General features: G+C 45.9%; 115 protein-coding genes, 1 other RNA gene, 9 pseudogenes and 3 other annotated features (1 of these 128 running past the window's edge). Of the genes and pseudogenes, 21 read left to right on the top strand and 104 right to left on the bottom strand.

The genetic code is table 11. The annotated features are described in order from the left end of the window. Positions 1-67 precede the first annotated feature (67 nt). Positions 68-853: a glucose 1-dehydrogenase gene (gene gdh, locus AUL54_RS17795; protein WP_060964700.1), complete on the top strand. Its 786-nt coding sequence runs from the start codon at positions 68-70 to the stop codon at positions 851-853. A 441-nt stretch (positions 854-1,294) separates the two neighbouring features. Here gdh and AUL54_RS17790 read toward each other — a convergent pair whose 3' ends face one another. Next, positions 1,295-2,146 (bottom strand): aldo/keto reductase, encoded by an 852-nt coding sequence (locus tag AUL54_RS17790; RefSeq protein ID WP_060964699.1) that lies wholly within the window; start codon positions 2,144-2,146, stop codon positions 1,295-1,297. A 170-nt stretch (positions 2,147-2,316) separates the two neighbouring features. Between AUL54_RS17790 and AUL54_RS17785 the strand changes: the two genes are divergently transcribed. Beyond that, positions 2,317-2,766, top strand: a complete 450-nt coding sequence (locus AUL54_RS17785; RefSeq protein ID WP_060964698.1) for a MerR family transcriptional regulator — start codon at positions 2,317-2,319, stop codon at positions 2,764-2,766. Between the two features lie 213 nt (positions 2,767-2,979). On the opposite strand, the pseudogene AUL54_RS21760 reads toward AUL54_RS17785, so the two are convergent. The 8 genes and pseudogenes from AUL54_RS21760 to AUL54_RS17750 all read right to left on the bottom strand — a co-directional run. Further along, positions 2,980-3,090, bottom strand: a pseudogene (locus AUL54_RS21760) (phage terminase small subunit); the annotation flags it as partial. Positions 3,091-3,228: 138 nt separating this feature from the next. Then, positions 3,229-4,224 (bottom strand): tyrosine-type recombinase/integrase, encoded by a 996-nt coding sequence (locus AUL54_RS17775; protein ID WP_060964696.1) that lies wholly within the window; start codon positions 4,222-4,224, stop codon positions 3,229-3,231. Positions 4,225-4,751: 527 nt separating this feature from the next. Next, positions 4,752-5,204 (bottom strand): annotated as a pseudogene (locus tag AUL54_RS17770) (hypothetical protein); the annotation flags it as partial. Positions 5,205-5,296: 92 nt separating this feature from the next. After that, positions 5,297-5,950, bottom strand: a complete 654-nt coding sequence (locus AUL54_RS17765; RefSeq protein ID WP_060964695.1) for a hypothetical protein — start codon at positions 5,948-5,950, stop codon at positions 5,297-5,299. Positions 5,951-5,972: 22 nt separating this feature from the next. Next, positions 5,973-6,223: pseudogene (locus AUL54_RS17760) on the bottom strand (XtrA/YqaO family protein). A gap of 83 nt (positions 6,224-6,306) precedes the next feature. Beyond that, a pseudogene (locus AUL54_RS17755) lies at positions 6,307-6,650 on the bottom strand (RusA family crossover junction endodeoxyribonuclease). Between the two features lie 304 nt (positions 6,651-6,954). Continuing rightward, positions 6,955-7,185: pseudogene (locus tag AUL54_RS22000) on the bottom strand (ATP-binding protein); the annotation flags it as partial. Beyond that, positions 7,131-7,625: pseudogene (locus AUL54_RS17750) on the bottom strand (recombinase RecT); the annotation flags it as partial. The pseudogenes AUL54_RS22000 and AUL54_RS17750, both read right to left, overlap by 55 nt. Positions 7,626-7,808: 183 nt before the next feature. Between AUL54_RS17750 and AUL54_RS17745 the strand changes: the two are divergent. The 3 genes from AUL54_RS17745 to AUL54_RS17735 all read left to right on the top strand — a co-directional run bounded on the left by AUL54_RS17745 (position 7,809) and on the right by AUL54_RS17735 (position 10,603). After that, positions 7,809-8,651 (top strand): sialate O-acetylesterase, encoded by an 843-nt coding sequence (locus AUL54_RS17745; RefSeq protein WP_060964694.1) that lies wholly within the window; start codon positions 7,809-7,811, stop codon positions 8,649-8,651. After that, positions 8,648-9,175 (top strand): PadR family transcriptional regulator, encoded by a 528-nt coding sequence (locus AUL54_RS17740; RefSeq protein ID WP_060964693.1) that lies wholly within the window; start codon positions 8,648-8,650, stop codon positions 9,173-9,175. The genes AUL54_RS17745 and AUL54_RS17740 overlap by 4 nt, the downstream gene beginning before the upstream one ends. Before the next feature lie 555 nt (positions 9,176-9,730). Continuing rightward, the gene (locus AUL54_RS17735) at positions 9,731-10,603 is read left to right on the top strand and encodes an AraC family transcriptional regulator (RefSeq protein ID WP_060964692.1); all 873 of its coding nucleotides are present in this window, start codon (positions 9,731-9,733) and stop codon (positions 10,601-10,603) included. 302 nt (positions 10,604-10,905) lie between these two features. On the opposite strand, the gene AUL54_RS17730 is transcribed toward AUL54_RS17735, so the two are convergent. The 9 genes and pseudogenes from AUL54_RS17730 to AUL54_RS17695 all read right to left on the bottom strand — a co-directional run bounded on the left by AUL54_RS17730 (position 10,906) and on the right by AUL54_RS17695 (position 17,022). Further along, positions 10,906-11,442, bottom strand: a complete 537-nt coding sequence (locus AUL54_RS17730; protein WP_060964691.1) for an ATP-binding protein — start codon at positions 11,440-11,442, stop codon at positions 10,906-10,908. A gap of 163 nt (positions 11,443-11,605) precedes the next feature. Then, on the bottom strand, positions 11,606-11,824 hold the full coding sequence (locus tag AUL54_RS17725; RefSeq protein ID WP_060964690.1) for a hypothetical protein: 219 nt from the start codon (positions 11,822-11,824) through the stop codon (positions 11,606-11,608). Positions 11,825-11,921: 97 nt separating this feature from the next. Beyond that, positions 11,922-13,298, bottom strand: a complete 1,377-nt coding sequence (gene tet / locus AUL54_RS17720; RefSeq protein ID WP_060964689.1) for a Tet(L)/Tet(K)/Tet(45) family tetracycline efflux MFS transporter — start codon at positions 13,296-13,298, stop codon at positions 11,922-11,924. A gap of 33 nt (positions 13,299-13,331) precedes the next feature. Beyond that, the gene (locus AUL54_RS21995) at positions 13,332-13,394 is read right to left on the bottom strand and encodes a tetracycline resistance efflux system leader peptide (RefSeq protein WP_134816631.1); all 63 of its coding nucleotides are present in this window, start codon (positions 13,392-13,394) and stop codon (positions 13,332-13,334) included. 130 nt (positions 13,395-13,524) lie between these two features. Next, positions 13,525-14,001, bottom strand: a pseudogene (locus AUL54_RS17715) (GNAT family N-acetyltransferase); the annotation flags it as partial. 144 nt (positions 14,002-14,145) lie between these two features. Beyond that, positions 14,146-14,646 carry a DinB family protein gene (locus AUL54_RS17710; protein ID WP_060964688.1) on the bottom strand — a complete coding sequence of 167 codons (501 nt, stop codon included), beginning with the start codon at positions 14,644-14,646 and terminating at the stop codon, positions 14,146-14,148. Positions 14,647-14,842: 196 nt separating this feature from the next. Further along, a complete protein-coding gene (locus tag AUL54_RS17705; protein WP_060965133.1) occupies positions 14,843-15,094 on the bottom strand; it encodes a DUF2651 family protein in 252 nt (83 codons plus the stop codon). A 259-nt stretch (positions 15,095-15,353) separates the two neighbouring features. Beyond that, positions 15,354-16,177, bottom strand: a pseudogene (locus AUL54_RS17700) (HAD-IIB family hydrolase). Positions 16,178-16,209: 32 nt separating this feature from the next. Beyond that, entirely contained in the window at positions 16,210-17,022 is an 813-nt protein-coding gene (locus AUL54_RS17695; RefSeq protein ID WP_060964687.1) for a Cof-type HAD-IIB family hydrolase, read from the bottom strand. Between the two features lie 220 nt (positions 17,023-17,242). Between AUL54_RS17695 and AUL54_RS17690 the strand changes: the two genes are divergently transcribed. After that, a complete protein-coding gene (locus tag AUL54_RS17690) occupies positions 17,243-17,968 on the top strand; it encodes a MurR/RpiR family transcriptional regulator (RefSeq protein ID WP_060964686.1) in 726 nt (241 codons plus the stop codon). A 137-nt stretch (positions 17,969-18,105) separates the two neighbouring features. Here AUL54_RS17690 and AUL54_RS17685 read toward each other — a convergent pair whose 3' ends face one another. Continuing rightward, entirely contained in the window at positions 18,106-19,023 is a 918-nt protein-coding gene (locus AUL54_RS17685) for an MBL fold metallo-hydrolase (protein WP_060964685.1), read from the bottom strand. 46 nt (positions 19,024-19,069) lie between these two features. Beyond that, positions 19,070-19,552, bottom strand: a complete 483-nt coding sequence (ybaK, locus tag AUL54_RS17680; protein WP_060964684.1) for a Cys-tRNA(Pro) deacylase — start codon at positions 19,550-19,552, stop codon at positions 19,070-19,072. Positions 19,553-19,767: 215 nt separating this feature from the next. Here ybaK and AUL54_RS17675 point away from each other — a divergent pair, with 215 nt between their 5' ends. Further along, positions 19,768-20,976 carry an MFS transporter gene (locus AUL54_RS17675; protein ID WP_060964683.1) on the top strand — a complete coding sequence of 403 codons (1,209 nt, stop codon included), beginning with the start codon at positions 19,768-19,770 and terminating at the stop codon, positions 20,974-20,976. A gap of 149 nt (positions 20,977-21,125) precedes the next feature. On the opposite strand, the gene AUL54_RS17670 is transcribed toward AUL54_RS17675, so the two are convergent. The 7 genes from AUL54_RS17670 to AUL54_RS17650 form a co-directional block, all read right to left on the bottom strand. Beyond that, the gene (locus AUL54_RS17670; RefSeq protein WP_060964682.1) at positions 21,126-24,287 is read right to left on the bottom strand and encodes a bifunctional cytochrome P450/NADPH--P450 reductase; all 3,162 of its coding nucleotides are present in this window, start codon (positions 24,285-24,287) and stop codon (positions 21,126-21,128) included. 27 nt (positions 24,288-24,314) lie between these two features. Continuing rightward, positions 24,315-24,881, bottom strand: a complete 567-nt coding sequence (locus AUL54_RS17665; RefSeq protein WP_016938851.1) for a TetR/AcrR family transcriptional regulator — start codon at positions 24,879-24,881, stop codon at positions 24,315-24,317. A gap of 205 nt (positions 24,882-25,086) precedes the next feature. Then, positions 25,087-25,626, bottom strand: a complete 540-nt coding sequence (locus tag AUL54_RS17660; RefSeq protein WP_045926782.1) for a class I SAM-dependent methyltransferase — start codon at positions 25,624-25,626, stop codon at positions 25,087-25,089. A 171-nt stretch (positions 25,627-25,797) separates the two neighbouring features. After that, positions 25,798-25,953, bottom strand: a complete 156-nt coding sequence (locus AUL54_RS21540; RefSeq protein WP_201025252.1) for a hypothetical protein — start codon at positions 25,951-25,953, stop codon at positions 25,798-25,800. A gap of 173 nt (positions 25,954-26,126) precedes the next feature. Then, complete coding sequence (locus tag AUL54_RS20885; RefSeq protein ID WP_016938849.1) at positions 26,127-26,267, bottom strand: YrzI family small protein; 141 nt, start codon at positions 26,265-26,267, stop codon at positions 26,127-26,129. A 390-nt stretch (positions 26,268-26,657) separates the two neighbouring features. After that, complete coding sequence (locus AUL54_RS17655) at positions 26,658-27,458, bottom strand: formate/nitrite transporter family protein (protein WP_045926805.1); 801 nt, start codon at positions 27,456-27,458, stop codon at positions 26,658-26,660. A gap of 264 nt (positions 27,459-27,722) precedes the next feature. Then, a complete protein-coding gene (locus AUL54_RS17650) occupies positions 27,723-28,091 on the bottom strand; it encodes a Na-translocating system protein MpsC family protein (RefSeq protein WP_016938847.1) in 369 nt (122 codons plus the stop codon). A 305-nt stretch (positions 28,092-28,396) separates the two neighbouring features. Between AUL54_RS17650 and fdhF the strand changes: the two genes are divergently transcribed. Both fdhF and AUL54_RS17640 read left to right on the top strand, forming a co-directional pair. After that, positions 28,397-31,339 carry a formate dehydrogenase subunit alpha gene (gene fdhF, locus AUL54_RS17645; protein WP_145930782.1) on the top strand — a complete coding sequence of 981 codons (2,943 nt, stop codon included), beginning with the start codon at positions 28,397-28,399 and terminating at the stop codon, positions 31,337-31,339. Between the two features lie 17 nt (positions 31,340-31,356). Then, positions 31,357-31,848, top strand: coding sequence for a helical membrane plugin domain-containing protein (locus AUL54_RS17640; protein WP_016938845.1), 492 nt, complete (start codon positions 31,357-31,359; stop codon positions 31,846-31,848). 38 nt (positions 31,849-31,886) lie between these two features. Here AUL54_RS17640 and AUL54_RS17635 read toward each other — a convergent pair whose 3' ends face one another. From AUL54_RS17635 to AUL54_RS17615, 5 genes are all read right to left on the bottom strand, one after another. Beyond that, positions 31,887-32,117 carry a YrhC family protein gene (locus AUL54_RS17635; RefSeq protein ID WP_007408222.1) on the bottom strand — a complete coding sequence of 77 codons (231 nt, stop codon included), beginning with the start codon at positions 32,115-32,117 and terminating at the stop codon, positions 31,887-31,889. Between the two features lie 83 nt (positions 32,118-32,200). Beyond that, positions 32,201-33,343: a bifunctional cystathionine gamma-lyase/homocysteine desulfhydrase gene (locus AUL54_RS17630; protein ID WP_060964681.1), complete on the bottom strand. Its 1,143-nt coding sequence runs from the start codon at positions 33,341-33,343 to the stop codon at positions 32,201-32,203. Between the two features lies 1 nt (position 33,344). Next, complete coding sequence (locus AUL54_RS17625; protein WP_060964680.1) at positions 33,345-34,268, bottom strand: O-acetylserine dependent cystathionine beta-synthase; 924 nt, start codon at positions 34,266-34,268, stop codon at positions 33,345-33,347. Between the two features lie 46 nt (positions 34,269-34,314). Continuing rightward, on the bottom strand, positions 34,315-35,010 hold the full coding sequence (gene mtnN / locus AUL54_RS17620) for a 5'-methylthioadenosine/S-adenosylhomocysteine nucleosidase (protein ID WP_060964679.1): 696 nt from the start codon (positions 35,008-35,010) through the stop codon (positions 34,315-34,317). Between the two features lie 20 nt (positions 35,011-35,030). Continuing rightward, positions 35,031-35,672, bottom strand: a complete 642-nt coding sequence (locus AUL54_RS17615; RefSeq protein WP_016938841.1) for a class I SAM-dependent methyltransferase — start codon at positions 35,670-35,672, stop codon at positions 35,031-35,033. 183 nt (positions 35,673-35,855) lie between these two features. On the opposite strand from AUL54_RS17615, the gene AUL54_RS17610 reads away from it, so the two are divergent. Next, the gene (locus tag AUL54_RS17610; protein WP_003152771.1) at positions 35,856-36,059 is read left to right on the top strand and encodes a YrzA family protein; all 204 of its coding nucleotides are present in this window, start codon (positions 35,856-35,858) and stop codon (positions 36,057-36,059) included. Between the two features lie 39 nt (positions 36,060-36,098). Here AUL54_RS17610 and AUL54_RS17605 read toward each other — a convergent pair whose 3' ends face one another. The 13 genes from AUL54_RS17605 to AUL54_RS17545 all read right to left on the bottom strand — a co-directional run bounded on the left by AUL54_RS17605 (position 36,099) and on the right by AUL54_RS17545 (position 49,362). Then, on the bottom strand, positions 36,099-36,794 hold the full coding sequence (locus AUL54_RS17605; RefSeq protein ID WP_060964678.1) for a YrrS family protein: 696 nt from the start codon (positions 36,792-36,794) through the stop codon (positions 36,099-36,101). Between the two features lie 65 nt (positions 36,795-36,859). Further along, complete coding sequence (locus tag AUL54_RS17600; protein ID WP_060964677.1) at positions 36,860-38,614, bottom strand: peptidoglycan D,D-transpeptidase FtsI family protein; 1,755 nt, start codon at positions 38,612-38,614, stop codon at positions 36,860-36,862. 52 nt (positions 38,615-38,666) lie between these two features. Continuing rightward, a complete protein-coding gene (gene greA, locus AUL54_RS17595; protein WP_014470754.1) occupies positions 38,667-39,140 on the bottom strand; it encodes a transcription elongation factor GreA in 474 nt (157 codons plus the stop codon). A 253-nt stretch (positions 39,141-39,393) separates the two neighbouring features. Further along, a complete protein-coding gene (gene udk / locus AUL54_RS17590; RefSeq protein ID WP_016938838.1) occupies positions 39,394-40,029 on the bottom strand; it encodes a uridine kinase in 636 nt (211 codons plus the stop codon). A gap of 5 nt (positions 40,030-40,034) precedes the next feature. Then, on the bottom strand, positions 40,035-41,303 hold the full coding sequence (locus AUL54_RS17585; RefSeq protein ID WP_016938837.1) for a peptidase U32 family protein: 1,269 nt from the start codon (positions 41,301-41,303) through the stop codon (positions 40,035-40,037). A gap of 17 nt (positions 41,304-41,320) precedes the next feature. Further along, positions 41,321-42,250, bottom strand: coding sequence for a peptidase U32 family protein (locus AUL54_RS17580; RefSeq protein WP_060965131.1), 930 nt, complete (start codon positions 42,248-42,250; stop codon positions 41,321-41,323). A 6-nt stretch (positions 42,251-42,256) separates the two neighbouring features. Continuing rightward, a complete protein-coding gene (locus AUL54_RS17575) occupies positions 42,257-42,910 on the bottom strand; it encodes an O-methyltransferase (protein WP_060964676.1) in 654 nt (217 codons plus the stop codon). Positions 42,911-43,060: 150 nt separating this feature from the next. Next, complete coding sequence (gene mltG / locus AUL54_RS17570) at positions 43,061-44,152, bottom strand: endolytic transglycosylase MltG (RefSeq protein WP_060964675.1); 1,092 nt, start codon at positions 44,150-44,152, stop codon at positions 43,061-43,063. A gap of 110 nt (positions 44,153-44,262) precedes the next feature. Continuing rightward, on the bottom strand, positions 44,263-44,544 hold the full coding sequence (locus tag AUL54_RS17565) for a DUF1292 domain-containing protein (protein WP_003152751.1): 282 nt from the start codon (positions 44,542-44,544) through the stop codon (positions 44,263-44,265). 12 nt (positions 44,545-44,556) lie between these two features. Then, positions 44,557-44,973, bottom strand: coding sequence for a Holliday junction resolvase RuvX (gene ruvX / locus AUL54_RS17560; RefSeq protein WP_016938833.1), 417 nt, complete (start codon positions 44,971-44,973; stop codon positions 44,557-44,559). Between the two features lie 8 nt (positions 44,974-44,981). Next, positions 44,982-45,248, bottom strand: a complete 267-nt coding sequence (locus AUL54_RS17555; RefSeq protein ID WP_003152749.1) for an IreB family regulatory phosphoprotein — start codon at positions 45,246-45,248, stop codon at positions 44,982-44,984. Between the two features lie 84 nt (positions 45,249-45,332). After that, positions 45,333-47,969 (bottom strand): alanine--tRNA ligase, encoded by a 2,637-nt coding sequence (gene alaS / locus AUL54_RS17550; protein ID WP_060964674.1) that lies wholly within the window; start codon positions 47,967-47,969, stop codon positions 45,333-45,335. Positions 47,970-48,300: 331 nt separating this feature from the next. Beyond that, positions 48,301-49,362, bottom strand: coding sequence for an AI-2E family transporter (locus AUL54_RS17545; protein WP_060964673.1), 1,062 nt, complete (start codon positions 49,360-49,362; stop codon positions 48,301-48,303). A 218-nt stretch (positions 49,363-49,580) separates the two neighbouring features. Between AUL54_RS17545 and AUL54_RS17540 the strand changes: the two genes are divergently transcribed. The 4 genes from AUL54_RS17540 to AUL54_RS17525 are packed head-to-tail and all read left to right on the top strand — an operon-like array spanning position 49,581 to position 52,540. After that, on the top strand, positions 49,581-50,309 hold the full coding sequence (locus tag AUL54_RS17540; RefSeq protein ID WP_060964672.1) for an amino acid ABC transporter ATP-binding protein: 729 nt from the start codon (positions 49,581-49,583) through the stop codon (positions 50,307-50,309). A gap of 20 nt (positions 50,310-50,329) precedes the next feature. Further along, entirely contained in the window at positions 50,330-51,157 is an 828-nt protein-coding gene (locus AUL54_RS17535; protein ID WP_060964671.1) for a transporter substrate-binding domain-containing protein, read from the top strand. Positions 51,158-51,214: 57 nt separating this feature from the next. Then, the gene (locus AUL54_RS17530; RefSeq protein ID WP_060964670.1) at positions 51,215-51,865 is read left to right on the top strand and encodes an amino acid ABC transporter permease; all 651 of its coding nucleotides are present in this window, start codon (positions 51,215-51,217) and stop codon (positions 51,863-51,865) included. A gap of 18 nt (positions 51,866-51,883) precedes the next feature. Next, positions 51,884-52,540 carry an amino acid ABC transporter permease gene (locus AUL54_RS17525; RefSeq protein WP_060964669.1) on the top strand — a complete coding sequence of 219 codons (657 nt, stop codon included), beginning with the start codon at positions 51,884-51,886 and terminating at the stop codon, positions 52,538-52,540. A 34-nt stretch (positions 52,541-52,574) separates the two neighbouring features. Here AUL54_RS17525 and AUL54_RS20875 read toward each other — a convergent pair whose 3' ends face one another. The 8 genes from AUL54_RS20875 to cymR form a co-directional block, all read right to left on the bottom strand. Then, the gene (locus AUL54_RS20875; RefSeq protein ID WP_003152741.1) at positions 52,575-52,706 is read right to left on the bottom strand and encodes a YrzQ family protein; all 132 of its coding nucleotides are present in this window, start codon (positions 52,704-52,706) and stop codon (positions 52,575-52,577) included. Between the two features lie 21 nt (positions 52,707-52,727). Further along, positions 52,728-52,919, bottom strand: coding sequence for a hypothetical protein (locus tag AUL54_RS17520; protein ID WP_003152738.1), 192 nt, complete (start codon positions 52,917-52,919; stop codon positions 52,728-52,730). Positions 52,920-52,931: 12 nt separating this feature from the next. Next, positions 52,932-53,390 carry a PRC-barrel domain-containing protein gene (locus AUL54_RS17515; RefSeq protein ID WP_060964668.1) on the bottom strand — a complete coding sequence of 153 codons (459 nt, stop codon included), beginning with the start codon at positions 53,388-53,390 and terminating at the stop codon, positions 52,932-52,934. Between the two features lie 118 nt (positions 53,391-53,508). Further along, positions 53,509-55,887, bottom strand: coding sequence for an SF1B family DNA helicase RecD2 (gene recD2 / locus AUL54_RS17510; protein ID WP_060964667.1), 2,379 nt, complete (start codon positions 55,885-55,887; stop codon positions 53,509-53,511). 18 nt (positions 55,888-55,905) lie between these two features. After that, a complete protein-coding gene (locus AUL54_RS17505) occupies positions 55,906-56,526 on the bottom strand; it encodes a tetratricopeptide repeat protein (RefSeq protein WP_095532179.1) in 621 nt (206 codons plus the stop codon). An 87-nt stretch (positions 56,527-56,613) separates the two neighbouring features. After that, positions 56,614-57,729, bottom strand: a complete 1,116-nt coding sequence (gene mnmA, locus AUL54_RS17500) for a tRNA 2-thiouridine(34) synthase MnmA (RefSeq protein WP_060964666.1) — start codon at positions 57,727-57,729, stop codon at positions 56,614-56,616. 36 nt (positions 57,730-57,765) lie between these two features. Continuing rightward, positions 57,766-58,905, bottom strand: coding sequence for a cysteine desulfurase family protein (locus AUL54_RS17495; protein WP_060964665.1), 1,140 nt, complete (start codon positions 58,903-58,905; stop codon positions 57,766-57,768). Positions 58,906-58,924: 19 nt separating this feature from the next. Continuing rightward, positions 58,925-59,341: a cysteine metabolism transcriptional regulator CymR gene (gene cymR / locus AUL54_RS17490; RefSeq protein ID WP_003152730.1), complete on the bottom strand. Its 417-nt coding sequence runs from the start codon at positions 59,339-59,341 to the stop codon at positions 58,925-58,927. 194 nt (positions 59,342-59,535) lie between these two features. On the opposite strand from cymR, the gene AUL54_RS17485 reads away from it, so the two are divergent. Beyond that, positions 59,536-60,801 (top strand): replication-associated recombination protein A, encoded by a 1,266-nt coding sequence (locus AUL54_RS17485; protein ID WP_060964664.1) that lies wholly within the window; start codon positions 59,536-59,538, stop codon positions 60,799-60,801. A 118-nt stretch (positions 60,802-60,919) separates the two neighbouring features. Here the strand turns inward: AUL54_RS17485 and AUL54_RS17480 are convergent, their stop codons facing one another. The 5 genes from AUL54_RS17480 to AUL54_RS21360 all read right to left on the bottom strand — a co-directional run bounded on the left by AUL54_RS17480 (position 60,920) and on the right by AUL54_RS21360 (position 65,605). Further along, complete coding sequence (locus AUL54_RS17480) at positions 60,920-61,684, bottom strand: tRNA threonylcarbamoyladenosine dehydratase (RefSeq protein WP_016938820.1); 765 nt, start codon at positions 61,682-61,684, stop codon at positions 60,920-60,922. A gap of 71 nt (positions 61,685-61,755) precedes the next feature. Then, a non-coding RNA gene (gene ssrS, locus AUL54_RS17475) (6S RNA) lies at positions 61,756-61,948 on the bottom strand. Positions 61,949-62,010: 62 nt separating this feature from the next. Further along, entirely contained in the window at positions 62,011-63,789 is a 1,779-nt protein-coding gene (gene aspS / locus AUL54_RS17470; RefSeq protein WP_060964663.1) for an aspartate--tRNA ligase, read from the bottom strand. A 14-nt stretch (positions 63,790-63,803) separates the two neighbouring features. Further along, positions 63,804-65,078 (bottom strand): histidine--tRNA ligase, encoded by a 1,275-nt coding sequence (gene hisS, locus AUL54_RS17465; RefSeq protein ID WP_060964662.1) that lies wholly within the window; start codon positions 65,076-65,078, stop codon positions 63,804-63,806. A gap of 63 nt (positions 65,079-65,141) precedes the next feature. After that, positions 65,142-65,374: a binding site (T-box leader), on the bottom strand. Between the two features lie 60 nt (positions 65,375-65,434). Beyond that, complete coding sequence (locus AUL54_RS21360; RefSeq protein ID WP_016938816.1) at positions 65,435-65,605, bottom strand: YrzK family protein; 171 nt, start codon at positions 65,603-65,605, stop codon at positions 65,435-65,437. Positions 65,606-65,735: 130 nt separating this feature from the next. Here AUL54_RS21360 and AUL54_RS17460 point away from each other — a divergent pair, with 130 nt between their 5' ends. Next, positions 65,736-67,298, top strand: a complete 1,563-nt coding sequence (locus tag AUL54_RS17460; RefSeq protein ID WP_060964661.1) for an N-acetylmuramoyl-L-alanine amidase family protein — start codon at positions 65,736-65,738, stop codon at positions 67,296-67,298. A gap of 25 nt (positions 67,299-67,323) precedes the next feature. On the opposite strand, the gene dtd is transcribed toward AUL54_RS17460, so the two are convergent. The 8 genes from dtd to AUL54_RS17420 form a co-directional block, all read right to left on the bottom strand. Continuing rightward, the gene (dtd, locus tag AUL54_RS17455) at positions 67,324-67,767 is read right to left on the bottom strand and encodes a D-aminoacyl-tRNA deacylase (RefSeq protein ID WP_016938814.1); all 444 of its coding nucleotides are present in this window, start codon (positions 67,765-67,767) and stop codon (positions 67,324-67,326) included. Between the two features lie 12 nt (positions 67,768-67,779). Beyond that, complete coding sequence (gene relA, locus AUL54_RS17450; RefSeq protein WP_060964660.1) at positions 67,780-69,984, bottom strand: GTP diphosphokinase; 2,205 nt, start codon at positions 69,982-69,984, stop codon at positions 67,780-67,782. A gap of 157 nt (positions 69,985-70,141) precedes the next feature. Then, on the bottom strand, positions 70,142-70,654 hold the full coding sequence (locus tag AUL54_RS17445) for an adenine phosphoribosyltransferase (RefSeq protein WP_003152714.1): 513 nt from the start codon (positions 70,652-70,654) through the stop codon (positions 70,142-70,144). A 5-nt stretch (positions 70,655-70,659) separates the two neighbouring features. Then, positions 70,660-73,020 (bottom strand): single-stranded-DNA-specific exonuclease RecJ, encoded by a 2,361-nt coding sequence (gene recJ, locus AUL54_RS17440; protein ID WP_060964659.1) that lies wholly within the window; start codon positions 73,018-73,020, stop codon positions 70,660-70,662. A 55-nt stretch (positions 73,021-73,075) separates the two neighbouring features. Then, a complete protein-coding gene (locus tag AUL54_RS17435) occupies positions 73,076-73,402 on the bottom strand; it encodes a LapA family protein (protein WP_016938811.1) in 327 nt (108 codons plus the stop codon). Positions 73,403-73,465: 63 nt separating this feature from the next. Next, positions 73,466-73,963: a cation:proton antiporter regulatory subunit gene (locus AUL54_RS17430; RefSeq protein WP_060964658.1), complete on the bottom strand. Its 498-nt coding sequence runs from the start codon at positions 73,961-73,963 to the stop codon at positions 73,466-73,468. Positions 73,964-74,093: 130 nt separating this feature from the next. Next, positions 74,094-76,313, bottom strand: coding sequence for a protein translocase subunit SecDF (secDF, locus tag AUL54_RS17425; RefSeq protein ID WP_060964657.1), 2,220 nt, complete (start codon positions 76,311-76,313; stop codon positions 74,094-74,096). 36 nt (positions 76,314-76,349) lie between these two features. Beyond that, entirely contained in the window at positions 76,350-76,646 is a 297-nt protein-coding gene (locus AUL54_RS17420; protein ID WP_016938808.1) for a post-transcriptional regulator, read from the bottom strand. A 113-nt stretch (positions 76,647-76,759) separates the two neighbouring features. On the opposite strand from AUL54_RS17420, the pseudogene spoVB reads away from it, so the two are divergent. Next, a pseudogene (gene spoVB / locus AUL54_RS17415) lies at positions 76,760-78,315 on the top strand (stage V sporulation protein B). A gap of 6 nt (positions 78,316-78,321) precedes the next feature. On the opposite strand, the gene AUL54_RS17410 reads toward spoVB, so the two are convergent. Then, positions 78,322-78,978 (bottom strand): DUF421 domain-containing protein, encoded by a 657-nt coding sequence (locus AUL54_RS17410; RefSeq protein WP_060964656.1) that lies wholly within the window; start codon positions 78,976-78,978, stop codon positions 78,322-78,324. Positions 78,979-79,143: 165 nt separating this feature from the next. Between AUL54_RS17410 and AUL54_RS17405 the strand changes: the two genes are divergently transcribed. After that, the gene (locus tag AUL54_RS17405; RefSeq protein ID WP_016938805.1) at positions 79,144-79,530 is read left to right on the top strand and encodes a TIGR04086 family membrane protein; all 387 of its coding nucleotides are present in this window, start codon (positions 79,144-79,146) and stop codon (positions 79,528-79,530) included. Positions 79,531-79,581: 51 nt separating this feature from the next. Here the strand turns inward: AUL54_RS17405 and yajC are convergent, their stop codons facing one another. From yajC to nadB, 13 genes are all read right to left on the bottom strand, one after another. Further along, the gene (gene yajC, locus AUL54_RS17400) at positions 79,582-79,842 is read right to left on the bottom strand and encodes a preprotein translocase subunit YajC (RefSeq protein WP_012118091.1); all 261 of its coding nucleotides are present in this window, start codon (positions 79,840-79,842) and stop codon (positions 79,582-79,584) included. A 31-nt stretch (positions 79,843-79,873) separates the two neighbouring features. Next, complete coding sequence (tgt, locus tag AUL54_RS17395) at positions 79,874-81,019, bottom strand: tRNA guanosine(34) transglycosylase Tgt (protein ID WP_016938804.1); 1,146 nt, start codon at positions 81,017-81,019, stop codon at positions 79,874-79,876. A 27-nt stretch (positions 81,020-81,046) separates the two neighbouring features. Beyond that, positions 81,047-82,075 (bottom strand): tRNA preQ1(34) S-adenosylmethionine ribosyltransferase-isomerase QueA, encoded by a 1,029-nt coding sequence (gene queA / locus AUL54_RS17390; RefSeq protein WP_047475550.1) that lies wholly within the window; start codon positions 82,073-82,075, stop codon positions 81,047-81,049. A 25-nt stretch (positions 82,076-82,100) separates the two neighbouring features. Then, the gene (locus AUL54_RS17385) at positions 82,101-82,301 is read right to left on the bottom strand and encodes a DUF2905 domain-containing protein (RefSeq protein WP_003152687.1); all 201 of its coding nucleotides are present in this window, start codon (positions 82,299-82,301) and stop codon (positions 82,101-82,103) included. Further along, a complete protein-coding gene (gene ruvB / locus AUL54_RS17380) occupies positions 82,294-83,298 on the bottom strand; it encodes a Holliday junction branch migration DNA helicase RuvB (protein WP_045926484.1) in 1,005 nt (334 codons plus the stop codon). Before ruvB ends, AUL54_RS17385 begins: the two co-directional genes overlap by 8 nt. Before the next feature lie 10 nt (positions 83,299-83,308). Continuing rightward, positions 83,309-83,914, bottom strand: coding sequence for a Holliday junction branch migration protein RuvA (gene ruvA, locus AUL54_RS17375; protein ID WP_003152683.1), 606 nt, complete (start codon positions 83,912-83,914; stop codon positions 83,309-83,311). A gap of 134 nt (positions 83,915-84,048) precedes the next feature. Next, complete coding sequence (locus AUL54_RS17370) at positions 84,049-84,525, bottom strand: sporulation cell-cell signaling protein BofC (RefSeq protein ID WP_060965130.1); 477 nt, start codon at positions 84,523-84,525, stop codon at positions 84,049-84,051. A gap of 164 nt (positions 84,526-84,689) precedes the next feature. Further along, positions 84,690-84,809: a hypothetical protein gene (locus AUL54_RS21990; protein ID WP_420913147.1), complete on the bottom strand. Its 120-nt coding sequence runs from the start codon at positions 84,807-84,809 to the stop codon at positions 84,690-84,692. 124 nt (positions 84,810-84,933) lie between these two features. Continuing rightward, on the bottom strand, positions 84,934-85,527 hold the full coding sequence (locus AUL54_RS17365) for a YhcN/YlaJ family sporulation lipoprotein (RefSeq protein ID WP_060964655.1): 594 nt from the start codon (positions 85,525-85,527) through the stop codon (positions 84,934-84,936). 145 nt (positions 85,528-85,672) lie between these two features. Continuing rightward, a complete protein-coding gene (safA, locus tag AUL54_RS17360) occupies positions 85,673-86,878 on the bottom strand; it encodes a SafA/ExsA family spore coat assembly protein (RefSeq protein WP_060964654.1) in 1,206 nt (401 codons plus the stop codon). A gap of 126 nt (positions 86,879-87,004) precedes the next feature. Then, positions 87,005-88,108 (bottom strand): quinolinate synthase NadA, encoded by a 1,104-nt coding sequence (gene nadA / locus AUL54_RS17355; protein ID WP_060964653.1) that lies wholly within the window; start codon positions 88,106-88,108, stop codon positions 87,005-87,007. Next, on the bottom strand, positions 88,108-88,959 hold the full coding sequence (gene nadC, locus AUL54_RS17350) for a carboxylating nicotinate-nucleotide diphosphorylase (protein ID WP_060964652.1): 852 nt from the start codon (positions 88,957-88,959) through the stop codon (positions 88,108-88,110). The genes nadA and nadC overlap by 1 nt, the downstream gene beginning before the upstream one ends. Then, a complete protein-coding gene (gene nadB, locus AUL54_RS17345; protein ID WP_060964651.1) occupies positions 88,941-90,506 on the bottom strand; it encodes an L-aspartate oxidase in 1,566 nt (521 codons plus the stop codon). Before nadB ends, nadC begins: the two co-directional genes overlap by 19 nt. A 104-nt stretch (positions 90,507-90,610) precedes the next feature. Between nadB and AUL54_RS17340 the strand changes: the two genes are divergently transcribed. Next, positions 90,611-91,762 (top strand): IscS subfamily cysteine desulfurase, encoded by a 1,152-nt coding sequence (locus tag AUL54_RS17340; protein ID WP_060964650.1) that lies wholly within the window; start codon positions 90,611-90,613, stop codon positions 91,760-91,762. Beyond that, positions 91,759-92,301, top strand: a complete 543-nt coding sequence (locus tag AUL54_RS17335; RefSeq protein WP_060964649.1) for a transcription repressor NadR — start codon at positions 91,759-91,761, stop codon at positions 92,299-92,301. Before AUL54_RS17340 ends, AUL54_RS17335 begins: the two co-directional genes overlap by 4 nt. Before the next feature lie 27 nt (positions 92,302-92,328). On the opposite strand, the gene pheA is transcribed toward AUL54_RS17335, so the two are convergent. The 20 genes from pheA to AUL54_RS17235 form a co-directional block, all read right to left on the bottom strand. Next, the gene (gene pheA, locus AUL54_RS17330; protein WP_016938791.1) at positions 92,329-93,186 is read right to left on the bottom strand and encodes a prephenate dehydratase; all 858 of its coding nucleotides are present in this window, start codon (positions 93,184-93,186) and stop codon (positions 92,329-92,331) included. A 15-nt stretch (positions 93,187-93,201) separates the two neighbouring features. Next, on the bottom strand, positions 93,202-93,645 hold the full coding sequence (thrR, locus tag AUL54_RS17325; RefSeq protein ID WP_016938790.1) for a transcriptional regulator ThrR: 444 nt from the start codon (positions 93,643-93,645) through the stop codon (positions 93,202-93,204). 53 nt (positions 93,646-93,698) lie between these two features. Continuing rightward, entirely contained in the window at positions 93,699-94,985 is a 1,287-nt protein-coding gene (obgE, locus tag AUL54_RS17320) for a GTPase ObgE (protein ID WP_007408172.1), read from the bottom strand. A 31-nt stretch (positions 94,986-95,016) separates the two neighbouring features. Continuing rightward, positions 95,017-95,595 carry a sporulation initiation phosphotransferase B gene (locus AUL54_RS17315; RefSeq protein WP_003152664.1) on the bottom strand — a complete coding sequence of 193 codons (579 nt, stop codon included), beginning with the start codon at positions 95,593-95,595 and terminating at the stop codon, positions 95,017-95,019. Between the two features lie 317 nt (positions 95,596-95,912). Continuing rightward, complete coding sequence (gene rpmA, locus AUL54_RS17310) at positions 95,913-96,197, bottom strand: 50S ribosomal protein L27 (protein ID WP_003152662.1); 285 nt, start codon at positions 96,195-96,197, stop codon at positions 95,913-95,915. Between the two features lie 12 nt (positions 96,198-96,209). Beyond that, entirely contained in the window at positions 96,210-96,551 is a 342-nt protein-coding gene (locus AUL54_RS17305) for a ribosomal-processing cysteine protease Prp (RefSeq protein ID WP_012118103.1), read from the bottom strand. A 2-nt stretch (positions 96,552-96,553) separates the two neighbouring features. Then, positions 96,554-96,862, bottom strand: coding sequence for a 50S ribosomal protein L21 (rplU, locus tag AUL54_RS17300; RefSeq protein WP_016938787.1), 309 nt, complete (start codon positions 96,860-96,862; stop codon positions 96,554-96,556). A gap of 13 nt (positions 96,863-96,875) precedes the next feature. Beyond that, positions 96,876-96,949: a sequence feature (ribosomal protein L21 leader region), on the bottom strand. Between the two features lie 58 nt (positions 96,950-97,007). Continuing rightward, the gene (locus AUL54_RS17295) at positions 97,008-97,874 is read right to left on the bottom strand and encodes a M50 family metallopeptidase (protein ID WP_060964648.1); all 867 of its coding nucleotides are present in this window, start codon (positions 97,872-97,874) and stop codon (positions 97,008-97,010) included. After that, positions 97,867-98,670 carry a M23 family metallopeptidase gene (locus tag AUL54_RS17290; protein ID WP_060964647.1) on the bottom strand — a complete coding sequence of 268 codons (804 nt, stop codon included), beginning with the start codon at positions 98,668-98,670 and terminating at the stop codon, positions 97,867-97,869. The genes AUL54_RS17295 and AUL54_RS17290 overlap by 8 nt, the downstream gene beginning before the upstream one ends. A 128-nt stretch (positions 98,671-98,798) precedes the next feature. After that, a complete protein-coding gene (gene minD, locus AUL54_RS17285) occupies positions 98,799-99,602 on the bottom strand; it encodes a septum site-determining protein MinD (RefSeq protein WP_016938784.1) in 804 nt (267 codons plus the stop codon). A gap of 2 nt (positions 99,603-99,604) precedes the next feature. Then, the gene (gene minC, locus AUL54_RS17280; protein WP_060964646.1) at positions 99,605-100,285 is read right to left on the bottom strand and encodes a septum site-determining protein MinC; all 681 of its coding nucleotides are present in this window, start codon (positions 100,283-100,285) and stop codon (positions 99,605-99,607) included. 53 nt (positions 100,286-100,338) lie between these two features. Next, positions 100,339-100,857, bottom strand: coding sequence for a rod shape-determining protein MreD (mreD, locus tag AUL54_RS17275; RefSeq protein WP_060964645.1), 519 nt, complete (start codon positions 100,855-100,857; stop codon positions 100,339-100,341). Continuing rightward, positions 100,854-101,717, bottom strand: coding sequence for a rod shape-determining protein MreC (gene mreC / locus AUL54_RS17270; protein ID WP_007408166.1), 864 nt, complete (start codon positions 101,715-101,717; stop codon positions 100,854-100,856). Before mreC ends, mreD begins: the two co-directional genes overlap by 4 nt. A 30-nt stretch (positions 101,718-101,747) precedes the next feature. Then, complete coding sequence (mreB, locus tag AUL54_RS17265; RefSeq protein WP_003152647.1) at positions 101,748-102,761, bottom strand: cell shape-determining protein MreB; 1,014 nt, start codon at positions 102,759-102,761, stop codon at positions 101,748-101,750. A gap of 91 nt (positions 102,762-102,852) precedes the next feature. After that, positions 102,853-103,548 carry a RadC family protein gene (gene radC / locus AUL54_RS17260; RefSeq protein ID WP_016938780.1) on the bottom strand — a complete coding sequence of 232 codons (696 nt, stop codon included), beginning with the start codon at positions 103,546-103,548 and terminating at the stop codon, positions 102,853-102,855. A 31-nt stretch (positions 103,549-103,579) separates the two neighbouring features. After that, on the bottom strand, positions 103,580-104,149 hold the full coding sequence (locus AUL54_RS17255; RefSeq protein ID WP_060964644.1) for a Maf family protein: 570 nt from the start codon (positions 104,147-104,149) through the stop codon (positions 103,580-103,582). A 143-nt stretch (positions 104,150-104,292) separates the two neighbouring features. Further along, positions 104,293-105,294, bottom strand: a complete 1,002-nt coding sequence (locus tag AUL54_RS17250) for an SPOR domain-containing protein (protein WP_060964643.1) — start codon at positions 105,292-105,294, stop codon at positions 104,293-104,295. Between the two features lie 126 nt (positions 105,295-105,420). Beyond that, complete coding sequence (locus tag AUL54_RS17245) at positions 105,421-106,173, bottom strand: prepilin peptidase (RefSeq protein WP_060964642.1); 753 nt, start codon at positions 106,171-106,173, stop codon at positions 105,421-105,423. 139 nt (positions 106,174-106,312) lie between these two features. Continuing rightward, positions 106,313-107,605 carry a bifunctional folylpolyglutamate synthase/dihydrofolate synthase gene (locus tag AUL54_RS17240; RefSeq protein ID WP_060964641.1) on the bottom strand — a complete coding sequence of 431 codons (1,293 nt, stop codon included), beginning with the start codon at positions 107,603-107,605 and terminating at the stop codon, positions 106,313-106,315. Between the two features lie 58 nt (positions 107,606-107,663). Further along, positions 107,664-110,306, bottom strand: coding sequence for a valine--tRNA ligase (locus AUL54_RS17235; RefSeq protein ID WP_060964640.1), 2,643 nt, complete (start codon positions 110,304-110,306; stop codon positions 107,664-107,666). Positions 110,307-110,364: 58 nt separating this feature from the next. After that, positions 110,365-110,586: a binding site (T-box leader), on the bottom strand. 171 nt (positions 110,587-110,757) lie between these two features. Here AUL54_RS17235 and AUL54_RS17230 point away from each other — a divergent pair. Beyond that, positions 110,758-110,949, top strand: a complete 192-nt coding sequence (locus AUL54_RS17230) for a hypothetical protein (RefSeq protein ID WP_045926471.1) — start codon at positions 110,758-110,760, stop codon at positions 110,947-110,949. 14 nt (positions 110,950-110,963) lie between these two features. Here AUL54_RS17230 and ysxE read toward each other — a convergent pair whose 3' ends face one another. The 4 genes from ysxE to hemB all read right to left on the bottom strand — a co-directional run. Next, a complete protein-coding gene (ysxE, locus tag AUL54_RS17225; RefSeq protein ID WP_060965129.1) occupies positions 110,964-111,986 on the bottom strand; it encodes a spore coat protein YsxE in 1,023 nt (340 codons plus the stop codon). Positions 111,987-112,019: 33 nt separating this feature from the next. Next, positions 112,020-113,609 (bottom strand): LysM peptidoglycan-binding domain-containing protein, encoded by a 1,590-nt coding sequence (locus AUL54_RS17220; protein ID WP_060964639.1) that lies wholly within the window; start codon positions 113,607-113,609, stop codon positions 112,020-112,022. A gap of 132 nt (positions 113,610-113,741) precedes the next feature. After that, positions 113,742-115,031: a glutamate-1-semialdehyde 2,1-aminomutase gene (gene hemL / locus AUL54_RS17215; protein WP_060964638.1), complete on the bottom strand. Its 1,290-nt coding sequence runs from the start codon at positions 115,029-115,031 to the stop codon at positions 113,742-113,744. 28 nt (positions 115,032-115,059) lie between these two features. Further along, positions 115,060-115,343: the 3' portion of a porphobilinogen synthase gene (hemB, locus tag AUL54_RS17210; protein ID WP_101605408.1), read on the bottom strand. Its footprint extends 691 nt past the window's final position; the window shows 284 of its 975 coding nt (coding positions 692-975); the start codon falls outside the window, past its right edge — the gene reads right to left on this strand; it ends in the stop codon at positions 115,060-115,062.

Genomic DNA, 115,343 nt, shown 5'->3' with positions numbered 1-115,343 from the left:
ACATGTTGAAACTAAACAGTAAGAATATCTATTAAAAAATAATCGTTAGAACCAGGAGGAACTTATCATGTATAAAGATTTAAAAGATAAAGTAGTCGTAATTACAGGCGGATCTACAGGCCTGGGACGTGCAATGGCTGTTCGCTTCGGTCAAGAAGAAGCAAAAGTTGTTATTAACTATTACAACCATGAAGAAGAAGCTTTAGATGCGAAAAAAGAAGTAGAAGAAGCAGGCGGACAAGCAATCATCGTTCAAGGTGACGTAACAAAAGAAGAAGACGTTGTAAATCTTGTTCAAACAGCTATTAAAGAATTCGGTACACTAGACGTAATGATTAACAACGCTGGTGTTGAAAACCCAGTTCCTTCTCATGAGCTATCTCTAGATAACTGGAACAAAGTTATTGATACAAACTTAACAGGTGCATTCTTAGGAAGCCGTGAAGCAATCAAATATTTCGTTGAAAACGACATTAAAGGAAACGTAATTAACATGTCCAGCGTACATGAAATGATTCCTTGGCCATTATTTGTTCACTATGCAGCAAGTAAAGGCGGAATGAAACTAATGACGGAAACATTGGCTCTTGAATATGCGCCAAAAGGTATCCGCGTAAATAACATTGGACCAGGTGCGATGAACACACCAATCAACGCTGAAAAATTCGCAGATCCAGAACAACGTGCAGATGTTGAAAGCATGATTCCAATGGGTTACATCGGTAAACCAGAAGAAGTAGCAGCAGTAGCAGCATTCTTAGCATCTTCTGAAGCAAGTTATGTAACGGGTATTACACTCTTTGCAGATGGCGGTATGACGAAATATCCTTCTTTCCAAGCTGGAAGAGGTTAATAAAAATAAGGCCTTAAGGCTTTAGAGAAATTAAAAATAGAAGTCTGCGGACACTGAACTTATAGCACTAGTGCTGTTGGTTTGGTGTCCTTTTTTATATACTTTCAAAGCAGCTGATTGTATTGAACAAATAGGTTCATTTTATCTACTTGTGCGTTTTTTTATTAGTCATGCGCTTTGCGGTATTTTGTCTGCATATCATTTTATATTCAATTTGGCCAGAAAAAGGGCACTGTTTTCAGTCCGTCCAAGGAAAAAAGGAAGGGTTCTTCCCTTCCTCTAGCCCTAACTTAATCTCCTGCAATTTTGAAACCAACATTTGAAGCTGGATCACGCTTTATTGCCGAAATTTTCACAACACACTTAGTATATCAGCTTTCTAATGTCAATAATTGAAATTTCCATTCACCCTCTGTACGCAATTTACGGTTCAATCAAAAGTTACAGATCGAATTTCATGGCGCCTATCGCTTTTACAATTTTCGGATCTTGGTGCGATCCGAAAAGACTTTCTCCTTTATCAAGGGTGGAAATTTTTTCGATATCCTCTAAGCTCAACTCAAAATCGAAAATGTCAAAGTTTTCGACAATCCGTTCTTTGCGGACCGATTTTGGAATCGTAACGACTTCACGCTGAACAAGCCAACGCAGCACGACCTGGGCGACGGATTTATTGTGTTTTTCCGCAATGGAAGTCAACACTTCGTTGCTGAACATGTTATTGCGTCCTTCAGCGAACGGTGCCCACGACTCGTGTTGTACTCCCTGCTCTTTCATAAAAGCAGCACTTTCTTTTTGCTGATAGAATGGATGTGTTTCGACTTGATTGACGGCTGGCACGATTTCATTATGCATGATGAGATCCATAAGACGGTCGGGGTAGAAGTTGCTGACTCCGATTGCCCTGATTTTGCCTTCACGGTACAAGTCCTCCATCGCACGCCAAGCGCCGTAGTAATCGCCGTATGGTTGGTGAATAAGGTATAAATCAAGATAATCCAGCTGCAGCTTACTCAATGATTTGGCAAAGGCTGTCTTGGCGCTTTCATAGCCGGCATCCTGAATCCAGAGCTTGGTCGTAATGAATAGCTCCTCACGCGGTACGCCGCTCCGCTTGATTGCACGTCCGACTGCTTCCTCGTTTAGGTAACCGGAAGCGGTGTCAATCAGGCGGTAACCGGCCATCAGCGCTTCATATACTGCGTTTTCACATTCTTGAGCATCGGGGACTTGGTACACACCGAAGCCGATAATTGGCATTTTCACTCCATTGTTTAATGTTACGGTTTGCATTGTAATTCCTCCTATTGTTCAAAGGTAGAACGACAAACGGCACGCATCCCGAAAATCGGGCACTGCAGAATGAATTCCGCTGCGGCTGGTTTGCGTTATAATAAGCTTATTACCTTCATGTAACACGAAGGCAAGCACTTTTTTAAAAAAATTTCAAAGGAGGATTACACATGCATACAGTCAAAGAAGCAGCGATGATAACCGGACTCACCGAGCATGCGGTGCGCTTTTACACGGATAAAGGCCTGGTGCCGAGCGTACAACGAAATAAAAACAATATTCGTTTGTTCGACGAAGAATCAATCAACTGGCTGTTTGGCGTCAAATGCCTCAGGCAATCCGGGATGCCGATTGAAGTTATTAAAACGTACGTGAATCTCTGTCTTGAAGGAGATTCGACCATTCCACAACGGTACACACTCATGATGGAGCATAAAGAAGATGCGCTCGCCCAGCTCGAAGAAGCCAAACAGCACATTGCCCATTTGGAACAAAAAACCGCCCTATATCAGGCCATCATGGAGCACCGCTCTTTTGATACAACCAATCCCGCCAACTGGGAAAAAATACAGCATATGCATAGTGACGTATTTTACTCGCCAGATGCTCGGAAAGTGTGAGAGATATTTATGAGCACATCAATGGCTCTTAAACTCCTAAATTAGAATCCATATTGAATATGCTAAGTTTGATGACATATTATGAAGGGATTAAATTTGTTTATACGGCCATAGGGCTGCAAGTCCTTAAATTTTTTCTTAAGGTTACTTTCTATTAATAGAGGTCGCATCTGGATGCGACTTCTTGTTCGATGTTGTTTTCAAGTGTGTCAGTTGTTTCCACGATTTAATGGTGTTCACTGACACTCCGTACTTCTCGGCAAGGTCCTTGTATTTCATAACTTTAAGGTAGTCTTTATGCGTTTGAATGTACTTTTCTGCCATCTACATCCACCGCCGCCTGCTTTGAATTGAGTTGTTTTGGAAAGTAATTTCTAAAACAACTCAATTCATTACGTTGACTAAATTGCATATTCTGAGTATTAAAAAGTACAAAAAAAGATACCCTTTGAGGTATCTAGTTTATAAAGTACTAAAAGAAGCCATTGACATGAAAATAGAGTTTAAGTGTCTATTGTCCTTATTTAGATCAACAACTTCTTCGAGGCACTGCTCATAAAATTTAGTTCCAATTCCGGTTAACTTCCTTATTACGTGTTCATTCATTTCATGTTTCAACATATTTACCACGGAGTATTTTATTAGACCATTTAAATCACTTCTATCTATACTATTCTTTAAGAAGTTAGCCGTATCAGCTGTAATCTTTTTTAATTGCTCTCCCTCAAATTCAATAAGTAAAAAATCGTTATCTTTTTTAAAAGTAAGTTCATTTACTAATTTTAAATATTTTTCAAATTGATCTCTGAAATTATTAGGTAAAGGCACAGAATAATCATTTATCTTTAAATTGTTATATTTAAGGTCTAGATTATTTTTTTTCAAGTTGCAAATTATTTCATAGCGTACCCCAGTTAATATTATCAATTTAATGATTATTGCTGATCTAAATTTATTAAAATATCTTTTCTCTTCAAAGGCATTTATATATATATCATCTGAATTTAATGTTTCATCACATTGCTTAATAAGATCATTAACCTCTTCTTCAAGTAATGTATTAAAACCGCTACTGTCTTTTAATATAGAGTTGTTTGAGATAAATTCATTCATTTTATATCTATATGATGAATGATTGCTAGCTGATAAATTTAACTCTCTTTCAAAGTCGAGGTTCTTGATACAATGTTCAGATTGGAGATACATAAAAAATTTTTTTATAACAACACTATACATATAAGCAGTTTCTTTTTTAAAAATTTTTTTCTTGCTCTGTGATCGATTTTCAATATTGAATTTTAAAGAATCAATTATCCTTTCTGTTCTAACACCTTGGAGAAAATCTATAATTGTATCATCAGTGACCTTTAAATGTCTCAGATAATCTTTAAAAGCCTTCAAATGAGTGAAATATGTATAAGGTACACTTTCAAGAAAAGATTCAAATATTTGTTCCATTTTACTCATCTCCCATCTTATTATCGACGAAAAACAATGATAATGGAACCATTTGCAAAATTTGTCGACAAAAAAGCACCCTACAGGATGCTTTATTTTCTGCTCTTGATGTAATCTTCCTTACTGATACCTAAAAGCTCCGCAGAATGCTCATCAGCTGAATGTTCTAAATGGTGCATTTGGTATTTAACGAATTCTTCTTCTGTAAATACCTTTTTGTCGATAAGAATATCAATAAGAGCTTCTATTGTACATTGACGGTTTACCGATCCGTATGCTAACTATTCTAACAAATGTTGTTGATTAACATTAATTGGGCTAGGTGGGCGCGGCTCTCACGGTTAATCCGACCAAGTCGAAATCCTTACTCGCCTAGAGGGGTGTGGTTATGGAAATCCACATCAAAATTTCCCGAGAGTTTGCAGTCGCTATTTTGATTGCAATCGCTCATGCCTTTCTCCGTTAGGAGAAAGGTTATTTCTAACGCGAATGATTAAACGATCCGCACCGACCTGCCTCCCATTTGACACTACAGATTTTTTCAGATTCAACAAACGCTCAAAGTGGCAACCTGGGCATAAATGGATGATGAACTCATCTTTCATTTTGCGTACAGTTTCCCTTGAAATGCCAAGGTGAAGGCCAATAGCACGGTAACTCATCCCCTCCCTCATGCAATCATAAATAACTTTGTGTTGCTCTCCTTTGGTTTTTCCGGCGCCTAACTCAACTGCATATACTCGTTCCTCATAGTATTTAAGACGTTTGAAAAGAGGCTCTTCTCTCATATCCATTTGTCGCAACTCAGCCTGACTCTTCCCAGGACTTCCTTTTGGCATAGCTGCTTCTAATCCATATTGAGCAACACCCCAATTTTTCATAGGAATTGTTGAACCATAAAGTACCCTTTGCAATCGATGAACCTCTTTCACCATCCAGTGATAGCTATTGATTAGATTTTCAATGCCTTTTCGATTCATGAATAGGTCCTCCTTTTCCAAATAAAAACGACACTAAACAAACAGCGTAAATAATACTGTAAGTTCAGTGTCCGAGGCTCTCCGTCTTGGACTTAATCTTTTAAATTTAATAATAAATCATTCAAATCGCAAATAAATTTGTAAACAACTTCGTGAAATTCTTTGCAAAATTCCCTATTTAGTATATGTATTCTGTCACGGTCATCAATTTCAATATAATTGGTTTTTCTAATAATTTGAATTAATTCTTTTTGCTTTGTTTCATCTGGTATCATTGTTATTATTCCTGAATTGTGAATATAACAATTTCTAATCTTTGAATAATCAACAATTTTATTCCAAACATTGTTCGAGAATATTTCTGACTCTTTAAATTTCTCATTACTTTTATATCTTAATTTAAAATAACTTTTGGCTTTAAAAATCCCTCTATCATACTTAACTTTGTCTAAAATTGCTTTATCTAAACATCTGCTTATAAGGTGGTACTCTAAAAAGCTATATATACTCGTGAATACACTACTTCTCAAAATTGAAGGATATGTGCTATTGAAGTCATGATATTCATCAATATAATAATCCCAATAATCTTCTTCAATTTCTGGGCTCAATTCTTTTGCTTCATTTTCATACCGCATTTTTGATTTTTCAAATCTGTCTTCAACGTCATCCAAATATTCAATAAACTCATTTAAAGGTGACAAAACCCTTAAATAGAAAGCAACACCTGATCCCTTTAAAAACATTACTATCCTCCAGCGTTTTTGTTTATTTTACTACAAAACCACTTTTAAAGTGCCTTTTTAATAAACTATCATTCATTTTAAACCCTATCTCATGATCAACCCGCGCAAAGCTACCCTTTACAGTTTGAATCACTGTTTACCATGCTCCGGAGCATCTAAGACATGGGCAGTACCTTGATTCCCATCTAAAACAATAATTTTAACCTTCCCTTGGTCAATCTTCTGCTGAATAGTGAAGCCTTTTTTGATGTTTATTTCTCTTGGATTGTACACTCAAAGCGCTCCCTGTGTGTTATGATAGAAGGACCAGTTCATATCAAGAACACTGAGGCTAAGCGCTTCGGTGTTTTTTATTTTTAGGCAGAAACCTCTTTTATCTTGATCTCCACTCTCGGCTCTGCGCTATAAAACTTGCTTACTTTCAGATCCCCAACCTGACTATCCTCTTTGTAAATAAGATGATTCAGGGATCTTTTACACCCTTTACATAGTTATCAATATCAAGCTTAGTTGTCGGCTGCAGAAGTCCCTTTTCAGCTTGTTCTTTCTTCTTTTTTGAGTTTGAAACTGATTTCGGCATAGGTCTATACACTTTGACATCCATAAAGACAGGACCAGTAATAATTGTTTCTGGACGATGCTGAGACGCAACCAATGCCACATACTGTTTGAAATACTTTGATTTCGTTGGATCACGCATATGCACCTTCCCATTTCGTATTGATCCACTGGCAGCCCCTGTGCGATTGGCTCACCATAAACAATGAACTTAATGCAATTCAACTGTTCTTTACCTCCCGTCAAGCTGTTCCCATAGCTGAATTTCTTTTTCTATTCTCGGTGCGGAGACTAAAATTGTCAGCAGAGACACGACTGCTTTAAGCACTCAGCAACCGCTCTATTTATTTTTTCCTCAAGTAAACGGATTAGTTAGCGTAATTCTGTAAGACTTAGAGGTCCAAATATATAAAGTCCATCAGCTGCTTTTACATTCGTTTTTTCCTTCATTCCCAAGCACCTAACCTATGATTTAATTGCATTCGATCGCCTTTAATAATCACTATGTAATCACGATACATCTGGTAAATTCGTGAACCAAGAGCCTCGTCAATGTCCAAAATCTCATCGAGTATTAACTCCGAAGAAATCAGCAAAGGCTTGTGATTCAAATATCGATAATTTAAGACTGACTGGATTTGATCAACCTGCCAATCGTTTGCCCTTGGATCACTGTTTCTACAGGCTTGCCATCAAAAGGATCGGCTTCTCGCACGCTTGGTTTTCTGTATTTTCTTTGTTTGAAGGCTCGGAATCGATAATTTCTGAACTGTCTGTTTCATTAATAACTGCTTTTTAGAAAGAATCCCCCACTTGCTCAAAACTGCTTTTCATACAGGCTTAAGTGCCATCGCATCCCCGTCATTTTTCCATCCAACATCAGACTTACTGAATTTCTTTTTGTGCTTTTCTGCTTGTGCCTTTGTCCAATACACTGTTTTTCGAAGCCATTTATCAACTCAAAATAAGCTGCATAACCAATTACCGCATCTGATTCTCGTTTTTCAAAATCAATCTCCTCAGTCAGCGGATGGCACTTCTGCAATTCGCCTTCATGAATCGGTATGCAATTGATGGACTTATATCGGCCTGTTCGCAAAGCAAGCTTGTATGTACCCAAGCAGTAAACTGTGTAGCCCTCTTTTCTAACACTTCCTCAACCTTTCATGATCGCTCCTTGCTGTTTCACAGGAACGCTTTTCATACATACTAATAAAACCTTGTTAAAACTTTACAAGACAAACTGAATTGACTATAGTCTAATTAGACCAAATATTGATGTAAAGAAGTGAAAAATTAGATGATAAAGTCTTTTTTGATGTTGGGGCAGTCGAATATGGCAGGCCGTGGATTTTTGAATGAAGTAGATCCTATCTATAATGAAAAAATAAAAATGCTGCGCAATGGACAGTGGCAGATGATGACAGAGCCGATTAATTACGACCGTCCGGTTTCCGGCGTTGGTCTGGCGGCATCTTTTGCAGATGCATGGTCGAAAGCCCATCCCGATGAAGAAATTGGCTTGATCCCTTGTGCGGAAGGTGGCAGTTCATTGAATGACTGGCATCCGGAAGGCATCCTTTTTCAGCATGCTTTGTCCGAAGCCCGCTTCGCCCTCCGATCCAGTCAAATTTGCGGAATCCTTTGGCACCAGGGTGAGAGTGACAGTTATCGTTCGCTGCATGAAACTTATTACGAGAAATTAACCCTTATCATCGAGACGCTAAGAAACGAGTTGAAACTTGATGAGGTACCGTTGATGATTGGAGGGCTTGGTGACTTTCTTGGGAAGATCGGTTTTGGACAGCATGCGACTGAATTTCGACAGGTTAATGAACAATTGCTGCGTTTCGCTAATGAACAACCGAATTGTTATTTTGTTACTGCAGCAGGCTTGACTGCGAATCCTGATGGCATTCATTTAGACGCAGCTTCACAACGCAAATTCGGTTACCGCTATTTCGAGGCTTTTTCGAAAAAGTGCCATATCCTGAAACCTATTTCGGGAGAGGAGCAATCACTGAAAGTGAAGGGCGGCTATTCTAAAACAGAACAGATTTACCTTCATAGTATGGATTTGGCATCGGGCAAAATCACGTACGCGGAATTTGAGGCGCGGATGGCGAAGGTGATGAAACCATAATTCCCTTACTTATCCTTGGCCTGCTCATCCAAAACCCCGGCGCTCATGGCTATGAACTTCTGGCCTTAATGGAAAAACGTCATTACAAATACATTGTTAACTTCACAAAAGGTTCATTTTATTACAATCTGCAGCAACTTGAAGAAAAGTGTTTTATCGAACAGATTCATCAGAAACCCTCAACCAGCGGGCGTGAAATCCGTCACTTTAACGTCACAGAATCGGGAAGGGCAGAATTCGAGAAATTAATGATCAAATACGGCACCAAATCGGAATATGTGAACCTGCAATTTTATGGGGCGTTACTCTTTGCCGATGAATTCGACAAAAATAAATTACTGGATCTGATCCAATCACAAATCGATCAGACTAAAACTCGAATCGAGCTCCTTGATGAATACCTGTCTGTCACTCAAGAAATTCCCGGCACAATCAATTACTTTCGTCGTATGAACGAAAATTCCCGTTCACATCACTTGGTTAATTTAGAATGGTTCGAAAAATTGAAAGCAGAAATAGAATGAACTATTTCATAATAAAAAAATGCAATGTTAAATATATAAGAAGATGAGTTACCTACATATAAAACCTGTGTCGCAGATATCTCGTAACATCATTGACACAGGTTTTATACTCCTTCTTTAATTAAACCAGTAATAGGGTTGTCAACACTTGCCCCCCAACAAGAGCAAGTGAATCTGCTGCGTGTTCTTCTTTTTCAATCCTTCGTATGAATAACCACTTTTTACACCTATTTAGTATTCAAGTAAGTCAACTGATTTTTCTCCTTCTTCCGCTAAACTGCTGCTTTAGTCGAATAAGCAAAAGTGATCTCCCTTAAGGAAGAATACTTGCGAAAAGCCGGATCTGACATCCTCTTATTTTCTTTTTAATATAAAACAATGATAACTTTCTTTCATCTTATGAAACCCAATCAGTTATGAGGTGTTTTCTTTAGCTGTACAAATACAGGTGAATAACTTAATTATTACATATAAGTTATCCTGCAAAACTGTGCACGGAATGTCGGGTAGATACATTTCGCTCCTGTTATTCTTTTGTTAAAGGAGGTCAAATAAATGGATTCGCTTAAAAGGATGAATAGCGCATTAACGTATATTGAAGAAAACCTCACGAACGATATTGATTTCAAAGAAGCAGCAAGGCTTGCTTTCTGCTCTGAATATCATTTTAAAAGGATGTTTTCCTTCCTTGCAGGTATTTCATTATCGGAATATATTCGTCGCAGACGTCTTACTCTTGCAGCTTTTGAACTTAAAGACAGCAGCGTTAAGGTGATTGATCTTGCAATAAAATACGGTTATCACTCACCAGATTCTTTCGCAAGAGCATTTAAACATTTGCATGGCATAAGACCAACAGAAGCTAAACATAATGGCCATTCACTTAAAGCTTATCCGCGAATGACCTTCCAGTTATCAATCAAAGGAGGAAATGAAATGAACTATCGCATTGAAGAAAAAGAGGCATTTCGCATCGTCGGCATAAAAAAAAGAGTCCCTATTTTGTTCAAAGGAGTGAATCCTGACATTGCATCGATGTGGGAAAGTTTAGATGAAGCAGCAATCAATCAACTAAAAGAGCTTTCTAATGTAGCGCCTGCAGGACTCATTAGTGCATCCACGAACTTTTCTGAAGGCCGGACAGAGGAAAACGGAGAGCTTGATCACTATATTGGCGCAGCCACAACGAAACATTGCCCAAATCATCTATCACAGCTTGAAGTCCCTGCTTCAACGTGGGCTGTATTCGAAGCAGTCGGATCATTTCCGAATGCACTGCAGGAAGTATGGGGGCGGATTTATTCCGAATGGTTTCCATCGTCAAATTATGAACAAATTGAAGGTCCAGAAATACTGTGGAATGAGCATAAAGATGTAACATCACCATCTTTTAAAAGTGAAATTTGGATACCCATTTCAAAAAAGTAATATATCTTACAGGAAGGGGGCTCATCCCTTCCTCACTAACCCGATCTGCGGCAATATTGATGCCGCTAAATCTACGAATTGAGTTTTTTAATGAGCAGAGCCGTTCTTACAGAAAATCTAAATTGAGGTGTCCTATTGCGTTTTGATGCTCTGCATCGCGCCTCTTATTTCCCGCTTTAACGTCCGATCCTTTCTGCAATTGCTTCTGCAAAGTCTGACGTTGATGATTGACCGCCAAGATCTCCCGTTTTGATTCCTGCCTTCACGGTTTCCCGAAGTGAGTTTTCTATGCTTCTGTTCGTTTAATTAGAATTCAAATAATCCAAGACACGATCAACTCTTTCATTGACTGAGTAATCTCCTTCAATTTTTAACACTGGACAAGATAAATCTGCCATCCAATGTTCGTGTAAAGCTTTACTTCTAACTTCCATACCAGCATTATCATATAAAGAAGCCCACTCTAAAAATGTTTTTGATTCTTCATATTTACTGCCGCCGGCTAACACTTCGTTTCCATAACGTTGAAATTCCCTATGCCTTAATCTTTCAAGCCGGATATCTTGCGGAATCCATAAGAAGATGACAAGGTCAAATTCACTTTTTAGATCATCGCCCCAGCGGCACACTGCGCCAGAAAGAATCCATTTCTCATTTATTGTTAAGTCTTTTTCAAGCAGCTTTCTTCTTTCAGGAATTTCTCTTTTTTTAGTGAATTTATCTGTCCAATAGTAATCATCAGTATCAAGATGCGTATGAGGCAAATGCTTTGATAATGCAGCACCCAATGTTGAAGTGCCGACTCCAGAGGCTCCCAGTATGTGAATCTTATTTTTCATAGTTCCCCCTCCTTATGAAGCAACGAAACTCCCTGTCCGCTGCACAAGGTTCTGACTATTATTTTAACATAAATCCCCAAAACCTTTGCTTTTCTAGGGGAATCCAGATGCGTGTTAAAACCATACTGCTTACGAACTTCATGGTCATTTTCAAAAAGAATGATTAACTTTCTCTCCGGCCTATTTTAATATCCTCATACACTTTCTCAAAAGTCTCAATTGGCAGCGAAAACTTAGTTGTTTTCTCGTTACGCTCATTGACCACGATCTCAATTTGATTATTTTTTTGTTCAAACTCAATAAGTGCATTCTCCCATTTATCTCTGATTGAAATGATACAATTTCCATTTTTCTTTTCCTTTTTCTTATAAATGTAATTCACCTTAACTCTCCTTTCATTGATCGACAAAAGGTTTCGGAATAAGGAAGCTCCTCAAAAAAAGGATCAAAACTTTTATCAAGTTTGATCCTTTCCCTTTTTAGTCATTTCTCCGCGAACGTTTATAGACATTCAGGGTTACCAGCCAGCTCATAACGATGATTCCTGCAAATAGGATCAGCATATTACTGTACAAATAAGCGGAATGATCAGCGTTAACAGGCAGCAGCCTTTGATCCAGCAAGCGGATCGATAATAAACCGCCTGCAATCGCAATGCCCGTTCCCTCTGATAAAAAGCTCGTAAAATTAAGCAAACTCATTCCGGACCCGGCTTCCTTTTGTTTTAAACTGCCAGACACAATTGTAGATATAACCGTTTTTGTGAAGGAGAGCCCCCCAAAAACAAAAACGATTATAACGGTCATGAGCCAAGGTGTCGCATCTATAAAAAAGGCAGCAATTAAAAAGCTGGAAGACATCAATACAATCCCAATGGTGAGCACATATAAAGAACCTTTCCGATCAACAAGCAATCCTCCAATGTAACCGAAGATGATGACGCTCATCGTCCCGGGGAACATAATCCCGCTTCCAATTGCCGCAGTACTTAAATGGTGAACATCTTTCATCATATAAGGAATCATAGACACAAATCCTGCAGCAGTGCCGAATATCAGGCCTCCGCAAAGGACGCCCATCATAAACAAGACATTTTTCCCCAGTGCAGGGTCAACAAAGGGATCTTGAGTTTTCCTAATATGTTTCACAAATATCAGGAAAGCTAGAATACTGATGGTCAGAAAAGACATTCTATATGACGTTGTAAACAGCAGAAAAAATACGATGCCTGCAGACATTAATATAATCCCCGCCATATCAAAGCGCCCGCTGATTCTTTCTTCCTTTTCAAGCAGTTTTATCAGGAATGGAACGGTAATAACTGTTGCTGTTGGAATAAGCAGCAAATATGACCAGTGAATATAATGAGCGATCATTCCGCCAATAGCTGGTCCGACACCTTCCCCCATTGCCACCAGCGACCCGATCAGACCAAATGCTTTACCCCTGTTTTCTTTCGGAATATAGCGTACGACTGCAACCATTACAAGTGCCGGGAATGCGGCAGCACCAGCTCCTTGAATAAACCGACCTAAAATGAGTATGGGAAAAAAAGAGTGACCAACAAATCCAATGATTGATCCGAAGCCATTGACCATAATCCCAAACAGGAGCAGCTTTTTGATGCCCAGCTGATCTGATAACTTCCCATACAGAGCAGTTCCGATGGAAAAGGTTAGCATAAAGGCCGTGTTCACCCAGTTTGCACTCGCTGGCAGTTTATGAAAATCGTTGGCGATATCAGGTAACGAGACGTTCAAAACCATTTCATTTAATACGCTGAAAAATGACAGAACACAAAGCCAAATGAACACTTGGTTGTGCCGTAAAGTTGATTGTGAATAAGGCGTATTCACAATTTCCCCTCCATTAATGAGGGCAGACGCAGTTTATAGGGCCATTGATACGCTTCCCTCTTTTAATTGTACCCTGTTCATTTTTTTGCACTTCATACTTAACTCCCCCTGCATAGATTGATATATCTTATTATATACAGATTAAGGTATACAACAATAAGGCTCGCAAAAAAAGAAAAATCCTCAATCCGATATTATGAATACATTGCGACACACACCCGCTATATGCTGTTGAAAAATTCGAATAACGCATTGTATCGGCCGCTCCTATGACAAAGTTATTTTTGGCATAAAAATGACAAGCTGAAACGTTAATATCTTGTGTTTCAAGCATGAGACCGCATAAATGATTCTCCTTTGTCCACTCAATCGCTTTATCTAATAAAGCCGTCCCGACACCATTTTTTCTATTTGCAACGTCAATGTCTTTAATCAGTGCGTATCCATTCCAATTAGAACGAAGCTTACTCCGGCCGACACAGTGGTTCTCTGTGTAATTAAAAAGACAACTTTATCCTCTTCTTCAATATAACTGACATCAATTTCTTCATCGTCATATTTTTTGACATAAGGTTCAGCAAATATCTCCTCTGTATATGTCCAAACATTTTTCAAATGAAGGGATGATTTTCCCTGAAACAACGAAAGGTTCGTTTGGTTTATTGAAGTCTTTCATATTGAATCGAGTCATTTTAGTTATCATAATAATCACCTTTCTGCATTTATTCACCTTGCTTTACATCTTTTTAACTGTGATTCGTGGCATTTCATGGATCCCGGTTTAAAACAAAAAAGATACCAACATCGATTGGTATTATCTATTCATTCGAGCTCTTACACCAACATCCTATTCCGGAGCTTCCAACCCAAACTTTGTCCATTCTTCTTTTGCCGGGCCATAAATACCTGGAACAGGTAAACCTGCCTGTCTCATAAGAACGGTCATTTGTCCCCGATGATGACTTTGATGTTGAATTAAAAACAGTAAAAGTGAACCATTTGGTAACTGCTGACCCATAAAGCTGATACGTTCTTCAAGTGTATCGTCAGTCCATTGCGTTTTTAACGCCTGCACGAACGCATTGCTTGCTTGATGATAGCCGTCAGCTATCAACTGGGCCGAAGCGGGAACAGGATAATCTTCAGCCGGGGCGCGAAACGTTAAATCTGTGTTTAATGTAATGATGCGAATAGCAGCAACAGTATGCCAAGCAATACGGCCTAAAGTCCAGTTCTGTGAAGTGATTTCTTGTTTTAGTGATTTATCAGTCAGAGTATTTAATAGTTTCTGTGTCGCATCGGCTTCGAACTCCCAAGATTTCAAAAAATGGTCTAAGGTTTGAAACATAAAAATCCTCCTTTTTTCCATGCGCCTCGCGTTCAATAATCATGCTCCGTTAAGTTAAAACTTTAAACAGACCTGTCTAATGACATTCTTAATAGAATGCCCGATCTGACAATAACATCCAAAACAAGAATCCGACAGATCACTCTATACTTCTTTTTCTTCAATCGATAAAAAGAAGTATAGCTGTTCAAACAGGCTAATAGTTTCGCTTTGCAAAAGTCGATATCGTCTTAGTGATTGAACCGGAGATAAAACAGCTCCCCGTCATCATAGCCACCCAAATCAAAAATGTCGGCTCGGCACCTATTACAATAAACATAAATATCAAGGACAAAATGAAAACAATAACAACCATCATCCATACTTTTTTGAAGATGAAATATCCTAAAATCCCCAACAGAAAAGAAGCTGCCGGAAGAATGATGAGAATGATATACGCAGGACTCAACAGCGGACTCATACAAACACCTCCTCATGATTTCAAAACGGGGAATTTCCTGTTTTGTTCAGCGCTTTGTCTAATATCAAGTGATATGAAGTAATTTTCTCCATCTCACCATTACGTTCTATTCCATTTATTACATATTACACCAATATACTCAATCATATATAGATATTTATTATTGCAGAAAAAAAGCAGCCTTCGGATAGTCTGCTTTTTTTCGTCCCCTAGTAAGTCCTGCCGCACCGACTTCAGCACACGCGATTTACCCATGTGATGTCTTCATGTTCTGTTCCTGCAGCGCTAATATTCTCATAATCGTATGCATGACGCCGCTTTCCTCATTTGATTTAATGACAAAATGCGCCGCATCTTTTATTTCGTCAATGGCGTTTTTGACCGCAAAGCTGTAGGATGCCGCTTCCATCAATTCTTTGTCATTGCGTCCGTCTCCGAACGCCATTGTTTCATCAGGCGAAACCCCTAACAATCGCTGCAGTTCCTTTACGGTTGTTCCTTTGTGTATTCCGATATTTGAAATGTCCATCCAGGTGTCTTCTGATGCTACGATATATAATTGATGAAAAAATTCATGCAGCTTTTCTTTCGTTTCCTGGCAGTTGGGTCGGGGTCATGAATCGTAATCTTGATAAAGTCGTCTTTTATCTCAGTGAAATCAGCTATTTTCGTTACATGAGCATAAGAGGCATTCACGAATTTCATTTCACTTTCAGACAGGTTCTCTTTCACCATCGCGCCTTTTTTGGTGCACGCAATAATGCTGTGCCCGCAGCTGATTTTTTCCAAAACCTTTATAATTGACAGTCCCGCTGCATTCCTGATCAAAGATTCATATACGAATTTGCCGTTCTTTTTCATACGCGTGGCACTGTCTCCTAAAATCCAAAAATCTTTCGCATCTTCTCCGAATAAAGCCTCCACCCTTTCACACTGCTTTCCGGTACAGAGGGCGAAAGCGACATGCTGTTCCGCCATTACTCGTTTAGTCTCTTCAAATAATGTTCGGTCAAAATCGCCTTGATTATTTAAAAATGTGCCGTCTAAATCCGTAATCACTAATTTAATCATCGTTCAGCACCTCCGCAGTTAAAACGTCTATTTCAGACAAACGGTTTTTCATCTTTGAGAATGGCATCAATCGCGTTTAAGACCCCTTCTTCATTGTTTGATTGCGTGATATGCACGGCTGCCTGCTTAATGCTTTCATGCGCATTGTCCATGGCGACTCCGTATTTCACGGCGGACACCATCTCCAAATCATTCCCGCTGTCTCCGAAGGCCGCGCATTCTTCCTCATTTATCCCCCATTGTTTCTGGAGAAGCTTCATCCCGCTTGCTTTATGAAGCCCCGGCATGATCAGATCTATGTCACCGTGCCCGCTTGATACAGGCGTGACGAAAGTTCCGATGGCGTTTTTCAAATGGCTCAGTAGTGCGGAACAATGTTCGGCGGGAAAGCTGATGGAAAATTTAAAAATGTCATCATCGATGTTTTCAAAATGCGGCACCCTTTTTAACACATGATAATACTTACCGGCATGCAGATATTCATCTTCACCGGCATTTTCATGAATATACGCGCTTTTTTTTCCGCAGACAATGACGTTTTTCACATCATACCGCTTTAAAGCATCGAATACCGCTTGTATTGTATCTTCAGACATTTTACCCGCGAATAATTCTTCTCCGGCATTCACGACAAAAGCGCCATTCTCAGCAACGAAAGCGATTTCACTTTCGATTTCCGGAAAGAAAGATTTCAGCTGGGCATATTGGTTGCCGCTTGCTACGGCAAATTTAATTCCCCGCGCTTTTAATTCACGATACTGGTTCATAAAACGCTCTTTGTTATATGCCATTTCATCATTCAGAAACGTCCCGTCCATATCAACGGCTATCAGCTTAACACCCATATTGTCCTCCTTTTTTCAGACCCTTGAAGAAATGATTCGAATAGCGTATGAACGAATTATAGCCGCAGTTTATTCGTCCCGTAAATCATTGGGTGAAGTCTTGTTCTGAATGACACAATAAGTGATTTGTCACGTAAATATAACGCTATGTTTCTTTTAAAATGATATGTTACGATTAGATGTACATTCACCATTCTCATGAAAAGGAGAATCCCCCTGCATGTTCACACACGAGATGATTGCTTCATTTAACGAGCTTGAAACTTCTTTATACAACTACATCTCTCAAAACAACGAGAAAGTCGTCTATATGCGGATCCGTGAGCTGGCAGATGAAACCCATGTATCTACGGCTTCTATTTTACGTTTCTGCAAAAAAATAAACTGTGAAGGGTTTTCGGAATTTAAGGTCAAGCTGAAAATGTATGCGGAGGCAAATAAAAAAACAAATGTAAAGAGCCCCCATCATTCCGTTGCCGAATTTTTTGAGAGAACAATGAGCGGGGGCATGGAAGAAAAGCTGAAGAAAGCCGCAGCCCTTGCGGCGGATGCAGAAAGCGTCATTTTTATCGGAGTGGGAAGTTCGGGAATTCTTGCCGAATACGGAGCCAGATATTTTTCATGCTTAGGGAAACTCTCCATGTACATTAAAGATCCTTACTTTCCGGTCCATTCCCATTTCCGCCAAAACAGCATAACAATCGCTCTGTCGGTTTCAGGTGAAGGCCGCTCTACGGTCACTCATCTGAATCAGCTGAAACAAGAAGGCAGCCGGGTCATCAGTATTACAAACCATAAACACTCGACCATCGCCAAAATGTCCGATGTAAATCTTTCATATTACGTGACGGAAGAATGGGTTGAAAATGCGAATATCACCACCCAAATCCCCGCCATGTACATACTTGAATCCATGGCACGCGAAGTATACAAGCTGAGAAAATAAACATTCATGCAAAATACCCCCCAGCAAGAGAACTGGGGGGCAGGAAAATCGATATGTTAAACAGCTTAGGCTGAACCAGAAACTTTAAACAGCCGAACAGCGGTTTTTCGTCCCGGAATTGGCTTCTTCTCTATTCGTTACAGCCAAAATGTTTCTCCGAGCGCTAATGCTTTCAGTTTTTCCGGAGGTAATGCAAGACGGTCCCATTCGCTGTGCAGTCTGCTTAATGCTTCCGGGCCTGTATCATCAGCAAGCCGGAATGCTCCGTAATGCATGGGAATGAAGCTGTCAGCCTTCAGCTCCAAAAACGCTTTCACGGCATCTTCCGGATTGATATGTGACACTTTCATAAACCATTCCGGTTCGTACGCGCCTATCGGCATCAGAGCCGCCTTAATATGAAACCTTTCTCCGATTTCTTTGAAGCCTTCAAAATAGCCTGTATCTCCTGCAAAATAGATGGATTCACCGTTTTCGCTTTCTATGACCCAGCCTCCCCAGTGAGAGGTATCGGTATCCCAAAGCGTTCTCCGTGTCCAGTGCTGGGCAGGCACAAATGATATGTTCACTCCCCGCATCTCGAAACGATCCCACCAATTCATTTCAAACACCTTTTTGCAGCCTTTTTTGATGAACAGCTTTTTCAGTCCCGCAGGCACGTAAAAATCCGGGTTTCCTCTCAGTTGTTTTATACTCGGAAAATCAAGATGGTCATAATGCCCGTGTGAAATGAGCACGGCATCAATCTCAGGCAGTTCGCTCAATTCGTATCCGGGATCTGTCAGCCGTTTTTGAAAGCCCATCCGCCGCGCCCATACAGGGTCGGTGATCATGTTAAGCCCTTGTATTTGGATCAGAAATGAAGAATGGCCGATCCATGTAATAGCCGTTTTTGTCCGATTGACGGCAACATCATGAACATCCCTGCCGGCCGCTTTCGGAATGTTCTCGCTTAAGTCTTTACTTTTCTCTCGTCGTTCCTTCATCCATTTCCACATGTCCCTGAATCCATGTTCATTCTTCACGCCATTCAAGTTTTCGTATCTTTTTCTCATGATCATTCTCCCTTGAAACGTGTATTTCGTTCGATTCATCGGACATTTATACAATGTCTGTAAAGGATGCCCGGCTTGCTGCGGCTAAATCTTGAGGCGCTAATTTCACCTGCAATCCGATTTTCCCCGCACTGACAATCATAAACTCCAGTGTTTCAGCGGATTTATCAATAAAAGTCGGAAACCATTTTTTCATGCCGATCGGAGAACAGCCTCCGCGCATATAGCCAGTGATTCTCAAAAGGTCCTTCATGGCAATCATTTCTATTTTCTTCTCACCTGCTGACTTTGCAGCCTTTTTCAGATTCAGTTCCTTTGCAACGGGAACAACAAAAACGTAATAACGCTCTGTCCCTGCCGATGTTACTAACGTTTTATAGACATTTTCGGCGGGATATCCGATTTTCTCCGAAACGGAAAGGCCGTCTGCAGGCTGTCCCCCATCTGTTTTGTAACTTAATAGCTCATAGGAAATATTTTGCTGTTCAATGATACGGACGGCATTTGTTTTAACTGTTTTTTTCGCCATGACGCTCCTCCGTTACCTGTATTTCTTTCTGTTTTATATGATCTATTTTAGCCGCTGCAATGAAGCTGTCAATTTGATGATGAAGGTTCATTTTTTGCTTCTCTCCTTCCTTCATAACCTATACGCATTAATTCCATAGTTATTATAAATTAGACACATTGAAATGAAAAGCGTACGATACATATAAAAGCAACAGTGAGAAAAGAGGGACATTCATGACGTTTATTCAGCCTCATACAAAGGCGTACAGAAAGGCCAGCTTGGCTCTGTTTATCAGCGGCTTTGTGACATTTGCCACGCTTTACACGACACAGCCGCTTTTGCCTTTGTTTTCGGAAGAGTTTCATATTTCCGCTGCGGCTGCCAGCTTAACTTTATCCATCTCAACAGCCGTTTTGGCATTTTCATTATTGGCCGCCGCTTCGTTATCTGACGGATTCGGCAGAAAAAAATTGATGGTGCTGTCGTTAACAGCCACTTCTGTTTTAGGCCTATTAACAGCGTTCAGTCCGGCTTTTGCGGCGCTTTTGGCGATGAGAGGTCTGCTCGGTATTTTTCTGGCAGGCGTTCCGGCTGTCGCTATGACATATGTCGGCGAGGAGTTTGATCCGAAGGGCCTCGGGAAAATGATGGGCCTGTATATCAGCGGCACAAGCATCGGGGGAATGAGCGGGAGGCTGTTAACTGGGCTTCTGACCGATTTATTCGGCTGGCGGCCGGCGCTTGCCATCATCGGCATTCTTTCTATAATATTAAGCTATTTGTTTTGGCGTTTTCTTCCGGCTCCGCGCCACTCATCTCAGCGGCATGCGGGCGTAAAAGCGGCATTTAAAGAATATGGAGCGGTCATACACCGCAAGCGGCTGCTTTTGTTAATATCTCTGGGATTTATATTAATGGGGAGTTTTGTCACCTTATATAACTATATCGGTTTTCATTTAATGGCTGCTCCTTATCATTTGTCGCAGACTGTGATCGGCTTTATTTTTATCGTCTATCTCGCGGGAACGTTCAGCTCTGTCTATATGGGGAAAAAAGCGGACCTTTTCGGAAGCTCAAAAATGATTAAGATTGCGATTTTGATTATGCTGGCCGGTGCAGCGGTGACACTTTTGCCCCAGCTTGTCCTTAAAATTGCGGGCATTGCCGTGTTTACCTTCGGCTTCTTCGGCGCACATTCAATTGCAAGCGCCTGGGTCGGCCGGGCAGCCGGTGATCATCGCGCGCAAGCTTCTTCATTATATCTGCTTGCATATTATATCGGTTCAAGTGCGGCTGGATCTTGCGGCGGTTTCTTTTGGACGCATTTTCATTGGATCGGCATCATTTCTTTTATTTCGGTTTTGCTGGTATTGTCTTATCCGGTTTTATTTATGGCGGAATTCAAAAAAAGAAAACATAACCGCCTGCATATAAATCAATAAAAATATTAAAGGTTTGTGTCTTTTGTCCGATAATAAAAATAAGGCCGGCACGATACTCCCTATAACTATTCCTTTTGATTCAGTAGATTTCAAATATCGTGCCGGCTTTCTTCAATTAAATAACAATCTTCATTTGCCTCACGCTTCTGTTACACACCTGCCCAAACATCTTTCGCATATCTTCCTTCCGCTTGCAGCTGTTCAAGCCAATTCAAGGAAACTTTTGAATCAGTGTTATGCACCTTTTCATACGCCTGAAGCAGTACGTTTTCCACAGCCGGAGCCATTTTGCTTCCGTCACCGCATATATAGAGATGGCCGCCTTGGCCAAGAAGCGCAATAATCTGTGCAGCCTCGCGAAGCAGGACATCCTGTACATATACTTTACAATCCTGATCTAACCTGGAATACGCCCGATGCACGGTAACAAGGCCGTTTTTCTCCGCCTGGTCGAATTCATCTTTGTACAGATCGTCTTCTTCAGGATGCCTGCAGCCGAAGTATAAATGAGCTTCGCCCAGGCTGTGACCGGACATTTTTTCGGCAGCCCGCGCCTGGATAAACCCCCTGAACGGCGCAATTCCGGTGCCCGCCCCGACCATAATGAGAGGTGTTTTCGTATTTTCAGGCAGTGAAAAACCGGACTGCGGTGAGCGGATGAAACATGCGGCATGATCGCCATTCTGTAATCCGGCTAAATAGTTCGAAGCCACGCCCCGGTATTCTCCCCGGCCGCTCCACGCCGGAGCAGTCACAACGCCGACTGTGATACTGAGCTCTCCGCTTTTTGCCTTCGGTGAGCTTGAGATTGAATAATAGCGCGCCTTCAATGACGGCAGAAGTTCTAAAAAGCGTGCAAACGGCAGTTCACAAGCCGGATATTCTTCCAGCAGATCCAGCATGGTCATTCGTTTTTTCAGCACGTTTTCTTTATATGCCGCGTCATCAGAATAAAGATGCTCCAATTCTTTTTGGTGCGGCGGGCATACGGCATGAGCCGCGAGTTCGCGAAGCTGGGCTCTCGTTGCCGGTTCCTGCAGTTCTACATATGACGCCAAAATCTCCGGCGCATTAACTGCCCGGTCCATTGGGAGATGAGGCAACTGCCGCCCCTTGATCTTAAAGGGCTGATTCGGATCAAGACCGAACCGGCGAATAACACGGCTGATCAGTTTCCCGCTGTTTTGCGGAAGCACCCCAAGATGGTCTCCTTCCTGATAAGTTTCTGATTCCGGAAGACGCAGCTCAATATGCCGGACTGAGCGCTTGCTGCTTTCGGTATGAAGCTCTTTGTTTGTAATCACTTCCGCCTCAAATGCTTTATACGTTTTGGCAATCGGCGTTTCAGCTGCTTCACTTACGTATTCTATTGATAACTGTGATTTATTCTGCTGTTTTGGAGCGGCTTCTATATGAAAAGCCTTGATGATGTCCTGCCAGAATGAGTCTTCCCAAGCTTCCTGACTGTACTCAAAATCATCGGCATTGTCGCCCTCTCCGAGAGAGGTCAGCCGTGCTGCCCCTTTTTCTTCAAGCACTTTGTCTATAAGGCGTGGGATCCTCTGGTAAGTGGCGGCCCAGTTGCGGTCTCCACAGCCGAAAACGGCGTAAGAAACACCCTTTAATTCCTGGTCTTCAAGGGTTTCCATCCATTTCACAAAACCCGCCGCATTATCAGGCGGCGCTCCGTTGTAAGAAGCCGTAACAATAACGACAGCGCCTTTTACAGGCAATTTCCCGGCATAATCATCGAGCGGGCCGGTTTCAGTTGAAAAACCTTTGCTTCTGCCGATGTCAGCCAGCTCTTCCGCGATCCCTTCCGCAGTTCCTAAATTTGATCCGTAAAGAATGAGAAGCGGAGTTCCGTGGGACGGTATTTCTTCCGTTTCTTCTTTGTGACCGCTGTTTTCAGCTTTATGGTTCTGTGCGGGCTGCTGATTGGACACGTCCTTGTTTTTCACACGGATTTTAAAATCACCAGGCTTAATGGTTAAAGCTTCTTTAATCGTAAGCTCATAATCCGTGTGATCAATCAGTTCAAAGTGTTTAAGGACAAGCCCGAGCACCATTGTCGCTTCCTGAAGGGCAAACTGCATCCCGATGCATGCGCGCTGTCCGTTTCCGAACGGCTTATACGCATCGGCCGGAATTGCCGCGGGATCACTGAACCTTTCCGGGCGGAATAACTCGGCATCTTCTCCCCACGCACTTTTATCCCGGTGCAGCTGCGGAGTCAGAATCGTCACCGGCTGTCCTTTCTCAATCGGATATTTTCCGCCGAGAACCGTATCTTCCTTCGCGTACAGGGAAAATGCCGGGGCAGTCGGATAAAGCCGCAATGTTTCGTTTAACACCATGCGGATATATGTCAGCTGCTGAATCTGCTTATATTCAGGTGTCTCTCCCGTCAGCACCCGTTCGGCTTCCTCAACGGCTTTTTCCAATTTATCTTTATTTTTCAGCAGGCAGTAAATCGCGAATGAAAGCAGTCCGCTTGTGGTTTCATGCCCGGCGATCAAAAAAGTAATGATTTGATAGCGGATATTTTCATCATCCAGCCTTTCACCCGTTACAGGATCTTTCGCTTCAAGCATCAATGATAAAAGGTCAGACAGATTCTCATCCGGATTTTCCCTCCGCTCAGCAATAATCCGGTCTACGAGTTCATTCATCACTTCAATATCCTGCTGGAACTGATGTCTCGTTTTGATCATCAGCTTGTCCTGCAGGCTGTGTCTTTGTGATTGGCGCATTGCCTCCTGCAGCGCACGAAGCATGCTCGTGATAAAAGGATGCTGTGTATCGCGGTAAAAGCTGTTAAAGCGGTAATGAAATCCGCACAGACCGATTGTATCCAGCGTCAGGCGCGTCATATCTTCAGCGACGTCAATTTCTTCGTTCGGATTTAATCTGCTCCACTTCTGCACGAGCTGCATGGCAATATCAAGCATCATTGAGTGATAGCCTTTCATTGCTTTCTGGCTGAAACTCGGCAGTAAAATCCGATGCGCTTTCTGCCAATTCTTTTCGTTTGTCCAGCTCGTAAATAATCCGTCACCGCCAAATTCACGGACTTTGAGCAAGGCTTTGCTGAGGTTTTTGTCAAATCGCTTTTCATCACAGACTTCTGCCGCAAGTTCACGGCCTGATACGAAAACCCCGACAGAGCTCGGAAATTCAAAACGAAAGATCGGGCCGTATTCTTCTGCAATTTTCCAAAGCGATTGTGAAAGTTTTTCTTTTTCCAGGTGAGGGAGATTTTTCAGTGGTCCGTATGTTTTCGGCTGCGGTATAGCGTTTAGCTGTTTCATATTGATCTTCCTTCCTTCTGCGAATAATTAATGAGTTCGGATGGCGTCCCAAGAGCATTGCTCCAATTCTTTCAGAAACGGTTTTGTGATCTCAACGCTTCCCGTCCGGACAAGCTGATAGAGTTTGAGATATGCCCCTAGCAAAATCGCCATCAGCACATCGGACGGCAGATTCCGGAGCACGCCTTCAGACTTGCCGCGCTGAAAAAAGACGTCAAGCATCTGTGTGATTTCATCAAGAAGCTTACGGCTCGTTTCATTCAGAAAGTAGGCGTCCTTATTCGTTTCAAGAAAAAACAATGCATACTCGCTTTCCTTCGTAAAATCAATCAGGCAGTAAAAAAGGTGATGGAACCCTTCTCTTACAGATATTTTCGAAAAATCAGTTTTGACTTTTTTCATAAAACGCTGCGCACTTTCCTGATACAGCACATTAACAAGCGTTTCTTTACTGTCAAAGTAACGGTAAATTGTGCCGGTTCCGACATCCGCCTGAGCAGCAATCATCGGAATCGTCGTTGCGTCAAATCCTCTCTCTGTAAACAAAGTAAGCGACGCTTTCATAATGAGTTCAACTTTGTTTGAAGCTGTCATCTAATCCCCCTTTTAAAATGTGCGGAATGAATATTCATTCCGTTTGTTCAAAAATAATGTACGGTCATCTGATCATTATTGTATAAGAAAAAAACTTTTTTTAATATAAAACATGTGTGAAATAGCCAAAAATAAGGAAATATGCCCAAATTATAAAAAAGAGCTGCCATGACTTAAGCAGCTCTTTTATTTCCCAAGAAATATTCTATTTAATGGCAGTAATAAAATGGAATGAATCTCTGCTGACAACTGAAATGTCTCTGAAATGCTGATCACGCAGCACCTGAATTACATCATTTTCGCTCATTCGTGAAGGCTTCAAAACCATATAAAAGGACCCGTCAATTTGAAGCACGCGGTACACTTCTTTACATGCTGTCCGGTAATCACTGACCGTTTCAGCAGTATGTAACGAGAAGACTTTATGAAAGCTGCGGTCGTCGAACGGAATGCTTTCAGGCCGCCCATGCTGAATGTTTCCGAGTCCGGCCTTTATGGCCGAACGGTTTGCGCGCTGTGTTTTCCGTATTTTACGTTTTGATGTTTCTATACTTTTAAGACTGCCCTTTTCAAGCTGTCCGATGATTTGTTTAAACATTGAGCCGTTTCCGGTTCCGATTTCCAGAATGCGGTCGTATTCCTGTATATCCATCATAATTTGCCGAATGACTGGTTGTGCCGGTTCTGATGTAGCAAAGTATTTCGCGCGCATTCGTTTTAATGCTGAAGATGTATGTTGCAACATTGTATAACACCCGCTTTTCTATTTCTGTGATTTATTATTCAGAAATAATATTACCTCCTATTAGTACGAGGTGCTAATTAGACGCACTTCTCTTCATAAATGTTTCGATTTAATTGAAATTTATATCGTTTTCATAAAAAAAAGACGGAAAACGTAGGTTTTCCGTCTGCTCTAGTACCAATAATACGGTGTTATATATCTTGTCTGCCGGGAAAGCGCCGCCATTCTCTGACGGCGATACGGGTTGCCGTAGCCGTGTTTAAATGAATGGGGCATTGACGCATACCCGTGTCCGATAGATGGAATTCTGTTCTGTCCGTCCTGCATGCTATCACCCGCTTACCGATTTATCTTTCTTTACCATGGTATGCAGGCCGTCTGCGCGGTGACAGCAAAATTCCAGCTAAACCTGGTCCTTCTCCATTGTGTAATGATTCAGCAGTTCAATTCTGAACATGATGATCTCCTCCTTTTTCTCCATTTTGGCTCTTTTTGTTCACTCAGTTCATATAAAAATGTTTCATCTGGCGTTCTTTCGCTTCATTGTAAAACTCTTCAACCTGCTGTTCTCGTTCATATTCTTCAGCACTTTTAAAACGCTTTGAAATGGTCAGTGTCAAAAAGAAGAGATTAATGGTCATTATCGCTCACCCCCTTTCAATATCCGCACAGGCGAAAATAACCCGCAGCAAACTTCATATGTGCTGCGGGCAGACTAAATCCGCAGACAAAAGAAGCAGGTGCTTCTTTCCCTGCGGGGAGCTGCGAATGTCCTGATACTCCGAAATTAACGTGCTTAACAGGCAGAGGTTAAGGAAGGACACGAACTCTTCCACAGGCTGAATCGGTTCAATTTTCGGTTTTGCTTGCCGTTTAACGTTGTCATGTGACTCAACCTCCCTTTGCTTTTTTTCTTACTTTGTAAGTATATCCACCGTCTTCCAATTTGTAAACATTATTTTCAAGATTTGGACGGAAAATGTGTTGGAATTCCGCTTCAATTGTCCATGTTTTCCGGCATCTTTCTTACCTCAGGAAACTCTTTTCATCCCTTGTTTATTCTGATCCTTTTTTGAATATGCAATAAAATAAATAAGGCCGACAAACACTGCGCCGCCGATCACATTCCCGATAAAAGCCGGAATGAGATTAAGAATCAGATCTCCCCATGAAAAAGAGCCTGCAAAAATCGCAGCCGGGATGATAAACATATTGGCGACAACGTGCTGAAAACCGATTGCGACAAACGCCATAATCGGAAACCATATACCCGCGATTTTACCGGCTCCGTCCTCTGCCCCGAAAGAAAGCCAGACGGCTAAACAGACAAGCCAGTTGCAGCCGATCGCCGACACAATGACTTTTCCAAACGGCATATCTAATTTGCCTTGTGCGACCGCAATCGTTTTTTCCAAATACGGCCCCGTTTCAGTTAATCCGACAACATGTCCGAAAAAGTAAGCGACAAACAGCGCGCCGACAAGATTCATTAACGTCACGATCATCCAATTTTTCACTAAAGAACCGGCGGATATTCTTCTGGAAAACAGCGCCATGGATACTGACATCATATTTCCCGTAATCAGCTCCGCGCCGGCAAGAACGACAAGCACCAGTCCGACGGGAAACACGGCCGCGCCGATTAAGCTTGACAGGCTGCCCCATTCTTTCGGAAGATCTCCGATGACACGGATATCAAGCAAATAACCGAGTGCGATAAACGCTCCTCCTAAAAATCCTAATACGATCAGCGCTGAAAGCGGTGATTGCACCTTTTTTACCCCTGATTCGACCGCAAGCTCCGCTATTTCGTCCGGTTTACGAAAAGCCATCATTAAACCCCTCCATTATCAATTCATCCGGCAGTTTTCAAAAGGAACTTAATAAAAAAGGCAGCATTCAAACAGCCCGTCTGAAACGGGTTTGAATGCTGCCTAACTTGTATGCATACCCATACAACAATATCAAGCAGAATGAAAATGTTAGCTATAGAACATGTACAGCTCATGCACACATTCCATAAAAAATCGTCCTTAAGCCACTGCTGGCAGTTCATATCATATCAAATGTGACAATTTCGTGTCAATTGAATTTTTTCAGCTTTTGATTTCTTCACGGCGCTCTTCAATTGTTCGGTCAAATACAAATACAGACACCGCAATATTCTCTTCGATCTTGATGTCTGAAAACAGATGCACGAGCTTTGCCCCGATGAGCTCTTCCATTCCTTCAGGCGTTTGTTTTGAATACAGCTCCTGAATTAAGCTGGTCCGCGCCGCGTGAACCATTTCTCTTCCTTCAGGGGTGCGTGCGATAAACTGCTCACTTGCGCTTAAATTGCCGTAAAGCGTAGATACCGCCATGTTATCCACAAAAACGGTGTGAATTCGTTCCGGCCCTTTTCCAAATAATTCTTTGCGTAATTTCCGGATAATATCGTTAAATTCATGAATTTTTTTAGACATATTGTCCCCTCCGATTTCAGCCTATGAAAGACATTCCCGGTTCCCCTTTGTACATTTCACTTGGTTAAAGTTTTCCTTTCGTATTGTATTATAATAAATATCACCTTATAATAAAAGCAGTGAAGATGGATTCGTAATAGGAAACGTGTTATGAGTCTATCGTTTTATACAGATAGGATTGGTCTGTTAGTAAGACTTGCTAGTGAACTATTCCGCCATGCGTATTTATACCGATCTCCGGACAGGAGGCCGGTATCTATGTGCATGGCTTTTTTTCGAGTTTAAAAGATGGAGGGGAATTGGAAGTGACAGACGTTCAGTCTATCCGTGTCACAGTTGACGGCACGGAGTATGAAGCACCAGAGGGGACTAAAATTTTAGATATTTTAAATCAAAACGGAATTGAGATTCCGCAAATATGCCATGTACCGGAAGTGGATCCGATTCAAACATGCGACACCTGTATTGTTGAAGTAAACGGAAAATTGCAGCGCTCTTGTTCCACCGCAGCAGAAAACGGAATGTCAATCTCGCTTACGTCAGGAAGGGTAAAAGAGGCTCAGACAGAGGCCATGGACCGCCTGCTCGAGAATCATCTGCTTTACTGTACAGTCTGCGATAACAATAACGGAAACTGCACGCTGCATAATACAGCGGAAATGATGGGAATTGAGCACCAGAAATATCCGTATACGCCGAAAGACGATTCAAAGTGCGCGGTGGATATGTCTCACCCGTTTTACCGCTATGATCCGAATCAATGTATCTCCTGCGGCCAATGTGTGGAAGTATGCCAAAACCTTCAGGTGAATGAGACCCTTTCCATTGATTGGGAGCGCGACCGCCCGCGGGTCATTTGGGACGAAGGCGTCGCCATTAATGAATCTTCTTGTGTCAGCTGCGGCCAGTGTGTCACTGTCTGCCCTTGTAACGCACTGATGGAAAAATCAATGCTTGGCCAGGCCGGATTTATGACCGGCATCAAAGAAGATGTCATGGAGCCGATGATTGATTTAGTCAAAAATGTGGAACCCGACTATACAAGCATCTTCGCCGTGTCAGAAGTGGAAGCGGCTATGCGCGATAAACGGACGAAAAAAACAAAAACAGTCTGCACGTTCTGCGGTGTCGGATGCTCTTTTGAAGTATGGACAAAAGGACGTGACATCCTGAAAATTCAGCCTGTTTCCGATGCTCCGGTTAATGCGATTTCCACTTGTGTCAAAGGTAAATTCGGCTGGGACTTTGTGAATTCGGAAGAACGGATTACAAAACCGCTCATCCGGAAAAACGGCGCATTTGTTGAATCGTCATGGGAAGAAGCCCTTGACCTTGTCGCTTCAAGACTCGGTTCGATCAAGGCTGAGCACGGCAGCGGTTCTGTCGGTTTTATTTCTTCTTCTAAAATTACGAATGAAGACAACTACGTCATCCAAAAATTAGCGCGCCAAGTATTTGAAACCAACAACGTGGATAACTGCTCACGCTACTGCCAGTCACCGGCAACGGACGGCTTATTCCGCACCGTCGGTATGGGCGGAGACGCCGGCACAATTAAAGATATCGCAAAAGCGGGCCTCGTGCTCATCGTCGGCGCTAATCCGGCGGAAGGACATCCCGTTCTGGCCACACGCGTGAAACGCGCGCATAAGCTGCACGGACAAAAATTAATTGTTGCCGATCTGCGTAGAAATGAAATGGCTGAACGGTCCGACCTCTTTATCAGCCCGAAACAAGGAACTGACCAAGTCTGGCTCATGGCAGTGACGAAATATATGATTGACCAAGGCTGGCACGATCAAGCGTTTATTGATGAGAATGTCAACTACTTTGAAGATTATAAAGAAACGCTGAAAAAGTATACATTAGACTATGCGGAGCGCATTACCGGACTATCTCAGGATACGATCATCCGCATTGCCGAAATGATTCGTGATGCAGACGGCACTTGCGTTCTTTGGGGCATGGGCGTTACTCAAAATACAGGCGGCTCTGATACATCAGCGGCGATTTCCAATCTGCTGCTAGCCACAGGGAACTACCGCCGCCCGGGTGCCGGAGCTTATCCGCTGCGGGGACATAATAACGTTCAAGGCGCTTGCGATATGGGAACTCTCCCGGGCTGGCTTCCGGGATATCAGCATATTACCGATGATGCGGCCCGTGCTAAATTCGAAAAAGCTTACGGTGTCGAGATTGACGGCAAGCCGGGTCTTGATAATATTGAAATGCTCCATGCGATTGAAGAAGGAAAGATGAAGGCGATGTATCTTGTCGGCGAAGACATGGCGCTCGTCGATTCAAACGCCAACCATGTTCATGACATTTTATCCAGCCTTGATTTCTTTGTTGTGCAGGATATTTTCCTTTCAAGAACGGCGCAATACGCGGATGTCATCCTGCCTGCGGTTCCTTCTCTTGAAAAAGACGGAACATTTACAAACACAGAGCGGCGTGTGCAAAGATTGTATCAGGCGCTTCCGACGCTTGGTGATGCAAAACCGGACTGGTGGATTATTCAGGAAGTCGCCAACCGTTTAGGCGCTGATTGGAATTACACGCATCCAAGCGATATTTTCTCAGAAATGGCGAGCCTTTCTCCGCTGTTCGGAAAAGCAAGCTACGACGTTCTTACCGGCTGGAACAGCTTCTTATGGGGAAGCTTTACGGGAGAAAGCACTCCGCTTCTTTATGAAGACGGCTTTAACTTCCCTGACAAAAAAGCCCGTTTTGCCCTGAGCGATTGGGTGGAGCCTGCCGTATTCCCTGAAGAATATGACTTGCACATTAATAACGGGCGGATGCTTGAACATTTCCACGAAGGAAATATGACAAACAAATCGAAAGGCATTCAGTCTAAAGTGCCGGACGTATTTGTTGAAGTATCGCCGGAGCTCGCGGCTGAACGCGGAATTTGCGACGGAACAATGATCCGCCTCGTCTCTCCTTTTGGAGCGGTTAAATTGAACGCGCTTGTAACAGACCGCGTCCGCGCAAATGAGCTTTATCTGCCGATGAACTCTACAGATAAAGATTCGGCGATTAATTTCCTGACCGGGCCAGCGTATGATTCACGGACACATACGCCTGCCTATAAGCAGACAAAAGTCCGCATGGAAGTGCTCGGTTCCTGTGATACTCCGCCGCTTCCGAAAACGAATCCGCGGAACAAAAAACGTCATCCGCAAAATGGTGTGGAAGCTCAGCGAAAATGGAACCGTCCGGGCTATGTGCACTTAACTGATTAAGGAAAGGAGGAAGCATTATGGCAAGCCCAATTACTGAAATTCAAAAAGAAACAAAAACGGAGGAACAGCTGAAAGCAGAAAAGCTGGAAGAGCTGAAGACGCTTCTCGCAGAAAATGAAGAAGCCGTCGCGAAAACGATGTCTATTATGGCGGAGCTGAATGGCTTGGGCATTTTTGATGCCGCCGGCTATATGCTCCAGGCGAAAGAGGAAATTGCCAAAATCGCACTCGGACAGATTTCCCGGGAACCTGTCACAAATCTCCTGAATACGATGATGGCAGCGGGAGGCGCGCTGTCAAAAGCTGATCCTGAATTTATGGGCAGACTTTTAGAAAGCGTCATGGCCGGAACGGATCAGGCGCAAAGCTTTTTAAAAGAAGACCGGAAAGTCAGTATGTTTGAACTGATGAAAGCCGCCGGTGATCCCGATATTAACCGCGCGCTCGGCTTCGGTCTGCAGTTTTTAAAAGGAATGGGAAAAGAATTACGGGAAACGCCGTCTGAGTAAGCAACGAAAAAGCCATTGTCTTTTGACAATGGCTTTTTTTATTCCTCGGCTTCTTCCAGCCTTTTTTTATAAATAAGTGAACGGTCCACGCAGAAATAAGCGCCCGCTAAAAATACACAATCCGTTACAAACATCAGCATTTTCTGGCCCGCCGTCAGCCCTTGTCCGGGAAGAACCGCGCCGATATAAATGAAGGTGCTGACTGCAAGCAGAATAAATGCGTAATGCTTAAAATCTTCTATTAATGATTTCAGTCTTTTCTTCTCCATATAAGGCCACCTGCCAGTTTTATAGTCTAACAACATTATAATATAAGCTGGCAGCCGACAGATAATGTAAATCTATCCAATTTTTATAAAAGTGAATCAAGCGCCTGTTTCACATCCGCCGTTAAATCCTCAGTATCCTCAATACCGACTGAGATCCGGACGAGCCCGTCTGTTATGCCAAGTGCAAGCCGGCGGTCGCGCGGGATTGAAGCATGCGTCATTCTGGACGGCACGGAGATTAAGCTTTCAACCGCTCCTAAGCTTTCCGCGATCGTAAACAGGTTCAATTTTTCTAAAAATGCGTCGACGCGTTCGCTGCTGCCGATATCAAAGGAAATCATTCCGCCGAAACCGGAGCTTTGCGCTTTTGTCAGCTCATGGCCCGGGTGTTTCGCTGATCCCGGATAGTAGAGCGTCTGAACGGCATCATGCGCTTCAAGCAGCTCGGCGATTTTTCCGGCGCTGTGATTGATGGCATCCATTCTGAGTCCCAGTGTTTTAATGCCTCTCATTAAAAGCCATGAATCCTGCGGTCCTAAAACGCCGCCTGTTGAGTTTTGCACGTAATGAAGCTTTTCACCGAGCTCTTTATCAGCCGTCACGACTAAGCCGCCGACGACATCGCTGTGGCCGCCGAGATATTTTGTCGCGCTGTGCAGCACGATGTCAGCGCCGAAGCTGAGCGGCTGCTGGAAATACGGCGTGTAAAACGTATTATCGACGATAAGCAATACGCCCGCTTCTTTTGCGATGTCAGACATCAGTTTGAGGTCAGTCACTTTCAAAAGCGGGTTTGTCGGCGTTTCGATATAAATGGCTTTCGTATTCGGACGGATGGCTTTTTGGACTTTTTCTTTGCTGCTCGTATCGACAAAGTCCGCTTCAATGCCGAAGCGGTTCAGCACGCCTGTCATCACCCGGTAAGTGCCGCCGTATACATCATCCGTCAAAATAACATGGTCGCCGCTGTCAAACAGCATCATGACGGCTGTAATCGCAGCCATACCAGAACCGAATGCATATCCCGCCGCGCCGCCTTCAAGCTCCGTAATTAAACTTTCAAGAGCCGTCCGCGTCGGATTGGCCGTTCTTGAATATTCATAGCCCGTGTGCTCGCCCGCTTTCGGCTGCTGGTACGTGCTTACTTGATAAATCGGTACGGAAACCGCTCCGGTCTTTTCATCTCCCGTAATTCCTCCGTGCACCATCAGCGTTTTTTTCTTCATCTTACTGACCTCCTTGGAAAATGTTTTTGCTTATATAACGATCGCTGCCATCTGGGAAAATGGTGACGATATTTGAGCCGGCGGGCGCTTTTTTCGCTTCTTCCAGCGCCGCATATAGAGCCGCCCCTGATGAGCTTCCGATTAAAAGGCCTTCTTTCTCGGCCGCTTCTCTGACAAACGAAAACGCCTTATCGTCTTCCACCGTGTAAATGGCGTCAAAATGGCTCTCTTCCATATAATCCGGGATAAACTCCATACCGATGCCTTCCGTTTTATGGGCGTGCGGTTCTCCGCCGTTCAGGATGGAGCCTTCCGGTTCAACGATTACCGTTTTGACGGCAGGATTTTTTTCTTTTAAATAAGCTGCCGTTCCGGCAAAGGTCCCGCCGGAACCCGCTCCGGCGACAAAGGTGTGGATATTGCCGCTGAGTGCGTTCCAAATTTCGGGACCGAGTGTTTTATAGTAAGTCAATGGATTTACTCGGTTTTTAAATTGCAGAACGGCATAAGAATTATTAATCTCTCTCTCCAGCTCAAGCGCTTTTCGGATGGCTCCCTGCATGCCTTCTTCTCTCGGCGTATGCACAATGTCCGCTCCGAGCGCTTTCATAATCTGCTGCTTTTCTCTGCTGAAATGCTCCGGGACGCAAAAAACGGCGCGAAGCCGGTGCTTTCTGGCGCACAGAGCGAGTCCGATTCCGGTGTTCCCGGCTGTCGCTTCAATGATAACGCCGCCCGGTTTCACCTTGCCCGTGCGAAGCGCATCTTCAATGAGCATCTCGCCCAGCCTGTCTTTAATGCTGCCGCCCGGATTCATCATCTCAAGCTTAGCATAAACCGCTGTTCCCTCCGGTATATCAAAATGCTTGAGACGGAGCAGCGGTGTATGTCCGATCAGTTCTGTAATATCTGTTATCACGTTCAATATGGTGTCCTCCCCCTGAAAGCGGAGGAGAACGAGAATCCCCCGCTTAGTGAATTCGTTTGATGACATTCAGGACAAGCTCAGTTGAATGAACGGCTGCCTGTTCTAAAAATTTATCAAATGAAACGTCAGATTCTTTTCCGGCAATATCAGATAGAGCTCTGATGACAACAAAAGGCGTCTGGAACTGGTGGCACACCTGCGCGACAGCTGCAGCTTCCATCTCAACCGCGTACAAATCCGCAAACTTGGCGCGTACGTCTTCAACCCGCTTCGGATCATTCATAAAAGAATCTCCAGTAGCGATTGTGCCTTTTGCGACTTGAATGCCGTTCAGTTCAGAAACCGCTTCCTCGGTAATGCTGATCAGCTTTTCATCAGCCTTGTATGCTGCCGGAAGACCCGGCACCTGTCCGTATTCATAGTCAAACGCCGTCACATCCACGTCATGATGGCGGACATCTGTTGAGATGACGACGTCTCCTACATTCAATGTATGATGAAACCCGCCCGCTGAGCCTGTGTTAATCACATAATCAGGTTTGAAACGGTCAAGCAGAAGCGTCGTGCTGATCGCCGCGTTGACTTTTCCGATGCCTGATTTCAGCAAGATAACTTCGACGCCTTCATAGCTGCCCGTCGTAAACTCACAGTGAGCGATCATTTCTTGTTTTGCGTCTTTCAGTTTGCTTCTTAAAATCGTAACTTCTTCTTCCATTGCTCCGATGACTGCCAGTTTCATTTATACACAATCCCTTCGATTTACCGTTTAATCGCCTCCATTATCCAGACAAAGTCGTTTTGCTGCGTAAATCTTGCGGCAAATCCCTCAGCTGAAAAGATGTTTTTCATTGTCCCGAGTGTCGGATAATGTTCCGTCTTTAAATCGTCCGCTAATTGGTGATAGCCGTTTCGGTTTGCTTTTCTGACGGCTTCCCCGTATGCTTCATGATCTTTAAAGACGGTATCGGCAAACACTATTTTATCATGCTTCTGAAGGATTGTGCCATATTGCTTTACAGCCGCTTGCTTTTCTTCATCGGTTAAATGATGAAATGCGTACGAGCTGACGATGGTATCTATTTGGAAAGGCGGAGCGGGAAACTCCAGAAAATCCCCGTCACTGAACACAGCTCTGTCAGAAAGCTTGTCAGCTGCCAGTTTTCTCATTGACGGAGACGGTTCTACACCAAACACTTTTTTGTTCGCGGCGGCTAATTTCGCCGTTAAATTCCCTGTGCCCGGTCCGAACTCTAAAACGTTAGAACCCGAAAGTGCGACGATGCTGTCAAGAATATTGTCATACCCTTTAAAAACATCAGCATATTGTTCGTCAGCTCCGTGCACCGTGGCGTCATAAGTCGCTGCCCAATCTTCAAATAAAGGAATAAATTCACGGCCCATATTTTTCACTCTCCATAATTTATAATTCCTATGAGTATAGTATGGATTAATCACGGAACAGTTCCTATCCTATCACAAAAAAGAGCGAAAGGGTACTAAAATACTTTGGGATTATTGCGCAATTACAGCAGAAAGGCTTATACTTTCATTGACTCAGAAGAAAAATCAGGAGGATCTATACTGATGAATTTTCAATTGGATTTAATTAAAGATAAAGTAGAATTTTTTGAAGCGGCATCTTTGCAGGAGCTGGAAAAGAAAATAAACGTACAGATTGAAAACAACCAGGCGATTATGCTTCGCGTCCGTTCTGTATCCCATCAGGTGACCGCCGTTGACGGCAGAATCCTTTACAGCGCGTCGGTGCATTTTTCAGCTGACGTATGACAGAAAAAAGCAGCTGAAGAGTCAGCTGCTTTTTTGCGGTTATTTTAAGGTTTCTACTTTTGTCGGCTTCCAGCCTTTTTTGTCTTCCCAAGTGATGGTGACCTGATACTTTTTGCCGTTCGTTTTGTCTAAAACTTTACCCTTCGCATCTTGCGGGCTTCCATTGTTTCCGAGCCACAGCACTGTCATGTGATCTTTTGACACGCCGGTTGCGTAAGAGATGGCGTCAAGCATTTCGGACCAGTCTTCGGAGCTTGAGTCATACGTCGCCGCATGTTCTCCCGTCTGCTTTGTGCCGACTGGTTTCCATTTTGAGTTAACAATTGTTTTATCGACATCGCTGGATGAGCCGCCCTCTGTTATTTTTGCTCCTTTAAAAGGGCCGCTTGAATCAGAGGCTTTTTTGCTGTCATCACTTTTTGATGAATCATCGTCTTTTTTGCTGTCAGAGTCTGAAGATGAATCGGATTTGTCCTTATCCTGTTTATCTTTTTTGTCATCGTCTGAGGCCGTATCTTTTTTGCTGTCTTTTATGTCCTCATCTGATGTCTGCTTCGTCTTGCCTGATGCAGGGGTTTCCTGCTTCTGGCTCACGTCGCTGGACGGACTGTTGATGAAGAGGCTGACTGCAACGACGACAATAAGAATAGATACGATAGCAATTAAAATGTTAAGCACCAGATTTGCTTTTCTGCGCTTATCACGGTTTTCAAAACGAGATTGTTTATTGCTCAATCATTCTGCACTCCTTTATCCCACTCTTGCTCAGCATATATTTTAACATGGGCTGAGCGGTTGTTCTATGTCTGATTTGTTTCATTTTCATGTACCTTTTTAACAATATCATAAAACACTGTATTTGTCAGAGCCTTATCTCCCGGCGTGTCCATGTGCAGCACAACGAGAGCGTATTTCGGCTTGTCCGCGGGAAAGTATCCCGCAAACCATTTGTTGTAAAGCGTCTGTTTATCTTTTGTAAACATTCCCGTCTGGGCCGTTCCGGATTTTCCCGCCACCGCATACGGCAGATCTTGAAATCTTCTGCCGGTTCCTTTCGGTGAAGTGACGACTTCTCTGAGAATTTTTTGAAGCTGCTGGGCCGTATATTTATCGATCGTTTTCCCCTTTAACGGCTGATCTTTGAATGACGCCATCGTCGTTCCGTTTTTGTATTCGATTTTGTCCGCGATTTTGACTTGTTTTTTTTCGCCGCCGCGCGCGATCGTCGCCATCATATTGGCGACTTCAAGCGGGGTGACTTTCACGTTTTTCTGTCCGATCGCCGTCTGGGCTACTGCTCTTTTGACGGTTTTATCTTTGGCATCTCCCCAAATGACGCCGCTTTTTTCATTATACAGCTGCCTGAATCCGTCTTCCCGGTACAGCTTGCCTTCCCAGCCCGCCCGCTGTGTGAGACCGAGTTTTTCCGCCATGTTTTCAATAGCGGAGTCATCTTTTTTGACCAATTTTTCCGCAAGGCTTGTAAACGTATAATTGCAGCTTTGGGCAAAGCTTTCTCCAAAATTGAGCGTGCCTTTGTCGTCACCCGGCTCTCCGTACAGATTGAGACTGCAGTTAAAGGATGTGCCCGGCTTCACTTCATTTTGTTCAATTGCGGCTGCGGCGACCACCGTTTTAAACACGGATCCCGGATAAATCGGCGTCAGCATGTAATTTTGCAGTGTCTGCTGCTTTGACATGTCGGCGTCAGGCTTTGAAACCATTCCGAGCACACTGCTTTTTTCAATGTCTAAAAGGACGGCTCCCCCCTTTTTTAACCCGCGGTCTTTCAATACATCTTCCATTGCTTTTTGAATATTGCGGTCGATGGAGGTTTTGACTTGCAGCGGATAAAACGCGTTTGCTTCTGCCGTATATTTGACGTCCATTCCGAATAAAGGGTTTCCCCTTCCGTCGACATGATACAAAAGTTTTGTGTCCTGATCCGCCAGCAAAAACTCATCAAACGTCCGTTCCATCCCGCTTGTCCCGATTTTTGCCGTGATCGGCAGTTCCTTACGGCCGGGATATTTCTTTTTCAAAAGCTCCGGGTCCTGATTTGTCGCGCCCAACAGATGAGCGGCTATGTTTGTTTCTTTGCTGTCTTTCATATATACGCCGTAAATGCCGGGATATTTCAAAGAATTGATATTTGACACGGATTGTTTCGTCAGATGTTTTATTTTTCTGCTGTTTAGGATCACCGGTTTTTTCGCTTCCGTGAGAAGCTGCCTGAGCTCATCCTGTTTCATCCCGAGAATGGCGGATACCCGGTCAATCGGCCAATCCTGCGTCACGAGAAAGGGAAACAGAACGACGGCAGGCTGCTTTTTTCCGGTCAGCTCTTTGCCGTTCCGATCAAGAAAAGAACCGCGTCCGTCTGAAATAAGGACTTCTTCAGTCCGCTGCTTGACGCTTTCCTGAATCAGATTAATATTAGATTTTGAAAAAGATTCTGTAAAAAACAGCTGAATTTCAGCCAGCCTGGCAAGCAAAAAGAAAAACACGAGCAGAAAACAAATCACGGCCGTTTTCAGCCTTTTTGATACGATCATAAAAAACACCTCATCCATATTTTGGACGAGGTGTTTCATTGTTAAACGGATCTTATGAAATTTTCACAATTTTCACGAGCATTTCTCCGCCCGGCGTCTGAACAGTCACTTCTTCGTCCACTTTTCTGCCGAGCAGGCTTTTGGCAATCGGCGAGTCGTTTGAGATTTTCCCTTCAAACGGATCAGCTTCAGCGCTTCCGACGATCGTGTAAGATTCTTCTTCACCGTCAGGCAATTCGATGAATGATACGGTTTTTCCCAAACCGACAACATTTGAACCGCCGTCGTCCTCGATGATTTTCGCATTGCGGATCATATTTTCAAGCGTCGTGATGCGCCCTTCCACAAATGCCTGTTCTTCTTTTGCAGAATCATACTCAGAGTTCTCTGACAGATCTCCGAAGCTTCTTGCGATTTTGATGCGTTCTACTACTTCTTTACGTTTAACCGTTTTCAATTGCTCTAATTCTTGTTCAAGTTTTTGTTTTCCTTCTTGAGTCATCGGAAAAACTTTTTCTTGTGCCATGTTCCTTCACTCCTTGGTGGTTGTCCCTCAACAATAACGTGTGATTATGTATGAGAGCATAAACGAAAAAATCAAGAATGAGAACACAGGGCAGTCCTCGTTCTTCTCTCCCATATAGGTACTGTTTATCTTAAACTGAATGTGTGTTTTCTGCAAATGTTTCGGTTTATAAACAGGGAAAGAAGGGAACTGTCTCATTCCCTTCCAGCCTATACATAATATGGTCTGAGTTATTTATGTCTATGCTATGGTATTACAAAATTGCATTTTGTTCAAGGATCGTTTGAATCTTCGTGACCATCAGATCGATCGCGACGTGGTTTTGGCCCCCTTCCGGAATAATGATGTCCGCGTAGCGTTTCGTCGGTTCAACAAACTGATTGTGCATCGGTCTGACGACGGATACATACTGCTCGATGACAGAATCAATAGAACGGCCTCTTTCGTTAATATCTCTCATAATCCGTCTGATGATACGGAGATCCGCGTCCGTGTCGACATAAAGTTTTATGTCCATGAGGTCGCGAAGCCTTTTATCTTCAAGAACGAGAATGCCTTCCAAAATAATGACATCCTTCGGCTCAACCGGAATGGTTTCCTCAGAACGCGTATGGAGTTTATAATCATAAATCGGCTTTTCTATCGGCCGGTAATTCAAAAGCTCTTGAATATGCTCGATTAAATAGTCATTATCAAATGCGAGCGGATGATCATAGTTTGTGTTGAGCCTTTCTTCAAACGGAAGATGGCTTTGGTCTTTATAATAAAGGTCTTGCTGGATCATTAAAATCGAGTGTCCTTTAAACTGTTCGTAAATGGAACGGGTGACGCTTGTTTTTCCTGATCCGGAACCTCCGGCGATGCCTATAACTACAGGACTCTTACCCATTGGGATTACTTCCCCTTTCTCATCATGTTGCTCGGATAAATCTTTTTGTCTACTTTAAATGTAACGATTTGCAGGGGATGGCGGGCAGCATCAAGCTCGTTTCCGTCTTCGTCCCAAATAGTGCCGATGGTGAATGTGAAATTGTCAATTTCAGGACCGAAAAATTCAACTTCGTCACCTTGTTTAAAGAAATTGCGCTGCTGGAGCGTCACCATTTGAGTTTCCTCGTTATATGCGAGCACGAGACCGGCAAAATCAAATGTTGTTTTCTTTCCGTGTTCGCCGAACATCTGCTCCTCAAAACCGGGCGTGCCTTCAAAGAAAGCAGGCGCAGTATCCCGGTTTGCACATTTGTCCAGCTCATCAAGCCATTCTTTTTGAATGACGAAGTTTTCAGGATCAGCGCAGTATGCGTCGATGACTTTGCGATACACGCTGACAACCGTCGCAACGTAATGAATCGATTTCATCCGGCCTTCAATTTTCAGACTGTCGATGCCCATCTCGATCATTTGCGGTATAGATTCAATCAATTTTAAATCTTTCGGGCTCATTGCAAACGGAGCGTCTTCTTCGTCATAGAGCGCGACCGCGTTTGCACCGTCTGTCTGATACAGGTCATAATCCCAGCGGCACGACTGACAGCAGCCTCCGCGGTTGGAATCACGGGCCGTCATGTGATTGCTCAGCACGCATCGGCCTGAATAAGCGATACACATGGCGCCATGGATAAAGGTTTCAATTTCAATATCCACCTTTTCCTTCATTTCTTTAATTTCCAGTCCGCTCGTTTCACGGGCAAGCACCACACGGTCAAGACCTTCTTCTTTCCAGAACTGCACCGCTTTCCAGTTGGAAAGGGACTGCTGTGTGCTGAGATGAATCTCTACGTCCGGGGCGACTCTCCGGCATGTTTCAATAATCAGCGGATCAGCGACGATAATTCCGGCAACTTTTGCGTCTCCCAACGCTTTTAAGTATTCTTCCAGACCGTCCATATTTTCATTATGGGCGAAAATGTTTGTTGTCACATATATTTTCGCCCCGTATTTTTTGGCAAATTCTACGCCCTCTGCAATTTCTTCTATAGAAAAGTTATCCGCATTAGAGCGGAGCCCGTATTCCTGTCCTCCGATAAAAACCGCGTCCGCCCCGTAATGAACGGCAATTTTTAATTTTTCAAGGTTTCCTGCCGGAGCAAGAAGTTCAGGTTTTTTCGTAATGACGCGTTTTCCGTTTACGACTTTGGAAATGGTTTGATTTACGGCTGTCATCCGTTGCACCCTCCTTTTTAATAGACCGTTTCTTTAAAGAAGAATCCTGTGTCGATGCTTCTGTTCACAGGCTGAATGCTTTCAATCCGCTCTATCCAGCTCTCTTTTTTCTCTTCGTATGTCTCGCGGCTTTCGATGCACAAATCGATTGCCTCTCTGTACATGCGGGTCACTTCGGTTAAGTATTCAGGAGACTTCAAAACTCCGTCGATTTTGAAAGAATCAATGCCGGCGTCTATCAGATCCTCTAATTCATCAATCATGCACACATCGTTCGGACTCATGATGTGCGTGCCGTTTTCGTCTTCAAAAATCGGGTATTTATTGCCCCGTTCTTTGTCATGCAGAAACATGCCCGCTTCTTTTTTCTTCTGTTCGATGTCCATGACTTTTCCCTGGTATTCGAAGTAATGGCCCACTAGTGAACGCTTAGATTGGAACATGCACGTCATGCCGTGGATTTGAATTTCAATTTCCACTTCGGCGTTTTCTTTTATGTCAATGACGCTGTCCATATTTAATTCCTTTGCCAGCACTGCGCGCCGTGCGCCTTTGCGTCCCCAGTAATTGCAGGAATAGTAGTTGGTTCCCGTTGTTTCCGTGCTCCAGTGCAGTTTGAGCCCGGGAGCCGCTTCACGCGCCGCCATTAAAACGGCCGGATCACCGAAAACAGCCGCATCCACGCCGGCTTCCTGCAAAAAGGCAAGATAGCCGTTCAGCTCGTCCACTTTTTCATTGTGAAAAATAGCATTGACGGCAGCGTACACTTTCGCGCCTTCCTGATGAGCTGTTTTTACGGCTTCTTTAATATCTTCTCTTGAAAATTCCCCGGCCAGTCTCAGGCCGTATCTTTGTTCTCCGACTAACAGCGCCGTTGCCCCCGCTTGAATGAGCGGAAGAATATCCTGTACGGAAGTCGGAGTCACCAAAAGTTCAGGTTTTTTCATGATCATTCACCTCTTCTTTTTACTGATGGCGATGCCGTCTCCGACCGGCAGTATGACCGTTTGATAGTCAGGCCGGTTCATCAGCCATTGGTTATATTGATCAATTTTTTCAACAAGCTTCCGTCTTCTTTTCGGCTCAATTTCCGAGTGATCTTGCGCCACCAGCCCTTTAAACAGAACATTGTCTGTGAAAATGACCCCATCCGGCGCAAGCATCGGTTCATAGAGCTCAAAAAAGTTCGTGTACTGGCCTTTTGCCGCATCGATAAAAATGGCATCATAAGGAGCCGTGACACGGACAGACTCAGAAAGTTCAATCGCATCCCCGTACAGTACGTGAATCCGATTTTCCATTTCAAAGTCTTTTATATTGTTCACAGCTTCTTCATAGCGTTTGTCGTCCCGTTCAATCGTGTAAATATCCGCATCCGGAAGTTCAAGCGCCATCCGTATAGCCGAATATCCGATTGCCGTGCCGATTTCCAAGATGTTTTTCGCCTGTTGAATCGACAGCATTTGAAGCAGCACTTCAATGCCCGCTTCTTCCATAATCGGAACATGGTGCTCTTTTGCATAGGCTTCAAGCTTTTTCACTTTATCAGGCCGAGGCTTCAGCATCGCGTTTATATACTCGTTTATTTGTTCATACCGATCATTCACGGCAAACAGCCTCCGTTCTAAAAAGGAGTGCCCCTGACGAATCCGCGGGGACACTCTCTTAAGACACTTCTTTATCCATAAGTAAACAACCCGATATATTTTATCATAAAACCTTTCAGAATGGAATAAAAGGAGAGCTTTTGCCCTCCTTTATTCACTGTCTTTTTTGGAAATATACTTTTCCTTCGCTTTATTATGATCTTTTAATGTTTTCGTGAATACGACCTCACCGTTAGATTTTGCCAGGAAATAGAGATAATCCGTTTTGTCAGGGTTAAGAGCCGCTTCCCACGATGAATCCCCGGCGTTTGCAATCGGTCCCGGCGGCAGCCCCTTATGTTTATACGTGTTAAACGGAGAATCAATTTTCAGGTCTTTGTAGAAGACCCGGCTCTTATGCCTGCCGGCCGCATATAATACCGTCGGGTCAGTCTGCAGCGGCATTTTTTCTGCAAGTCTGTTGTAAAAGACGCTTGCGATTTTGTGACGGTCGGCTTTGGCAGTGGCTTCCTCTTCGATAAGCGATGCCATCGTCAGGGCGTTATGGACGGAAAGTTTCTTTTTTCCCAGTTCAGATTTATATGTTTCGATTCGGGTGTTTGTTTCCTGAACCATTGCCGTCAAAATCTTATCAAGCGATGCATCCGGATCATTAAACGGATATGTGGCCGGATATAAATAGCCTTCGAGCGGATGCTTAAGCTTCTTGTTTGAAAGAGCATCCGTTATTGTATCAGGAAACTGTTTTTTCAGTTTGTCGATAAATGTTTTGTCGTCCAGTTTTGCCATGATCTCTTCTTTTGAATATGATGTTTCTTTTGCGATCGCGTCGGCAATCTGTGTCAGCTGTTTTCCTTCGGGAACGGTGATCTGAAAGGCATACCCCGCAGATCCCGCGGTCAGTTTTTTGATAATCGCATCCGCGTCCATTCCTTTATTCAGATGGTAAAATCCCGCCTGAAATCCGGAAGCACCTTTATACTTCACATACAGCTGAAATGCTTTTTTGCTTTTGATGACATGCTGATCCTCAAGAATTCCGGCGATTGCCGAAACCGAAGAACCGCTCGGAATATTAATATTAACTGTCGTTTTGCTGCCTTTGTCAACCGGGGACAGCAGAGATTTTCCATAGAAAAAAGCACCGCAAATGATGATGATCAGAGCGATCACGGAGGACAGTATTATCGTCGTTTTTTTGTTTTTGCGCAGAAATGAATGTTTAGTCTGATTGATATTCATACAAGTATTTTCCTCCCAACAGCTCTTATACTACATGATTCGCGGGCATTCGGCAATTTATTACAAAAAAAGCCGAAGCGGCATATGCGCTCCGGCTTTTTCTGTTCATTTTATTCTTCGTCTTCTTCCGCTAAAAACGTATTCAGCGTTTCTTCGATCATTTCCCACTCTTCATCAGTTTCAATCGGCATCAGTTCGCCGTCTTCGCCGTTTTCGTTCGGCTCGAAGCTTGAAGCGTGAATTTCGATTTCATCATCGTCTTGAGCATCAATCGGATAATAAAGAACGTAAGATTTGTTGAATGTGTCGTTTTCAAATGTAAACAGAACTTCGCAAAGCTGTTCGTTACCTTGATCATCGACAATTGTAATGTGTTTTTCGCCGTGTTCCATTTCTTTCACCTCTTAGTTTAAACTGTCCAGATATCCTTGAAGGATCATGACAGCCGCCATTTTATCAATGACTTTTTTTCGTTTTTGCCTGCTGACGTCAGCCGCGATCAGCATTTTTTCAGCCGCCATCGTCGTCAGACGCTCGTCCCACAGCACAACAGGGACATTGTACGCTGTTTCAAGCAGTTTCGCAAATGTTTGGCTGGCTTCGCCTCTCGGACCGATCGTCCCGTTCATGTTTTTCGGAAAACCGAGCACGACCTTCTCTACATTATAGTCTTTCATCAGCTCGGATAAACGGTCCAGACCGTAATCTCCTTCAGCTTCGTTTATTTTTATCGTCTCAATGCCCTGAGCGGTCCAGCCCATCTCATCGCTTAAAGCGACGCCGAGTGTTTTCGTTCCCAGATCAAGTCCCAATATTCTCATGAGTGTATTTACGCCTCTTTATGCTGTTCTAGATAGGATTTTACCAATTCCTCAATTAATTCGTCACGTTCCAATTTGCGAATTAAGTTTCGGGCGTCGCGATGCCTAGGAATGTATGCAGGGTCTCCAGACAGCAAGTATCCGACAATCTGGTTGATAGGATTGTACCCCTTTTCCTGAAGCGCATCATATACTGTAATCAGCACTTCTTCGACGTTTGTTTCAGCAGAATCATCGGAGAAATTAAATTTCATCGTTTTATCAAACGAGCTCACCGTTTTGCACCTCTTTCCCAAATTCGCAGGCAAAGTTCAGCCTGAGGTCCTCATCTTATCTTCATTCTACACTAGTTGAAAGGATTATAAAACGGATTTTATCCAATCTTCCGCAGATGCGAGCGCCTCTTCCAATTTCTCAGGCTGCTTTCCGCCGGCCTGCGCCATGTCCGGACGGCCTCCGCCTCCGCCTCCGCAGACTTCTGCCGCTTGTTTGACCATTTTGCCGGCGTGAAGGCCTTTTTCGATCAGGTCTTTTGTTACGCCCGCTGACAGGTTGACTTTGTCATTTTGCACGGCGCCGAGAATGATGACCGCAGAACCGAGCTTCGCCTTCAGGTCATCCACCATTGTGCGAAGGTGGTTCATGTCTTTCGCGTTTACTTTTTCAGCCAGCACTTTTACGCCGCCGATGTCTTTTACTTTAGACAGAATGGCTCCGGCTTCCACATTGCCGAGTTTGCTGAGCAATGATTCATTTTCTCTTTGCGCTTCTTTCAGCTCCGCTTGAAGAGACTGGATTCGCTTCGGCACGTCTTTTACATTTGATTTCAGCTCGTCCGCAGCGTGCTGCAGGAGGCTGAGCTGGCTGTTCATTTCCTGATAAGCGCCTTTTCCTGTCACGGCTTCAATTCTTCGCGTACCTGCGCCGATCCCTGATTCGGATACGATTTTAAACAGGCCGATTTCAGCCGTATTCGTAACATGGCATCCGCCGCAAAGCTCAATGCTGTAATCTCCGACTTGTACGACGCGGACGATATCGCCGTATTTCTCGCCGAACAGGGCCATTGCGCCCATTTCTTTTGCTTCATTGATCGGTTTCAGATCAATCGCTACCGGAATGCTCTCCCAGATTTTTTCGTTGACGATTCCTTCAATGCGTTCAAGTTCTTCTTTCGTCACTTGACCGAAATGAGAGAAGTCAAAACGCAGACGGTTTTCGGTAACGAGTGAGCCGGCTTGGTTGACATGTGTGCCGAGAACATCTTTCAGCGCCTGATGCAGAAGGTGGGTTGCCGTATGGTTTTTCACCACGCCGCTTCTCATTTGATCTTCAACTTCAGCCGTGACGCTTGCGCCTTTTTGAATCGTGCCGCTATCCACTGTGCCTTCGTGGACATGCTGGCCGTTCGGAGCTTTTTTCACGTCTTTAATGGTTACGACAGCCTGTGCGCTTCTCAGCACTCCTCTGTCACCGATCTGTCCGCCGCTTTCAGCATAGAAAGGCGTTTCATCAAGAAGAATCTGAACGGTATCCCCTTCATGCGCCTCGCTGATTAATTGCCCGTCATGAAGAAGCTCGATCACCTTCGCTTCAGCTTTTACGGAACTGTAGCCGACAAACGTGCTTTCTGCAGTAATGTCGCGCAATGCGCCGCCCTGCACCTGCATGCTTCCTACATCTTGGCGCGCATTTCTCGCCCGTTCACGCTGTTTTTCCATTTCGGCTTCAAAGCCTTTATGATCAACCTTCATTTGCTCATCTTCCGCGTATTCCTCCGTCAATTCAACAGGGAATCCGTACGTATCGTACAGTTTGAATACGTCTTTTCCGGAGATGATGCCGCTGCCTTTTTCCTTTTCTTTCTTTATTACGTCAGATAAAATGGCAAGACCTTCGTTCAATGTTTCATGGAAGCGCTCTTCCTCCGTTTTGATGACTTTGGCGATAAACTCTTGCTTTTCTTTCACCTCCGGATAGAAAGCGTCCATAATTCCAGCAACAGTCGGTACCAGCTCATACATAAACGGACGGCTGATACCGATTGTTTTCGCGTATCGCACAGCCCGGCGAAGGAGGCGTCTCAGAACATACCCGCGCCCTTCGTTTGACGGCAGAGCTCCGTCGCTTACCGCAAATGCGACCGTTCTGATATGATCGGCAATTACTTTAAAGGCTGTGTCCTTCACTGCATCCTTTCCGTAAGCATCTCCGGAAATGCGCTCTGCCGCTTCAATAATCGGCATAAACAAATCAGTGTCAAAGTTTGTCGGAACGTCTTGAATAACGGAGACCATCCGTTCAAGCCCCATGCCCGTATCAATGTTTTTCTTCGGAAGCGGTGTGTACGTGCCGTCCGGATTGTGGTTGAACTCTGAAAATACCAGGTTCCACACTTCAAGATAACGATCATTTTCGCCGCCCGGATATAATTCAGAATCTGACGGGTCATTGCCGTACTTCTCGCCGCGGTCATAGAAAATTTCCGTATTCGGTCCGCTCGGGCCTTCGCCGATATCCCAGAAGTTTCCTTCCAGGCGGATGATTCTTTCTTCCGGAACGCCGATTTTTTCCGCCCATAGCGTATAAGCTTCTTCATCCTCAGGGTGAACCGTTACAGACAGCAGCTTCGGATCAAAGCCGATCCACTTTTCGCTCGTTAAAAACTCCCATGCCCACGTGATGGCTTCTTCTTTAAAATAATCGCCGATGGAAAAGTTTCCGAGCATCTCAAAGAACGTATGGTGGCGCGCCGTTTTTCCCACATTTTCAATATCATTTGTGCGGATTGATTTTTGCGCGTTCACAATTCTCGGATTCTCCGGCACAACGCGGCCGTCAAAGTATTTTTTCAGCGTCGCAACGCCGCTGTTGATCCACAATAAAGACGGATCTTCATGCGGAACCAATGAGGCGCTCGGTTCAACGGCATGGCCTTTTTCTTTAAAAAAATCTAAAAACATTTGACGCACTTCAGCAGAAGTTAAGTGTTTCATCTATATTCCTCCTTATCACTACCCGAAATTCTCTTTCGCGACAGCAAAAAAGCCCTCTCCCTATGCAAACCATGCGTTCACACAGGGACGAGAGCTGTCTCGCGGTACCACCCTGATTACAGGCCGAAAAAGGCCCGTCACCTTTCATCCCGTAACGCAGGACTGCGGCAGCCTTTAACTGCACTCAGGATTAGCTTCGGCCGATCTTCTGCTGAAGCTCCTTTCAGCGTATCGGAGCTTCTCTCTTAAACAGGGCTTCGGCGTACTCATATCCGTCACTCGAGATTCGTATGTATTCTACTCGAAATTATAGACAAGCAGAACCCGAATGTCAATGTTCCGTCCTGATCCGCAAAAAGTGAATGGCCGTCACTTTTAAAACGGCTGCTGCAGGAACAGCGAGAATCATGCCGGGAATGCCCGCAAGCTCTCCTCCGGCAAGAAGTGCAAGCATAATCACGACGGGATGCATTCTGAGACTGCGCCCGACAATGAGCGGGCTCAAAATGTTTCCTTCTATAAATTGAAGAATAAAAATCGTGACGATTACGATGATCACAGCTTTAGCAGAAATCGCCAGCGAAAGGAGCAGCGCCGGAACAGCGCCGATAAACGGACCGAAATACGGTATGACATTCGTAATCCCGATGGCAAGACCTAAGATCAGCGGATAAGGAAGGCCGAACAGCCAGAAAGAAACGCCGGCTATTAATCCGAGCAAAAAACAAACGAGAACCTGCCCGCGGATATAGTCGCCGAGAGAGTCGTCCACATCCCGCAGAAATTCACTCCCCCTTTTCCTCCAAGACTTCGGCGTCAAATACCAGACCGTCTTTTTCATGACGTCTATATCCTTCACCATATAGAAAACGAGAAAAGGAATCGTCGCCGCGATCAGGATATAATCAAGCACGAAACGGATGCTTCTGATCGTGCTCTCAATCGTGCCGGCAAGAAACGTTTCTGTCTGCTGAATCATTTTATCCATCCGATGGTGCATGCCGTCAGGCCAATGATCCGTATGATTATGCAGATGCCTCAGCATGATGTTGTAGTTTTCAGCAAGACCGGGAATGCTCTCAGACAGATCCTGCAGCTGTTCAATTAAAACAGGAACCCCTTTATAAGCCCCCCAGCCGATTCCGCCGAAAAACAGGCAATAAATCAGAAGCAGGCTTAAAGTTCTAGGCATCCCTTTCTTATGAAGCCATTCAGTAATCGGAAGCAAAAGATAAGCAATAAATACTGCAATGAATATAGGAATAAAGAGAGATTTTATAACAAGCCATACGGGTGACCATAACATATCGAGCATACAAAAGACATACACTGTTAACAAAACGAGCAGACATACAGCCGTCCACATTAAGAGCTGCAGCGGTTTTTGAAGCATGATGTTTCACCTCTTGCTTTATCTTTTGACAGAAAGCCGGAATTATTCCCGTTTCCTAAAGTCCGCCTTATGTCGCAGACCTCATGACGGAATTAATTATCTGAAATTACTAAAAAGTTTGAATATATTTTCCGGAAATTTGTATAATCATCGTAACGTTAAAGAAATTTCCATAACTGTTAGTTAATATGACGCATGTTTTTCTAAGGAGGATGACCATGATCTCATTTCAGGATGTCAATAAGCACTACGGACAGTTCCACGTGCTGAAGAACATTAATCTGCACATTAAAAAAGGGGAAGTCGTCGTTGTCATCGGACCATCAGGATCCGGAAAAAGCACGCTTCTCCGCTGCATTAATCAGCTGGAAACGGTTGATGGAGGCGTTTTAACGGTAAACGGCGCCTCCATCCATGACAAAAAAACGGATATGAATAAAGTCCGCCGCAATATCGGCATGGTGTTTCAGCATTTTCATCTGTATCCGCATAAAACCGTTCTGCAAAACATTATGCTCGCGCCGATCAAAGTGCTCAGGCAATCAAAAGAAGAAGCAAAAGAAACGGCCTTATATTACCTGAAAAAAGTCGGCATACCCGACAAAGCGGACGCTTACCCTTCACAGCTTTCAGGCGGCCAGCAGCAGCGCGTCGCCATCGCCAGAGGACTTGCGATGAAGCCCGAGGTGATGCTGTTTGATGAACCGACATCCGCGCTTGATCCGGAAATGATCGGAGAAGTGCTGGATGTCATGAAAACACTCGCAAAGGAAGGCATGACCATGGTAGTCGTCACACATGAAATGGGATTCGCCAAAGAAGTGGCTGACCGCATCGTGTTTATCGACGGCGGTTCCATCTTAGAGGAAGCTGCACCGGCTGAGTTTTACGAAAGCCCGCGTGAAGAGAGGGCGCGTTTATTCTTAAGCCGTATTTTAAATCACTGAAAAGAAACGGGGGAACGCTTATGTCACGCGTAACAAAATGGTTATCTTTCGGATTGATCTCACTGCTGGCCGTCTTGATGCTGGCCGCCTGCGGAGGGAAAGAAACGTCCGGGGATTCAAAGGGCACGGGAAAAGACACGTTAGCTTCTATTAAAGACAGAGACAAAATCATCTTCGGCGTTAAAACGGATACGAGATTATTCGGACTGAAAAACCCAAGCTCCGGGGATATCGAAGGGTTTGATATTGATATCGCCAAACAGATTGCAAAAGATATTCTGGGAGATGAGAAAAAAGCGGAGTTTAAAGAAGTGACGTCAAAAACGAGAATTCCGATGCTGCAAAACGGCGATATCGACGCCATCACGGCCACGATGACGATAACGGATGAGCGGAAAAAAGAAGTTGATTTCTCAGACGTTTATTTTGAAGCCGGGCAGTCCCTCCTCGTCAAAAAAGGAAGCCGCATCAAAAGCACCGAAGACCTTGGAAAAAGCTCAAAAGTATTGGCGGTAAAAGGCTCCACTTCCTCACAGAACATCAGGGAAAAAACGCCTGACGCCTCAGTGCTGGAATTTGAAAATTACGCCGAAGCGTTCACTGCGCTTAAAGCGGGACAGGGAGATGCGCTCACAACGGATAATGCGATTTTATACGGCATGGCGGATGAAAATAAACAATATCAGCTGACAGGCGGCACATTCACCGATGAACCTTACGGAATCGCCGTTAAAAAAGGCCAATCCGGACTCGTCAAAGAAATCAACGCCTCTTTGAAAAAAATGAAAGCCGACGGCAGGTACGGAAAAATCTATAAAAAATGGATTAAAGAAGAACCGGCAAAATAGAATCGACCGCGGGATGAGCAGACATGCTCATCCCCGTTTTATAAGGAGTGACAAAACATGAACTTTACAATCTTAACGGAAAACTTCGATATGTACCTGGACGGTTTCCTGCACACATTGCTTGCGAGCTTCATCGCGCTGGCCGGCAGCTTCGCTCTTGGTGTTCTGATCGCAGTCATGAGAATCACGACGTTCAAACCCCTCCAATGGATCAGCACTGCGTATGTGGAATTTATCCGGAACATTCCGCTTCTCCTCATCACATTCGTTTTTTATTTCGGACTTCCGAACGCCGGATTGAGACTGGACGGCTTTCAGGCGGGAACGATCGCGCTTACGATTTATACGTCCGCCTTTATCGCAGAAGCCATAAGAGCCGGAATTCAGACTGTCTCCAAGGGACAGATGGAAGCGGCCAGATCGTCAGGCTTCACCTACAGTCAGGCGATGAGATACGTGATTCTCCCTCAGGCTGTTAAAATCGTGATTCCCCCGCTCGGAAACCAATTTCTCAACCTTGTCAAAAACTCATCAATTCTCGGAGTGGTGGCGGGACTGGATTTGATGTATCAGGCCGATCTCGTTTCTTCAAGCACTCTCGTCGTGTTTGATGTTTATATCTTTGCGGCGCTTTTTTATTTGATTTTAACGATACCGCTCAGCATCGGGGTTCATTATTTGGAAAGACGCCTCGGAAAAAGTGATTAAAGAAGGAGAGTGAAAAACATGGATTTTAGCGGCGCCTATACACCTGACCACCTGCTGTTTTTATGGAACGGCTTTTTGATCACGCTTTATGTTGCGTTTATTTCCATTGTCCTGAGTTTTATTTTCGGGCTTGCCGCCGGCACTTTGCGCTATGCGAAAATCCCTGCCGTCTCTGGCATTATAGCCGCCATTGTCGAAACCATCCGCAACCTGCCGCTGTTGTTAATCATTTTCTTTACGTTTTTTGCCCTTCCGGAAATCGGCATCAAACTGGAAATGACCGCAGCCGCCATCACAGCGCTGACGATTTTTGAATCAGCCATGCTGTCAGAAATCATCAGAAGCGGTTTGCAATCCGTTGAGAAAGGCCAGATTGAAGCGGCGCGTTCTTCAGGACTGACCTACACGCAGACTCTTTTTCTCGTCATCATGCCGCAGGCGCTCAGGCGAATGGCTCCTCCGATTGTGAGCCAATTTATTTCTTTATTAAAGGATACATCACTTGCGGTGGTCATCGCTCTGCCCGAGCTGATTCATAATGCGCAGATTTTAAACGGACAAAGCGCTGACGGGGGTTATTTTTTCCCGGTTTTTCTGCTGGCGGCCCTGATGTATTTTGCGGTCAATTACAGCTTATCTCTTCTAGCCAGGCGGCTGGAAGCGAGACAAACGTAAAAAGGATACTTCGAAGAAGTATCCTTTTTACTGCTTAGAACATTTTCATAACTCGTCTTCTCATCCGTTTCATACCTTTTTTATTCAGCATATCGGACTGAGAAGCCATACGATACATAACGGCTCCAGCTCCTAAAGCCAATAGAGAAGTCATTGTTCTGCCCATCGCGCGTATCTCCTTTCAACATTAAAAATTGATACTGCGTTCGTCTTCAGAAAACAAATCATCAAGACTGCTTAACGTGCCGTCTTCCTCTACTTGATGTGTCGCAATTTTGCCTTTGGCCACCGTCAGCTCTATGAAGCAGCCCCAGCAATAGTATTGGTTTACGCCGATTTTGCCGATATCTTTACTTTTGCAGTTCGGACATACAAGCACAGACTACACCTCTTATCCGTTCAGGACGATGCCGTCTTTCCCCGCTTCAATAAGCGTATCGGCAGCGCGCCGCACTTGGCGTCTGCCTGCCAGATCTGAAAAGAAGCCGTCCGAGAGTTCATATGCTACGATTATGCCCTTGTCCAAACAAAAGTATACATCTTCCAGCAAACCGAACATTTCACCATCAGGCGATTTCACCGGCTGCATCTTAATCTGTTCAAAGGTGAAACAGCTCTTCGGCAAAGGCTGCAAGTGAGCTTCGGCGGCAGCTACGGCTTCTTGTTCCATCTCTTTTATATCACTGGCTGCTAAAAAAAGATGGCGGTTGTGAAACAGGCGTTTCTGCTCAAGCACGAAACCGAGAAACCGGCCGTCAAGAGAGAAACACACATCCGATATCATCCCCAGGCTGCGCCGGGTGTGTTCGTCATATACGGTTCGTCCTTCAGCTGCATGGCATGTTCTCAAAGTGTGATCAACCACCTTTTGTTGAACACGTATAGGTTTTGCCAAGAAGCCGGGCGCCATACTTTGAAATGACTTCCACAGGCGAAAACCCGGCGCATGAACATACGCCGGGTTTTATTTACGCTTTTTCTTCCATAAAGTCAAAAGGCGTGATGCCTTCCATTCCGATATTTGCATCGTAAACACTGAACGGCAGCTCTTTTTGCAGGGCGGCCAGTTCTGCATCCATCTCTTCAGTCTGCTCTGTGAGCCTGTTTTTAAGTGACGTCTGTCTGACGGTGGCATCATTGTTTTTGACGCCCCATTCAAGCGCTTCTTCTTCTCCGCAAAGAATCAGAAATTTTTTGGCTCTTGTAATGGCGGTATAAAGGAGATTTCTCCTGAGCATTCGATAATAGCCTTTGACGACAGGCAGGACGACAATCGGAAATTCGCTGCCCTGCGACTTATGAATGGAACAGCAGTAAGCGTGGGTAAACTGGCTGAAATCCTTTTTTGTAAAGGTGATTTCGTTCCCGTCAAACGAGACGACGACCATGTCTTCTTTTTCCGTATTTTCTTTGGCATAAAAAATGGACACGATTTCGCCGATATCTCCGTTAAACACATTGTTTTCCGGCTGGTTGACAAGCTGTAATATTTTATCGCCCGTCCTGTAGACGACATCTCCGAATTTCAGCTCCCGCCTTTTTTCTTTCGGCGGATTCATGATGTCTTGAAGAAGCACGTTCAGTTCGTTAATTCCCGCTTTTCCCCTGTACATCGGCGCGAGCACTTGAATGTCTTTAGAAGTATACCCCTTTTTTAGCGCATTTGAGACGACTTGATCCACGACTTCTTTAATTTGTGAAGAATTACAGCGGATAAACGAGCGGTCCTTTGTCGGCGCGGTCAGCCCCTTGGGAAGCAGTCCCTTTTTCATATCATGGGCAAGTTCAACGATGGATGACCCTTCGGCCTGACGATAAATATCTGTCAGACGCACGGTCGGCAGCACCTCAGAAGCCAAAAGGTCTCTCAGCACCTGCCCGGGCCCTACGGAAGGAAGCTGGTCTTCATCACCGACGACGATAAGCTGAATGTGCTTAGGGAGCGCCTTAAAAAAATGGCTGGCGAGCCAAATATCGAGCATACTCGCTTCGTCTATAATAATCAGTTTCCCTTCAATCGGCTGATCTTCATTGTAGGTAAAGCCTTCAGCGCCATTCCAGCCGAGCAGCCTGTGAATCGTAACAGCCGGCAGACCCGTAGATTCGCTCATTCGCTTTGCGGCTCTTCCGGTCGGCGCGGCAAGCAGCACCGGAAATGCTTCATCTTTTTTATAATCACCGGGGTCAAGCGATACTCCGTGCAGTTCACTGTACAATTCGACGATGCCTTTGATAACGGTCGTTTTTCCCGTGCCCGGTCCCCCGGTCAGTAAAAGCATCGGTGAGGACAGCGCTTTTTGAATCGCATCCTTTTGGCTCGGAGCGTATTGTACATTCATCCGTTCTTCCAGTTCACCGAGCGCAAGAAGAAATTCCGATTCAGGAAACTGATCGGCATACTCCGTCTGGGCCGCAATGTCGAGCACGCGTTTTGCGACGTTTTGTTCCGCGTAAAACAAAGACGGAAAATAGCAGCGTTCTCCTTCTATGACGATGTCCTTACTCTCCCCGAGGGCGATGATGCCGTCAGCCGCATCCATTTCCGTGACGCGGCCGCCTTCAGCTGACTGATTCAGAAGCGTTTGCGTATTGATAATCAGCTGCTTTGTCTCTATGTACGTATGACCTTCTGAAAGACACGTTGATTCAATCGTATATAAGATAGCCGCTTTGACCCGCTCCGGGTGGTTTCCTGACAGCCCCATTTTCCCGCCCAGTTCGTCGGCTTTAACAAAACCGATGCCTTCCACGTCCTTTACAAGCTGATAAGGATTTTCCTGAATTTTCTCCAAGGTTTCCGTTTCGTATGCCTGATAAATTTTCATGGAAAGCTGAGGTCCGAAACCGTATTGGTTCAGAGAAATCATAATCTGTTCAAGCCCCTGATGCCGCTGCAGCTCTCCCGCCAGTTTGTCCGCTTTCTTTTTTGACATTTTCGGCACATCATAAAGCACCGATGCATCAGCCAGAATTTTATTGAGCGCGCCGTCTCCAAGCTTTTTGACGATTTCTTCCGCGGTTTTTTTTCCGATTCCTTCAAACAGATCACTTGATAAATAATGAATGATCCCTTCTTTTGTGGTCGGAATTTCTTTTTTAAAGTGTTCAGCCTGAAATTGCAGGCCGAACTTGGGGTGTGTGGCGGTTTTTCCGTAAAATGTGTAAGTCTCATCTTCTTGCAGCAGAGGGAAGTAGCCCGTTACGGATACGACCTTGTCTTCGATCGCCTCAGACGTTTCTGCAACCTTGACTTTCAGCACTGTATACAGGTTGGTGTCATTGTGGTAAATGACCGTATGAATGACGCCTTTTACATACGGCTGTTCCTCGATGTTCAGCTGATCCACGAGCCTTCCCTCCTTTTGTTATGACTGAGTGATAAGCTGTTTCGCATGAAGCGCGAGCATATGATCAGGCTGTATGCCGATTGCGCCTTCAAGCATCTCAAGCGCCTTTTCACGATTTTCTTTGTAAGCGTAAGCGACTCCGGCATTATAAAATGCGTCCGCATGGCTTGGGTCCTGTTCAATCACCGTCTCAAACTGCGCCAATGCTTCATCCAGCATTTCTTCGTTTGCGAGACACATTCCGAACTGGAAGCGCGCTTCCGTGTCATTTTCGTTTAATTCAACGGCCCGCTGCAAATACGGCAGCGCAAGCTTCGGCTGCTCTAATTTGACGAGAACGGTGCCGAGCATATAAAACAAGTCTCCGTTTTCCATTCCGGAGCGAAGCGCTTTTTCAAACATATCCTTCGCCTCGGAAAACGATTCCTTCATCACGTATACGTTTCCTGCTCCGTAATAAGCGGCCGCCGCTGAATTGTCCAATTCAAGCGCTCTGTTGTAAAATGCAAGCGCGCGTTCAAGTTCGTTCACTGAAGAAAGCAGATTTGCGAAGTTGATGTACGGCACCGGATCTTGGCCGTTTTCCTCAATCGCTTTCGTGAAAGCTTCTGCCGCTTTTTCAAAATCGCCCTCCTGCATGGCATCAATTCCGATTTTATTATAATCCATTTTTAACTTCCTTTCGCTAAAAAACCCCAACATGCGAGTTGAGGTTTTTTACATGTGTTATACGTACCACAATTTTGTTCCGTCTTTATAAACGTCATCTATCGTTCCGCCGCCGAGGCACTCTTCTCCGTCATAAAAAACAACGGCTTGTCCCGGCGTTACGGCGCGGACCTGCCCGTCAAAAATGATTTCCGCTTCATCGGCACCCGTCATTTTCACCGTTACTTTGTGATCTTCCTGACGGTAGCGGAATTTCGCCGTGCATGTCATTTCGCCGCCGTCCATCAGACCGGGACGCGTCCAGCTGACATTTGTCGCCGTGATCTTATCGGAATACAGAAGCGGATTGTGGAATCCCTGATCGACATACAGAATGTTTTTCTCGAGATCTTTACCGACAGCGAACCATGGCTCGCCGCTTCCGCCGATTCCTAAACCGTGGCGCTGTCCGATCGTATAATACATCAGTCCGTCATGACGCCCTTTTACTTCTCCGTCCATTGTCATCATATCGCCCGGCTGAGCAGGGAGATATTGGCTGAGAAACGTTTTGAAGTTGCGTTCGCCGATAAAGCAGATGCCCGTGCTGTCTTTTTTCGCAGCTGTCGCAAGTTCCGCTTCTTTGGCGATTTCCCGCACGCGGCTTTTTTGCAGATCACCGATCGGGAACATGACTTTGCTGAGCTGTTCCTGATTGAGCTGATTCAGAAAATAAGTCTGGTCCTTGTTTTCATCCAGACCGCGAAGCATGCGCACTGTACCTGTGCTTCTGTCCACACGGGCGTAATGGCCCGTCGCAAGGTAATCCGCGCCGAGTGATAAAGCATGATCCAAGAAAGCCTTAAACTTAATTTCTTTATTGCACATGACATCCGGATTAGGGGTTCTTCCGGCTTTATATTCATCAAGGAAATACTGAAATACCTTTTCCCAATATTGCTTTTCAAAATTGACGGCATAATACGGAATTCCGATTTGGTTGCAGACCCGGATGACGTCTTCATAATCTTCCGTCGCCGTGCAAAAACCGTTTTCGTCCGTATCATCCCAGTTTTTCATAAAGATTCCGATTACATCGTAGCCCTGCTCCTTCAGCAGAAGGGCCGCCACAGAAGAGTCCACTCCGCCGGACATGCCGACTACGACTCTTGTATTCTCCGGCCGTTTTTCCATTTGCATTCACTCCATTAAAAACGTAAGTCCGCCGTTTTAAGCAAGCCGTTTAACGACGTCGGCAAGCTTTTCGGCGGCTGTTTCGATTTGTTCCGCCGTATTGCCGAGGCCGAAGCTGAGACGGATTGACGAGGTCAGTCTGCCGCTTTCACTTCCGAACATGGCCGTAAGCACATGGGACGGAAGAACGGATCCCGCCGTACACGCGGATCCGCTGGAGACGGCAACGCCTTCCATGTCAAGATTGACCAGCAGCGCTTCCACCGGCACACCGGGAAAGTAAAGATTTAAAATATGAGGCAGGCAGTTCTCGGCATCTCCGTTCACCTCCGCTGTCACGCCGGCTTTTTCCAGCGTGCTCATGATGATGTTTTTAAACTCCTTAAACTTCGCTGTTTTCTCTTCCCGCTCACGGTTTGAAAGAACGACCGCTTCTTTTAAGCCGGCGATGCCCGGTACATTTTCCGTCCCCGCGCGGCGCTTTCGTTCCTGCTCTCCCCCGAGAAGAATCGGTGACAGCTTCACCTCTTGATTTACATATAAAAAGCCTGTCCCTTTTGGCCCGTTAAGCTTGTGACCGGAAACAGACAGCATGTCAATTCTGCTTTTTTTCACGTCAATCGGCATATAACCGAATGCCTGGACGGCATCTGTGTGAAAATAGGCCTGATGCCCGCTTAACAGCTCTCCGATTTCGTCAATCGGCTGAATGGTTCCGACTTCGTTATTGCCATACATGACGGTAACAAGGATTGTATCATCACGGAGCGCTTCTTTCACCTGATTTGCACTGATCCGTCCTGAAGGGCCGGGGATGAGGTATGTCACCTCAAAACCGTCTTCTTCCAGCTTTTCGCAAGCGTGCAGTACAGCATGATGCTCAACAGCGGTCGTAATGATATGCTTTCCTTCATTCTTCCGGGCGGCAGCCGTTCCGAAAATCGCTAAATTATCAGCCTCCGTGCCGCCGCTTGTGAAAATGATTTCCTGTTCTTTCGCACTGATTTCACGGGCGATGTCCGCTCTCGCTTCGTCGACCCATTTCCGGGACTCTCTTCCAAATGAATGGATGCTTGACGGGTTTCCGAAGCTGCCGAAGAAATGCGGCTTCATTTTTTCAAGCACACGCTCATCCATCGGGGAAGTCGCGGCGTGATCTAAATAAATCCGTTCCATTGTTTTTTACACCTCTGGTTTAAATATAGAACATATAGGCTTCCTGCTCGCCGTCCGTGTAGCTCGCAAGGTCTTCTAACGTCGTGCTGTCCAGCACGTCTTTTACGGCGTCGCGGATGCGGATCCACAGCTCCCGCTTGGCAGGCTCTTCATCCTCAAGAACTTCCACCGGGCTGATCGGTCCTTCCAGCACTCTGATAATATCTCCGGCCGTGATCTCTTCAGGCTGCCCGCCGAGCACATAACCCCCGTAAGCGCCTCTGATGCTTTTTACGAGTCCGGCGTTTCTAAGCGGTGATACAAGCTGTTCCAAGTAATGCTCAGAAAGGCTGTTTGTTTGGGCGATGCTTTTGAGCGACGTCGGACCGTCTCCGTGCTTTTTCGCCAATTCGATCATAATGGTGAGCCCGTATCTTCCCTTTGTCGATATTTTCAATATGAACACCCCAGTCAATTCTAATTGTTAATTTATACAAGTAAATGGATATGAATAATCTGTTTAGTATCTTATAGACCAACTGTTATTATAACATAACTTATCCTAATTTTCATTGAAACACGGGGCCTGCCGCAATTCGCTTTTCTAATCGTCCGTTTTCCGTTACCCTGTATATGTAAGGAGAGATGTTCATGAAACCACTGGCGTATCGGATGCGGCCTGCCAATATCGAAGACATTATCGGCCAGGAACATCTGGTCAAAGAAGATAAAATCATCGGCAGAATGGTGCGTGCAAAGCACTTATCCTCCATGATCCTGTACGGTCCGCCGGGCATCGGAAAAACGTCCATCGCCACGGCGATCGCAGGATCGACAAGCATCGCCTTCAGGAAATTGAATGCCGTCATTCATAATAAAAAAGACATGGAGATTGTCGTACAGGAAGCGAAAATGTCAGGCCAGGTCATTTTAATCCTTGATGAAGTGCACAGGCTTGATAAGGGGAAACAGGATTTTCTGCTGCCCTATTTAGAAAACGGCATGATTATTTTAATCGGCGCAACGACCGCCAATCCTTATCATGCCATTAACCCGGCGATCAGAAGCCGGACCCAGATATTCGAGCTCGAACCGTTAACACCCGATCTGATCAAGCAGGCATTGAAAAGAGCGCTTACAGATGAACACCGCGGACTCGGTTCCTACAGCGTTTCGGTGGACGGCGATGCGATGGATCATTTCGCGCAAGGGTGCGGAGGAGACGTCCGCTCCGCTTTGAACGCGCTGGAGCTTGCCGTGCTCTCCACAAAGGAATCAAGCGACGGCACGATCCGGATTACACGGGAAACAGCGGAGGAATGTCTGCAGAAAAAAAGCTATACCCATGATAAAGACGGAGATGCGCACTATGACGTCTTATCCGCGTTCCAAAAATCAATCCGGGGCTCTGACGCAAACGCAGCCCTTCATTATTTGGCCCGTCTGATCGAAGCCGGCGACCTTGAAAGCATATCAAGAAGGCTTCTCGTGATCGCCTATGAGGATATCGGCCTCGCAAGCCCGCAGGCAGGCCCCCGGGTGCTGAGCGCGATTCAGACCGCAGAACGGATCGGCTTTCCGGAAGCGAGAATTCCGCTGGCCAATGCGGTCATCGAATTATGCCTCTCGCCAAAATCAAACTCCGCCATCTCAGCCGTTGATGAGGCGCTTAAAGATATCAGAGCGGGTAAACTCGGCGATGTGCCGAAACATTTAAAAGACGCCCACTATAAAGGGGCCCAAGAGCTAGGACGCGGGATCGGCTATCAATATCCTCACGATTTCGAGAACGGATGGGTCGAACAGCAATATTTGCCCGATCCGTTAAAAAACAAGCAATACTATAAACCGAAACAAACGGGGAAATTTGAAGCCGCCATAAAGCAAGTGTATGAAAAACTGATGAAGAAAAAATAACCGGGCAAGGACACTCCATGTGTTCTTGTCTTTTTTGTTTGATACTGGCCAGACCGTCCGCACAGGCGGCGGATTCAAATAAAAAAACAGCCTTTCTTAATGAAGGCTGTTTTTCTTTTTATTTATCTTTAACCCGTTTAATCTTGATGTCCTTTAAGAGCTCCATCACGACATGCCCGCCCATAATCAGGCCGGCCACTGACGGAACCCAGGCGTTGGAAGACGGCGGCATTTGCGCTTTGCGGATTTTCGCTTCATCATTCCCGACTTCTTTTCTGACGTCTTCACGGATGACGATCGGGCTTTCATCAGAAAAAATGACCTGTACGCCTTTTTTAATGCCCTCTTTACGAAGCCTTGTGCGGACGACTTTGGCAATCGGATCAGTATGGGTTTTTGAAATATCAGCAATCTGAAAGCGTGTCGGGTCTGTTTTATTCGCCGCTCCCATGCTCGAAATCAGCGGAACATCCCGTTTCAGACATTCTTTCATCAGATGAATTTTATAATGAATCGTATCCGACGCGTCAATGACGTAATCGAGCGGATACTCAAAGAACTGCTCATATGTCTCTTCTGTATAAAACATTTTTAAGGCGACGACATCGCAATCCGGATTAATATCCGCGATCCGCGCTTTCATCAAGTCCGTTTTCGGCTGTCCCACCGTCGACAAGAGCGCATGCAGCTGGCGGTTTACGTTTGTAATGTCAACATCATCTTTATCGACAAGGACGATCCGTCCCACTCCGGACCTCGCCAGTGCTTCGGCTGCGAATGAACCGACTCCGCCGACGCCGAGAACGGCCACCGTGCTGTTTTTTAACGTGTCCAGCCCTTCTTTTCCAATCGCTAGCTCATTTCTGGAAAACTGATGTAACAAGAACCTCACTCCACATTCTGGTTTTATAAACTCGGCTTGTCAAAAAGCCGCTGGTTTCAGCGCACAAAAAATAAAGTCCCAATTGTGCCGTTGCAGCTTTCCTTCGTTTTGAACCCGCTCTCAGCAGGTGGGTGCCCTTTTTCAAATCTTGTAAGTCCTCTTTACCGAATGAAAAGAGGCATGTACGCCATTTAAAAATACGGGCTCCCAAAGCAAAAAAATGTTCGGTCAAAACTAGGTGTACAACTAACACATCAGGACTTTATTTAACTTGTCAAAATCATATCACAGCAGATTTTGATTTTCAAGAAACAAACTGCTGATCTTTACTGTTTCACTTTTCTTTTGACAGAAAGGTGAAGTTCTTCAAGCTGGGCGTCGCTCACTTCGCCGGGCGCTTCCGTAAGAAGGCAGCTTGCGCTTGCCGTTTTCGGGAAAGCGATCGTATCTCTTAAGTTTGTACGGCCTGCAAGAAGCATAACGATACGGTCCAGACCGAGCGCGATGCCGCCGTGCGGAGGAGCGCCGTATTCAAAGGCTTCAAGAAGGTATCCGAACTCCTCTTCCGCTTCTTCTTGTGTAAAGCCGAGAAGCCCGAACATTTTTTCCTGAACGTCCTTTTCAAAAATCCGGATGGAGCCTCCGCCGAGTTCATAACCGTTTAAGACAAGGTCGTAAGCCTGCGCCTTCATATCTTCAGGCGCTGTTTCAATCAGATCAAGGTCTTCACGGACAGGCATAGTAAACGGATGGTGAGCCGCATAGAAACGGCCTTCTTCCTCGTCATGCTCCAATAACGGCCAGTCCACAACCCACAGGAAGTTGAAGAGGCTTTCGTCAATCAGCCCGCGTTCTTTACCGAGCTTTAAGCGCAGCGCACCGAGGGATTGAGCCACAACCTCAAACTTATCAGCGCCGAACAGGAGCAGATCGCCTTCAGAAGCATCCAGCGCTTCAGCCAGTTTTGCCTGCTTCTCATCATCAAAGAATTTCGCAATCGGGCCTTTTACGCCGTCAGCTTCAACTTTGACCCAAGCGAGACCTTTCGCGCCGTAATTTCCGGCGAAAACGCCGAGCGCATCAATATCTTTTCTGGAGTAGTCGCCGGCAGCGCCTTTAACATTGATCGCTTTTACAACACCGCCGTTGGCTACAGCTGATGAGAACACCTTAAATTCAGTATCTTTCACAATGTCTGATACGTCCGTCAGCAGCATGCCGAAGCGTGTGTCAGGCTTGTCGGAACCGTAGCTGTTCATCGCTTCTTCATATGTCATTCGCGGAAGCGGCAGCGATACTTCGACGCCTTTTGTTTCGAGCACGACCTTCGCCATCATCTTTTCCGCCAGAGCCATGATGTCTTCTTGACTCATAAAGGACATTTCGATATCAATCTGCGTAAATTCCGGCTGGCGGTCGGCACGCAGGTCTTCATCGCGGAAACAGCGGGCCACTTGATAATACCGCTCAAAACCAGAAACCATCAGAAGCTGTTTAAAAATCTGCGGCGATTGCGGAAGAGCGTAAAATTCCCCTTCATGCACCCGGCTCGGCACCAAGTAATCACGGGCGCCTTCCGGAGAGCTTTTCGTTAAAATCGGGGTTTCAATATCAAGAAATCCGTTTTCATCCAAGAAATGGCGGATGGATTTTGTGACTTGATGGCGCATTTGCAATGTTTGAAACATCGCCGGGCGGCGCAAATCCAAATAGCGGTGTTTTAACCGGACGTCTTCAGAAACGTCAGCCGCCTGGTCACTGATCGGAAACGGCGGCGTTTTCGCCGTGCTGAGCACCGTCACTGCTTCGGCTTTAATTTCAATTTTACCGGTTTTCAGGTTAGGGTTCACCGTGCCTTCTTCACGGGCAGAAACCGTGCCTTCGATATCAAGCACATATTCGTTTCTGATTGCTTCTGCCGCGGCAAGGGCTTCTTTCGAGACGTCAGGATTGAACACGACTTGCACAATACCCGAACGGTCGCGCAAATCAATGAAAATCAAGCCGCCGAGATCGCGCCGTTTCTGCACCCACCCTTTCAGTTTGACAGTTTCGCCAATCGATTTTTCAGTTATCTCGCCACAATAATATGTTCTTCCAAACATAGCGTTCCTCTCCTTCACTGCTTTTGATCTGCCTTTAACACTTGTATCAGCTCGTCTAACACCACTTCACGCTGCTCGCCTGTTTCCGCATCTTTTACATTGATTTTATTTTGGGCAAGTTCATCTTCCCCTAAAATCGCGATAAAGCGTGCGCCGAGACGGTCAGCCGTTTTGAATTGGCCTTTCATTTTTTTGTTTTCATAATCGATTTCACTTGAGATGCCCGCTTCTCTCAGTTTGTACACGAGGGAAACGGAATAATCCTTCGCTTTTTCTCCGAGCGTCACGATATAGCAGTCAATCCCCTGATTGACGGGAAGCTCTGCTTTCTCAGCGTCAATGGCTGCCAGCAGACGTTCGATGCTCATCGCAAATCCGATACCCGGCGCTTCAGGTCCGCCGATCTGTTCAACAAGCCCGTCATAGCGGCCCCCTCCGGCAAGTGTTGTAATCGCTCCGAAACCTTCCGCGTTGCTCATGATTTCAAACGCGGTATGATTGTAGTAATCAAGTCCTCTGACAAGGTTCGGATCAATTTCAAACGGGATGCCGAGATCGTTTAAGTATTGTTTGACTTTCTCAAAATAAGCGGCTGATTCTTCATTTAAGTAATCAAGAATGGACGGTGCCGATTTCATCAGTTCATGTTCTCTGTCTTTCTTGCAATCAAGAATTCGGAGCGGGTTTGTGTGCAGGCGTGACTGGCAGTCTGAGCAAAATTCTCCGATGCGCGGTTCAAAATGTTTGACGAGTGCTTCACGGTAGGCTTTGCGGCTCTCCTGGTCACCGAGGCTGCTCAGCACAAGCTTGACATTTTTCAAACCGGCTTTACGGTAAATACTCATCGCAAGCGCAATGACTTCTGCATCCACAGCCGGATCTTTGGAGCCGATCGCTTCAATTCCGAATTGATAGAATTGGCGGAAGCGCCCCGTCTGCGGACGTTCATAACGGAACATCGGTCCGACATAATACAGCTTCGTCGGCTGCACCGGGTTCGCAAATAATTTATTTTCATTGAACGCGCGGACTGCGGCGGCTGTTCCTTCCGGCCGAAGCGTCAGGCTTCTCCCTTTACGGTCTTCAAACGTGTACATTTCTTTCTGCACGATATCTGTAGATTCACCGACGCCTCTTGCGAACAATTCCGTATGCTCGAAAATCGGCGTGCGGATTTCTTTATATTGATAAGTGCGGCATGTCTCTCTCATAATTTGTTCGACGAACTGCCATCTGTCTGATTCACCCGGCAGTATGTCCTGTGTGCCTCTTGGAATGTGATATGCCATGTAACAGGCCTCCTTAATGTCTTTCTTCAAATAAAAAAACCCCCGCTCCTACTATACATGTATAGTAGGGACGAGAGTTATACCCGTGGTGCCACCCTAGTTGGAATGCTGAAGCATCCCCGCTCTGACCGTTAACGCAGGTTCACGTCCGCTGCCTAATGACTCGCTAAAGCGTTCAGCAGGGAACCTCCGGAGTGTTGTTTCGAGAAAGATGCAGTGCGGATCCGCTTTCAGCCCGGGACGGTTCCTCTCTTCTCCATGCATTCTGACCTACTCTTCTCCATTATCGGTTCAAAATCGTTATTTTGACTTATGTACATCAATTTCTATTATAATAATGGGATTGCACTCCCCTGTCAAGTTTTATTCCGTCTGTTTTTCCTTGCGACTGCATCTTTCGATAAAAGACCGAACTCCGTCGCCGTCTCTTCAAGAAAACCCGCCTTCTCTTTATCGCTCTGATCACTGAAGTGCAGATTTCCTTCCGCATCGTGCAGGGCGCGTCCCATTTTTGGTTGATATTTCATGATTTGCACACCTTTTCGCTGTATTTACAACTAGTATAAACAAACCATTTTATTTTTATTTAACATTCAACAAGGAAAATACGATATTATACAAGAATGTATTTTAGTTAGTTCAGAAAGGAGGACAGCCATGAATAAGAAAACTCTTGCTCTTATTTTATGCGGCGTCATCATCACGGCACTTCTTCCGTCATTTCATACCGCAATCGCCGCTGAGGGAGAAGCGGTTATCGCGACAGACAAGATCAATGTCAGAGGCGGTCCCGGCCTGAGCTATGGAATAAAGGCTGAAGTGAAAAAAGGGGAAAGATACCCGATCACAAAAGAAGAGGGAGACTGGGTACAGCTTCAGCTGAGTCCCGGTAAGACCGGATGGGTCGTTTCCTGGCTGATATCAAAAACAGCCGGAGGAGCAGACCATTCATCCGCCACAAGCGGAACGGTCACTTCCAACGACCCTGATCTCCGCATCAGAAAAGGCCCGGGGACATCATATGAAGTCATCGGCAAACTTCCGCAAGGCGCACATGCTTCTGTGCTGGACAAGAACAGCGGCTGGGTGAATATTTCTTATCAAGGCACAAGCGGGTGGGTTTCTTCCGAATACGTCACCGCGGACAGCGGCGGATCGGATTCGAAAGCAACTTCGTCCCAAAACGGTTCAAAGAACGGGACGGTAGGCGTTTCTTCATTGAATGTCAGAAGTGCAGCGTCACATGATTCAGCGATTATCACTAAATTATCACGCGGAGCAAAGGTTTCCATCTTAAGCGAAGACCACGGCTGGCTGAAAATTGAAGCAAACGGGCAAAAAGGCTGGGCAGCAAGCCACTACATCATAAAGGATTCCGACTCATCGGACACCCCGTCCGAATCGGGAGACAGCTCTGAGGGCTCAGGCTCCTCGAAAAAAGCGTATATCGTTTACGGCGGCACCAACCTAAGAAGCTCAGCCTCGACTTCCGCTTCTATCGTAAAAAGAGCGGATAAAGGCGCAGCCTATCCGATTGTCGGTTCAAGCGGCAAGTGGTATGAAGTCCGGCTGGAAAACGGGCAAACGGCATATGTGGCAAACTGGGTCGTGCAAACGTCAAAAAGCGGTGAAGAAACAGGAGAAGCACCTTCTCCCAACACGTCAGGCGGCAGCGGATCGCTCAAAAACAAAACGATCGTCGTTGATCCCGGACACGGAGGAAAAGACAGCGGAACGATCGGCTACTCCGGAAAGTTTGAAAAAAACGTAACGATTAAAACAGCTAAGCTGTTAGCCGGAAAATTGAGAGCGGCCGGGGCAAACGTGTATATCACAAGGCAGGATGATACATTTATCAGCCTGCAGGCCAGGGTTTCAACGTCCCATTACCGGAATGCGGATGCCTTTATCAGCATCCACTATGACAGCTATGCCGATACGTCAACGAGAGGAAGCACGGCTTATTATTACAGTCCGTCTAAGGACCGCCAGCTTGCCTCAGACGTCCATTCTGAAGTAGTGAAGCGTTCACCTATTCCTGATCGCGGCGTTCTGTTTGGAGATTATTACGTCCTGAGGGAAAACAAACGGCCTGCCATGCTGTATGAGCTCGGCTATCTCAGTCAACCGCAAGAAGAAACAATCATACATAGCGGCTCTTACCAGGAAAAAGTGACAGACGGAATTGAAAGCGGATTGGAACATTATTTTCAATCATAAAAAAAGCTGCCGAACGGCAGCTTTTTTATTGTTTAGAATCCATAATCAATGTAACGGGCCCGGAATTCGTCAGCTGAACATCCATCATGGCCCCGAATATTCCCGTTTCAACTTTGACTCCCTTTTCCCGAAGAAGTTCGTTCCACTTTTCATAAAGGAGCAGAGCCTGATCCGGTTTGGCCGCATTCATAAAATTCGGACGTCTCCCTTTCTTCGTTTCGCCGTAAAGCGTAAACTGGGAAACTGATAAAATCTCTCCGCCCGTATCTAAAAGCGATAAATTCATCTTACCGCTTTCGTCCTCAAAAATCCGGAGATTCACGATTTTATCCGCCAAGTAAGCGGCATCTTCCTCTGTATCTTCATGAGTGACACCGACAAGCGCCATAATACCGGGTCCGATCCGGCCGGCGACAGCGCCGTCAACCGTCACACTCGCTTCTGTTACACGCTGAACAACTAATTTCATAGCAAGCTCCTTTTAGTTCATAACCCGTCGGACTGAATAGATGTCTCTGATCTGCTTAATCCGCTCGACCACTTTATGCAGATGATTGATGTTCTGAATAAAAATCGCCATATGAATCGTAGCGACTTTATTGCGGTCGGATTTGCCGGATACAGACGAGATGTTGGTTTTCGTTTCATTTACGGCCTGGAGCACTTCATTTAACAGCCCGAGACGGTCATACCCCAAAATCTCAATCTCAACGTTATATTCCTTGCGTCTTTGAACCTGTGATTCATGCTCCCATTCAACAGGGATCAGACGTTCCTGCGCTGCATTCGTTTTTACATTCGGACAGTCATCGCGGTGAACGGATACACCGCGGCCTTTTGTAATAAAACCGACAATATGGTCTCCGGGCACGGGATTACAGCATTTCGACAAACGGACGAGAAGGTTGTCGATGCCTTTCACGCGCACACCCGCTTCCCGTTTCCTTCCTTGCGGGTACTGTTTCGGCTCGGAAGCGACTTCCTGAACGATTTTTTCCTGCTCTTCCTGATCACGCTGCTTCCGTTCTTTTTCAGTGAGCCTGTTAGCCACCTGCAAAGCGGTAATGCCGTTATACCCGACAGCCGCGTACATATCCTCTTCATTTGAGAAATTAAACTTGTCGGCAACCTTTTGAAGGTTTTCGAGTGTTAAAACATCCTTCACTTCAAAATCAAGGTTTTTAATTTCTTTCTCGACAAGTTCACGGCCTTTTTCGACGTTTTCTTCACGGCGCTGTTTCTTAAAGAACTGGCGGATTTTGTGTTTGGCCTGCGACGTCTGAGCGAGTTTGACCCAGTCTTGGCTCGGTCCGTACGAATGCTTGGACGTCAGGATTTCAACGATGTCGCCCGTCCGGAGCTTATGGTCAAGCGTCACCATTTTCCCGTTCACTTTCGCTCCGATTGTTTTATTGCCGATTTCCGAGTGAATCCTGTAGGAAAAATCAATCGGCACAGAGCCTGACGGCAGTTCAATGACATCGCCTTTTGGCGTAAATACGTATACCATGTCAGAAAACAGATCGATTTTCAGCGATTCCATAAATTCTTCCGCGTCGGTAGACTCGTTTTGGAATTCCAGAATTTCGCGGAACCAGGACAGTTTTTTCTCAAATGTCGCTTCTTCGTTTGCAGCCTTGCCTTCTTTATATGCCCAGTGCGCGGCTACCCCGTATTCAGCGATCTCATGCATCTCAAATGTTCTGATCTGCACTTCCAGCGGATCACCTTTAGGCCCGATTACGGTCGTATGCAGGGACTGATACATATTCGGCTTAGGCATGGCAATATAATCCTTGAATCTGCCCGGCATCGGCTTCCAGCACGTATGAATAATGCCGAGTACGGCGTAACAGTCTTTAATGCTTCCGACAAGAATACGGACGGCAAGCAGATCATATATTTCATTGAACTGTTTATTTTGCAGCGCCATCTTGCGGTAAATGCTGTAGATGTGCTTCGGACGGCCTGAAAAGTCCGCTTTGATATTCACTTCTTCGACGCGTTTTTTCACTTCATTGACAACCTCTTCGACATAAAGTTCGCGTTCCGCGCGCTTTTTCTTCATGAGGTTGACGATTCTGTAGTATTGCTGAGGATTCAAATAACGGAGAGCGGTGTCTTCAAGCTCCCATTTAATTTTCGAAATCCCGAGCCGATGTGCCAGCGGAGCGAAAATTTCCAGCGTCTCATTTGAAATTCTCCGCTGCTTTTCCTGCGGAAGATGCTTTAACGTCCGCATATTATGAAGGCGATCCGCCAGCTTGATCAATATGACTCTGATATCCTGAGCCATAGCGACAAACATTTTTCGGTGGTTTTCCGCCTGCTGCTCTTCTTGAGATTTATACTTAATTTTACCGAGCTTCGTTACACCGTCGACAAGCATCGCCACTTCTTCAGAAAATGCTTCCTTCAGGTCATCGAGGGTGACATCCGTGTCTTCCACCACATCATGCAGAAAACCGCCCGCAATCGTGGAAGGGTCCATTTCCAGATCGACGAGGATTCCCGCCACCTGAATCGGATGAATGATGTACGGCTCACCTGATTTGCGGTACTGTTCGCGATGCGCGTCTTGCGCATACAGGTAAGCTTTCTCAACAAACGCAATCTGCTCCTCCGGCAGATACGTGCGCGCTTTATCTATTACTTGCTCGGCAGTCAATACTTGTTCGTTCGCCATGGAATCACCTTTTTTAAATGTAAACTGTATTAGTTTATTATCAAGAAAAAAACGAGAGATGTAAAGGGCAGAAGTTCAAAACACCTAAAGAATCTGTCAGGATGATGAAATAATAGGAAAAAAGCACCCTGACACGAGTGCTTTTTTCCATATGCGGTTAATATTTCATTAATGTTAAAATATCGTAATCGTCAAGCTTGTCTCTGCCGTCAAGGTAAGAAAGCTCGATTAAGAATGCAATACCGGCTACGACGCCGCCCAGTTCTTCGACAAGCTTAATCGTTGCTTCGATCGTGCCGCCTGTTGCAAGCAAGTCATCAGTAATCAGCACGCGCTGTCCCGGCAGGATCGCATCTTTATGAATCGTCAGTACGTCTTTTCCGTACTCCAAACCGTAATCGACTTTAATGACTTCACGCGGAAGTTTTCCTTCTTTCCGAACCGGCGCAAAACCGACTCCGAGAGCGTATGCAACCGGACAGCCGATAATAAAGCCGCGCGCTTCAGGTCCGACAACTAAGTCAATTTCTTTTTCTTTTGCATATTCAACAATTTGGTCAGTGGCGTAACGGTATACGTCGCCTTTGTCCATCAATGTCGTAATATCTTTAAATTGTACGCCTTCTTTCGGGTAATCGGGCACAATTGTTACGTATTTTTTAAGATCCATCTGTTCTATGTCCTCCTCGTACTTTCATAAGCCTCTGAACCTTGGTTCATCAGCTTATTCAGCCATTCCTTCAGCTCATGGGCCGCGGAATAATTGAGCTTCTGGTCTAATTCCATCAGCTGCTGTTTTACCTGGTAGGTTTGCGAATCTGCGAGGTCGCGTTTTTTCGCGCCGCTCACGACAGACAGCACACCATCTTCTATTTTAACAAAACCGAGATCAAAAAACACCTTTGTCATGAAATTGATTGTGTCAATTGACCATCCTTTGTGTCTCGCAAGCTCCGAACCATGCTTACTTAAGTCAAAATTGCCCCTTTTCAAGAGAAATGCGTAAAACCACTTGAAATCACTCCGCGATGGAAATGAGGACAGAAAATGTTCTTCATGATTGATAAAAACAAAATAAATCCGTTCCGGCTTCTTCCCGTCAAGCAAACGCTTGAGCCGCTCCTCTGACGGCGGCACATCCAGAAAGACGGCATACTTTCCGTCAAGCGGAAGAGCCTCCGCCTCGGATTCCGACGTGATCTGAGCCAGCTCGTCCGGCAGCTCTTCGCCACGGAGTTTTCGGACAGTTTTTTCGTTAAAACTGATGAGCACCCGTTTTTCCTTCGGCAGCGCAGCAACCGTATCTTCCCACGTCCGCTTGCCTCTGATATCAAAAAGCTGCCATTCCAGCACCGCAGCGTCTTTAATCATCAGCTGGGGTTTCTTTCTGTTGTTCCATTCATTAATAGACATTTCGCCGACAATGGAAATCGCTGATCCGGGAACAATTCCGGCTTCCAGCTCTCCTTGGTTAAAGCCGACGCAATCGAGAACGGCGGCATCATTTTTCACCGTCATTTTCACGTGATTTTTATTCGCTCCGATCAGGCGCACTTCATCAAGCACGGCGTTTTCCACCATGACATGCGGTTTAGGGTTAAGCATGCCGAACGGCGAGAGCATATTCAATTCTGTAATGCTTTCAACGGTTATGTCTTCGACGCCGCAGACAAGATCAATCTCCTGAATCGGGATAAAATCCTCTTCCGTAAGGGTTTCTTCAGCCAATTGATTCAGCCTGTCTCTTAAATCCGGCACATCTTCAGCCTTTAAAGTCATTCCTGCGGCCATCGGATGCCCGCCGAAATGAGGGAGAATGTCTCTGCACTGTGAAAGGCTCGTAAAAAGGTTGAAACCCCTGATGCTTCGCGCCGATCCTTTAGCGATTCCCTGCTCCTCATCTATCCCCAGCACGACAGCGGGGCGATAAAAACGTTCAGCGAGCTTCGATGCGACAATACCGACAACCCCCGGGTTCCAGCCGGCTTTTGCCACTACAATGGCAGACGGGTTTCCGCCTTGCTGCTGAACCATTTCAACAGCCTCTTCGGTCATGGTTTTCACCATTTTCTGGCGTTCCTTATTCAGCCGGTCAATATCCGAAGCCAATTCCTCCGCTTCAAACTGGTCTTCGGTCATCAGCAGATGCACGGCGGGATCAGCCTGTTCTATTCTTCCGACGGCATTCAGCCTCGGTGCAACCTGAAACCCGACCGTTTCCTCATCAGCTTGTCCGATATCCCCGCCGGAAAGCTTAATCAGAGCTTTGAGACCCGGCCGATTTGTCGTCCGAAGCTTTTCGATCCCAAGTGACGCAATTAATCTGTTTTCATCATGCAGCGGCACCAGATCCGCAACCGTACCGATGGCCGCTAAGTCCAGCATAGCTTCCGGCAAAGAACCCGTAAGCGCGTGGGCAAGCTTAAACGCCACACCGACGCCGGCCAATTCTTTAAACGGGTAGCTGCAGCCCGGCTGCTTCGGGTGGATGATCGCGAATACGTCGGGAAGCTCGGGTCCCGGCTCATGGTGGTCGGTAATAATGACGTCTAAGCCCAGCTCTTTTGCGACTTCAGCTTCATGGACGGCGGCGATTCCCGTATCCACTGTAATGATCAGCGAAAATCCCCGCTCTTTTATGGAGCGGAAAGCTTGTTCATTCGGGCCGTAGCCTTCTGTGAAACGGTCGGGAATATAAAAGTCAACGTCCGCCGACAGCTGTCTGAGTGCCGTCAGCATCACCGACGTGCTTGTAACGCCGTCTGCATCGTAATCTCCGTAAATCATAATCGGTTCCCCTTGAGAAACCGCCAGCTTTATCCGATCAACTGCTTCCCGCATTCCTTTTAATTCATACGGGTCATAAAAGTCTGCATCCTTTGTATGTAAAAAATGCCTTGCGCTTTCGGCAGTATCAAAACCTCTTTTTACAAGCAGCGATGCCACAAGAGGTGTTATGTCCAATTGTTCTGTGAGTGATTTGACCTTTTCCTGATCCGGCTGCTGGATTTCCCAGCGCATTTTTGACGCTAACATAAATTCACCCCTCAACCACCCTATTATACTAGAGCGGACTGAGGGGTTTCAAATGTTATTCTGATCCTTTTTTCTCTTCCAATATTTCTTCCGGCGGCGCGGCCGGTTTTCTGCCGTCCGGATCAGCCGGCAATTCAGCGGCGGATCTGTTTTCTTTCCGCAGCATTTTAATTTCCCGCTTCAGCTTCATCACTTGAAATATACCGGCTGAAAATACGATCAGCGCTCCCATTAACACAGAGCCCAAAATGACTAAAATCAGCGGCCATTCAGCGGTGCCGAACAGATAATCAACTTCAACCGCCCGCACGTTAATAACAGCAAAAATGGCGACAATCAGAGTAAATAGTAAAGCGAATATAATAGTCCATTGTTTATTCATACGTCAGCCCCCAATTATTAATTCTTATCTTTTCCCTCATTTTCCAGAGATTAAACCCCGGTCTCAGGAAATCCGGGCCGTTAACTGCTCACGGACCAGCCTTTTCAATCCGCTTCTTTCACCGGATAAGACGAGGGTGTCCCCTTCTTCAATCACAGTATCAATGCCGGGGCTCAGCTGTTTTTGCCGGTTTTTCTTAACGATCGCAATAATCTGGACGTTGTAATGCTTCTTGATATCCAAATCTCCGATTGTGCGGCTGACAGCCGGTGCGCGGGATTCGGCTTTAAACCACTCAATAACGAGATCATCAAGTGCAACTTCCACAGATTCCAGCGCTTTCGGCTTATACGTCATCCCGCCTAAAATAGCGGAAATCTGCCTCGCCTCTTCATCGTTAAATTCAACGGATGCCAAGCACTCGTCATAGTCTTTCTCATCGAAGTAATAGAGCTCTCTTCTGCCGTCATCATGAAGAATAATACTGATTTTATCATGATTTTTCGTAATGATTTCGACTTTCTGGCCGATGCCCGGAAGTTCCGACTCACGAACATTCATAAGAACCCTCCTACATGTTTTTACAATGATGATTGATTATGTAAGCGTATGTCATTATAGCAAATGCAGGTTTTAAGTTCAACGCAGCCTAAAAAACAGGCTGCCTTCTGCAAGACAGCCTGTTCCCATTTTACTCTTCGATTGATTTTTTCCCTTTAAATTCTTTTCCTTTCCATACAAGCCACAGCTGTGAAGCGATGTAAAGAGAAGAATAAACACCCGTCAATAAACCGACCAATAAGGCGACTGAGAAGTTCGTAATTGACGATGAGCCTAAAATAAGCAGCACGACGACTACAATCACAACGGTTAAGACCGTATTGATCGAGCGTGTAAAGGTTTGCTGCAAACTCAGATTCACAATGTGTTCCAGATCGGCAAATGACTTCGGCTTGCGTTTTTTCATCTGCTCGCGTATCCGGTCAAATGTAACGATCGTATCATTTATCGAGTAACCGATTATGGTGAGAATAGCGGCGATAAAGGTGACATCGACCTCCAGCCTTGTAATGCTGAAAAACGCGACGATAAAGAAAGCGTCATACAGCAGGGATACAATCGCGGCGACAGCCATTCTGTACTCGAAACGGATTGACACGTAAATAATGATGCCGATTGATGCAATGGCGACAGCATATAAGGCATTACGGGCGAGCTCTTTTCCGACTGTCGGCGATACCGTGCTGACATTCGGTTCAGCTCCGTATTTATCCTTAAAGTACGTTTTGATTTCAGCGATCTTTTCTTTAGATGGCTCTCCGACAAACCGGGCTGCGGCAACATGGTTCTCTTTACCCGAGAGCACGATGTTTTCCGGATCCATGCCGAGAGAGTCAAAGTCTTTTTCAACCTGCTGCGCCGTCAAAGCATGATTGCTCTGCACGTCAATCCGCGCACCGCTTGCAAAATCGATTCCCAGGTTGAGCTTAAAGACCAGCAGGATGATAATTCCCGCAATGGTCACAGCGCTTGAGAAAATAAAGAAGTATTTTCGTTTGCTCGTGAAATTCCATTTCTGGAATGACGTATGCGGTTCAGTATTTTCATCGGTCTTCTGAATATCCATAATGTGTTTTTTCTTGACGCCGAACCAGCCTTTTTTCCGATCAAGCCATCTGCTTTCCACAAGAAGGCCGAGCAGGAATCTTGAAAGGAAGACAGCTGTAATAAAGCTTGTCAGTATTGACAAGATCAGCATCGTCGCAAACCCTTTTACAGAGCTTGTCCCGAAAATAAAGAGCACGACCGCTGCGATGATCGTTGTGATATTCGCATCGAAGATCGTCGCAAATGACCGTCTGTTCCCTGAACGGAAAGCTGAGCGGACGGATTTGCCGAGTTTCAGCTCTTCTTTTATCCGTTCATAGGTGATAATGTTGGCGTCAACCGCCATCCCGACACCCAAAATGAGCGCCGCAATACCCGGCAAAGTCAGCACAGCCTGCATCCAGTCAAACACTTGCAGCGTAATATACACGTATACAGAAAGCGTAATGACCGCTATGAGTCCCGGCAGTCTGTAATAAAGCAGCATAAATAAGAAAACAATTGCAATCCCGATGATGCCAGCCTCGACCGTATCATGTAAAGCCTGCTGTCCGAATTGCGCCCCTACTGAAGTAGAGTATTTTTCGGTCAGTTTCACAGGCAGTGCGCCCGCGTTTAAAATATTGGCCAAGTCTTTTGCTTTTTGAACGGTGAACTGGCCTTCAATCGTGACATCCTTTGTATTTAATTCCTGGCTCACATTCGGAGCGGATACATATTTCGGATGTTTTTTGCCGACTTCTTTTTTAAATGAATCGCCTTTTTGATAATCGAGCCAGATGACGAGCTGATTATTAGGCGCCATTTTCTTAACCTTTTTCGTCACTTCACCGAACTTGTCCGCATCCTTCAGTTTCACGCTGACAATCGGTTCGTTCGTTGTCGGATCAAAAGTTTGTTTCGCGCCGTTTTCCACGAGATCAGAGCCGTTTAAAAGCTCTTTATCATTCGTGTCCCTGAATGAGAGCTGCGCTTCCGTTGAGAGAATTTCGCGCGCCCTGTTCTGATTCGTGACGCCCGCCAGCTGTACGCGGATGCGGTTGTTCCCTTCAATCTGAATGTTCGGCTCGCTTACGCCGAGAACGTTAGCCCGGCGGTTCAGCGCCTGCACCGTGCTGACGAGCACGTCTTTTGTAATTTTATCGCCTTTTTTGACGGGCTGCACGTCGTACAGTACTTCAAACCCGCCGCGTAAATCCAATCCTAACGTAATATTATTGGCAGCCGGTTTTGTAAAATACCCCAGCCCTGTGCCGATTAATAATACAATCAGGAAAAACGCAATCAAGCGTCCTTTTTTCATTATGTATTTCCTCCTTAAACCTATGCCGTCAAATCATTATCTCAGCAGTTCATCCAAAGCTTCCTGACCTTCATCGCTTTCCAGCCAATTAGACGACTTAAAAGCTTCAACGGTTGCATAGTTCATAAAATCGCCAATTTTAACTGATAAAATATCGCCGGCCAATTCATACAGCGGCATTTCCTTTTTCTGTTTCCACTTTTTATGTATTAGGTATGACCATAAACTCTCGTGTTCAACATCATCGTATCCAAGAATTTTGAACTCTTCAAGTTTACTGTACAAAAAAGGCCGCAAATGATCCTTATACATTTCGGCGGGATGCTTCTCCATGGGCGCTCGCTCCTTTTTCCCTTTTTCTCGAAGACTTGTCATGCTCGGACGACATCGGCGCATATCTTTATTGTATATGATTCCAGGTAGTTTGAGAAGGCAGGGGTTATAAAATGGCAAAACAGACTTTTTTAAGGGGCACTCTTATTCTCATCGCAGCGGGGATGATTACAAGAATGCTCGGCTTTGTCAATCGGGTGGTCATCGCCCGGTTTATCGGTGAAGAAGGTGTCGGATTGTACATGATGGCTGCCCCGACATTTTTCTTGGCCACCACTTTGACCCAATTCGGCCTCCCTGTTGCCATCAGCAAGCTCGTCGCTGAAGCAAGCGCCCGGGGGACCGGCAGAAAATGAAACACATTTTAGTGATGTCGCTTACCATCACCGGGATATTAAGTCTCATCTTCACGCCGCTGTTTTTATGCTTTGCGCCGATTATGGCGGAAACGATGCTGACTGATCAACGCACGGTTTACCCGCTTCTGGCGATTACGCCCGTCGTGCCGATTATCGCAATCTCCAGCGTGCTGCGCGGTTATTTTCAGGGCAGGCAGAATATGAACCCGCTGGCATTTTCCCAAGTGCTTGAGCAGATTGTGCGGATTTCACTTGTCGCGGTCTGCACGACAGTGTTTCTGCCGTACGGGATTGAATATGCCGCAGCCGGAGCCATGATTTCATCTGTCATCGGAGAGCTCGCCTCTCTTATTTATTTATTCATTTGTTTCAAAGCTAAAAAAACAATCAGAATCAGAAAACAATTTTTCAAATCGATTGCAAATGGAAAAGAGACCTTTCGTCAGCTGATGAGCGTATCGCTCCCGACAACCGGAAGCCGATTCATCGGAAACTTGTCTTGGTTTTTTGAGCCTATTGTCGTCGCGCAGAGCCTTGCAATTGCAGGAGTCGCCACCGCTGCTGCCACCAGCCAGTACGGGGAGCTGACCGGATTTGCCATGACGGTTTTGACGCTGCCCAGCTTTATAACCTATTCTCTGTCAACGGCCCTTGTTCCTGCGATTAGTGAAGGAATGGAGCAAAAAAAGCTGCAGGTTGTCGAATACCGTCTGGAACAGGCGATGAGGCTGTGTCTTTTAAGCGGGGGCATTTCGGTGGTTATTTTATTCTCTTTCGCTGATGAGCTGATGTCCGTCATGTACGGATCGACTAATGCGGCGGTTTTTATTAAAGTCATGGCGCCGTTTTTTCTGCTCTATTATTTTCAGGGGCCCCTTCAAGCGGTGCTGCAGGCGCTCAATTTAGCCGGAGCCGCCATGATGAACAGTTTTATCGGCGCCGCTGTTAAAACAGGCCTTATTTTTGTGCTGGCGACCAGGCCTTCTCTGGGCATTATGGGCGCGGCATTGGCGATTGTGACGGGAATGGTGCTCGTCACCCTTCTCCATGCAGCCACTGTAAGCAAAGTGCTTCCGATCAGCATTAAAATAAAAGAATACGCGCTCTGTTTTGCGGTCATATTCATCTGCGGTTATGTGAGCCGACTCATAAAGCGCGCCGTTCATTTTTCAGGGTCAGAGGCTGTTAATCTTACAGGCTGGATTGCCATGACCGTCATACTATACATTGTGCTTCTGCTGTTATTCAGGCTGATTAAAAGGGAGGAGCTGATCCGGATTCCGGTCATCGGACGGTTTGTGACGCGGTGAAACCGATTAAGGCTCTCCTTTTTCATCTTTAAGATCAATAAAAAAAGCCCCGTCCGTAAACGTGCAGAATGATATTTCCGAAAGATCCTGATATCCTCTTTTCGCTAAGTTTTTTTCGAGCCAGTGTTTATCTTTCCCGATTCTGTCCAGATGCTCGTTCTGAATGACCCCGTCAACGATAAGCGATGTTTCCATCTGCTTATCCTTATTGTTTTTCTTTTTGACGATTGACAGCTTTCCCGACGACTCTAATATGGCGTATGACACGTCAGAGATTCTCTCGATGTTATTTTCCCTCAGCTGCATAAGAAGATCATCAAAATTGTAGCGCTGCGACCTCATCGCACGTTCGTCGATTTTTCCCTGTTTAATGATAATAGTGGGTTTGCCGTCAAGCAGCTGCCGTATTTTTTGGCTTTTGAGCGAAATAAAAGCAAGGCTTACTTGAATAATCATTAAAATGACGATCGGCACAATGGTATGCAAAAGCTTATCTTCTACATTTTCAATTGCCAATACGGCAATCTCGGCAATCATAATGGAAACGACAAGGTCTAAAATGCTCAGTTCTCCGATTTCCCGTTTTCCCATCAGTCTGAAAATCACAAGAATGATAAAATAAAGCACTATCGTACGAAACGTAATAATGAAAATATCTCCCATATCGCACCTCCAACGTTCATAGCATTTACGATCCGCTCTGTTTTATGTAAGAAATGAACTGAACATGATGCTTTTACGTCTAATCCGAACATTCAGAGAATACATTTAGAAAAAGACGGGCTCCGGCTTGTCATATGTCAGGCCCAGAGCGGAGAGGAGATCAAAATGGAAGAAACAAAACAAGTGGGTAAAGGCGTCTTGTACGGCTTAGTGGCTATCTTTGCAGTGATGCTTCTTACGAGTCTGGCGATTTCACTGCTGCTGACGGTTACCTCAATGGAAGAGTCATCTTTCAGCTGGCTGGTCACCGCGCTTTCTTTTCTTTCTTTATTTGCCGGCGGTTTTATTTCCGGCGGCAAAGCAAAAGAAAAAGGCTGGATGATCGGAGCGTTAACCGCCGTTTGTTTCTCATTAATCATCTTGCTGTTTCAATATTTAGGGTTCGGAAAATCATTTACATCCGGTCAGCTTTTGTTTCATCTCGGCTTTTTGGGAGTCAGTATGCTGGGCGGGATTTTCGGAGTGAATTTGAAGGGCAGCAGATCAGCGTAATAAAAAAAGAGCGGATTCTCCGCTCTTTTTTAGTATGTATGAGCTTCGCTGTTATTCAGCAGAAGCTTCTCTGATTGCGCGGCGGTCAAATGTTAAACGGGTGTTATCACCTGTTTTAATGACGACCTTGCTTTCATCAATTGACTCAACAGTGCCGTGCAATCCTCCGATTGTCACCACTGAATCTCCTTTTTTCAGCTCTTCCTGCATCTGGCGTACGGCCTTCTGCTGCTTTTGCTGCGGACGGATGAGCAGGAAATAAAGCACTGCAAACATCAAAATAATAGGAACGATTGTGCCTAAAGTACCCATCTGTTTCCCTCCTTTCAAAAATGGTTTTTATTTAGAAGCTTTTCGCATTTGGCTTATTATAGCCGTAACGCTCAAAGAACTCTTCTCGGAAATCACCAAGACGATCCTCTCGGATAGCTTGTCTGACCTGCTCCATTAAGTGTAACAGAAAATGAAGGTTATGGTAAGTTGTTAATCGAATTCCAAACGTTTCATTGCAGCGGATCAAATGTCTGATGTAAGCACGGGAGTAATTTTTGCATGTATGACAGCTGCATTCTTCGTCAATCGGTCGGAAATCGCGCTCATATTTGGCGTTTTTCATGTTCAGGCGCCCTTCATTCGTAAACACCGTGCCGTTTCGGGCAATCCGGGTCGGCAGTACGCAGTCAAACATATCCACGCCGCGGATGGCACCGTCAATTAAGGCATCCGGTGAACCCACACCCATTAAATATCTCGGCTTGTCCTTCGGTAAAAGCGGAGTTGTAAACTCAAGCACTCTGTTCATGACGTGCTTCGGCTCGCCGACAGATAATCCGCCTATAGCATAACCCGGGAAATCAAGTGAAACCAAGTCTTTGGCACTTTGTGTCCGCAAATCTTCATACTCTCCGCCCTGTACGATTCCGAACAGTCCCTGCTCATCAGAGCGCCCGTGCGCCTCCAGACAGCGTTCCGCCCAGCGGCTGGTCCGTTCCACAGAGCGTTTCATGTAATCATACTCTGCCGGATACGGAGGACATTCATCAAACGCCATCATGATATCAGAACCGAGGGCGTTTTGAATTTCCATCGCTTTTTCCGGAGATAAAAACAGCTTGTCTCCGTTTAAGTGATTGCGGAAATGTACGCCTTCTTCTTCTATATTACGAAACTTGCTCAATGAAAAGACCTGAAAACCGCCGGAATCCGTTAAAATCGCGCGGTCCCAGTTCATAAACTGATGAAGCCCGCCCGCTTCTTTTACAATGTCATGTCCGGGGCGGAGCCATAAATGGTACGTATTGCTTAAAATAATACCCGCATCCATAGATTTCAGCTCGTCCGGAGACATCGTCTTTACCGTAGCAAGCGTGCCGACCGGCATAAATACAGGCGTCTCAAAGGAGCCGTGGGGCGTATGAACTCTGCCCAGACGCGCTCCCGTTTGTTTGCATTCCTTTATAAATTCATAACGTATCGGTTGTTCAGCCACTTTGTATGAGGCCTCCTGTCATTCAAATTAGATAATCAGCATGGCGTCGCCAAAGCTGAAGAAACGATATTCCTCTTCTACCGCATGACGGTAAGCGGAAAGAACATGCTCTCTGCCGGCAAGCGCAGAAACAAGCATGATAAGCGAAGATTTCGGCAGGTGAAAATTGGTGATCATGCCGTCAATCGCTTTAAATTCATATCCCGGATAAATGAAGATCGACGTCCAGCCGCTTGAAGCGGTAAATACGCCGTCATGCTCGCCGGCAATGGTTTCAAGGGTGCGCGTTGATGTCGTCCCGACCGACACGATGCGCCCTCCCGACTTTCTGATCTCGTTTAAAGAGGCGGCGGTTTCTTCCGTCATTTCATAAAATTCCGCGTGCATGTTATGCTCTTCCACATCATCCGCACTGACTGGGCGGAATGTGCCGAGTCCAACGTGCAGGGTGATAAATTCAATCCGCACACCCTTTTGCTTCAGCTCGTCCAGAATCTCTTCCGTAAAATGAAGTCCGGCAGTCGGAGCTGCGGCGGACCCGATTTCTTTTGAAAAGACGGTCTGATACCGTTCTTTATCATCAAGCTGTTCTTTAATGTAAGGAGGAAGCGGCATTTCACCGAGCGATTCAAGCACTTCGTAAAAAATCCCGTCATACCGGAATTCTATTTTCCGGCCGCCGTGATCAAGTTCCTCCGTGCAGACCGCTGTCAGCCGGCCGTCCCCAAATGTCAGGACCGTTCCTTTTTTTACGCGTTTCGCCGGCTTTACAAGCGTTTCCCATGTATCATTTTCTTCCTGTTTTAACAACAGGAGCTCCACTTTCGCTCCCGTATCTTCTTTTGTGCCGAATAATCTGGCAGGGAGCACGCGGGTATTGTTCAAGACGAGACAATCCCCTTCTTTAAAAAAGCTGACAATCTCTTTAAATGAACTGTCCGTCAGACCGCCCGTCTGTTTGTCAAGCACCATCAGCCGCGATGCGTCACGCTCTTTCAGCGGCACTTGGGCAATGAGGCGTTCAGGCAGTTCAAAATCAAATAAATCGACTTTCATCATTTCACCTTTATTCTGTCTATTGTTATTTCATTCTGCCGAAAAAATTGAGCAGGATGGATAGTATCACACTGATTACAATACAAGTAACAACGGGAAAGAAAAATGTGACATTTCCCTTTTTAACGAAAATATCTCCGGGCAGCCGTCCGACAAAGTGCCAGACTGCGCCGGCAATAAGCAAAACAGCACCGAGAACCATGAGAACCTTCGGAAAATCAGTCACAGGCGGGTGCCTCCAATCGAAAATGCTCATACACAGCCGGGGTCACGACCCGTCCCCTCGGCGTCCTCTGAAGAAATCCGATCTGCAGCAGATACGGTTCGTACACATCCTCTATTGTATGCGGTTCTTCGCCGATTGTCGCGGAAATCGTATCAAGGCCGACCGGACCGCCGCTGAATTTTTCAATCATGCCCATCAGCAGCTTGTGGTCAATATGATCAAGGCCGAGTGCATCGACTTGAAGACGTTCGAGCGCGTCGTGAGCGATTTCTTCCGTGATGCGGCTGTCGCCGAGCACCTGGGCAAAATCTCTCACCCTTCTGAGAAGCCGGTTTGCAACCCGCGGCGTTCCCCTTGACCGTCTGGCAATTTCCAGAGCCGGCGCTTCTTCGATATCCACTTCAAATACTTCAGCCGTTCGTGACACGATATCTGTCAGCTCTTCCTGCGTATAGTATTCAAGGCGCGACAGCACCCCGAACCGGTCTCTGAGCGGTGCGGTCAATAATCCCACCCTGGTCGTCGCTCCTACCAGCGTAAAAGGCGGAAGGTCAAGACGGACAGAGCGGGCGGACGGGCCTTTACCAATGACGATATCAAGGCAGAAATCCTCCATCGCCGGGTACAGCACTTCTTCAATTGAACGGTTCAGCCTGTGAATTTCGTCTATAAACAGCACATCTCCGGGTTCGAGCGCCGTCAGAATGGCTGCCAGGTCTCCCGGCCTTTCAATCGCCGGCCCTGACGTCGTCCGCATCTCCACACCCATCTCATTGGCCACGATCGACGCAAGCGTTGTTTTTCCGAGACCCGGAGGCCCGTATAAAAGAACGTGGTCAAGCGTTTCCTGCCTCATTTTCGCCGCATCGATAAACACGCGCAGATTTTCTTTCACCTTCTTTTGGCCGATGTACTGAGCGAGATTCTGCGGCCTGAGGCTTTGCTCGATTATTGATTCATGGCTGTCTGCTTCACTTGAAACGAGCCGTTCATCCATGAACATCACCTTACTTTAATAATTTTTGCAATGCTTTTTTCACATATTGATCTGTTGAAAGCGCCGTTTCCTCTTTTAGGTGAGGAAGCACTTTTTTAATTTCTTTTTCAGCGTAGCCGAGAACCCTGAGCGCTTCAAGCGCCTCGTCAAGCGCCGTTTCAGCCTCTTGTTTTTCAATGCGCGCTTCATGATTGAACAGGTTGTCAATCATTTCAGGCACGACATCGGCCAGTTTGCCTTTTAAATCAAGAATAATCTGCCGCGCCGTCTTTTTGCCCACACCCGGAAATTTCACCAAAAAGGCTTCATCTTCCTGTTCAATCGCTTCGATGACGGCTCCCGGATCACCGGAACCGAGAATGGCGAGCGCCCCTTTCGGCCCGATGCCGGTGACGTTCAGCAGCTTTGTGAAAAGCGCTTTTTCTTCCCTGGTTGAAAAGCCGTACAGAGAAAAGGCGTCTTCTTTTATATGATGATACGTAAAAATGGTCTCTTGATTGCTTACCTTATAAATAAACGGATTCGGAGTGAAGACCTGATAGCCGATTCCGCCGTTTTCAATCACGATGTATTGGGGAGATACGTAATCAATCGTCCCCTTCACGAATTCAATCACACCTATTCACCTCTTTGACTGCTTATCATTGTAACACAAAAACAGCCAAAGTCTTATAGAAAAGTTAACGTATGTTCGCTTTGACACCTTCCGTTCAGAAAAAAAAGACATGTGTCACATGTCTTGCGTCAAAGTCAGCCGCTGTAAGTCTTAATATGATCGATCACGCTCTCAAACTCCGCTTTTGTCCTGTACGGTATACCGTGTTCCAAATGCTTTTGCAACCGGCTTTCCAACCGCTCTAAATCAATTTGGAAGAAAGACTGGATCGGCTCCGACAGCGATCCGGGACGGCCGTGAAAAGTGGAAATCACCCCTCCGTCCGTGACACCGATATAACCGTTTACCTTACTGAGCGGAGAAATATCATCAACATGCTTACGGAAAAGAACGAAGCCTTTTTTCTGCTCAACGAGCGTCCAGCCGGCGTATGCGGCCCAAAAGTCTTCCATCGCCAAAACGGTTTCATCCGTATGTTCGATGCCGACATCACCGTCAAGATAGACCTTTTCCAGCTGGACGTGCACCCGAAGCGGCCCGTAATGCTCGACCTCTGCCCCGTATGCACCGTTTCCTCCGCAAATCAGGACTGCAGCTGATAAGATAAACATAAATAAAAGACGCCCACCGCAAATTCGTTTCACCAATAACACCTCTTTATTCAATCAAACTCTTGATGCTAGTTTGACCAAAGATGCCGGTGCTTAACCGTTTTCTTTCTTTTGACTGCTTCGCCGAAAAAAAGCAGCCCTCTAATAAAGGCTGCCCCGCTTTATTATGCCCGGCCGGCTGATATCAGTTTCATCTGTCCGGGCGTCAGTTTGAGTCGGTATCCTCTTACGGTCAAATACACAGTTTTTGTCCCGCGGCTTTTGTCGCACTCCGTTTTTTTCATCCCAGCCCCTCCGTTACGTTTTATTTTACTTTTATGTTAACAGCGCAATATAAAGAGCGTTTTAAGAATATGTAAAGAAATGATGAAAAAAATACTGCCGGATGAAATCATCCGGCAGTCCCGTCTAACGGCTGTTTTTGTTCATGTCTTGAAGCTTTGTAAAAGTGGCGTTATCAGTAAATACTTGAATTGCGCGGCCGTCCGCGAATTTTTTGGCTGCATGTTTGACATGTTGATCATCATTTTTCGTAAAAGGATGATTTGTTCTGACAGCAATGACGACTCTCGTGTCAGTCACGACGACCTGACTATCCTGTACGCCTTTTACTTTTTTCACGCGGTTTGCAATTTTTTCCGCCATTCTGATGTTTTCGGCATTGTCATACCCATTATAAGACATAGCGGCCGGCGGCGTATTGGCGTTGCGGCCGTTATATGTGCCGTCCGTTGTTAACGGAACCCCGTTATTCGGCGTGTTTCGGTAAGACACGTTTGTCGTATCCCGGCGCCCGTTTCGGTTTTCCATCATTTCGGAAACAGGTCCTTGATGGTCCATTCCGTACTGGCGTCTGCCGTTATCATTGTCATTTGAATAATACCCGACCGGACGTGTTGTCTGATTGTAGCGTCCGTCATTCATGGCATTATTTGCTCCGCATGCCGTTAAACTTGCAGTCACGGCTAAAACGCCTGCGATTGTCATCAGTTTTTTGCCCAATGGAAAAACCCCCCGTGGATTCATCGCTGTGTGAGCGTTTCCGCTCATGTTTAGGATGTGCGGCCGACGGCGGGTTTAAGCTTGTCAGTTATGTCCATTCTTCTTCGGACATAAAAAAAGGAACGACATACATCGTCCCGATACATTAGTCTTCATCTTCCTCCGGCCGTCCGAATACTTGATTTGGACTCGGCTGATTCGGCGCGGCATTGGGATTTGCTCCGCCGTAAGGCATAAAATATCCGGCACTTGCGCCCATATTCGGATATGGCTGCACAGGCATATTGGCGTGATGGTGATGTGAACCATGATGATGTGAACCGTGGTGGTGATGATGGTGATGATGCGAATCATTGCAGCCGCAATCATCGTCCTTAAATTTTCCATCGTGATGAGGCTCGTTTGCATAATGTGATGAATAGCCGCCGTAATACGGCATATGTCCGTATGGAGCACCGCCGAAACCAGATGCAAAACCATCAAAATGCTCTGCATTTTCATGGGCCTGGTTTTCATATTCACCGTAACCCGCTTGCGGCCCAAATCCCGGATGATGGAATCCGTACGGTAACGGCATCGGCATTACCGGAAAGCCTCCAAAACCTCCTCCAAAACCGCCGAAACCTCCGCCTACCGGGAAGCACGGATGGCATAATCCCGAACCCGGCAGCATCGGTGTCACCGGAACCGGACAAGGACAAGGCATGCACGGAATCGGGTAATGCATAAAAGGCGGTTCAACGGCCGGCATATTCGGAAATGGGACATTCGGGATGTTTGGCATGTTCGGCAGATGATAAGCTGCGTTTTCTTCTTCCATCTTTCCGGCTTGAGGCGCCTTTGGCATATTCGGGTAATTCGCGTTTTCCATGTTGATCATTTCCTCCTGTTGTGGAATGTTATTGTCATGCTCTTTTTCTTTCGGCTCGACAAAATGTGTCACCGGTTCCTCCGGCTTAGGAGGCGACCACGGCTGAAACAGCTGATTGGTCGGATAATACTGATTCATATCAGCTTCCGGCAGCACATTTTCATGCTTTTCAGGGATCGGCGGCACATACGGAATTGACGGCTTTGGTTCTTCCGGTATGGTGTCTTCGATATCCACAACTGATTTCGGTTTTTCTTTGGCATATGGATGCTCATGCTTATGCGCAGACGTTCCGAAGTTTGCCTTTGGTTCTTTTCTGACCGGAACGGCTTCTGAAGGCACCTTTATCTTCATTCCAGGCATAATTAAGTCTGGATTGCTCAGCTGATTATTCAATTTCTTTAATTCTTCAAAATCAACTCCGTATTTTTCAGCTATTTTCCAGAGCGAATCGCCTTTTTGAACGATATGAATTTTCAACGTTTTCCCCTCCTATGCACAAAACGTGAACGGTACATTTGTCATTACAATACGTTTCTTCACACTATATGCAGGCGAGCTGGGCATGATGATAAAAAATTTGGAAAGGAGGGGAGTTTTTTATTTTTACGTATGGCTCAGCATTCTGTTCAACGCACGAAGCGCTTCTGTCCGAACCGCTTCCGGAACCTTAATGACACCCTTCGGTTCGCCTTTTTCAAGCTGCTCAAGCGACCACAATAAATGCGGAAGGTCGATTCTGTTCATTGTCAGACACGGACACATATCCGGATTCAGTGATTCAATCTGTTTATCCGGGTGCGATTGAATGAGGCGCTGCACAAGATTCATTTCCGTGCCGACAGCCCACTTGCTTCCCGGCTCAGCCTGTTCAATCGTATCAATAATGTATTTGGTAGATCCGCTGTCATCACTTAGCGAGACCACTTCCCGCGAACATTCCGGGTGAACGATAATGCGGATGTCAGAATCCCGCTGCCGCAGCTGAGAAATATTTTCCGCTGTGAATTTTTCGTGTACGGAGCAATGTCCTTTCCAAAGGATGACCTTAATGTTTTCCGGGTGGTCAGTAAGCAATCGGTTCTGAGCCGGGTCCCATACAGCCATTTCTGTCAGCGGAATGCCGAGGTCATATGCTGTATTTCTGCCTAAATGCTGATCCGGCAAAAATAAAATTCTTTCCTTTTGTTTAAAAGCCCATTCCAGCACGCTCCGGGCATTCGAAGAAGTGACGGTCGCTCCGCCGTGCCGCCCGACGAATGCTTTAATTTCCGCCGTCGAGTTAACATATGTTAACGGAATGATGGTGTTACCGTACAGCTCCTGAAGCTCTTGCCATGCTTTATCCGTCTGCTGTATATCAGCCATATCAGCCATCGAACAGCCGGCGCGCATGTCGGGCAAAATGACGGTTTGGTTATCATCAGTCAGCATATCAGCCGTTTCCGCCATAAAATGCACGCCGCAAAACACAATATATTCCGCATCTTTATTTTTTTCGGCTACTTGGGCAAGCTGCAGGGAGTCACCGGCAGTATCGGCAAATTGTATCACTTCATCTTTTTGATAGTGATGTCCCGGAATGAACAGACGTTTTCCGAAGGACTGTTTAATCGCGGCGACCCGCTCCTCCATTTCTCCGGTGCTCAAGTTTTTATAATGGCTCGGCATCATTTCAGCTGATGCAGTTAATACGTCAAAGATAGACATTATGAAAAATCCCCCTGTTCCGCCGCCGCAACATCCATACTGATATCGGCGCTTTTTACTGAATGAGTCAGAAATCCGAGTGAAATATATTGTACGCCTGTTCCTCTATAAGCAGGCAATGTGTCGAGCGTTATGCCTCCGGATGCTTCCGTTTTGATATGGGCCGGTGTCATGGCTGCAAAACGCCGGACGGTCTCAGGCGGACAGTTGTCAAACATAATAACGTCTGCGCCCGCGTCTATTGCCTCCAGCAGCTGCTCTTCGGATTCGATTTCGACTTCTGCCGCAAGCATCTGCCCCGCCGCTTTTCTTGCCCGCTCCATGGCCGCCTTTATCGATCCGCAGGCGGCAATGTGATTATCTTTAATCATGATGCCGTCGTATAGGCCGAAGCGGTGATTACAGCCGCCGCCGATCCGGACGGCGTATTTTTCCAGCATCCTGAGCCCCGGTGTCGTTTTTCTCGTATCGCAAAGCTTAATGGACGGATCATCAAGACGCCTTTTGGCCTCATCCGTCATTGTCGCAATGCCTGACATTCTTTGTATAAGATTCAGGATGACACGCTCCCCCGTAAGAAGAGCCGCCGCCGGGCCTTCCATTTCAGCAAGCACGTCTCCTTTTTTCATCCGTTCTCCGTCTTTTTTCAGAGAGCGGACGCGGATATCGTTGTTTAAAAGCTTCCAGCCTTCTCGGATAACGGCTTCTCCGGCAAACACACCGTCTGTTTTTGCGATAATCTCCGCCTTACATTGCTGATCCGAAAAAATCGCTTGTGACGTTGCGTCACCCGTTCCGATATCTTCCTGAAAAAAATGTGTCAGCATTTGCTTCAGCTGCAGAATGTCCATAGTTCCCCAATCCCTTCGTTTTTTCTGATAACTGTTCCTGATGCTGAATGAATGATTTGTTTTCCATGCCACTCTTTCTCTGTCCCGGGAAAATCAGCGCGAAAATGGGCGCCTCTGCTTTCCTCCCGGATAAGAGCAGAAGATACGGCGAGTTGTGCGGTCTGCCATAAGCAGGACAGCTCGGCTTGTTCCGTTGTGATATCCTTCACATTCATATGATGAACAGGTACTTTGTTAAGCCAGGATGCCAGCGCCTGCATGTCTTCTTTATCTCTGACGATGCCCGCTCCGGCTGTCATTTTGGCTTGGAGCATGTGAAGCGTTGTGTCCGGCACTTGTAAGATGACGTCAGATTTTCTCGAAGCTTTTTTATATCTTCCGTTTAACGGCGTTTGAATGATATGTTCCGCACACCTTTGTCCGCTTGCCAAAGCTTCCAGCAGCGAGTTGCTCGCAAGCCGGTTTGCCCCGTGCAATCCTGTGCAGGCGGTCTCGCCTATGGCGTAGAGATCAGGCACAGACGTTTTCCCCCATGTATCGGTTTTTACTCCGCCCATTAAAAAATGCATCCCCGGGGCTACAGGAATTCCGCTTTCAATTTCTACGCCGGCTGTTTTACAAATTTCTGTTATGGTCGGAAAACGTTTGTTAAAATCGGCTATCCGGCTGCAATTCATGTAAACTGGATTTTCTTTCATTATTTCTTCGAAAATCGCCCGTGAAACGACATCCCTCGGCGCCAAATCTTCAAGCTCGTGTCTGCCCGTCATGATTCTGCGCCCTGAACGGTCCGTTAAATATCCGCCGTCCCCTCTCACAGCTTCAGAAATCAGCCCGTACACAGTCCCGTTTTTCACAAGAAGGGTCGGGTGAAACTGGGTGAACTCCATATCCGTGATCTCTGCTCCCGCACGTAAGGCAAGAGCGATGCCGTCTCCCGTTATGGCGGAATCATTTGTATGATACTGATACAGACTGCCGCACCCGCCTGAGGCAAGCACTACGCAATCCGCTCTTCTGCAAGAAACGGAGCCTGAAGCATCCTTTACGGAAACGCCCGCGCATCGTCCGTCTTCAATCAGCAGCTCAACAGCCGTTTCGTGTTCAATGATCCGTATGCCGTCCCTCAGCTGCCGAAGCAGATACTCAACCAAAATCCGCCCGGTCGCATCTCCCCCGGCATGCAGAATTCTTCTTTTAGAATGAGCGCCTTCCCTGCCGAGACAAAATGTTCCGTCTGATTTCGTATCAAATGGAAATTGACTTTCTATCAGCTGGTTTATCATGCTTTGTCCGCTTTGCAGCAAATCCCGCACGGCTGTCACGTCATTATGGCCGCAGCCCGCATACAGTGTATCGTTCACATGGGAGTCAATGGAGTCATCTTCTGCATATGAAACAGCAATCCCGCCTTGAGCATAATGCGAATTGCTGTTTGTTACGTTTCTTTTCGTTATGACGGTCACTTGGTATGACGGAGGAAATGCAGAAGCACAGGCAAGGGCCGCCGTCCCCGAACCAATGATGATAATTGTTTTTCCAGACATAATCACCCTCCTGTTATGTTTACACCTGTCTTGACACCTATATTTACACAAGGATAAAATAAACTCAAGCTTTTTTTAACATAAACGGATAGGAGACGGCCTGTATGATTTATCTTGATTATGCGGCGGGAGCGCCTTTAAGCCAAAAAGCCGCGGAAGTCTTTCAGCATCTCAGTACAGAAGTATTCGGAAATGCAAGCAGCCTTCATGATGCCGGAGGGAAAGCGGCGGATGTGCTGGAATATTGCAGACAGTCTGCAGGAAAATTGATCGGCGGGGCGGCAGACGGCATTTATTTTACAAGCGGCGGCACGGAAGCGAACATTCTGGCCGTCCAATCATTGCTGCATGGTCTTCCCCCTCACAAAAAACATTTTATTACGACTGCAATGGAACACCATTCGATCCATAATGCCGCGGCGTTTTTAACGGATCAGGGAATTGAAGTCACTGTCATTTACCCCGACAGAAACGGCCTTATAACCGAGGACATATTGGCGGCTCATATCCGTCCTGACACGGGGCTTGTTTCTATACAGCACGCCAATTCAGAAACCGGTCTCATCCAGCCATTGGATCGCCTGGCCGCTTTTCTTCACCATCGAAACATTTTGCTTCATTGCGATTGTGTTCAAAGTTTCGGCAAACTGCCGATTAATGCAGATCAGACGGGTATCGATGCCCTTTCCGTCTCCGGTCATAAAGTATACGGCCCGAAAGGCACCGGGGCTGTTTACATTCGGCCCGGCGTCAGCTGGAAGCCGGTTTATCCGCATACCGTGCATGAAAACGGGTTCAGGCCCGGTACCGTGAATGTACCGGCCATCGGCGCTTTTACCGCTGCTGCGGAGTATGCAGTGAAACACATGGCGGAACACCGTGAGCATGCAGACAGACTGAGGAAATATTTATATGAACAAATTCGGCTTCAGGGCCTCCCTATTTCATTTTCGGAGGAAGAAACCGGCGGTGAATGTCTGCCCCACATTGTCGGGTGTTTTTTTCACTCCTTTGAAGGACAATATGTTATGTTAGAATGTAATCGTAACGATATTTGCATCTCAACCGGGAGCGCATGTTCCGCCGGCAGTCACGGCCCTTCTTCAGCTATGAAGGCGCTGCGAAAAACCGAACGGGAAGCGCGGCAGTTTTTCCGGATCTCATTCGGAAATGAAACAACATGTGAACAGCTCGATATGCTGATACATACATTTACGGCGCTATGGGAGCAAAAGAAAGGAGAATCAGCAATTTGACAGAAGGAACAAAGCTTACGGGGGCGAAAAGACGCGACATGCTGCTTCAATGGCTGAAAGAAGCCGGCTCACCATTAACAGGGAGCGAATTGGCCAAAAAAGCAAATGTCTCAAGACAGGTGATCGTGCAGGATATATCCCTCTTGAAAGCAAAAAGCGAACCGATTATCGCAACGAGCCAAGGCTATTTATACATCAGCATGAATGCCGGCGGCGAAAAAAACGCCGAACGGATTGTCGCCTGCCTGCACGGCCCGGAGCGGACGGAAGAAGAGCTTGAACTCATCGTCGATGAAGGTGTCACCATAAAGGACGTCATCATTGAACACCCCGTATACGGCGATTTAACCGCTGCCATAAGAGTCAGCACACGGAAAGAAGTCAAACAATTCATGGATCACATTAACTCGACAAATGCCGCTTACCTTTCACAACTGACAGGAGGCGTGCATCTCCATACGTTAAGCGCGCCGACGAAAGAGCGGATTGATCAAGCCTGCCAAGCCTTGGACGACGCGGGTATATTAATAAAAGATTAAAAAAAAAAGCCCCCAGAAGGGCTTTTTTTATATCGAATAGGATTGATATGTTCCCAGAAGCTTGACCCGGCAGCCGAGGGCTTCCATCTCTTGAACGGCTCCGGGAATGAGCACCTGATCCATCGCCTGTTCAATATCAATGATAAAGAAATAGTTGCCGAGACCCGTTTTTGTCGGGCGCGATTCGATCTTTGATAAATTCAGGTTTCTCCATGAAAAAGCGGACAGCACCCTGTGCAGTGCGCCTGATTGGTCATCTTGGGGAAGCGTCACCATCATCGTCGTTTTCGATCTTGATGACAGTTTTGCATTCACTTCAAATGAGACGTCTTTTTCAGGCGAAAGAATGACGAATCTCGTGTGGTTATCCTGATAATCCTGAATATCCCGCTTCACGATGCTCAATCCGTATGTAGCAGCCGCCATTTCATTCGCAATCACGCCGATCGGAAGTTCCGGATGCTCACTCACATACTTAGCAGCCGCACCTGTTGACTTCGCATACTCATAAGGGACGGACGAAAAATGCCGATGAAGAAATTTGTGGCATTGCGCAATCGCATGTGAATGAGAAAAAATTTTCTCAAGCTTTTTCCACTCATTTTCTCTCGAAGGGTGAACGAGCAGGTGCTGGTAAATCGGCAGCGTCATTTCCCCCACAATCGCAAGAGGCTGCTCATGAATCAAATAGTCAATCGTTAAGTTAACCGAGCCCTCCAGCGCGTTTTCCAAAGGAACAAATGCAAGATCCACTTCTCCCGCAACCGCCGCATCCATGCACGCCGGTATTGTATGATAAGGTGCTTGTGTCACGCTGTTTTGAAAGCAGGAACTGACTGCTAGATGTGTAAATGTGGCTTCTGGCCCTAAATAACCGACTCTCATGTTTCTCTTCTCTCCTTACGCGCCTGACCCTAAGATCTCAACTTTTTCTATAAAATCAAATTTTCTCAGTTTATTCATTAACGTATGAATGTTTTCTTCCATTGCGGATGTGCTGATTGAGAGCGTGACATTCGCCCTGCCCTGAAGCGGAATCGACTGGTGAATGGAAAGCACGTTGCTTCCTGAGTCAGCCACCGCCTGCAAAAGCTGGGACAACGCGCCTGACCGATCCTCCAAATGAAAGAAAAGTGTGATTATTTGTTCTTTAACCATCGTGTAAAAAGGGAAAACCGCATCTCGGTATTTGTAAAAAGCGCTTCTGCTCAAATCAACTTTCTGCACGGCATCTGCAACCGATTCAGCCTTTTTTCTGTCCAGCAGTTTTTTGACTTCAAGGGTTTTCCGCATCGCATCAGGCAGAACGTCTTCACGCACTAAATAAAATGTCTCTTCTTTCACCTGCACCCCTCCCTCTTACATCAGAGAGCCTGCATCGCAAGCTCTCCGTCTTTTTAATCAATAAATTCAAATTCAAATTCCAGAAGCCGGATGATATCGCCATCTTTAGCCCCGCGTTCTCTGAGCGCTTCATCAACGCCCATTCCGCGCATCTGTCTTGCAAAACGCTTGACGGATTCGTCACGGGAGAAGTCAGTCATTTTAAAGAGGCGTTCCAGACTGTCACCTGAAAGCACAAACGCACCGTCCGGATCACGGGTAATGTTAAATGGAATTTCTTCATCTTCCATCGTGTACATCACGCGGTTTTCCGCCAGTTCTTCTTCATCATACAGCGGGAATTCAGGCGTTGTTTCCAGCTGGTTGGCGACTTCAAACAGAAGATCGCGGAGCCCTTCTCTCGTCACCGCGCTGATTGGGAAGACAGGATGGTCATCCTGAAGCTTTTCTTTAAACGCTTTAAGATTTTCAGCCGCTTCGGGCATGTCCATTTTATTCGCAACGATAATTTGCGGACGCTCCGTCAGCCTCAGATTATATTCACTGAGCTCCTGATTAATGGTCACATAATCCTCATACGGATCACGGCCTTCCATCGCTGACATGTCAATGACATGAACGATGACGCGCGTCCGTTCGATATGGCGGAGAAATTGGTGGCCTAAGCCGACGCCTTCGTGCGCTCCTTCAATCAGGCCGGGCAGATCCGCCATGACAAAGCTTCTTCCGTCATCCGTTTCCACCATGCCCAGATTCGGAACAAGCGTTGTAAAATGATAATCGGCGATTTTCGGCTTTGCCGATGAAACGACAGACAGAAGCGTAGATTTCCCGACGCTCGGGAAGCCGACGAGACCTACGTCTGCAAGCACCTTCAGTTCAAGCACGATATAGCGCTCTTTTCCGGGCTCTCCGTGCTCTGACAGCTGCGGTGCCGGGTTGGCCGGTGTCGCAAAGCGGGTATTCCCGCGTCCGCCGCGTCCGCCTTTTGCGATGACGGCGCGCTGTCCATGTTCAGTCAGATCGGCAATGACCTGTTTTGTATCGTCATCCGTAACGACTGTGCCGGGCGGAACTTTAACAACCATATCGTCCGCGTTTCTGCCGTGCTGGTTTTTAGACATGCCGTGCTCGCCGCGTATCGCTTTGAAATGGCGCTGGTACCGGAAGTCCATAAGCGTGCGCAATCCTTCATCAACCTCAAAGACGACGTCGCCTCCATTACCGCCGTCACCGCCGGCAGGCCCGCCTTTCGGCACATATTTTTCACGGCGGAACGCAACCATTCCGTTACCGCCGTCGCCGCCTTTTACATATACTTTCACCTGATCTACAAACATAATATCCTCCGTTCTAAACCGTAAAAAACCGCTAGTTCATTCCAATTTCGGCCACACATTCATGGCCGGTCAGCTCAAATTGCATGACATCAAAGTCCTCATACCGCGATTTGCGAAATTCATCAAACACATCTGCATTTGCAATCGTTCCATGAAAATCGAGATATACAATAAGCTGTCTGTCAGGGTGATCCGTCTGCAGCGATACGGTCAGATGATTTTCACTTTCATTGCTTACCGCCAGACCGAACAGATGAAACAGTTTTCTCATCAGGTTCGACAGCTTTTGATCATATGCCGATAAATCTTTAATTTCTCCGAGCACTTCGTATTCGAGCCTCATATAACGGGACTTCCAATTAAATGTAAGAAAGTCAAACGCCAAGTGCGGGGTTTTCAGGTTTGAGAGCTTTGACTCGTGCTTTGCATCTATGACCATTTCGTCGATTATTTCAACGACCCTGTCATACTTCTGCAAACTTAAGTTTCCTTTTATCAGCTGCAGCTTATTCATCCAATCATGACGGAAATGGCCCATTAATTGGATCAGCTCATTAATCAGAGCCGCATCGCTTACAGGTTCTTCTTGTTTCTTCGATACATCCTTCATTTTCGCACTCCCAATCGTTTAATTTCTTTTTAGGAGTCTTGATAAGTGTGTACTATGAATTATAACAGAGAAGGCTTTGTTAGAAAAACACTTGTTTTTCCTGGTTCATCATGTTCCTTTTTCGGATCGCATGCACTGCGGATGCCAGGCAGAAACATTTTTGGTATCACTGCTTGGGGAACATATCCAGTGGGTATGAGAAGCTGATGTCCTCATTCAAGGCGGGGTTCACTCACGCATCCTCTGCTTTTCATTCTTGATGTTACTCCGCTTACTGCAAAAAAAACTCCAGTCAACGACCGGAGTTTTTTGTGTCATTATTGAGCTACAGGATATACGCTCACTTTTTTGCGGTCACGGCCGAAACGTTCGAATTTAACAGTTCCGTCGATTTTAGCAAAAAGAGTGTCATCTCCTCCGCGGCCCACGTTTTCACCTGGGTAGATTTTCGTTCCGCGTTGACGGTAAAGGATAGATCCGCCTGTTACGAATTGACCGTCTGCACGTTTAGCGCCTAAACGTTTAGATTCAGAGTCACGTCCGTTCTTTGTAGAACCTACACCTTTTTTAGAAGCGAAAAACTGAAGATCTAATCTAAGCATGTAACTCACCTCCTATATTTGATTTGCAGTCAACCGTAAGTGTTCACTGTAATCCCGCTCGATCGTTTCAAGAGAAACAATCATGCCTTCAATCAGCAGCTGCGCTTTTTGCAAAGCTTCCTGATCAGCGGCTTCAGGGAATTCAAAGTAGAAATAACCCCCGTCCTCGCCTATATCAAGAATCGGTTCGAGAGGAGCCAGTGCGATAACCGCATTGACCGCCCCGAAAACGACAGCCGTAACCCCGGCGCAAACGAGATCTCGTCCATGTTCAGCAAAATCGGCATGTCCCGTCATTTCAAAGGACAAAATGCCCCCGTCATTTCGGGATCTTCGAATTGTTGCCTCAATCATGCTTACGCGTTGATTTTTTCGATTGTCAATTTAGTATAAGGCTGACGATGACCTTGTTTTTTATGAACATTTTTCTTTGCCTTGTAACGGAAAACAGTGATTTTTTTCGCACGGCCTTGTTTTTCAACTTTAGCTGTAACTGTCGCGCCTGCAACTGTTGGGTTGCCGACTTTCACGCTGTCTCCGCCAACAAACAATACGTCTTCAAACGTCACTGTTTCACCTGCTTCAGCAGCAAGTTTTTCGATGTAAACAGTTTGACCTTCTTCAACTTTGATTTGTTTTCCGCCTGTTTTAATGATTGCGTACATTCTCTGCACCTCCTATTAGACTAAGACTCGCCAGCAACAGGGGGCTTTAAAGCTCTTATCACCTGTCCCGAGCGGTTGTAGCATTGGTGCTACATCCATAACATTAAAAAATATATCAGAACCAAAGAGATATGTCAATCTATTTCTAGTAAGGCAGCAGCAGGTCTTCCATGGAGGAATCTGTCCGTTTATCAGCAAAATATGCATGAAGCACTTCATTTTCATCAAGCTGGCTGAGCTTCTCGCCGGCTTTTTCAATGATAATGGGATGCTTGCAGCCCCGTTTGAATTCGGCCATGACATGCTTTACTTTGGCATCGGCTGCGACAGTCAAAGGATGCAGCATGGCGACATCGCGGTTTTTACCGTAATATCTCTCTAAAAGAAACCTCAGCTGAATATAATGCCGCTTGCGGTATTCATCCCATAAAGAAGCGGCGAGAAAGACGAACAGCACCCATGCGCTGACCTGGAGGGGGACGGCCAGCACAATCCAGCAGCAGAGCAAAAGTGCAAAAACGGCTGATGTCTGCAGGCTGAGGAGATGCGCTTTTTGAAAAGCCATTTGTTTAGAGAAGTATAAAAACACAAACTTTCCGCCGTCAAGCGGCCAGATCGGCAAAAGATTGATGAAAAGAATGGAGAGATTATAAAAGGTAAACATCTCAAATGTCTGCTGACTTGTAAAGCCGGACATAAAAAGGAGCCAGGCTGCCGCCTGAAGCCACACATGCTGGAACGGGCCCGCCAGAATGACCGCGAATTCCTCTTTAAGCGGCCGGTTTCCGTGCTCCTCCACCTCAACCGTCCCGCCGAAAGGGAGCAGAAAGACGCGTTTAATGCGCCACGAAAAAAACACAGCCAGAGCAGCATGCCCCAGCTCATGAACGGATACGACCAGCAAAAGACACAGCAGCGCTTTAATGTGCCCCGTCAGAAGACCAAGCCCCATGATAATCCAAAGAAAAGGGTGGACATGAATTTTGAAGAGAAGGCTGAGCCATTTATTCATCAAATGTGATCACCTGAATCGGATCTATGAATTTATCGCCATCCTGAATCGCGAAATAATACTGTCCTTTACTTTTATCGTTAAGCTTGATCGAACCGATCTTTTTTCCTTTATCGACAAAGTCATACAATGATACGTCAACATCTTTGAGCCGGCCGTAAATGCTGCTTGTATTGTCGGCATGCTGCACCTTCACCGTCAGCCCTGTTTTTTTATCTTTGCTCACTTCCGTAATGTAGCCTTCTTTTACGCTGTCAATGGCTTCACTGGCTGTTTCAACAACGACGCCTTCTCCGTTATTCTGAAAGTTCTGCTGGATTTTCCCCGCGGCGGGAACGGCCATATCCTGGCTGACCGCTACCTGACCGTCCTTCTTTTTCGTTCCCGGGGTGAGAAAAGCGAGCGGGTTTCCGAATGAGGATACAAACCAATGATTCACGGCAGCAAACTGAAATTCTTTTTGAAAAGTTTGTGCAATCGCCGGTTTAATCTGACTCAGCGGCAGTTTGTCAGTTTTATAGGCGATAGCGGAAATCAGTACGAGACAGGCGGCCAGCAGGCATTTCAAAATAATAGAATGAGCGTTGATCAGCGGATGCCGTCCGTTAAATTCGGGCGGATGTTCCGTTTGATATTCATAGTCCGGAAGGAGCCTGTGCTTTTCCTGCTCCTTGACCGTCTGCCATGCGGGAGGCTTCTGCGGTCGGGCGTTTTGAACGAAAGTCCGTTTTGATTCAGGGCGCGGTTTTCTCCTTTTGGCCAGTCTTTTTCTAATTTCATCAGCTCTGTGACTCATCGCCATCATCCTTTGCAATCGTTGGGTTTGTACATCCTATGCCTTGTCCATTGCAAATATGCGCCCTGTTGAACAACAAAAAAGACCTGATAAGCTGGGCTTTATCAGATCTTTGTATTCCAGTATATTTATGAACGCACGCCGAAAAACGACTTGATTTTCGCCATCATCCCTTTTTGCTGCTCTTCAAGCACCTGCAAAGGAACGGATTCTCCCAAAATACGCCGGGCGATATTGCGGTAAGCAATGCTGGCGCGGTTTTTAGAATTCATGGCAATCGGTTCGCCGATATTTGAAGCTCTGATCACTTCATCATCGTCGGCAACGATTCCGAGGAGATCAATAGACAGATGATGAACAACCTCATCCACATCCATCGTGTCACCGTTTTTCATGAGGTGATTTCTGATGCGGTTGACGATGAGGCGCGGCGGTTCAATATCTTCCTGCTCTAAAAGTCCGATAATGCGGTCAGCATCCCGAACCGCTGATATTTCCGGCGTCGTCACCACAATCGCCTTATCAGCTCCGGAAACGGCATTTTTATAGCCTTGTTCAATTCCGGCCGGACAATCGATAATGACATAATCAAATTCCTGCTTGAGCTCCTGCACAAGCGATTTGATCTGCTCAGGGACAACAGCCGTTTTGTCGCTTGTCTGGGCAGCCGGCATTAAATGAAGCAGATCATCAAAACGTTTGTCCTTGACAAGCGCCTGATGCGTCTTGCATCTGCCTTCAATTACATCTACTAAGTCGTAAATAATTCTGTTTTCAAGACCCATTACGACATCAAGGTTGCGCAGTCCGATATCTGTGTCTACCAGACAGACGCGCTTCCCTAAAATGGCTAAGGCGGTACCGAGGTTTGCAGATGTTGTTGTTTTACCTACTCCGCCTTTTCCCGAAGTTATTACGATAGCCTCACCCAATTTCACATTCCTCCCTCAAGCCTTGTTAGATCAGGTCTTAAATGAGCCAATTGTTGAAGGCGTTCAATGACCATATTTCCGTCAGTATCTAAATAAGCACATTCCATGTCGTTCCCTTTTTGAATGTGGTCTGGGGAGCGATTTAACACATGATTGATCCTCAATTGTGTCGGCATCATTTCGGATGCGGCGATCACAGCCCGGTTATTTCCGTTATAACCCGCATGGGCAATCCCTTTTAATGAACCGAGAACAAATATATTTCCTCCGGCTTTGATCGTACCGCCGGGATTCACATCTCCGATTAAAAGCAAATCTCCCGTTACGTGAAGCACCTGACCTGAACGGACGATTTTAGAAACAGAAACAATTTCCTGCTCCTCTTTCATCCGCTGCGCTTCTTCTTTGGCGATGACTTCACTGTCAATTGAATGCACGACTAAATCTTTCTTTGACGCGATCAGATCAGTCAGCTGCTCTGCCTGTTCCTGATACAGATACCGATGCCCGAGTTTGATATGAACACTGATTTTTTGGCCTTTGCCATCAGTATATTGTTCAATCGACAGCATATTTTGAAGACCATCGAGAAGCTGATCAAAAGAACACGCATCATCCAGATGCAATGTTAAGCCGTTTTTTGTTCCTTTTATTGTTACATATTGCTGCTTTTTGGTCTTCATCAATGTTCACCTCAACAACATACTCTTTTCGTCAAAAAAAGATAAAATCCTTTTTACTCATCTCTTAATTCTTTCTTCAGACTTATATAAAACAGCCTAAAGGGCAGGACTAATATAATGGCTCCCGCAATATTCAGCACAGCGGTCGGCAAAAACCGCTGAATGACAAAATCGTTAAACGTCATTGCGCCGCTGCGGATTAACGTCTGAATGCCGTAAACGTAAAATTCAAGCAAACATACGCTCAGCACAGCGACCAGAATGACCATCAGGGCATTTGTCTGCAGCACTTTAAACGCTTTGGCCGCCAGGTAGCATAAACCGGCAAAACCAAACATATAAACGCCTAAAACACCCGTATAATTGATGTCATAAAGAAGTCCGAAAATGAGACCGTAGATCACCGCATGCTTTTGGTTGACATAAGCGGACATAAAAATCAGCGCAAGCAAAAGAAAATGCGGAACGACCTGCTGCTCGTCGGAAACGAAAGGAAAATGCACCAGATCTGTATAGATGCTTTCCGCACAAAAGACCAAAATCATAATCAAAGGGAGAAGGAAACGTTTCACGATCCTTCCTCCCCTGTTGCTACGCTTCGGTTGACGACGATGACATGGTCAAGATCATACAGGTCGGCAGCCGGTTTCACGTAAGCGATTTTCGTCAGGCCGTAAGCATCTGATTCGACATCGGTTACTTCGCCGACCGTCAGCCCTTGAGGAAATACGCCGCCCGTTCCGGAGGTCTCCACAAGGTCGCCTTTTTTCACTTCGCGTTTTTCATCCGGTTCAAGGATAGTCATTTTCAGGGTCTGTTTCTTTTTATCATACCCCTCAATTAAACCGTAGCCTTTGCTTCCCTTTTTACCGGAGATTTTGGTGGCCACTCTGTTATTGCGGTCAACATCGCTCAGCAGCTGAACGGCGGATGTGAAACTGTTGAGTCCGCTGCTTTTGATCTTCCCGACAAGCGCACCCTTTTCGTTTGTGACCGCCATGTCCTTGGCCACTTTCTGCTTCGTTCCCTTATTGATCATGATCTGCTTGTACCATTGATCAGGATTTCTGGCGATAACGGTCGCTAAAATCGGATCATAGTCGGAAATCGATTTGACATGTCCGAGTTCATCACGCAGCTTCTTGTTTTCATCTTTGAGTTCTTGGAGCTTCGCTTCATATTGTGTCTGTCCGTCCAGCTTTTGTCTCAAGCGTTCGTTTTCTTTGTACGTGTTTTTCAGGTCTTTTATGTCCCCGAAGAACCCTGCAAAATATTCGGCAGGCGTGTGAAAAATATTTTGAAATACTCCCGTCGTATCACCGATCAGCTTTTCAGGCCAGGTGGTATTACGGCCGTTCTTCAGCGAGAATCCAATCATAGCCACCAATATGATAATACACAGAAGTAATAGCATTAACCGTTTGTTCGGCATCGTGATACACCTCTTCTATTTAACTCCTGATTATCTTGTTTTTCCTTTGAAAAGATGGATGTGCTCCAGTGCTTTTCCAGTGCCGATCGCAACACAATCCAGCGGATCTTCAGCGATAAGTACAGGCATTTTCGTTTCGTCGCTGATAACTTTATCGAGATTGCGGAGCAGGGCGCCTCCCCCGGTTAACACAATACCTCTGTCCATAATGTCAGCCGCCAGCTCAGGCGGTGTTTTTTCAAGCGTGCTCTTCACCGCGTCAACGATTGAAAGAACTGTATCACGCAGGGCATTTGCAATTTCCGTTCCCGTAATTTCGATCGTTTTCGGCAGACCTGTCAGAAGGTCGCGGCCGCGGATTTCCATTGACGCATTTTCTTCACCGGTTTCTGCTGAACCGATTTCCATTTTAATGGCTTCCGCTGTACGGTCACCGATCATCAGATTATATGTTTTTCTGATATAGCTGATGATTGAGTCGTCCATTTCGTCACCGGCTACGCGGATTGACTGAGACGTGACAATGCCTCCTAAAGAAATGATCGCCACTTCAGTTGTTCCGCCGCCGATATCAACGACCATGCTGCCCGTAGGCTCCCATACAGGAAGATTCGCGCCGATTGCTGCCGCAAACGGTTCTTCAATCGGATAAGCGTCGCGTGCGCCCGCTTGTCTTGTCGCGTCAATGACCGCCCGTTCTTCAACGGCAGTAATACCTGACGGCACACACACCATAACGTACGGCTTTCTCGCAAATAACCCTTTATTTTTCACAGCCTGATTAATGTAGTATTTCATCATTGTCGCAGTTGTTTCATAATCAGCGATAACGCCGTCTTTCATCGGACGGAGCGCAACCACGTTGCCCGGAGTTCTTCCGATCATGTTTTTCGCATCGTTACCGACCGCCACGATCGATTTCGTATCCGTTTGCAGAGCAACGACTGACGGCTCTCTCACTACAATTCCTTTACCTTTAACAAACACAAGCGTATTCGCGGTTCCCAAATCTATACCAAGGTCTCTTGTACCAATTCCGAACATATGTATGTATCTTCCTTTCTTAAAGCAAAAATACCCTAAAGGGAAAAACTCATAAAATCTATTATATCTTAAATCAACGAAAAAAAAAGTGTTACAAATATCCTTTTTCCTTTAAACTCACAAATTTTTTGTCACCAATGACCAAATGATCGAGCAGCTCGATGCCGATTAAATTTCCGCACTCAAAAAGCCGCCTGGTTACTTCTATATCTTCCCTGCTCGGTGTAGGATCTCCTGAAGGATGATTGTGAACGCAAATGAAGGACGCGGCGGATCGTTTGAAAGCTTCTTTAAACACCTCCCGCGGGTGGACAATAGATGAATTCAGACTTCCGATAAAAACGGTGCGTTTATGAATGACTTGATTTTTAGTATTTAAATATAAACAGACAAAATGCTCCTGGGATAAAAAGCGCATGTCCTCCATCACATACTTCGCCCCGTCTTCGGGAGAACGGATGACCCGGTGCTCCCCGGCGGCAGTCTTATGAATACGGCTGCCCAGCTCAATTGCGGCAAGAATCTGAACGGCCTTCACCGTGCCGATTCCGGGAATGCTGGAAAGCTCCTGGGCAGAGGCGCCTTTTAACAGGCGCAGCCCGTCAAACGTCCGCAGCAGCCGGTGAGATAGGTTCATGACGGACTCGTGTTTCGTTCCCGTCCGCAGCAGGATGGCAAGCAGTTCATTGTTAGACAGATGTTCGGCTCCGAAGTGCAGAAGCCGCTCTCTCGGTTTTTCATTTTCGGGGAAATCTCTTAATTTTAACGGCAGATCACGGATGATCAACCCCTCCTTGTTCCCCTTCCCGGTTTGAACATCAAGCTTTTATATTAAATTCTTTCAGGGCTCTCATTGTTTTAGCGACAGGAAGCCCGACGACAGAATAGAAATCACCGTCTATTTTTTTCACTAAAAGCGCGCCTTTTCCTTGGATGCCGTATGCACCTGCTTTATCCATCGGTTCTTTAGTTTCAATGTAGAGCTGTATTTCGTCTTCACTGAGCGGCCAAAACGTGACTTCCGTCGTGTCACAGAACGTTTCTTTCCGGTCATGCGTCTGAATGCTGACCGCCGTAATGACTTGATGGCTTCGGCCGGAAAGCCTCCGCAGCATGCGTGCCGCTTCTTCTCTGTCACGCGGTTTGCCGAGGCACTCGCCGTCTATGCACACCATCGTGTCAGCGCCGATAACGGCTGCATCGGGATTTTCGGCCAATACAACACCGGCTTTTTGCTCGGCCAAACATTGGACGTTTTCTTCCGGCGAAAGGTTTCGATTTAATTTTTCATCTGTGCGGCTCGCAATAATGCTGTAAGGAATCTGAAGAAGATTAAGGAGTTCTTTTCTTCGCGGAGATTGTGATGCGAGTATTAAGCGTTTTGTCATGCTTGTCATCCTTTCAGGGTTTGCTTAAGAAAAAAAGATACTTGTCTATCCTACCAAATCAAACGGGCAACCACAATTTCAGAAAAATAACTTTTTGATGACAAAATAAAAAATCCCGCCGGATGACGGGAATTGAGAGATTATTATTTCACAACGCTTAGAAGCTTTTTTTGGGCTTTCCAGCCGGATTCGGAACCGGACGTTTCCAGTTCTTTCAGCGCTTGAAGCACGGCCTCTTTCTGCTTTTTGTCAGCGGCGTCTGCGCCGTCTGCGGCTTTCGCTGCTTCAGCCACATCCGCTTTTGAAATGTCTTTGCCCGTAATCGCTTTGGCCGAGAGCTCAGATGCTTGTTTAAAAGAGCCTTCCAACCCTGAATCGACCGCAAAGCTGAGCTCTTTTCCACCCCAAGCCTCAAAATCATGGTCTATCAGCGTCTGGCCCAATTGCTGTGATAAGCTTTTTTCCGCTGCAAGACCGGCGATCACGTATGTGTACCCGTCTTCTTTTGCCAGAGAGACAGCCGAGTATCCTTTTTCAGTCAGCTGGTCAACAAGCGTTTGCGCTCCTTTTTCTGATGAAAATTTTCCGGCCTGCACCGCAAATGTTTTATAGTTTCCGTCTGACTGTTCCGCGTTTCCTGTGCCATTTGTTTCTGATTTGTCTTTTGAAACGTCTCCCGCTTTCACCGTCTGTCCTTGTAAACCTTTGTCAGCGGATGCGGGGGCGGAGGCTTCTTTACTTCCCGACATATTTAAGGCGACAAGGCCGAGGCCGGTGCCTAAAACAGCCGCAACAGCAATTGTCGTGACCGCTTTTTTTACTGGAGAAGACGGCTGCTTCTTTTTCGGAAAATGAGGACCCGTGTTTTTCTTCTGGTATGGCGGGACGACTTTCGGATCGTCTTCAAATACCTCATGATTCTTCTCATCATCCCAATTGAAGTCTTCTTCTTTCGGATCTTCATGAGATGCTGCAATCTCCTGCTCCGCCTTCTTTGTTTCTTCCCAATTTGAAAATGTGACGGTTTTCTCCCCGCCTTCATTCACATCTTCTTGTCCATACATCGTTTCTTCTTTTCCGTTAATCGTTACTTTAAGGGCATCGTTTTTGGCTTTGCTGTTCTTTTTGCTTTTCCTTTTTTTCAACGTCTCTTCCCCCTTGCATTCGTCTTGGCCGTACCTTGAACTGATCATGGTTCACACTTTAGCATAGGCGTAAAAAAAAAGAACAAGACTTTTGTCGTCTTGTCCAAAAAACGTTCGCCAAATTTTTCAAGCCCCGCCTGAAGCGAGTGTGATGTAAAACGCGAACAGCTCTTCACCGTAAAAGTAACTTACAGCGCTCCCGGCTGCGATGGCCGGCGCAAACGGGAAAGGCTGCTTTTTACCAAGCCTGCCTCCCGCTGCGGCGCACATACCGTATACGGCTCCGATTATAACGGAAAGAAAGAATGCAATAAGGACAAGCTTCACGCCGAGCGCAAGTCCGATCACTCCAAACAGCTTCACATCACCTGCGCCGATGCCTCCTTTACTGACAAACATGATAAAAACAAGCAGAGCAAATCCGCAAACAGCTCCGGCAAACCCCGCATACCATGAACCCAGCGGAGAAAAAATACGGCCGGCGATAAAAAGCGGAAGAAAAAACAGCAGAACCTTGTCAGGAATCAGCATATATTGCAGATCCGTCACAGTCACAATCATCAGCAGGGACAAAAATAACAGCGCGATTAGCAGCTCTTTTGAGAAACCGAAATGGATACCGGCAGCCGTGAACAAACATGCCGTCCAGCATTCCGCCGCCGGATACATCACTGACAGCTTCTCACGGCAGTGTCTGCATCTCCCTCTTTGCAAGATATAGGAAACAACGGGCACAAGCTCCCCCCAAGAGAGCGGCAAGCCGCAGAACGAACAGGATGAGCGCGGCGAAATAACCGAGATTCGAAGCGGAATACGGCATGCGACTGTATAAAAAAAAGAACCGAAAATCAGACCGAGAACAAACAGAATGAAAAGCACTCAGACCACACCTTTTCTATCAATCTGGCTCAGATTGTAGCATAGAAAAATACCATGCCTGAAATGGCTGAAAATGTGTTTTCCTCATAAAAACACCCGGCAAAACTGTAAAATGGCTTGCCGGGTGTTCCAGGGGCTGTCAGATCAGCCGCTTTCTCATTTCTGAAATAAAGTATAAGGAACCGGTAATGATGATGACATCATCCGCCCCGTCTTTTTGTTCTATCCACTCTTTCACACTGTCCGGATTCTCATCAAAGCTCTTATCCGCAAGACTGCTTGCATTGTAAAGGTCTTCGGCGCTTGCGGCACGCGGAAAGTCAAATGACGCAAAATGAATGGAATCTGCTTCGGTTTCAAGCTTTTTAATCATTTCCTGATACGGTTTGTCTTTTAAAGCGCTGAATACGACATGGACGTTTTTATCGGCAAATCGCTGCCTGATCGTTTCTGTCAGCGTATTAACGCCTTCTTCATTATGGGCGCCGTCCGCAAACACTAAAGGGCGGCTTTGAAGCCGTTCAAACCGGCCCGGCCATGAAGCTTTTTTCAGACCGTTTCGCAATGCTTCTTCAGAAATGGCTGTGATTTTCAGGCGATTCAGCCATTCAGCAGCCAATATCGCCAAGGCCGCATTCTGCCTTTGATGAATGCCGATCAGCGACGTTTGAACGTCCTCATAACATTTCGTTTCCGTTTCCAGCGAAAAGCTTTCGCCGGACGGAAGCGCCGCACCATTAAACAGTCTGCATGTTTTATATAGCGACTGGCACGGAGCCTGCTTTTCTTCGGCCTCCGCTTCAATAACGCCGAGTGCTTCCGGCTGATTGACACCTGTAATGACCGGAATGGCATTTTTAATAATACCGGCTTTCTGCCCGGCGATCTCCTCGATGGTATTGCCTAAAATCGCCATATGGTCATGTCCGATGCTTGTAATGACCGACAAAAGCGGTTTCACAATATTGGTTGAATCGAATGTGCCGCCGAGCCCCGCTTCAAAAATGACAAAATCGATATCATCCCGCTTCGCAAAATATAAAAATGAACACGCTGTAATGATTTCAAATTCTGTCACCGTTCCGGCATCGGTTTTATCAATCTCATCGACTATCGGTTTGATTTCATTAACGAGCGCTCTCCATTCCTCATCAGAAATCGGCGTGTCGTTTACGCTGATACGCTCATTGAACGTAATGATGTAGGGAGATGTGAATGTGCCGACCGTATAACCGGCTTCTTGAAGCACGGAACGGATAAAAGAGACGGTGGAGCCTTTGCCGTTTGTGCCCGCCACATGAATGGCGCGAATATTCTTTTCCGGATGTTCTAATTTTTCCATCAGCCTTTCCATACGGAGAAGGCCAGGCTTAACGCCGAACTTGAGTCTGCCGTGAATCCAGCTGATCGCTTCTTTGTACGTATTAAACAATGAAATCCCCTCTTTTATACAACAAGGCGGTTTCTTAGGAAACCGCCCCGCTGTTTTATCAGCCTTTCAGCTCTGCGATCCGCTGCCGGACAGCTTCGCGTTTTGCCGTGTAGTCTTTCTCTTTTGCGCGTTCTTCTTCAATGACTTGCTCAGGAGCTTTTTTGATGAATCCTTCGTTGCCGAGTTTTTTCTGAACGCGTTCGACTTCTTTTGTCAGCTTGTCGAATTCTTTTTGCAGACGGGCGATTTCCTCATCAATGTTAATCAGCCCTTCAAGCGGCAGAATCACTTCTGCTCCGGTGACGACCGCTGTCATCGCTTTGTCTGCCGCGGTGATATCCGTCCCGATTTTCAGCGTGCTCGGATTCGTGAAACGCTCAACGTAAGAACGGTTCTTCTCAAGGCGTCCGGCAATATCTTCCGTAGATGTTTTAATGTAAAGTTCAACCTGTTTGCTCAACGGTGTGTTAACTTCGCTTCGGATATTGCGGACAGAACGGATTAATTCAACAAGCAGTTTCATATCCGCCGCTGCCTCTTTGTCCGTATGTTCCGGAACCGGAACAGGCCAAGAACTGATCGTGATTGACTCGCCTTCATGAGGAAGGTGCTGCCAGATCTCCTCTGTTAAGAACGGCATAAACGGGTGCAGAAGGCGCATCGTCTGGTCAAGCACGTAAGCAAGAACAGAGCGGGTTGTTTTCTTCGCCGCTTCATCTTCCCCGTACAGCGGAAGCTTCGCCATTTCGATATACCAGTCGCACACATCATCCCAGATAAAGTTGTACAGATGGCGTCCGACTTCACCGAATTCATAACGATCCGCAAGCTGGGTAACGTCTTCAATCGTTTCATTCAGTCTTGTCAGAATCCACTTATCAGCAACTGATTTTTCACCGGACAGATCAAGTTCGTCATACGTCATGCCGTCCATGTTCATTAAGGCAAAACGGGAAGCGTTCCAAATTTTATTTGCGAAATTCCACGTGGATTCCACTTTTTCATAGCTGAAACGGAGATCCTGTCCGGGTGAGCTTCCTGTTGCCAGGAAGTAGCGCAGTGAATCCGCTCCGTACTTGTCGATGACATCCATCGGATCAACGCCGTTCCCAAGGGATTTACTCATTTTTCTGCCCTGCTCGTCACGGATTAAGCCGTGGATCAGCACGTCTTTGAACGGGCGCTCGCCGGTAAACTCAAGACCTTGGAAAATCATCCGGGATACCCAGAAGAAGATGATGTCATACCCCGTCACAAGCACATCGGTTGAGTAATAACGCTTAAAGTCTTCAGCATTTTCATCAGGCCAGCCCATTGTAGAAAACGGCCACAGCGCGGAGCTGAACCATGTATCAAGCACGTCTGAATCCTGTTCCCAATTTTCGCTGTCCTCAGGCGCTTCAAGGCCGACATACACTTCTTTTGTTTCTTTATGATACCAAGCCGGGATGCGGTGGCCCCACCAAAGCTGACGGGAAATACACCAATCACGGATGTTTTCCATCCAGTGCAGGTACGTTTTCTCGAAACGGTCAGGAACGAAGTGAACTTTCTCTTCTTTGGACTGAAGGTCAACCGCCGCATCGGCCAGCGGCTGCATTTTGACAAACCATTGTGTGGACAGATACGGCTCAACAACGGCGCCGCTTCTCTCACTATGTCCGACAGAATGCATATGGTCTTCGATTTTAAAGAGAACGCCTGTCTCCTGAAGGTCTTTGACGAGTTTTTTGCGGCATTCAAACCGGTCCATGCCGTTATATTGCAGCGCTTTTTCATTCATTGTTCCGTCTTCATTCATGACGAGAATCCGTTCTAAATTGTGGCGGTTTCCGAGTTCAAAGTCATTCGGGTCATGGGCAGGCGTGATTTTAACGGCTCCTGATCCGAATTCCATGTCAACGTAATCATCGCCGACGATCGGAATTTCGCGGTTTGTAATCGGCAGAATCACCGTTTTGCCGATTAAGTGCTTGTAACGCTCATCTTCAGGATGAACCGCGACAGCCGTGTCGCCAAGCATCGTTTCCGGACGGGTGGTCGCGATTTCAATTGAGCCTGAACCGTCTGCTAACGGATAGCGCAAATGATAAAACGCGCCCTGTACGTCTTTGTAAATCACTTCAATATCGGACAAAGCCGTTTTTGTGGCAGGGTCCCAGTTGATGATATATTCGCCTCTGTAAATCAAACCTTTTTCGTACAATTTGACGAATACTTCACGCACGGCTTTGTTCAGTCCTTCATCAAGAGTGAAACGTTCGCGCGAATAATCGAGCCCGAGTCCCATTTTGGCCCATTGGCTGCGGATGAAATCAGCGTACTCTTCCTTCCACTTCCACGTTTCTTCAAGAAATTTTTCACGGCCAAGGTCATAGCGGCTTGTACCCTGTTCGCGGAGTTTCGCTTCGACTTTTGCCTGAGTGGCAATCCCGGCGTGATCCATGCCCGGAAGCCAGAGCACGTCATAGCCCTGCATGCGTTTCATACGCGTAACGATATCTTGCAGCGTCGTATCCCACGCATGACCGAGGTGCAGCCTGCCCGTCACGTTCGGCGGCGGAATGACGACAGAATATGGCTGTTTCGTTTGATCGCCGCCCGCTTCAAAATATTTTCCTTTCAGCCAAAAATCATAGCGGCCTTTTTCAATCGCAGACGGATCATATTTTGTCGGCATTGTTTGTTCGTTTGTATCCATGATAACCCTCCAGCATGTTTAGAAATGGCTGAGCAACTAAAAAAGAGCCTTCATCCTGATAAAGGACGAAAAGCTCTTTCGCGGTACCACCTTTTTTCATGAACAGATTTGTTCATGCACTTAAACGGATAACGGGTGCGGCCCGAATTTCTCTACTGTATGTTCAAGAAATTATGCTCCCGGGCGACCTTCCAATGAGACGGCATAAGAAGCCTTTCAGCACAGTAGCTTCTCTCTCTTCATGCGTCTTTCTTGTACTCTTCCCGTTCAAAGCAGGTGTATTTATATCAGCTCATGATCTTATTTATTATGTTCTTTATTATAGTAAAAGTGTTTTTGTTTCGTCAATCATCTTTTCCAAAAACCGCTGCCGTCATACATAAATGGGCATGCACCCCGCCCTTTCCCTCACATACGATACAAAGAAAGGCGAATGTAAGGAGGAATTGCCGTGAGAAAAAAATTCAATTCTTATTCGCTCCCCCCGTGGGCCAGACAGGTCCGCCTTGTATCAGCGCAAGTCATTATACCGATTACGATCTTTCAGGGGATCAGGACGATTTTCTTTCCGACGACTTTTGACGTCCTGCTGCTTGCCATCCTGCTGTTTTTAGCGTGCGCCCTGCATTTGGAATGGATATAAAAAAACGAGTCCCGCTATGAAGAGGACTCGTTTTCCGCCTTTCTTTTTTTCTCCTGCTCAATCTGATACATCTTCATGAGAAAAGGTTCAGCATTTTTCATCTGCCAAAACGCTCTTAATAACTGCGTGCACTCTTCTTTCTCAGAACCCCTTTGGCCGGTTTGATACCGTTTCAGCACTTTGTACATACCGCTCGGATAAGCCATATAGCTGAGAAACAGGCTGATTTCCGCTTCACGGAGGGGGAATGATTTGTGATACGTATAAAACCATTCAAGGCACTCCGGACACGCTTTCGGATAGCTTCTGAACATTCTGGAGTAAAAGCCGAGCAGATCATTTTGCGGAGGTCCGAGCCCGGCTTTCTCGAAATTTGTAAAAAAGCCCGTTCCCACATCATTATATAGAAAATGGCGGCTCGATAAGCTGCCGTGATTGATCACCGCTCTCGTTTTGTCATGATCCTTTGCCGCGTCAAACCATTCTTCCAGACGTTCAAGAGCAAAATTAACGGCTGAAACCGTTTCTGTAAGATACGTAACAGCCTGCAATTCAAAAGGAGAAAGGTACCACTCTTTTTCCGCCCGGTCGGCAAATTGTTCATAGACGAGCTTATCATTTTCCCAATCTCTTTTCGTCAGTTCATAAAAGCTGCTGATATCTTCAGTCCGGATTTGGATGTCCCGCACGGTCGCGGAATGGAGCTTCGCCACCTCTTTAAAAAGGTAAACATGTTTTTGATCCCGTTCTTCTTCCTGATCGTACTGAAGCCAGGGCATTAAATAATAAGACGCCTCCGTCCGGCTTCCCGCAAAAAAATCGCCTGCATGCGTGCGGTAGATCGGCACAAATGAACGGTAGCCTTTCTCCTCAATCTCAATCATATAGTCCGTAAATTCACTGCTGCGGGCCGGCTTGAGCTGTTTCAAAGCAAAAATGCCGTGGTTTGAGTAGACTTTCCATACATGCGGGCTGACAGGCTCAATATACTCGGCCTCCAGCCCGTATTCCTGAAGCACTGATTGGACTGCTTCCATTCCATTCACCACATTTTTACGGCCTCTTTGTGCTTACGCATGGCTGTTATTATATTCAGGTATATACAGAAGCTGACCTTCTTCCAGTTCGTCATCAAACGATAAAGCATTCGTTCTGATGAGCTGCTGGGATGTGATGTCATATCGTTCACACACCCGGTCGATTGTATCTTCCTGCTGCACGATGCAGATTTTCATTCTAGAAAACTTTTCTTCTTCTCTTGTAAATAATTTCGTCAAATAATGAGAGTTGTCATTTTCCTTCTGCTCCGTTTTCGATGCCGCTTCTTGATTCTCTCTTTCTGATTTAAGCGGCTCAGACGGCTCAGGTGCCGCTGGTTCCTCAGGAGGCAGTTTGGAAAACTGAAAGGACAAATCAAGAGGCTCCCCGGTTTCCTCCTCCGGCTGCGCCATCTTCCTCACCTCAACTTCAAATCCTTCATCAGCCTGAGCTTCTTCCTCAAGAAACTTAGGTGCGCTGTAAAATGCCTCTTCCCGCGGTTCCGGAACGAACTCGCGATAAGGGGGCGCCTGCTCTTCTTCAAAAACCGCAGGCTCATCTTCGGCTTCTTCCGCCTCCTCTTGATCACTCTGACGGAGAAGCGGTTCGGCCTCAGGCTGCTCTTCTTTTTGAAGGACGGGCTGTTCCTCAATCTCTGCTTTATCGGCATGCGGGGTCAGAGTAAAAGCAGGGGAAACCGGTTCAACATCATCTGCTGTTTCTTCAAGCATTTCCGCTGAATCATCCTCAGATACAGGTTCATTCCTCTCAGCCGCCATGATTGCAGGCTCCTCAAGCTCCTCAGCTTCTTCCGGCTCTTCCGGCTCTTCCGGCTCTTCCGGCTCTTCTTCCTCCAGGATGGCAGCGGGAGGGGGAGGCTCAGTATATGAGACAGGTTCCGGCACCTCTTCCAGCCTCAGAACAGGGGCAGTTTCTTCAGTTTCCTCAGCCTCCTCTTCTTCTTCCTCTTCCTCCTGCCTGAATATAGGCGGAGTCTCTTCCTCATTCTCCCCGGCTTCTTGCGCCGCTTCTTCTGATACAGCCAGGGGTTCTTCAGCTTCAGGCAGAGGTTCTTCAGGCCTCTGGCGTATCACTAATTCAGGTTCGTTGTCTTCCTCAGAGCGATGGTCAGCAAGATTGATCATTTCTTCTCTGGCAAATTCAGGCGCCACATACAGAGGGATCTCCGGCTCTTTTGGCTCGGATTCCTCAAGCAGCCCTTCAATTGCCAAATCAGCCTGAATGGTTAAAATCCTTGAATCCGTTAGCTGATAATCAAAGGCATCAATAAAAACGAAAACGTCATTGAGGTGGCTCACTTTATTTTTCGGAATCGTGATGTCCACCGGGAAGCAATGAAGGAGCTCGGCCGTGCCATCCTCCCTCGCCCTCACTTCCTCTACATGTCTCAGCTCTCTTCCAAGCTCTTCGAATTGACTGCTGTGATCTATGTTGTACTCGCCAGTAAGTTCTAATGATCCTTTAATTGAGACATAATCATTTACTTCCTGCACCCTGATATCAGGGTCTAATGAAATCGAAAGTAATTCAGAAACTTCCTGTCCTTTTTGGAAACAGATTGATTCTTCAACAGAAAATTGCAACCGGTGATTATGCGGCAAGTTCATATCCTCCTTTCATCTAATCCTTACAATTAGATGTCACTAAAGGTGTATGCCGCAATATGGATAAATATGATAAAGGAGGCATTGAAAAAAGCCGATACAAGACTTGCTTGCATCGGCTTTTCGGTATCAGCGGCTGATCGCCTGGAACACTTTCTCAGCGGCTTGAATGGTTTTTTCGATATCCTCCATTGTATGCGCAGTGGAGAGAAACAATCCTTCAAATTGAGACGGCGGCAGAAATACGCCTGCGTCAGCCATCCCTTTATAATATTTGGCGAACAGCTTTAAATCAGATGATTTGGCTGTTTCATAGTTAATGACAGGCTCGTTTGTGAAAAAGAATCCGATCATTGAACCGGCACGGTTAAATGTGTGCGGAATCCCATGTGCTTCAGCGGCTTTTGAAATGCCTTCTTCAAGCATATCGCCTTTTTTCACAAATTCTTGATAAGATTCAGGTGTGAGCTGCTGTAACGTCTCAAGTCCCGCTGTCATGGCAAGCGGATTTCCTGACAAGGTTCCCGCTTGGTAGATCGGACCGCTCGGAGCGATTCTTTCCATGATTTCGGCTTTGCCGCCATACGCACCGACAGGAAGACCGCCGCCGATGACTTTGCCGAGACACGTTAAATCAGGCGTCACGCCGAAATATCCTTGCGCACAGTTATAGTCCACGCGAAAACCGGTCATGACCTCATCAAAAATGAGCAGCGCGCCATATTGTTCCGTAATGTCACGAAGCCCTTGTAAAAACCCTTCCTGCGGCGGAACGACGCCCATATTGCCGGCTACCGGCTCAACAATGACTCCGGCGATATCTTCACCGTACTCCCGGAATGCGAGTGCAACGCTTTCCAAGTCGTTGTACGGAACGGTAATCGTATTCATCGCAATCCCTTCAGGTACGCCCGGGCTGTCCGGAAGACCGAGTGTCGCCACTCCGGATCCCGCTTTGATCAGCAGTGAATCACCGTGGCCGTGGTAACAGCCTTCAAATTTTAAAATTTTGTTGCGGCCGGTATATCCTCTTGCCAGACGAAGGGCGCTCATTGTCGCCTCTGTGCCGGAGCTGACCATCCGCACGATTTCAACAGACGGCACACGGTCAATGACTAATTTGGCCAGTTCGTTTTCCACTTCAGTGGATGCCCCGAAACTTGTCCCGTTTTCTGCTACTTTTTTCAGGCTTTCAACGACGCGGTCATTGGTATGGCCCAAAATGAGCGGTCCCCAGCTCAGCACATAGTCAATATATTCATTGCCGTCAATATCAAAAATTTTCGATCCTTTGCCGCGCTGCATAAAAACCGGATCCATATCAACTGATTTAAACGCGCGCACTGGACTGTTCACTCCGCCCGGCATCAGTTTCTGCGCTTCTTTAAAAGCGGCTTTTGATTTTTCATAGCTTCTCATCTGCCTCAGCTCCCGTCAAATGAAATCGTTACTCAGCAAGCCATTTTGCTGCGTCTTTTGCATGATACGTCATAATCAGATCAGCGCCTGCACGTTTCATGCTCGTTAAAATTTCAAGCACCATTTCTTTTTCTTTAATCCAGCCGTTCTGGGCTGCAGCTTTCACCATGGAATATTCCCCGCTCACATTATAAGCGACCAGCGGCAGGTGATGGCGGTTTTTCACATCACGCATAATATCTAAGTATGACATAGACGGTTTGACGATTAAAAAGTCAGCGCCTTCTGCGGCGTCTGATTCTGCCTCACGAA

Source organism: Bacillus sp. SDLI1, assembly GCF_001553895.1.
Classification (GTDB): Bacteria; Bacillota; Bacilli; order Bacillales; family Bacillaceae; genus Bacillus; species Bacillus siamensis.
Note: the sequence above shows the minus strand (reverse complement) of the source record. Positions and strands in the feature narration are given on the sequence as shown.

What these genes read in the sequence shown, in the direction of transcription:
- AUL54_RS17410 (WP_060964656.1), bottom strand. Translation starts at nt 78,978, where the DNA reads ATGGGAGATATTTTCATTATTACGTTTCGTACGATAGTGCTTTATTTT.
- hisS (WP_060964662.1), bottom strand. Translation starts at nt 65,078, where the DNA reads ATGGCATATCACATTCCAAGAGGCACACAGGACATACTGCCGGGTGAA.
- yajC (WP_012118091.1), bottom strand. Translation starts at nt 79,842, where the DNA reads ATGGGTACTTTAGGCACAATCGTTCCTATTATTTTGATGTTTGCAGTG.
- AUL54_RS17790 (WP_060964699.1), bottom strand. Translation starts at nt 2,146, where the DNA reads ATGCAAACCGTAACATTAAACAATGGAGTGAAAATGCCAATTATCGGC.
- AUL54_RS17745 (WP_060964694.1), top strand. Translation starts at nt 7,809, where the DNA reads ATGATAAAGTCTTTTTTGATGTTGGGGCAGTCGAATATGGCAGGCCGT.
- AUL54_RS17445 (WP_003152714.1), bottom strand. Translation starts at nt 70,654, where the DNA reads ATGGATCTTAAAAAATACGTAACAATTGTGCCCGATTACCCGAAAGAA.
- AUL54_RS20875 (WP_003152741.1), bottom strand. Translation starts at nt 52,706, where the DNA reads ATGGGCAGAACAATGACTTCTCTATTGGCTTTAGGAGCTGGAGCCGTT.
- AUL54_RS17495 (WP_060964665.1), bottom strand. Translation starts at nt 58,905, where the DNA reads ATGGAACGGATTTATTTAGATCACGCCGCGACTTCCCCGATGGATGAG.
- AUL54_RS17315 (WP_003152664.1), bottom strand. Translation starts at nt 95,595, where the DNA reads ATGAAGGATGTATCGAAGAAACAAGAAGAACCTGTAAGCGATGCGGCT.
- AUL54_RS17535 (WP_060964671.1), top strand. Translation starts at nt 50,330, where the DNA reads ATGTCACGCGTAACAAAATGGTTATCTTTCGGATTGATCTCACTGCTG.
- AUL54_RS17580 (WP_060965131.1), bottom strand. Translation starts at nt 42,250, where the DNA reads ATGAAAAAACCTGAACTTTTGGTGACTCCGACTTCCGTACAGGATATT.
- AUL54_RS17235 (WP_060964640.1), bottom strand. Translation starts at nt 110,306, where the DNA reads ATGGATACAAACGAACAAACAATGCCGACAAAATATGATCCGTCTGCG.
- minC (WP_060964646.1), bottom strand. Translation starts at nt 100,285, where the DNA reads ATGAAGACCAAAAAGCAGCAATATGTAACAATAAAAGGAACAAAAAAC.
- AUL54_RS17710 (WP_060964688.1), bottom strand. Translation starts at nt 14,646, where the DNA reads ATGTTTCAAACCTTAGACCATTTTTTGAAATCTTGGGAGTTCGAAGCC.
- nadC (WP_060964652.1), bottom strand. Translation starts at nt 88,959, where the DNA reads ATGGACATTCTGCAGCTGAAGCAAATGCTGACACATTTTTTTCAGGAA.
- AUL54_RS17610 (WP_003152771.1), top strand. Translation starts at nt 35,856, where the DNA reads ATGAATTTTCAATTGGATTTAATTAAAGATAAAGTAGAATTTTTTGAA.
- mreB (WP_003152647.1), bottom strand. Translation starts at nt 102,761, where the DNA reads ATGTTCGGAATTGGTACAAGAGACCTTGGTATAGATTTGGGAACCGCG.
- AUL54_RS17660 (WP_045926782.1), bottom strand. Translation starts at nt 25,626, where the DNA reads ATGTTGCAACATACATCTTCAGCATTAAAACGAATGCGCGCGAAATAC.
- mnmA (WP_060964666.1), bottom strand. Translation starts at nt 57,729, where the DNA reads ATGGAAAAACGGCCGGAGAATACAAGAGTCGTAGTCGGCATGTCCGGC.
- AUL54_RS17430 (WP_060964658.1), bottom strand. Translation starts at nt 73,963, where the DNA reads ATGAATGTTCGTGAGTCGGAACTTCCGGGCATCGGCCAGAAAGTCGAA.
- dtd (WP_016938814.1), bottom strand. Translation starts at nt 67,767, where the DNA reads ATGAAATTAGTTGTTCAGCGTGTAACAGAAGCGAGTGTGACGGTTGAC.
- ruvB (WP_045926484.1), bottom strand. Translation starts at nt 83,298, where the DNA reads ATGGATGAACGGCTCGTTTCAAGTGAAGCAGACAGCCATGAATCAATA.
- mreC (WP_007408166.1), bottom strand. Translation starts at nt 101,717, where the DNA reads ATGCCGAACAAACGGTTAATGCTATTACTTCTGTGTATTATCATATTG.
- AUL54_RS17405 (WP_016938805.1), top strand. Translation starts at nt 79,144, where the DNA reads ATGGAAGAAACAAAACAAGTGGGTAAAGGCGTCTTGTACGGCTTAGTG.
- AUL54_RS20885 (WP_016938849.1), bottom strand. Translation starts at nt 26,267, where the DNA reads ATGACCATTAATCTCTTCTTTTTGACACTGACCATTTCAAAGCGTTTT.
- AUL54_RS17255 (WP_060964644.1), bottom strand. Translation starts at nt 104,149, where the DNA reads ATGACAAAACGCTTAATACTCGCATCACAATCTCCGCGAAGAAAAGAA.
- alaS (WP_060964674.1), bottom strand. Translation starts at nt 47,969, where the DNA reads ATGAAACACTTAACTTCTGCTGAAGTGCGTCAAATGTTTTTAGATTTT.
- AUL54_RS17675 (WP_060964683.1), top strand. Translation starts at nt 19,768, where the DNA reads ATGACGTTTATTCAGCCTCATACAAAGGCGTACAGAAAGGCCAGCTTG.
- AUL54_RS17525 (WP_060964669.1), top strand. Translation starts at nt 51,884, where the DNA reads ATGGATTTTAGCGGCGCCTATACACCTGACCACCTGCTGTTTTTATGG.
- AUL54_RS17665 (WP_016938851.1), bottom strand. Translation starts at nt 24,881, where the DNA reads ATGACAGCTTCAAACAAAGTTGAACTCATTATGAAAGCGTCGCTTACT.
- AUL54_RS17295 (WP_060964648.1), bottom strand. Translation starts at nt 97,874, where the DNA reads ATGAATAAATGGCTCAGCCTTCTCTTCAAAATTCATGTCCACCCTTTT.
- greA (WP_014470754.1), bottom strand. Translation starts at nt 39,140, where the DNA reads ATGGCACAAGAAAAAGTTTTTCCGATGACTCAAGAAGGAAAACAAAAA.
- AUL54_RS17640 (WP_016938845.1), top strand. Translation starts at nt 31,357, where the DNA reads ATGGCAAGCCCAATTACTGAAATTCAAAAAGAAACAAAAACGGAGGAA.
- AUL54_RS17545 (WP_060964673.1), bottom strand. Translation starts at nt 49,362, where the DNA reads ATGCTTCAAAAACCGCTGCAGCTCTTAATGTGGACGGCTGTATGTCTG.
- udk (WP_016938838.1), bottom strand. Translation starts at nt 40,029, where the DNA reads ATGGGTAAGAGTCCTGTAGTTATAGGCATCGCCGGAGGTTCCGGATCA.
- AUL54_RS17775 (WP_060964696.1), bottom strand. Translation starts at nt 4,224, where the DNA reads ATGGAACAAATATTTGAATCTTTTCTTGAAAGTGTACCTTATACATAT.
- AUL54_RS17565 (WP_003152751.1), bottom strand. Translation starts at nt 44,544, where the DNA reads ATGGAACACGGCGAAAAACACATTACAATTGTCGATGATCAAGGTAAC.
- secDF (WP_060964657.1), bottom strand. Translation starts at nt 76,313, where the DNA reads ATGAAAAAAGGACGCTTGATTGCGTTTTTCCTGATTGTATTATTAATC.
- AUL54_RS17585 (WP_016938837.1), bottom strand. Translation starts at nt 41,303, where the DNA reads ATGACAGCCGTAAATCAAACCATTTCCAAAGTCGTAAACGGAAAACGC.
- AUL54_RS17370 (WP_060965130.1), bottom strand. Translation starts at nt 84,525, where the DNA reads ATGTTTATCTTATCAGCTGCAGTCCTGATTTGCGGAGGAAACGGTGCA.
- pheA (WP_016938791.1), bottom strand. Translation starts at nt 93,186, where the DNA reads ATGAGAGTCGGTTATTTAGGGCCAGAAGCCACATTTACACATCTAGCA.
- gdh (WP_060964700.1), top strand. Translation starts at nt 68, where the DNA reads ATGTATAAAGATTTAAAAGATAAAGTAGTCGTAATTACAGGCGGATCT.
- ruvX (WP_016938833.1), bottom strand. Translation starts at nt 44,973, where the DNA reads ATGAGAATATTGGGACTTGATCTGGGAACGAAAACACTCGGCGTCGCT.
- AUL54_RS17600 (WP_060964677.1), bottom strand. Translation starts at nt 38,614, where the DNA reads ATGATCGTATCAAAAAGGCTGAAAACGGCCGTGATTTGTTTTCTGCTC.
- AUL54_RS17420 (WP_016938808.1), bottom strand. Translation starts at nt 76,646, where the DNA reads ATGGAGAAGCATCCCGCCGAAATGTATAAGGATCATTTGCGGCCTTTT.
- nadB (WP_060964651.1), bottom strand. Translation starts at nt 90,506, where the DNA reads ATGTCTGGAAAAACAATTATCATCATTGGTTCGGGGACGGCGGCCCTT.
- queA (WP_047475550.1), bottom strand. Translation starts at nt 82,075, where the DNA reads ATGAAAGTCGATTTATTTGATTTTGAACTGCCTGAACGCCTCATTGCC.
- AUL54_RS17695 (WP_060964687.1), bottom strand. Translation starts at nt 17,022, where the DNA reads ATGGGTGTTAAGCTGATAGCCGTTGATATGGACGGGACGTTTCTGAAT.
- AUL54_RS21540 (WP_201025252.1), bottom strand. Translation starts at nt 25,953, where the DNA reads ATGCAGGACGGACAGAACAGAATTCCATCTATCGGACACGGGTATGCG.
- AUL54_RS17635 (WP_007408222.1), bottom strand. Translation starts at nt 32,117, where the DNA reads ATGGAGAAGAAAAGACTGAAATCATTAATAGAAGATTTTAAGCATTAC.
- AUL54_RS21360 (WP_016938816.1), bottom strand. Translation starts at nt 65,605, where the DNA reads ATGAAATATCAACCAAAAATGGGACGCGCCCTGCACGATGCGGAAGGA.
- AUL54_RS17650 (WP_016938847.1), bottom strand. Translation starts at nt 28,091, where the DNA reads ATGTCTAAAAAAATTCATGAATTTAACGATATTATCCGGAAATTACGC.
- AUL54_RS17435 (WP_016938811.1), bottom strand. Translation starts at nt 73,402, where the DNA reads ATGAATAAACAATGGACTATTATATTCGCTTTACTATTTACTCTGATT.
- relA (WP_060964660.1), bottom strand. Translation starts at nt 69,984, where the DNA reads ATGGCGAACGAACAAGTATTGACTGCCGAGCAAGTAATAGATAAAGCG.
- AUL54_RS17485 (WP_060964664.1), top strand. Translation starts at nt 59,536, where the DNA reads ATGAAACCACTGGCGTATCGGATGCGGCCTGCCAATATCGAAGACATT.
- AUL54_RS17615 (WP_016938841.1), bottom strand. Translation starts at nt 35,672, where the DNA reads ATGGGCCGTGAATTTATTCCTTTATTTGAAGATTGGGCAGCGACTTAT.
- AUL54_RS17290 (WP_060964647.1), bottom strand. Translation starts at nt 98,670, where the DNA reads ATGAGTCACAGAGCTGATGAAATTAGAAAAAGACTGGCCAAAAGGAGA.
- AUL54_RS17540 (WP_060964672.1), top strand. Translation starts at nt 49,581, where the DNA reads ATGATCTCATTTCAGGATGTCAATAAGCACTACGGACAGTTCCACGTG.
- AUL54_RS17730 (WP_060964691.1), bottom strand. Translation starts at nt 11,442, where the DNA reads ATGAAAAATAAGATTCACATACTGGGAGCCTCTGGAGTCGGCACTTCA.
- obgE (WP_007408172.1), bottom strand. Translation starts at nt 94,985, where the DNA reads ATGTTTGTAGATCAGGTGAAAGTATATGTAAAAGGCGGCGACGGCGGT.
- AUL54_RS17735 (WP_060964692.1), top strand. Translation starts at nt 9,731, where the DNA reads ATGGATTCGCTTAAAAGGATGAATAGCGCATTAACGTATATTGAAGAA.
- AUL54_RS17340 (WP_060964650.1), top strand. Translation starts at nt 90,611, where the DNA reads ATGATTTATCTTGATTATGCGGCGGGAGCGCCTTTAAGCCAAAAAGCC.
- AUL54_RS17305 (WP_012118103.1), bottom strand. Translation starts at nt 96,551, where the DNA reads ATGATTGAGGCAACAATTCGAAGATCCCGAAATGACGGGGGCATTTTG.
- AUL54_RS17530 (WP_060964670.1), top strand. Translation starts at nt 51,215, where the DNA reads ATGAACTTTACAATCTTAACGGAAAACTTCGATATGTACCTGGACGGT.
- AUL54_RS17630 (WP_060964681.1), bottom strand. Translation starts at nt 33,343, where the DNA reads ATGAAGAAAAAAACGCTGATGGTGCACGGAGGAATTACGGGAGATGAA.
- hemL (WP_060964638.1), bottom strand. Translation starts at nt 115,031, where the DNA reads ATGAGAAGCTATGAAAAATCAAAAGCCGCTTTTAAAGAAGCGCAGAAA.
- rplU (WP_016938787.1), bottom strand. Translation starts at nt 96,862, where the DNA reads ATGTACGCAATCATTAAAACAGGCGGAAAACAAATCAAAGTTGAAGAA.
- mtnN (WP_060964679.1), bottom strand. Translation starts at nt 35,010, where the DNA reads ATGAAACTGGCAGTCATCGGAGCAATGGAAGAAGAAGTTACGATTTTA.
- ysxE (WP_060965129.1), bottom strand. Translation starts at nt 111,986, where the DNA reads ATGGAAGCAGTCCAATCAGTGCTTCAGGAATACGGGCTGGAGGCCGAG.
- AUL54_RS17765 (WP_060964695.1), bottom strand. Translation starts at nt 5,950, where the DNA reads ATGTTTTTAAAGGGATCAGGTGTTGCTTTCTATTTAAGGGTTTTGTCA.
- AUL54_RS17785 (WP_060964698.1), top strand. Translation starts at nt 2,317, where the DNA reads ATGCATACAGTCAAAGAAGCAGCGATGATAACCGGACTCACCGAGCAT.
- AUL54_RS17460 (WP_060964661.1), top strand. Translation starts at nt 65,736, where the DNA reads ATGAATAAGAAAACTCTTGCTCTTATTTTATGCGGCGTCATCATCACG.
- mltG (WP_060964675.1), bottom strand. Translation starts at nt 44,152, where the DNA reads ATGAATATCAATCAGACTAAACATTCATTTCTGCGCAAAAACAAAAAA.
- AUL54_RS21990 (WP_420913147.1), bottom strand. Translation starts at nt 84,809, where the DNA reads ATGAAAAAAACGGAGTGCGACAAAAGCCGCGGGACAAAAACTGTGTAT.
- rpmA (WP_003152662.1), bottom strand. Translation starts at nt 96,197, where the DNA reads ATGCTTAGATTAGATCTTCAGTTTTTCGCTTCTAAAAAAGGTGTAGGT.
- AUL54_RS17655 (WP_045926805.1), bottom strand. Translation starts at nt 27,458, where the DNA reads ATGGCTTTTCGTAAACCGGACGAAATAGCGGAGCTTGCGGTCGAATCA.
- ybaK (WP_060964684.1), bottom strand. Translation starts at nt 19,552, where the DNA reads ATGGCGAAAAAAACAGTTAAAACAAATGCCGTCCGTATCATTGAACAG.
- AUL54_RS17685 (WP_060964685.1), bottom strand. Translation starts at nt 19,023, where the DNA reads ATGAGAAAAAGATACGAAAACTTGAATGGCGTGAAGAATGAACATGGA.
- AUL54_RS17505 (WP_095532179.1), bottom strand. Translation starts at nt 56,526, where the DNA reads ATGCAGGAGGGCGATTTTGAAAAAGCGGCAGAAGCTTTCACGAAAGCG.
- AUL54_RS17670 (WP_060964682.1), bottom strand. Translation starts at nt 24,287, where the DNA reads ATGAAACAGCTAAACGCTATACCGCAGCCGAAAACATACGGACCACTG.
- recJ (WP_060964659.1), bottom strand. Translation starts at nt 73,020, where the DNA reads ATGTTAGCGTCAAAAATGCGCTGGGAAATCCAGCAGCCGGATCAGGAA.
- nadA (WP_060964653.1), bottom strand. Translation starts at nt 88,108, where the DNA reads ATGTCTATCTTTGACGTATTAACTGCATCAGCTGAAATGATGCCGAGC.
- AUL54_RS17690 (WP_060964686.1), top strand. Translation starts at nt 17,243, where the DNA reads ATGTTCACACACGAGATGATTGCTTCATTTAACGAGCTTGAAACTTCT.
- aspS (WP_060964663.1), bottom strand. Translation starts at nt 63,789, where the DNA reads ATGTTTGGAAGAACATATTATTGTGGCGAGATAACTGAAAAATCGATT.